Annotated in this window: 108 protein-coding genes and 1 other RNA gene (1 of these 109 running past the window's edge); 66 read left to right on the top strand and 43 right to left on the bottom strand. The window is 35.6% G+C overall.

Going from position 1 to position 115,343, the window contains the following annotated elements; genetic code table 11:
* From VBZ51_RS18125 to VBZ51_RS18090, 8 genes are all read left to right on the top strand, one after another.
* Positions 1–1,250: the 3' portion of a competence/damage-inducible protein A gene (locus VBZ51_RS18125; RefSeq protein WP_416577853.1), read on the top strand. Its footprint begins 1 nt before the window's first position; only the last 1,250 of its 1,251 coding nucleotides appear in the window; its start codon straddles the left edge of the window (only 2 of its three bases are visible, at positions 1–2); its stop codon occupies positions 1,248–1,250.
* Positions 1,251–1,319: 69 nt separating this feature from the next.
* The gene (rpmB, locus tag VBZ51_RS18120) at positions 1,320–1,559 is read left to right on the top strand and encodes a 50S ribosomal protein L28 (protein ID WP_036155860.1); all 240 of its coding nucleotides are present in this window, start codon (positions 1,320–1,322) and stop codon (positions 1,557–1,559) included.
* A gap of 21 nt (positions 1,560–1,580) precedes the next feature.
* A complete protein-coding gene (gene rpmG, locus VBZ51_RS18115) occupies positions 1,581–1,763 on the top strand; it encodes a 50S ribosomal protein L33 (protein WP_058105695.1) in 183 nt (60 codons plus the stop codon).
* Between the two features lie 36 nt (positions 1,764–1,799).
* Complete coding sequence (locus tag VBZ51_RS18110) at positions 1,800–1,952, top strand: DUF4295 domain-containing protein (RefSeq protein ID WP_071340023.1); 153 nt, start codon at positions 1,800–1,802, stop codon at positions 1,950–1,952.
* An 86-nt stretch (positions 1,953–2,038) separates the two neighbouring features.
* A complete protein-coding gene (gene ftsY / locus VBZ51_RS18105; protein ID WP_071340022.1) occupies positions 2,039–2,995 on the top strand; it encodes a signal recognition particle-docking protein FtsY in 957 nt (318 codons plus the stop codon).
* Between the two features lie 59 nt (positions 2,996–3,054).
* The gene (locus VBZ51_RS18100) at positions 3,055–3,879 is read left to right on the top strand and encodes a DUF2911 domain-containing protein (protein ID WP_416577852.1); all 825 of its coding nucleotides are present in this window, start codon (positions 3,055–3,057) and stop codon (positions 3,877–3,879) included.
* 4 nt (positions 3,880–3,883) lie between these two features.
* Positions 3,884–5,566: an amidase family protein gene (locus VBZ51_RS18095; RefSeq protein WP_416577851.1), complete on the top strand. Its 1,683-nt coding sequence runs from the start codon at positions 3,884–3,886 to the stop codon at positions 5,564–5,566.
* Positions 5,567–5,582: 16 nt separating this feature from the next.
* Positions 5,583–6,428, top strand: coding sequence for a metallophosphoesterase (locus tag VBZ51_RS18090; RefSeq protein WP_416577850.1), 846 nt, complete (start codon positions 5,583–5,585; stop codon positions 6,426–6,428).
* 12 nt (positions 6,429–6,440) lie between these two features.
* Here VBZ51_RS18090 and VBZ51_RS18085 read toward each other — a convergent pair whose 3' ends face one another.
* A complete protein-coding gene (locus tag VBZ51_RS18085; protein WP_416577849.1) occupies positions 6,441–7,043 on the bottom strand; it encodes a nitroreductase family protein in 603 nt (200 codons plus the stop codon).
* Between the two features lie 67 nt (positions 7,044–7,110).
* A complete protein-coding gene (locus tag VBZ51_RS18080) occupies positions 7,111–8,235 on the bottom strand; it encodes a serine hydrolase domain-containing protein (RefSeq protein WP_416577848.1) in 1,125 nt (374 codons plus the stop codon).
* A gap of 117 nt (positions 8,236–8,352) precedes the next feature.
* Between VBZ51_RS18080 and rimO the strand changes: the two genes are divergently transcribed.
* On the top strand, positions 8,353–9,654 hold the full coding sequence (gene rimO / locus VBZ51_RS18075; RefSeq protein WP_416577847.1) for a 30S ribosomal protein S12 methylthiotransferase RimO: 1,302 nt from the start codon (positions 8,353–8,355) through the stop codon (positions 9,652–9,654).
* Between the two features lie 36 nt (positions 9,655–9,690).
* On the opposite strand, the gene VBZ51_RS18070 is transcribed toward rimO, so the two are convergent.
* From VBZ51_RS18070 to VBZ51_RS18050, 5 genes are all read right to left on the bottom strand, one after another.
* Positions 9,691–10,302 carry a hypothetical protein gene (locus VBZ51_RS18070; RefSeq protein WP_416577846.1) on the bottom strand — a complete coding sequence of 204 codons (612 nt, stop codon included), beginning with the start codon at positions 10,300–10,302 and terminating at the stop codon, positions 9,691–9,693.
* Positions 10,303–10,452: 150 nt separating this feature from the next.
* Complete coding sequence (locus VBZ51_RS18065) at positions 10,453–11,679, bottom strand: DUF3999 family protein (protein ID WP_416577845.1); 1,227 nt, start codon at positions 11,677–11,679, stop codon at positions 10,453–10,455.
* Positions 11,666–14,032, bottom strand: coding sequence for a DUF2339 domain-containing protein (locus tag VBZ51_RS18060; protein WP_416577844.1), 2,367 nt, complete (start codon positions 14,030–14,032; stop codon positions 11,666–11,668). Before VBZ51_RS18060 ends, VBZ51_RS18065 begins: the two co-directional genes overlap by 14 nt.
* Positions 14,033–14,206: 174 nt before the next feature.
* Positions 14,207–14,401, bottom strand: coding sequence for a DUF4177 domain-containing protein (locus VBZ51_RS18055; protein ID WP_058105705.1), 195 nt, complete (start codon positions 14,399–14,401; stop codon positions 14,207–14,209).
* Between the two features lie 6 nt (positions 14,402–14,407).
* Positions 14,408–16,861 (bottom strand): M14 family metallopeptidase, encoded by a 2,454-nt coding sequence (locus VBZ51_RS18050; protein WP_416577843.1) that lies wholly within the window; start codon positions 16,859–16,861, stop codon positions 14,408–14,410.
* A 173-nt stretch (positions 16,862–17,034) separates the two neighbouring features.
* Here VBZ51_RS18050 and bshC point away from each other — a divergent pair, with 173 nt between their 5' ends.
* Positions 17,035–18,639 carry a bacillithiol biosynthesis cysteine-adding enzyme BshC gene (gene bshC / locus VBZ51_RS18045; protein ID WP_416577842.1) on the top strand — a complete coding sequence of 535 codons (1,605 nt, stop codon included), beginning with the start codon at positions 17,035–17,037 and terminating at the stop codon, positions 18,637–18,639.
* 3 nt (positions 18,640–18,642) lie between these two features.
* Positions 18,643–20,016: an ArnT family glycosyltransferase gene (locus VBZ51_RS18040; RefSeq protein ID WP_416577841.1), complete on the top strand. Its 1,374-nt coding sequence runs from the start codon at positions 18,643–18,645 to the stop codon at positions 20,014–20,016.
* Here the strand turns inward: VBZ51_RS18040 and VBZ51_RS18035 are convergent.
* Complete coding sequence (locus VBZ51_RS18035; protein ID WP_416577840.1) at positions 20,013–20,558, bottom strand: pyridoxamine 5'-phosphate oxidase family protein; 546 nt, start codon at positions 20,556–20,558, stop codon at positions 20,013–20,015. The two genes, VBZ51_RS18040 and VBZ51_RS18035, sit on opposite strands and share 4 nt — an antisense overlap.
* Before the next feature lie 392 nt (positions 20,559–20,950).
* Positions 20,951–21,676 carry an SIMPL domain-containing protein gene (locus VBZ51_RS18030; RefSeq protein ID WP_058105709.1) on the bottom strand — a complete coding sequence of 242 codons (726 nt, stop codon included), beginning with the start codon at positions 21,674–21,676 and terminating at the stop codon, positions 20,951–20,953.
* Between the two features lie 73 nt (positions 21,677–21,749).
* On the opposite strand from VBZ51_RS18030, the gene guaA reads away from it, so the two are divergent.
* The 4 genes from guaA to VBZ51_RS18010 are packed head-to-tail and all read left to right on the top strand — an operon-like array spanning position 21,750 to position 26,397.
* Positions 21,750–23,282, top strand: coding sequence for a glutamine-hydrolyzing GMP synthase (gene guaA, locus VBZ51_RS18025; protein WP_416577839.1), 1,533 nt, complete (start codon positions 21,750–21,752; stop codon positions 23,280–23,282).
* A gap of 1 nt (position 23,283) precedes the next feature.
* Positions 23,284–25,470 (top strand): LysM peptidoglycan-binding domain-containing protein, encoded by a 2,187-nt coding sequence (locus tag VBZ51_RS18020; protein ID WP_416577838.1) that lies wholly within the window; start codon positions 23,284–23,286, stop codon positions 25,468–25,470.
* Between the two features lies 1 nt (position 25,471).
* On the top strand, positions 25,472–25,876 hold the full coding sequence (locus VBZ51_RS18015; protein WP_058105712.1) for an OsmC family protein: 405 nt from the start codon (positions 25,472–25,474) through the stop codon (positions 25,874–25,876).
* Positions 25,864–26,397, top strand: a complete 534-nt coding sequence (locus tag VBZ51_RS18010) for a DUF922 domain-containing protein (RefSeq protein WP_244745198.1) — start codon at positions 25,864–25,866, stop codon at positions 26,395–26,397. Before VBZ51_RS18015 ends, VBZ51_RS18010 begins: the two co-directional genes overlap by 13 nt.
* A 67-nt stretch (positions 26,398–26,464) precedes the next feature.
* On the opposite strand, the gene VBZ51_RS18005 is transcribed toward VBZ51_RS18010, so the two are convergent.
* Positions 26,465–27,334 (bottom strand): hydroxypyruvate isomerase family protein, encoded by an 870-nt coding sequence (locus VBZ51_RS18005; RefSeq protein ID WP_286813482.1) that lies wholly within the window; start codon positions 27,332–27,334, stop codon positions 26,465–26,467.
* A 49-nt stretch (positions 27,335–27,383) separates the two neighbouring features.
* Here VBZ51_RS18005 and VBZ51_RS18000 point away from each other — a divergent pair, with 49 nt between their 5' ends.
* The 3 genes from VBZ51_RS18000 to yidC all read left to right on the top strand — a co-directional run bounded on the left by VBZ51_RS18000 (position 27,384) and on the right by yidC (position 31,238).
* Complete coding sequence (locus tag VBZ51_RS18000) at positions 27,384–27,626, top strand: DUF3820 family protein (RefSeq protein ID WP_416577837.1); 243 nt, start codon at positions 27,384–27,386, stop codon at positions 27,624–27,626.
* Between the two features lie 50 nt (positions 27,627–27,676).
* Positions 27,677–29,314: a CTP synthase gene (locus tag VBZ51_RS17995; RefSeq protein ID WP_071340009.1), complete on the top strand. Its 1,638-nt coding sequence runs from the start codon at positions 27,677–27,679 to the stop codon at positions 29,312–29,314.
* 70 nt (positions 29,315–29,384) lie between these two features.
* Complete coding sequence (gene yidC / locus VBZ51_RS17990; protein ID WP_416577836.1) at positions 29,385–31,238, top strand: membrane protein insertase YidC; 1,854 nt, start codon at positions 29,385–29,387, stop codon at positions 31,236–31,238.
* Positions 31,239–31,484: 246 nt separating this feature from the next.
* Here yidC and VBZ51_RS17985 read toward each other — a convergent pair whose 3' ends face one another.
* Positions 31,485–33,032: a fasciclin domain-containing protein gene (locus tag VBZ51_RS17985; RefSeq protein WP_416577835.1), complete on the bottom strand. Its 1,548-nt coding sequence runs from the start codon at positions 33,030–33,032 to the stop codon at positions 31,485–31,487.
* Positions 33,033–33,336: 304 nt separating this feature from the next.
* Between VBZ51_RS17985 and mnmA the strand changes: the two genes are divergently transcribed.
* The gene (mnmA, locus tag VBZ51_RS17980; protein WP_416577834.1) at positions 33,337–34,527 is read left to right on the top strand and encodes a tRNA 2-thiouridine(34) synthase MnmA; all 1,191 of its coding nucleotides are present in this window, start codon (positions 33,337–33,339) and stop codon (positions 34,525–34,527) included.
* Positions 34,528–34,679: 152 nt separating this feature from the next.
* A complete protein-coding gene (locus tag VBZ51_RS17975; protein WP_416577833.1) occupies positions 34,680–35,621 on the top strand; it encodes an NAD(P)H-dependent flavin oxidoreductase in 942 nt (313 codons plus the stop codon).
* A gap of 1 nt (position 35,622) precedes the next feature.
* Here VBZ51_RS17975 and VBZ51_RS17970 read toward each other — a convergent pair whose 3' ends face one another.
* Complete coding sequence (locus VBZ51_RS17970) at positions 35,623–39,054, bottom strand: HEAT repeat domain-containing protein (protein ID WP_416577832.1); 3,432 nt, start codon at positions 39,052–39,054, stop codon at positions 35,623–35,625.
* Positions 39,055–39,250: 196 nt separating this feature from the next.
* Between VBZ51_RS17970 and VBZ51_RS17965 the strand changes: the two genes are divergently transcribed.
* Positions 39,251–40,186: a 3-keto-disaccharide hydrolase gene (locus tag VBZ51_RS17965; RefSeq protein ID WP_416577831.1), complete on the top strand. Its 936-nt coding sequence runs from the start codon at positions 39,251–39,253 to the stop codon at positions 40,184–40,186.
* A 42-nt stretch (positions 40,187–40,228) separates the two neighbouring features.
* Here VBZ51_RS17965 and VBZ51_RS17960 read toward each other — a convergent pair whose 3' ends face one another.
* The 4 genes from VBZ51_RS17960 to VBZ51_RS17945 form a co-directional block, all read right to left on the bottom strand.
* Positions 40,229–40,456, bottom strand: a complete 228-nt coding sequence (locus VBZ51_RS17960) for a putative signal transducing protein (protein WP_099192539.1) — start codon at positions 40,454–40,456, stop codon at positions 40,229–40,231.
* 10 nt (positions 40,457–40,466) lie between these two features.
* Positions 40,467–41,579 carry a Gfo/Idh/MocA family protein gene (locus VBZ51_RS17955; protein ID WP_416577830.1) on the bottom strand — a complete coding sequence of 371 codons (1,113 nt, stop codon included), beginning with the start codon at positions 41,577–41,579 and terminating at the stop codon, positions 40,467–40,469.
* Positions 41,569–42,951 carry a sensor histidine kinase gene (locus tag VBZ51_RS17950; RefSeq protein WP_416577829.1) on the bottom strand — a complete coding sequence of 461 codons (1,383 nt, stop codon included), beginning with the start codon at positions 42,949–42,951 and terminating at the stop codon, positions 41,569–41,571. Before VBZ51_RS17950 ends, VBZ51_RS17955 begins: the two co-directional genes overlap by 11 nt.
* A gap of 228 nt (positions 42,952–43,179) precedes the next feature.
* Positions 43,180–43,890 (bottom strand): pirin family protein, encoded by a 711-nt coding sequence (locus VBZ51_RS17945; RefSeq protein WP_416577828.1) that lies wholly within the window; start codon positions 43,888–43,890, stop codon positions 43,180–43,182.
* 239 nt (positions 43,891–44,129) lie between these two features.
* Between VBZ51_RS17945 and VBZ51_RS17940 the strand changes: the two genes are divergently transcribed.
* Positions 44,130–44,543, top strand: a complete 414-nt coding sequence (locus VBZ51_RS17940; RefSeq protein ID WP_416577827.1) for a hypothetical protein — start codon at positions 44,130–44,132, stop codon at positions 44,541–44,543.
* A gap of 1 nt (position 44,544) precedes the next feature.
* Here the strand turns inward: VBZ51_RS17940 and VBZ51_RS17935 are convergent, their stop codons facing one another.
* The 6 genes from VBZ51_RS17935 to VBZ51_RS17910 are packed head-to-tail and all read right to left on the bottom strand — an operon-like array spanning position 44,545 to position 50,707.
* Positions 44,545–45,879, bottom strand: a complete 1,335-nt coding sequence (locus tag VBZ51_RS17935; RefSeq protein WP_416577826.1) for a DUF58 domain-containing protein — start codon at positions 45,877–45,879, stop codon at positions 44,545–44,547.
* A 6-nt stretch (positions 45,880–45,885) separates the two neighbouring features.
* The gene (locus tag VBZ51_RS17930; protein ID WP_071339996.1) at positions 45,886–46,884 is read right to left on the bottom strand and encodes an AAA family ATPase; all 999 of its coding nucleotides are present in this window, start codon (positions 46,882–46,884) and stop codon (positions 45,886–45,888) included.
* Complete coding sequence (locus VBZ51_RS17925; protein WP_416577825.1) at positions 46,874–48,094, bottom strand: DUF4350 domain-containing protein; 1,221 nt, start codon at positions 48,092–48,094, stop codon at positions 46,874–46,876. The genes VBZ51_RS17930 and VBZ51_RS17925 overlap by 11 nt, the downstream gene beginning before the upstream one ends.
* A 4-nt stretch (positions 48,095–48,098) precedes the next feature.
* Positions 48,099–48,818: a DUF4129 domain-containing protein gene (locus VBZ51_RS17920; RefSeq protein WP_416577824.1), complete on the bottom strand. Its 720-nt coding sequence runs from the start codon at positions 48,816–48,818 to the stop codon at positions 48,099–48,101.
* 1 nt (position 48,819) lies between these two features.
* A complete protein-coding gene (locus VBZ51_RS17915) occupies positions 48,820–49,758 on the bottom strand; it encodes a hypothetical protein (RefSeq protein WP_416577823.1) in 939 nt (312 codons plus the stop codon).
* Complete coding sequence (locus VBZ51_RS17910) at positions 49,727–50,707, bottom strand: stage II sporulation protein M (protein WP_416577822.1); 981 nt, start codon at positions 50,705–50,707, stop codon at positions 49,727–49,729. Before VBZ51_RS17910 ends, VBZ51_RS17915 begins: the two co-directional genes overlap by 32 nt.
* Before the next feature lie 33 nt (positions 50,708–50,740).
* On the opposite strand from VBZ51_RS17910, the gene VBZ51_RS17905 reads away from it, so the two are divergent.
* On the top strand, positions 50,741–51,466 hold the full coding sequence (locus tag VBZ51_RS17905) for an RDD family protein (RefSeq protein WP_416577821.1): 726 nt from the start codon (positions 50,741–50,743) through the stop codon (positions 51,464–51,466).
* A 3-nt stretch (positions 51,467–51,469) separates the two neighbouring features.
* Entirely contained in the window at positions 51,470–52,081 is a 612-nt protein-coding gene (locus VBZ51_RS17900; protein ID WP_099192548.1) for a trimeric intracellular cation channel family protein, read from the top strand.
* Positions 52,082–52,105: 24 nt separating this feature from the next.
* Here the strand turns inward: VBZ51_RS17900 and VBZ51_RS17895 are convergent, their stop codons facing one another.
* Positions 52,106–52,825 (bottom strand): peptidylprolyl isomerase, encoded by a 720-nt coding sequence (locus VBZ51_RS17895; RefSeq protein ID WP_416577820.1) that lies wholly within the window; start codon positions 52,823–52,825, stop codon positions 52,106–52,108.
* On the opposite strand from VBZ51_RS17895, the gene VBZ51_RS17890 reads away from it, so the two are divergent.
* Both VBZ51_RS17890 and VBZ51_RS17885 read left to right on the top strand, forming a co-directional pair.
* Positions 52,824–53,465 carry an NUDIX hydrolase gene (locus VBZ51_RS17890; protein ID WP_091602547.1) on the top strand — a complete coding sequence of 214 codons (642 nt, stop codon included), beginning with the start codon at positions 52,824–52,826 and terminating at the stop codon, positions 53,463–53,465. The genes VBZ51_RS17895 and VBZ51_RS17890 overlap by 2 nt on opposite strands.
* 26 nt (positions 53,466–53,491) lie before the next feature.
* Positions 53,492–54,301, top strand: coding sequence for a lysophospholipid acyltransferase family protein (locus tag VBZ51_RS17885; protein ID WP_058105738.1), 810 nt, complete (start codon positions 53,492–53,494; stop codon positions 54,299–54,301).
* On the opposite strand, the gene VBZ51_RS17880 is transcribed toward VBZ51_RS17885, so the two are convergent.
* The 3 genes from VBZ51_RS17880 to VBZ51_RS17870 form a co-directional block, all read right to left on the bottom strand.
* Positions 54,298–54,948, bottom strand: a complete 651-nt coding sequence (locus VBZ51_RS17880) for a hypothetical protein (RefSeq protein ID WP_058105739.1) — start codon at positions 54,946–54,948, stop codon at positions 54,298–54,300. The two genes, VBZ51_RS17885 and VBZ51_RS17880, sit on opposite strands and share 4 nt — an antisense overlap.
* Positions 54,949–54,952: 4 nt before the next feature.
* Positions 54,953–55,447, bottom strand: a complete 495-nt coding sequence (locus VBZ51_RS17875; RefSeq protein WP_058105740.1) for an RNA polymerase sigma factor — start codon at positions 55,445–55,447, stop codon at positions 54,953–54,955.
* Positions 55,448–55,571: 124 nt separating this feature from the next.
* Positions 55,572–56,999 (bottom strand): amidohydrolase, encoded by a 1,428-nt coding sequence (locus VBZ51_RS17870; protein ID WP_416577819.1) that lies wholly within the window; start codon positions 56,997–56,999, stop codon positions 55,572–55,574.
* A gap of 99 nt (positions 57,000–57,098) precedes the next feature.
* Here VBZ51_RS17870 and VBZ51_RS17865 point away from each other — a divergent pair, with 99 nt between their 5' ends.
* Both VBZ51_RS17865 and VBZ51_RS17860 read left to right on the top strand, forming a co-directional pair.
* On the top strand, positions 57,099–58,391 hold the full coding sequence (locus tag VBZ51_RS17865) for an NAD(P)/FAD-dependent oxidoreductase (RefSeq protein ID WP_416577818.1): 1,293 nt from the start codon (positions 57,099–57,101) through the stop codon (positions 58,389–58,391).
* A gap of 133 nt (positions 58,392–58,524) precedes the next feature.
* Positions 58,525–59,040 carry a hypothetical protein gene (locus VBZ51_RS17860; RefSeq protein WP_416577817.1) on the top strand — a complete coding sequence of 172 codons (516 nt, stop codon included), beginning with the start codon at positions 58,525–58,527 and terminating at the stop codon, positions 59,038–59,040.
* On the opposite strand, the gene xerD is transcribed toward VBZ51_RS17860, so the two are convergent.
* On the bottom strand, positions 59,037–59,939 hold the full coding sequence (gene xerD, locus VBZ51_RS17855; RefSeq protein ID WP_416577816.1) for a site-specific tyrosine recombinase XerD: 903 nt from the start codon (positions 59,937–59,939) through the stop codon (positions 59,037–59,039). The two genes, VBZ51_RS17860 and xerD, sit on opposite strands and share 4 nt — an antisense overlap.
* A gap of 192 nt (positions 59,940–60,131) precedes the next feature.
* Between xerD and VBZ51_RS17850 the strand changes: the two genes are divergently transcribed.
* From VBZ51_RS17850 to VBZ51_RS17835, 4 genes are all read left to right on the top strand, one after another.
* Positions 60,132–60,596, top strand: coding sequence for a hypothetical protein (locus VBZ51_RS17850; protein WP_071339986.1), 465 nt, complete (start codon positions 60,132–60,134; stop codon positions 60,594–60,596).
* A gap of 198 nt (positions 60,597–60,794) precedes the next feature.
* A complete protein-coding gene (locus tag VBZ51_RS17845) occupies positions 60,795–61,313 on the top strand; it encodes an outer membrane beta-barrel protein (RefSeq protein WP_416577815.1) in 519 nt (172 codons plus the stop codon).
* 78 nt (positions 61,314–61,391) lie between these two features.
* Positions 61,392–61,808: a type II 3-dehydroquinate dehydratase gene (gene aroQ, locus VBZ51_RS17840; RefSeq protein ID WP_416577814.1), complete on the top strand. Its 417-nt coding sequence runs from the start codon at positions 61,392–61,394 to the stop codon at positions 61,806–61,808.
* 65 nt (positions 61,809–61,873) lie between these two features.
* Positions 61,874–63,061, top strand: coding sequence for a PQQ-dependent sugar dehydrogenase (locus tag VBZ51_RS17835; protein WP_416577813.1), 1,188 nt, complete (start codon positions 61,874–61,876; stop codon positions 63,059–63,061).
* On the opposite strand, the gene VBZ51_RS17830 is transcribed toward VBZ51_RS17835, so the two are convergent.
* The 4 genes from VBZ51_RS17830 to VBZ51_RS17815 all read right to left on the bottom strand — a co-directional run bounded on the left by VBZ51_RS17830 (position 63,058) and on the right by VBZ51_RS17815 (position 66,176).
* Complete coding sequence (locus tag VBZ51_RS17830) at positions 63,058–63,345, bottom strand: DUF3817 domain-containing protein (protein ID WP_071339983.1); 288 nt, start codon at positions 63,343–63,345, stop codon at positions 63,058–63,060. The genes VBZ51_RS17835 and VBZ51_RS17830 overlap by 4 nt on opposite strands.
* A 23-nt stretch (positions 63,346–63,368) precedes the next feature.
* Entirely contained in the window at positions 63,369–64,760 is a 1,392-nt protein-coding gene (gene lpdA, locus VBZ51_RS17825) for a dihydrolipoyl dehydrogenase (RefSeq protein ID WP_058105750.1), read from the bottom strand.
* 201 nt (positions 64,761–64,961) lie between these two features.
* A complete protein-coding gene (gene msrB / locus VBZ51_RS17820) occupies positions 64,962–65,459 on the bottom strand; it encodes a peptide-methionine (R)-S-oxide reductase MsrB (protein ID WP_416577812.1) in 498 nt (165 codons plus the stop codon).
* 156 nt (positions 65,460–65,615) lie between these two features.
* On the bottom strand, positions 65,616–66,176 hold the full coding sequence (locus VBZ51_RS17815; protein ID WP_416577811.1) for a collagen-like protein: 561 nt from the start codon (positions 66,174–66,176) through the stop codon (positions 65,616–65,618).
* A 172-nt stretch (positions 66,177–66,348) separates the two neighbouring features.
* On the opposite strand from VBZ51_RS17815, the gene glgB reads away from it, so the two are divergent.
* The 4 genes from glgB to VBZ51_RS17795 all read left to right on the top strand — a co-directional run bounded on the left by glgB (position 66,349) and on the right by VBZ51_RS17795 (position 72,967).
* Positions 66,349–68,244, top strand: a complete 1,896-nt coding sequence (gene glgB / locus VBZ51_RS17810; protein WP_416577810.1) for a 1,4-alpha-glucan branching protein GlgB — start codon at positions 66,349–66,351, stop codon at positions 68,242–68,244.
* An 80-nt stretch (positions 68,245–68,324) separates the two neighbouring features.
* A complete protein-coding gene (locus VBZ51_RS17805; protein WP_416577809.1) occupies positions 68,325–70,727 on the top strand; it encodes a glycoside hydrolase family 31 protein in 2,403 nt (800 codons plus the stop codon).
* 38 nt (positions 70,728–70,765) lie between these two features.
* On the top strand, positions 70,766–71,575 hold the full coding sequence (locus tag VBZ51_RS17800) for a M48 family metallopeptidase (RefSeq protein WP_058105755.1): 810 nt from the start codon (positions 70,766–70,768) through the stop codon (positions 71,573–71,575).
* Positions 71,576–71,635: 60 nt separating this feature from the next.
* On the top strand, positions 71,636–72,967 hold the full coding sequence (locus tag VBZ51_RS17795; protein ID WP_416577808.1) for an MFS transporter: 1,332 nt from the start codon (positions 71,636–71,638) through the stop codon (positions 72,965–72,967).
* Positions 72,968–73,014: 47 nt separating this feature from the next.
* Here VBZ51_RS17795 and VBZ51_RS17790 read toward each other — a convergent pair whose 3' ends face one another.
* Genes VBZ51_RS17790 through VBZ51_RS17775 form a run of 4 tightly spaced genes read right to left on the bottom strand, consistent with a single transcriptional unit; the run spans position 73,015 to position 75,954 of the window.
* Positions 73,015–73,740, bottom strand: coding sequence for a head GIN domain-containing protein (locus VBZ51_RS17790; RefSeq protein ID WP_416577807.1), 726 nt, complete (start codon positions 73,738–73,740; stop codon positions 73,015–73,017).
* Positions 73,741–73,764: 24 nt separating this feature from the next.
* The gene (locus tag VBZ51_RS17785) at positions 73,765–74,856 is read right to left on the bottom strand and encodes a hypothetical protein (RefSeq protein ID WP_210708057.1); all 1,092 of its coding nucleotides are present in this window, start codon (positions 74,854–74,856) and stop codon (positions 73,765–73,767) included.
* A complete protein-coding gene (locus VBZ51_RS17780) occupies positions 74,837–75,400 on the bottom strand; it encodes a hypothetical protein (RefSeq protein WP_058105759.1) in 564 nt (187 codons plus the stop codon). Before VBZ51_RS17780 ends, VBZ51_RS17785 begins: the two co-directional genes overlap by 20 nt.
* Positions 75,400–75,954: an RNA polymerase sigma factor gene (locus VBZ51_RS17775; protein ID WP_058105760.1), complete on the bottom strand. Its 555-nt coding sequence runs from the start codon at positions 75,952–75,954 to the stop codon at positions 75,400–75,402. Before VBZ51_RS17775 ends, VBZ51_RS17780 begins: the two co-directional genes overlap by 1 nt.
* Positions 75,955–76,216: 262 nt before the next feature.
* Between VBZ51_RS17775 and lon the strand changes: the two genes are divergently transcribed.
* Together lon and cmk are read left to right on the top strand one after the other, a co-directional pair.
* Complete coding sequence (gene lon, locus VBZ51_RS17770; RefSeq protein WP_058105799.1) at positions 76,217–78,667, top strand: endopeptidase La; 2,451 nt, start codon at positions 76,217–76,219, stop codon at positions 78,665–78,667.
* 28 nt (positions 78,668–78,695) lie between these two features.
* On the top strand, positions 78,696–79,391 hold the full coding sequence (gene cmk, locus VBZ51_RS17765; RefSeq protein WP_416577806.1) for a (d)CMP kinase: 696 nt from the start codon (positions 78,696–78,698) through the stop codon (positions 79,389–79,391).
* 49 nt (positions 79,392–79,440) lie between these two features.
* On the opposite strand, the gene VBZ51_RS17760 is transcribed toward cmk, so the two are convergent.
* A complete protein-coding gene (locus VBZ51_RS17760) occupies positions 79,441–79,821 on the bottom strand; it encodes a LysM peptidoglycan-binding domain-containing protein (protein WP_058105800.1) in 381 nt (126 codons plus the stop codon).
* A 265-nt stretch (positions 79,822–80,086) separates the two neighbouring features.
* Between VBZ51_RS17760 and rpsA the strand changes: the two genes are divergently transcribed.
* Positions 80,087–81,922 (top strand): 30S ribosomal protein S1, encoded by a 1,836-nt coding sequence (rpsA, locus tag VBZ51_RS17755; RefSeq protein ID WP_058105762.1) that lies wholly within the window; start codon positions 80,087–80,089, stop codon positions 81,920–81,922.
* Between the two features lie 448 nt (positions 81,923–82,370).
* Here the strand turns inward: rpsA and VBZ51_RS17750 are convergent, their stop codons facing one another.
* Both VBZ51_RS17750 and VBZ51_RS17745 read right to left on the bottom strand, forming a co-directional pair.
* A complete protein-coding gene (locus VBZ51_RS17750; protein ID WP_416577805.1) occupies positions 82,371–83,621 on the bottom strand; it encodes an OmpP1/FadL family transporter in 1,251 nt (416 codons plus the stop codon).
* A complete protein-coding gene (locus VBZ51_RS17745; protein WP_083414181.1) occupies positions 83,611–84,951 on the bottom strand; it encodes a DUF4270 family protein in 1,341 nt (446 codons plus the stop codon). Before VBZ51_RS17745 ends, VBZ51_RS17750 begins: the two co-directional genes overlap by 11 nt.
* Before the next feature lie 241 nt (positions 84,952–85,192).
* Here VBZ51_RS17745 and VBZ51_RS17740 point away from each other — a divergent pair, with 241 nt between their 5' ends.
* From VBZ51_RS17740 to VBZ51_RS17685, 12 genes are all read left to right on the top strand, one after another.
* A complete protein-coding gene (locus VBZ51_RS17740; RefSeq protein ID WP_416577804.1) occupies positions 85,193–86,182 on the top strand; it encodes a Kelch repeat-containing protein in 990 nt (329 codons plus the stop codon).
* Positions 86,183–86,256: 74 nt separating this feature from the next.
* A complete protein-coding gene (locus VBZ51_RS17735) occupies positions 86,257–86,598 on the top strand; it encodes a DUF4907 domain-containing protein (protein ID WP_074669678.1) in 342 nt (113 codons plus the stop codon).
* Between the two features lie 6 nt (positions 86,599–86,604).
* Positions 86,605–87,639: a sensor histidine kinase gene (locus VBZ51_RS17730; protein ID WP_058105767.1), complete on the top strand. Its 1,035-nt coding sequence runs from the start codon at positions 86,605–86,607 to the stop codon at positions 87,637–87,639.
* Positions 87,636–88,364, top strand: coding sequence for a LytR/AlgR family response regulator transcription factor (locus VBZ51_RS17725; protein ID WP_058105768.1), 729 nt, complete (start codon positions 87,636–87,638; stop codon positions 88,362–88,364). Before VBZ51_RS17730 ends, VBZ51_RS17725 begins: the two co-directional genes overlap by 4 nt.
* 114 nt (positions 88,365–88,478) lie before the next feature.
* Positions 88,479–89,018, top strand: a complete 540-nt coding sequence (pyrR, locus tag VBZ51_RS17720; RefSeq protein ID WP_058105769.1) for a bifunctional pyr operon transcriptional regulator/uracil phosphoribosyltransferase PyrR — start codon at positions 88,479–88,481, stop codon at positions 89,016–89,018.
* Positions 89,019–89,022: 4 nt separating this feature from the next.
* Entirely contained in the window at positions 89,023–89,949 is a 927-nt protein-coding gene (locus VBZ51_RS17715; RefSeq protein ID WP_058105770.1) for an aspartate carbamoyltransferase catalytic subunit, read from the top strand.
* Between the two features lies 1 nt (position 89,950).
* Entirely contained in the window at positions 89,951–90,283 is a 333-nt protein-coding gene (locus VBZ51_RS17710) for a ribonuclease Z (RefSeq protein ID WP_416577803.1), read from the top strand.
* 42 nt (positions 90,284–90,325) lie between these two features.
* Positions 90,326–91,231 carry a ribonuclease Z gene (locus VBZ51_RS17705; protein WP_416577802.1) on the top strand — a complete coding sequence of 302 codons (906 nt, stop codon included), beginning with the start codon at positions 90,326–90,328 and terminating at the stop codon, positions 91,229–91,231.
* Positions 91,232–91,309: 78 nt separating this feature from the next.
* Positions 91,310–91,957, top strand: a complete 648-nt coding sequence (gene pdxH / locus VBZ51_RS17700; protein WP_416577874.1) for a pyridoxamine 5'-phosphate oxidase — start codon at positions 91,310–91,312, stop codon at positions 91,955–91,957.
* Between the two features lie 10 nt (positions 91,958–91,967).
* Entirely contained in the window at positions 91,968–92,456 is a 489-nt protein-coding gene (locus VBZ51_RS17695) for a SixA phosphatase family protein (RefSeq protein ID WP_416577801.1), read from the top strand.
* Entirely contained in the window at positions 92,453–94,519 is a 2,067-nt protein-coding gene (gene ppk1 / locus VBZ51_RS17690) for a polyphosphate kinase 1 (RefSeq protein ID WP_416577800.1), read from the top strand. Before VBZ51_RS17695 ends, ppk1 begins: the two co-directional genes overlap by 4 nt.
* 12 nt (positions 94,520–94,531) lie before the next feature.
* Positions 94,532–95,422: a Ppx/GppA phosphatase family protein gene (locus tag VBZ51_RS17685; protein WP_074669672.1), complete on the top strand. Its 891-nt coding sequence runs from the start codon at positions 94,532–94,534 to the stop codon at positions 95,420–95,422.
* Positions 95,423–95,430: 8 nt separating this feature from the next.
* On the opposite strand, the gene VBZ51_RS17680 is transcribed toward VBZ51_RS17685, so the two are convergent.
* Entirely contained in the window at positions 95,431–96,012 is a 582-nt protein-coding gene (locus VBZ51_RS17680; RefSeq protein WP_074669671.1) for a tRNA-(ms[2]io[6]A)-hydroxylase, read from the bottom strand.
* A gap of 121 nt (positions 96,013–96,133) precedes the next feature.
* Between VBZ51_RS17680 and VBZ51_RS17675 the strand changes: the two genes are divergently transcribed.
* Genes VBZ51_RS17675 through VBZ51_RS17645 form a run of 7 tightly spaced genes read left to right on the top strand, consistent with a single transcriptional unit; the run spans position 96,134 to position 102,894 of the window.
* Positions 96,134–96,985: an EboA domain-containing protein gene (locus tag VBZ51_RS17675; protein ID WP_348427784.1), complete on the top strand. Its 852-nt coding sequence runs from the start codon at positions 96,134–96,136 to the stop codon at positions 96,983–96,985.
* A gap of 1 nt (position 96,986) precedes the next feature.
* Entirely contained in the window at positions 96,987–97,895 is a 909-nt protein-coding gene (locus VBZ51_RS17670) for a TatD family hydrolase (protein WP_082643017.1), read from the top strand.
* Positions 97,896–97,898: 3 nt separating this feature from the next.
* Positions 97,899–98,798, top strand: a complete 900-nt coding sequence (eboC, locus tag VBZ51_RS17665) for a UbiA-like protein EboC (RefSeq protein ID WP_416577799.1) — start codon at positions 97,899–97,901, stop codon at positions 98,796–98,798.
* A gap of 7 nt (positions 98,799–98,805) precedes the next feature.
* Positions 98,806–99,966, top strand: a complete 1,161-nt coding sequence (locus VBZ51_RS17660; RefSeq protein WP_416577798.1) for a 3-dehydroquinate synthase — start codon at positions 98,806–98,808, stop codon at positions 99,964–99,966.
* Positions 99,967–99,971: 5 nt separating this feature from the next.
* Positions 99,972–101,165, top strand: coding sequence for a metabolite traffic protein EboE (gene eboE / locus VBZ51_RS17655; RefSeq protein WP_416577797.1), 1,194 nt, complete (start codon positions 99,972–99,974; stop codon positions 101,163–101,165).
* A 1-nt stretch (position 101,166) separates the two neighbouring features.
* Positions 101,167–102,540, top strand: coding sequence for an alkaline phosphatase family protein (locus VBZ51_RS17650; protein ID WP_416577796.1), 1,374 nt, complete (start codon positions 101,167–101,169; stop codon positions 102,538–102,540).
* A 6-nt stretch (positions 102,541–102,546) separates the two neighbouring features.
* Positions 102,547–102,894 carry a transmembrane 220 family protein gene (locus VBZ51_RS17645; protein WP_058105781.1) on the top strand — a complete coding sequence of 116 codons (348 nt, stop codon included), beginning with the start codon at positions 102,547–102,549 and terminating at the stop codon, positions 102,892–102,894.
* On the opposite strand, the gene VBZ51_RS17640 is transcribed toward VBZ51_RS17645, so the two are convergent.
* The gene (locus tag VBZ51_RS17640; RefSeq protein WP_416577795.1) at positions 102,889–104,760 is read right to left on the bottom strand and encodes a DNA polymerase III subunit gamma/tau; all 1,872 of its coding nucleotides are present in this window, start codon (positions 104,758–104,760) and stop codon (positions 102,889–102,891) included. The two genes, VBZ51_RS17645 and VBZ51_RS17640, sit on opposite strands and share 6 nt — an antisense overlap.
* Positions 104,761–104,869: 109 nt before the next feature.
* Here VBZ51_RS17640 and rnpB point away from each other — a divergent pair.
* Positions 104,870–105,178, top strand: an RNA gene (gene rnpB, locus VBZ51_RS17635) — RNase P RNA component class A.
* Here rnpB and VBZ51_RS17630 read toward each other — a convergent pair.
* From VBZ51_RS17630 to VBZ51_RS17620, 3 genes are read right to left on the bottom strand one after another with little or no spacing between them, the layout of a single operon-like run.
* Complete coding sequence (locus tag VBZ51_RS17630) at positions 105,177–105,713, bottom strand: RsmD family RNA methyltransferase (protein ID WP_058105783.1); 537 nt, start codon at positions 105,711–105,713, stop codon at positions 105,177–105,179. The genes rnpB and VBZ51_RS17630 overlap by 2 nt on opposite strands.
* Positions 105,713–106,549: a DUF3822 family protein gene (locus VBZ51_RS17625; RefSeq protein WP_416577794.1), complete on the bottom strand. Its 837-nt coding sequence runs from the start codon at positions 106,547–106,549 to the stop codon at positions 105,713–105,715. Before VBZ51_RS17625 ends, VBZ51_RS17630 begins: the two co-directional genes overlap by 1 nt.
* A complete protein-coding gene (locus VBZ51_RS17620) occupies positions 106,527–107,177 on the bottom strand; it encodes a hypothetical protein (protein ID WP_058105785.1) in 651 nt (216 codons plus the stop codon). Before VBZ51_RS17620 ends, VBZ51_RS17625 begins: the two co-directional genes overlap by 23 nt.
* A gap of 101 nt (positions 107,178–107,278) precedes the next feature.
* Between VBZ51_RS17620 and VBZ51_RS17615 the strand changes: the two genes are divergently transcribed.
* The 7 genes from VBZ51_RS17615 to VBZ51_RS17585 all read left to right on the top strand — a co-directional run.
* Positions 107,279–108,712 carry an ATP-dependent DNA helicase gene (locus VBZ51_RS17615; protein ID WP_416577793.1) on the top strand — a complete coding sequence of 478 codons (1,434 nt, stop codon included), beginning with the start codon at positions 107,279–107,281 and terminating at the stop codon, positions 108,710–108,712.
* Between the two features lie 61 nt (positions 108,713–108,773).
* Positions 108,774–109,343 (top strand): DUF4126 domain-containing protein, encoded by a 570-nt coding sequence (locus tag VBZ51_RS17610; RefSeq protein ID WP_058105787.1) that lies wholly within the window; start codon positions 108,774–108,776, stop codon positions 109,341–109,343.
* 26 nt (positions 109,344–109,369) lie between these two features.
* On the top strand, positions 109,370–110,083 hold the full coding sequence (gene kdsB / locus VBZ51_RS17605) for a 3-deoxy-manno-octulosonate cytidylyltransferase (protein ID WP_416577873.1): 714 nt from the start codon (positions 109,370–109,372) through the stop codon (positions 110,081–110,083).
* Positions 110,074–110,772: an HAD family hydrolase gene (locus VBZ51_RS17600; RefSeq protein WP_416577792.1), complete on the top strand. Its 699-nt coding sequence runs from the start codon at positions 110,074–110,076 to the stop codon at positions 110,770–110,772. Before kdsB ends, VBZ51_RS17600 begins: the two co-directional genes overlap by 10 nt.
* A 23-nt stretch (positions 110,773–110,795) precedes the next feature.
* Positions 110,796–111,905 (top strand): iron-containing alcohol dehydrogenase family protein, encoded by a 1,110-nt coding sequence (locus VBZ51_RS17595; RefSeq protein WP_321827964.1) that lies wholly within the window; start codon positions 110,796–110,798, stop codon positions 111,903–111,905.
* 70 nt (positions 111,906–111,975) lie between these two features.
* A complete protein-coding gene (locus VBZ51_RS17590; protein WP_416577791.1) occupies positions 111,976–112,506 on the top strand; it encodes a 1-acyl-sn-glycerol-3-phosphate acyltransferase in 531 nt (176 codons plus the stop codon).
* A 270-nt stretch (positions 112,507–112,776) separates the two neighbouring features.
* The coding region (locus VBZ51_RS17585) for a PQQ-dependent sugar dehydrogenase (RefSeq protein ID WP_416577790.1) at positions 112,777–115,343 on the top strand (2,567 nt) is incomplete at its 3' end.

Here is a 115,343-nt window from a genome sequence, read left to right as displayed (position 1 = left end):
TGCTTGCTGAAATTATTACCATTGGCGACGAGATTCTCATTGGCCAAGTTGTAGATACCAATTCCGCTTTCATAGGAAAAGAACTCAATAAAATTGGTATTTCGGTTTATCAGATAACATCTATACAAGATGAACGGGTTCATATGTTGAATGCTTTTAAAGAAGCATCTGAGCGCGTTGATATTGTAATTGTTACCGGCGGTCTGGGACCCACCAAAGATGACATTACCAAACACACTTTGTGTGAGTTTTTTAATGATGAACTTGTAGAGAATGCGCAGGTTCTAGCTCATGTAGAGGAGCTTTTTGCAAAATACATCAGCAATACCCCCATTTCCGATATTAATAGAATGCAAGCTTTAGTACCAAGTAAGGCAGAGGTATTGCATAATGCAAATGGCACAGCTCCAGGAATGTTGATCAGACAGGGCAATGTTACATTTATATCTATGCCAGGTGTACCGTTTGAGATGAAGCATTTGATGACCAAGTCGGTAATTCCTAAATTGACAGCATATTATAAAAGACCGTACATTATTCATAGAACAGTGGTTACCTATGGTATGGGAGAAAGTGCTATTGCTAAAAAAATAGAAGCTTGGGAAGATGCATTGCCCAAGAATATAAAATTGGCATATCTTCCAAATTTGGGCAAGGTTAGGTTAAGGCTATCCGGTAAAGGTGTAAATTATAGTGAACTGGCAACTGCTATGGATGCAGAGATAGGCAAACTTTATCCTTTAATAAAAGATATTGTCTTTGGTTTGGAAGATGATCAAAGTATAGAAGAGTTGGTAGCTAAAATGTTGACCGATAAAAGTTTGAGCTTATCTACTGCCGAAAGTTTTACAGGAGGAAAAATCGCAGAGAAAATAACTTCAATACCTGGGGCGTCCAAGTATTTTAAGGGGAGTGTGGTCAGCTATGCTACCGAAACTAAAATTAATGTGCTAAAAGTACCGGTTAAATTAGTAGAAGACTATTCTGTGGTAAGTGCAGAGGTTGCCGTTGCCATGGCAAAAGGTGCCAAAAAATTGATGAAAACTGATTTTGCAATTGCAACAACAGGCAATGCAGGACCAACAAAAGGAGACTCAAAAGCAGATGTTGGAACAGTATTTATTGCAATTGATGGTCCTACGTCACAAATTGTGCAAAAATTTCAAATGGGAAGTACAAGAGAACGGGTTGTGGAAAAGTCTGTAAATAAGGCATTTGAGCTGCTTCAAAAAGAAATTTTAAAAATGTGAACTTTATTGTTGTTGGAACGATAAAAAAGATATAAATTTGCACCCTGTTTAAAAGAAAAAGTCAGCACGATGTCAAAAGTTTGTGAAATTACGGGAAAGAAGGCGATGTTTGGAAACAATGTTTCGTTTTCAATTAATAAGACGAGAAGAAGATTTGATGTAAATCTATCTAAGAAGCGTTTTTACATTCCAGAAGAAGACCGTTGGATTACACTTAAAGTTTCTACAAGAGCTTTAAAGAGTATCAATAAGAAAGGAATATCTGCTGTTTTAAAAGAAGCAAAAGCAAAAGGATTCGTAATTAAGTAATCTGGAAAATAGAGCGTTAAGATGGCAAAGAAAGGCAATAGAATACAAGTTATATTAGAGTGCACTGAGCACAAAGAATCTGGTCAACCAGGTACTTCAAGATATATTACTACAAAGAACAAGAAAAATACTCCTGAGAGATTGGAAATTAAAAAATTCAATCCTATTCTTAAGAGAATGACCGTTCATAAAGAAATTAAATAGATTTTCATTTTAGGAAATCACAAAAAATTATAAGTCATGGCTAAGAAGACCGTAGCAAGTTTACAGACAAGTTCTAAAAGATTGACAAAGGCTATAAAAATGGTTAAGTCACCAAAATCAGGTGCTTACGTTTTTGTTGAGCAAGTAATGCCGCCAGAATTGGTAGATGCTTGGATCGCCAAGAAATAAGAATTATAACTTTTAGTAGTTATTGAGCCCCTTTCCTACGAAAGGGGCTTTTTAATTTTTATATTTGAATAACCATATGATGAACAATGAGCTTATTTAAAAAAATATTTTCTTCCCAGAAAAAAGAAACCTTGGATAAAGGTTTGGAAAAAACGAAAACCAGCTTTTTTTCTAAATTAGGTAAAGCGGTTGCCGGTAAGTCAAAAGTAGATGATGATGTATTGGATAATCTTGAAGAAGTATTGGTGTCTTCAGATGTAGGGGTAGACACAACTTTAAAGATTATTGAAAGAATTGAAGCTAGGGTAGCACGTGATAAATATGTGGGTACAGACGAGCTGAATTCAATTTTAAGAAGTGAGATTGCAGCACTTTTGTCCGAAACCAATGACGGTGACATTTCTGATATACAAATTCCCAAAGATAAAAAGCCATATGTAATTATGGTGGTAGGTGTCAACGGGGTTGGTAAAACAACCACCATTGGTAAATTAGCGCATAGATTTAAAAACCAAGGATTAAAAGTTGTTCTAGGTGCGGCAGATACGTTTAGGGCAGCAGCTATTGATCAATTGCAAGTTTGGGCAGATCGTGTAGATGTTCCTATAGTAAAACAACAAATGGGCAGTGACCCTGCATCCGTAGCTTTTGATACACTTAGTTCTGCAGTTACTCAAGATGCAGATGTAGTAATTATCGATACCGCTGGGCGTTTACATAACAAGGTAAATTTAATGAACGAGTTGACCAAGGTAAAACGCGTTATGCAAAAAGTTGTAGAAGATACACCGCATGAAGTCTTGTTGGTCCTTGATGGTTCTACAGGTCAAAATGCGTTTGAACAGGCAAAGCAGTTTACGAAGGCCACAGAAGTAACGGCATTGGCCATTACCAAATTAGATGGTACTGCAAAAGGTGGGGTGGTCATCGGAATTTCTGATCAATTTAAGATTCCTGTAAAATATATTGGAGTGGGTGAAGGTATTGAAGATTTACAGGCATTTAATAAGTACGAATTTGTAGATTCATTCTTTAAGATTTAAAATTGAGATACGGCTGGTTCATTTTTCCTCTTTTATTATGTAATCTGAGCTGGGGGCAAATGAACCACCCAAAAGCTAGTCCCTTCGCCAGGATTGAGCAAGAAGTAGGGCTCTCAAAAATTACTGTAGAGTATTCGCGGCCATCTGCCAAGGGTCGTACATTATTTGGTAATCAACCTAATGGAGCACCAGGCTTAGTGCCTTATGGGCGTATTTGGCGGGTAGGGGCAAATGAGTCAACCAAAATTACGTTTAGTAGCAACGTAATAATCGGTGATAATTCTTTGGATAAGGGTACTTATGCCCTTTATGCATTTCCAAATGAAAACAAATGGGAAATCGTATTCCATAAAAATCTATCGCATTGGGGAGATGGTAGAAAGAACTACGACCCCAATGAAGATGCACTTCGTATTGCATTATTGCCAACCGAAGTGAAAGTTTTTCAAGAAAGTTTTCTGATTTCATTCGATGATATCGATCACAACGGAACATTGATGAATTGGAATTGGGGAACAACACAAATATCTATACCCATTCATTTTGATACCAAGGCTATCATGAAAGTGCAAATAGCGGATAAACTTTCAAATGCTCCTAGTGCCCAAACGTATTATGAAATTGCTAGATATTATCAGGAGCAAAATATACATACAAATGAGGCAAAAGAGTATGTTGAAAGGGCTATTGAATTAGGTGGCGATACTTATTATTTTCATAGAGTGCGCTCATTAATATTGGCTGATCTAAAAATGTTTGATGAAGCAATCACTGCAGCAAAAATTTCTATGAAATTGGCGGAGAAGGAGGGGAAAGATGAATTTGTTCGCCTCAATCAAGATAATATTGCACATTGGAAAGCGCTTAGCATAATTAAAAAATAAGAATATGAAAAAACTCCTTTTGTTAATGGTCATCATTTTTTTGGGTGCCTGTAAAACTGAACAGGATACAAAAGAAAGGCATGAAATTGTTCTTTGGACTCCCTATGACGATTCATTAGAAGTAGCTGGTAATGCCGATCATGATAATACTCGTATGCGGTACAAATTGATTCAATCTAAAGTGCTTGATAAAAATGAAGTGTTCAGGCCGCTATATAAAGAAGTTTCTAACCTGACGGAAGAAGAATACAAACTACTGCTACCTATGATTTTGGAGCAAGATATTTTTGTAATTCGAAATCATATCAAAGAAGGGAGATTAACTTATGAGGACCTGGTTCTGTTTTATTTATACCGTATTTATAAATATGAATTGGATAATACCACAACGTTAAATACCATAATTGCTCTTAATGAAGATGTGGTTCAACAAGCTCGTGAGTTGGACGAGCAAAATGAAAAAGGAGTTGCCACCCAAATACAACATCCAATCTATGGCATGCCCATATTGTTAAAGGATAATATTAATACCGTAGGAATGAAAACAACGGCCGGTTCAATTGCTCTTATGGACAATAAAACGGAAGATTCATTTATAGTACGGCAACTTAAAAAGAATGGTGCTTTAATTTTGGGTAAGGTAAATTTAAGCGAGTGGGCTTATTTTTTATGTTCAGGTTGCCCAGTAGGGTATAGCGCATATGGTGGTCAAACTTTGAACCCCTATGGTCGTAGAATATTTGAAACTGGCGGTTCCAGTTCTGGTAGTGGAACCGCAGTTGCGGCAAACTATGCAGTAGCGGCCGTTGGTACAGAGACATCAGGGTCTATATTGTCACCTAGTAGTCAAAATTCTGTTGTGGGCTTAAAACCAACCATAGGTTTATTAAGTAGGTCAGGAATAGTTCCTATATCCAGTACTTTGGACACTCCCGGTCCTATGACCAAAAATGTAAAGGACAATGCTATTTTATTATCGGCTATGTTGGGTTATGATGAGGTGGATAGCGCATCTGTGGAAGATAACTATCCGGGCATTTTATCCGCAGGTCTCAATCCTGAACCTCTAAATGAAATTAGGTTAGGAGCCATTAAAGAGCTAATGGAATCTGATAGTATCTATAGAAAAACTATAGATAAATTAAAAAATGAAGGTGCTACAATTATAGAAATAGTACCTCCGGAAGTAAGTATGGACGGATTCTTAAGTATACTAAATATTGACATGCGAAATGATTTACCCTCTTATTTAAGGAATTATACGGATCCTAACTTAGTGAAGATAAAATCTATTGAAGATGCAGTAGCATTCAATAATAATGATTCTTTAGTAAGAATCCCTTATGGTCAAGCGCTATTTAATGGCATAGTTTCAGATACCACAACTAGCTCAGAATTAGAGGAAATAAAACTGAATTTAGAAAAAAATGGACGAACGTTTTTTAATTCAGCTATGGATAAGAATAGGTTAGATGCAATACTTTCTATTAATAATTATCATGCAGGTTATGCCGCTGTTGCAAAATATCCGGCGCTTACAGTGCCAATGGGTTATAAGCCATCTGGAGAACCAATTAGTCTAACTTTTATAGGCAAACAATTCACTGAAGCCAAATTGCTTAGAATTGGTAAAGCATATGAAGAAAAATTTCCTATCAGGATGATGCCTAAAGACTACAGAAATTAAAATTGTTCTAGGTGTCATGAAAAGAAGGGGATTTATAAAGAACACTTTTCGATGGGGAGGGGGATTAGGGTTGTTGGTCGGTTTATATAGTTGGCAAATAGAGCCTTTTTGGCTGAAATATGTTCATTTAAAAATGCCATTAAAAAACTTACCTGATGCCCTTGTAGGTAAAACACTGATGCAGATTAGTGATATACATATCGGTAATTCGTTCGATTATCAATATATCGTAGATTCGTTTCAAGATGCACAAAAATTGAATCCTGATTTTGTAGTCTATACAGGAGATTATGTAACCTATGAAAATAATGAACAGATCGATCAGTTGAATGAGGTGCTACAACATGTGGTAAAGGGTACTTTAGGTACTATAGGTATTCTAGGTAATCATGATTATGGTATCGACTTTGTCGAAGAACCTGTGGCAAAGACCATCACTGAAAGTTTAAGGGCAGTAGGCGTCACCATGTTGAGAAATGATGCTATTGAAATAGACGGACTCAATTTTTTGGGAATGGATGATTTTTGGGGAAGTAATTTCTATCCCTTGAAAGCTACCGCTAAATATAGACCTGAAATGGCGAATATCACATTATGTCACAATCCTGATGTATGCGATTTACCTGTTTGGAACAATTTTAAGGGGTGGATATTATCTGGTCATACCCACGGTGGGCAAGTAAAACCACCATTTTTACCCGCTCCATTACTTCCTGTAAAAAATAAAAATTACGATGCAGGTATTAAAAAATTGGGAAAAGGAAAAACGCTTTATATAAACAGTGCCATAGGATGTCTTCGCCAAGTACGCTTAAATGTAAGACCAGAGATTACGGTTTTTGAGCTTACAAAAGAAGTTTAGGGTATCCTGTAGCTAATCAATAGTTTGTATTACAGTCTCGGAAGGTAATCTAAATTTACCTATTAAATTGGGTTGTGTACTATCTTCCTTATGCCTATAGCCAATTGCAACCGAAAATAAAACTTTATGATCTTTGAGTTTTAGAATATCCTTGTATTTTTCTGGTTCAATACCTTCCATGGGTGTAGAGTCTATTTCCATAGCTGCACAGGCTGCCAAAAAGAAACCTAATGTTATGTATACTTGATGGGTAAGCCAATTAATGGTTTTTTCGTGCGGTTGTGGTTTTACAAATTGTTTATAGAACCTCACAGAACCTTCATTTAGATTTTCTTCAACTCTTCTTTCAAATTCTAGCAAGTTGTCCATAACGCTAAATACAACTAAATGACTAGCATCCTTAATTTTGGAAGCATTAAAATAAGATGCTTCGGCTAAATCATCTTTTATTTGTTCATTTGATACAAAAGTAAATAACCATGGTTGGCTATTAATTGAAGAAGGACTTAGTTTGAGTATATCCTTTAAATCTTGAATATCTGAATTTGATATCTTACGGGTTGCATCATATTTTTTAGTTGTGTACCTATTTTCTGCAAATTGCTTAAAGTCCATTGTATCTAAATTGATTTATTTCTAGTTTTATAACTTAGAATAGTAGTTTTTATTCTAATATACAAGGTTAATTTTCTATTACTGCATTTATCAATTCCCATAATTCGTTGTCAAAACTAGAAGGTCCTAAAAGTTCTTCATTGCTAGCTCCGCCCATACGTACTATAACCATATCTAAGCTTGGTACCATATATAACTTTTGATCGTTTAAGCCAAGTCCTGCGATAAGGTCGTCTGGAGCATTAGGTATTAAGCTACCTGTAAATTCATCTTCTGAACTTGGTAGTCTAAAGCTGCTTTTACCGTTTAACCAATAGAGATAGCCGTAAGCAAGGTTATGGTTTTGAGACGAATTGGTCATGGCATTAAAATATTCTTGGTCCGAAAGAATGGAGGTGCCATCCCAATTACCTTGGTTAAGGTTTAAAATTCCGAAGCGGGCCATACTTCTTGCAGTACTGAAAAATACGTTGTTATATCCTATTTTAAGGAACAAACCTTGCATACCAATAGGTTCTTTGATTTTTTCGGAGAAATATGCATTGAAATCTCTTTCTGTAGCGTTAGCAATTACATCATCTAACAAAGTATACGGTCCGTTATGGTAGTACCAAAATGTATTTGGGTCATTTAAAAAGTTTAAGCATTCCGGGTCAGTACAGAAAATATCTTCAACCGTATAATCTAGACCGGTTGTCATTGTCAATTGGTTCTTAATAGTAATATTCTGTTCTTGATTTAAGGGCATATTTGTCCATCCCTCACCTAAATAGGTAGATGTGGGTTCCAGTATATTTAAGAAACCTTCTTCTTGGGCAATACCTGTTAACATTGCGGTTAAATTTTTTCCAGCGGAATTCCATGCATGATTGTCGTCAGATTTAAAATCACCAAAGTATTTTTCTATGATAATTCTTCCGTCCTTTATTATAATGAAAGCATCTGTATTGTTATTTTCTAAAAAGAAGTATAAGTTACTGACTTCATCTTCATTCCATCCTAATGTTTCCATAGAAAGGGTTTCCCATTCGTTTGTTCTGGAAATAGGTGGAAAATATGTTTCGGTAGGTACTGGTGTAACAGCAGGTGGCGTTCCACTTTTTCCTGTTTCAGTTGATGGATCAGAATCACTTGAACATGAAACAAAAACAGATAGTAGGGCAATTAGGCTGAAATATTGGGAGAATTTCATTTTAAATTTAAGTTTTGGGCGTTAATAAACCGTAATCAACTAAAGATTACAAGTAAATTTGTCCATATCTAACGTTTTTAAATACCCAAATCGTATTTTTGCACCCCAATTAAAATTATGAGGACAAAATCTCTTAAGAAGAACAAAATCAACGTAGTAACGCTAGGTTGTTCAAAAAATGTTTATGATTCTGAAGTACTCATGGGCCAATTAAAGGCTAACGACAAAGAAGTTGTGCATGAAGAAGAAGGGAACATCGTAGTAATTAACACATGCGGCTTTATTGCTAATGCCAAAGAAGAGAGTGTTAATACCATTTTAGAATATGTTCAAAAGAAAGAAGAAGGTGCGGTTGATAAAGTTTTTGTAACCGGTTGCTTAAGTGAACGCTATAAGCCAGATTTGCAAAAAGAGATACCAAATGTAGATGAGTATTTTGGCACTAGTGAATTGCCAGGGTTATTAAAAGCGCTAGGAGCAGATTATAAGCATGAGTTAATAGGTGAGCGTTTGACCACTACACCAAAAAACTATGCTTATTTAAAAATAGCCGAAGGTTGTGATAGACCTTGTTCATTTTGCGCTATTCCATTAATGCGTGGTAAACATAAAAGTACACCAATTGAAGAATTGGTGACAGAAGCTGAAAAACTTGCCGGCAAAGGGGTAAAAGAACTTATTTTGATAGCTCAAGATTTAACTTACTACGGTCTTGACCTTTATAAGAAAAGAAATCTTGCCGAATTATTACAGGCATTAGTGAAAGTTGAAGGTATTGAATGGATACGTTTGCATTATGCATTTCCGGCAGGTTTTCCAATGGATGTACTTGACGTAATGAATAGGGAACCAAAAGTATGTAACTATTTGGATATCCCATTACAACATATATCGGATAGTATTTTAAAAAGTATGCGTCGTGGTACTACAGAGGTTAAAACGACCAAATTGTTAAAAGAATTTAGAGCAGCGGTACCTGAAATGACCATTAGGACCACCTTAATTGTAGGGTATCCAGGGGAAACCGAAGAAGATTTTGAAATTCTTAAAAACTGGGTAATTGCCATGCGTTTTGAGCGTTTGGGATGTTTTACATATAGCCATGAAGAAAATACACATGCCTATAGTTTGGTTGATGATGTGCCTGAAGAAGTAAAGCAAGAACGTGCAAATATCATCATGGAAATACAATCTCAAATTTCTTGGGAATTGAATCAACATAAAGTAGGTGAAACATTTAGATGCATAATTGATCGTAAAGAAGGAAATTACTTTATCGGAAGAACTGAGTTTGATTCACCGGATGTGGATAATGAAGTGTTGATCGATGCTACTAAACATTATGTGAAACAGGGTGAATTTGTAAACGTGAAAATTACAGAGGCCGCAGATTTTGATTTATACGGAGAGCCTGTTTAAAAAAAAATCCCAATTCTAGTTGGGATTTTTTTTTACCTAAAAAGTGATGTTTACAAATGGGATTATTGGGCTAGAATAAACACTTTCGTCATCATCATCATATAGCACATTAAATTTGGCACCAATAGAGATTTTATTATTAATGTTGTAGCCTGCGCCAACAAATAATGCGGATTCCCAAAAATCATCTTTGATTTCACCAGTAGGTGTTTCTTGTTTTGTATTCACTTTTAATTGGGCAAACTCTAACAAGCTCATTAACTTTTTAGATAGATTGTATTGTCCAATAACGTTAGCACCAAAGGTTGTAGTTTTTTGAACATTTTTAATGGAATTATAACTTCCTTGAACTCCCGCGCCTAAACTAAAATTATCGCTTAAATTATATATTAAGTTAGGTGACAAGCTAATATTGGTGCCTCCTAAAAAATTGAGTCCAAAGCCACATCCAAATTTTAGTCGTGGATCAACGGTGACCAAACTATCAACTGTTTGTAGTTGCTCTGTTGTTGTGCTATCTAAGGAAACAGGAGTGTTCATTGTAGCTGAACTATCTATTACCGAGATATTGGTTACTTGTGAAGATACTTGTGCGCAAATAGCAAAAAAGACCAATGACAAGGCATTGGTTAAGACAGATTTTTTCATTTTTAAATTTTGGTTAGGTGTTATATAGAGATTAAATATAAATCATTTAATATGAAACTCATTTAGCCAAAATTAGCATAAAAATAAAAATCATGTTGGTAACTATAATTTTGGTATTGTATTAACTAATTGATTAAAAGATAATTATGTTTAAAGTTCTTTCTTCATCATGCCTATAGTGAAATAACCGAGCAGAATTATTATAAGTCCTGTTATTCCCCAAAGCCACCACTTATTTTCAAAAAGAGGAGCAGTAGTTATAGATTCTTTTTTTTGTATATCTATTGTCTTTCCTAAATTTAAATTAGTAATATTTTGAGGTAAAATTATTTTTGTCTTGGCAATGTCGTAATTTGGAGATTTGTCTGTATTTTTTCCATACACCATAAAGTAATTGGCAGGCGCGGTAAAGCGTGTTGTTAAGGTGTGTATAAAACCTCTTAGTGCTACACTGGAAATGTTCAGGGGTTGATTGTCATAGTTTAATATAATGATACGTACTTTTTTTGCTAGTATACTAGGAAGTTCAAAGCTGTTATCTTCCATTGAAGAAAGTGTTTTGGTGGTCAGAGGTCTATAATTATAATGCCAGCCTTTTTCCGATTTAACACTATCTGCTAAATATTGTAATGATATGGATCTATAATAGTCAAAATTATCATCTACTGTGACAGTTAAAAAATCTAATGGTACCTTGGTGCTTAGTTCCACATCAACAATAGTATTCTTTTCTTGTTCTTTAACTTGAAATGATTGTACTTGATAATTTCGATATGCGGCTTCCTTTTTTGCCTTTTTAAGAATTTTCACCGTAGCTAAGTTTGGCTCTACATCACTCTTGATCAATAAACGATAATATCTATAGCTGGTATCGGAAAATTTTAGAGTTGTAAAGGCGTAATTGGTCTGGTCATTGTTTATGGATAAAATGCGGTAATCTTCCAAAATAGTGAACCATTGTTTTTGATGCTGACTACCCTCTAAAGTTATTTCCCAGTTGAAATTTTGGTCTTTTAAATCTAGAATAATCTCATTGATGGTTTCTTTATTTGGCAATTCATAGGTGAAGTAATATCCTTTTGTATTATGAACCCGGTTCAAAAGATTAAAAGAAATTTCGTCGTTGGCCTGGGTTGCCTTTGAAGTCTTGTGGATATAAGGGGCTTCAATAGTATCTGTTGCGGTTATGCCATAAATTCTAATATCGCTTAAGTTGGCATTCAAATCTTTAAATACGGTATTTGGTATTTCAATGTTGTGCCATAAGCTATCTATCCCTTTTAGTTCTATTTTTTTAGCATAGGAATGCATTTGCGCAAAAGAAAATGATGTTATTATAAAGGCAAAGAATGTTAAGTGATAATTATTTGACTTCATCTGAAATAATGTGTTTGTATTTATTGTAAAGAAATGAAATGATCAATAATAAAACTCCAAGGGAAACGAATACTATAGTCTTAGCAATAGTATTCAATGAAGAAATATCATAGAAAAACAATTTGATCAATGTTATTGAAAATAGTACGATAGCACCTACACGCAGGTATTTTTTCTTTTTCCAAATTCCTAGTGCAATAAGAAGTAGTGCATAAACGCCCCATAAAATGCTTAGACCTAGTTTGTAAGATTGATTAGACCCTGCTAGATCCATCCAATTTAGCAACTCGCTACTAAGAATCCAGATGATAGAAATGTGCAGTAAAATTTCAAAGGGTATTTTGTAATTGATTTTTAGATATTCCTTTTGGGCTACTTTGTAAATAGCAAAAAGTAAAAAAGCAAAAAAGGCAAATGAAATATAACGTATGTATATATTATATATTCCAATATTATAAAACTCGGCGAGTTCCTGGGTTATATAGTTTTCGCGTAATTCGCTAAGTATGTAAAGACCACTCGTTAAAAAAGTAAATGTCGTTAAAAGAGCAGCAATCAAAGATACAATACCTAGGGTTTTGTTTTTTATCTTGAAGTTGTTTATCAAACCTAATGCGGCGATAAATACCATAGTGTAAATTACAAGCCAAACAGATTCAAGATCAACAATATTGTAATTGTATTCAGGGTAGTTGCCAATGGAATTCTCGATATTAATTTTAGAGGCTTGAAAAGTATTGTTCCAATAGTGTTCAATTTCAAAATATATAGCTAAATATAGCGTACCAAGAAACAAGGCAGGTATACAGATTTTCATACAATTCTGTACAAAAGATGGTTTTGTTGATGGAGTTTTTAATTGAAGCCAGGTCATGAATCCGTAAGCGGAAATACAAATTAAAGAGGTTAAAAAGGTAGTGTTTAATATGGGGCTCCATACATCAGAAGTATTTCTCCAATGATATCCCTGTTCCCAATCCATCATTAAACTAACCATGGCCAGAGCCACCATGATAAAAGAAAGATACTCATAGAAAGTTACCTTTTTTGTTCGTCCTATCCAGAATAAAAGGGCAGCTTCAAACGCCCAAATCAAGGTTACCCAGTTGCCATCTAATTGAACAGGAACAGCAATGGTGATAAACGAAAGAACAAAGCCAGAAGTCATGAAAAATAACTTTCTGTCTGCAAGTTTTCTTTTAAAAATTATTACCGTGATAATAAAATGAATCAACGCATTAAAAATCGTAAATAGACCCAGATAAGATTCACCACCCTCATAATTATTAAGCCATGCAATACCAAAACCGTAAAATATAAAAGAGTTGAGTAAGATTAATACAATGTCGCCAACCTTAAACACTTCGGTTTTAACTAGTTTAAAAGCTAAAAATGTAATGTAAAATATAGTAAAGAAAGTAGCTAAAAAGGTAAAGCCTAAAATAAAATTATTATGGTAATCATCACTTTCAAAAAAGAACCAATAGCTATATATAAGCCAAGTAAAAGTAAAGGAAACGTAGTAGAGTGCTTTCCAATATTTTTTAAATGAAATTGCCAATAAGCCCACATTAATTAAGGAGATGTAGCTAAATAAAGCAGTTATGTTGCCAGAATCATTACTTAGTAAGAACGGCACTGCGTAGGCCCCTACAAGACCAATATGTGCAATTACCTGTTTGTTGTAATTTAATGCTGCTACAACACCAAAAACGGTACATAGGAGCATTATACCAAAGGCTACTAGTTGTGGAAAGAGCGCATAAAGATCATATGCGGAAAATGTTATAAAGTACAGTATTGCGAGCGCACCACTGACCAAAACGGCACTATAGCTCTCGTATTTTGCTTTTAATTTAATACCAAATCCAATTAAGCCTAAACCTACTAAATAGCCAAGTATAATTCTTGTTAGCGGACTAATTAAATTATTTTCTATAGAGTATTTTGCGCCTATGACAACACCAATTACCGTAATCAATATTCCAATTTTATTGATCAGGTTTTCACCAATAAATTTTTCGAGATTTGATTTTTTCTTGGGTAGAGTTGATTTCTTTTTAGGTGGATCTACCGGTTTATTAGAGTTAGGGTTAATTGTCTGTTTAAATTGAACGGGGTTTTCGGTAATTTCCGGTTCTATCAATTTGGAAGTTTCAACAATAGGCTTGGATATAGGTTCTTCTTGAAACTTTTTATTAGAATCTTCAGTAAACTTTAATGCTTGGGTATTTTTTAATATTTGAATGTCCCTTCGTATTTCATTTACTTCAATATTAAAATCTTGCTGCTTTTTTAAAAGAATTTCTAATTTTTGCAGCAAGATATTTATTTGGTCTTGGTCGTTAGCCATAAGCATTGGTTTACGCCCCAATAAATTAGGGTCTTCTAATTTAAACGTAAAAGAAGCAGATTTGTTGGAAGATTTGCCAAATTCCTTTACCTAATAAAATATCCCTTAAACGAGATAAACTGTTTAAGGGATATTGGTAATTACCAATTGATCAAGAACATTGGTTAATCAAAATTATTTTTCAAAATACAGATAGATATACATAGCTGCACCAAAATTAGATGCATCTGTAGAAACCAAACGCCAACCATCTTTTGCGTAGCTATCTAATTTTTCTTGAATTTCTTTGTTGGAATTATCTACAATATGGTATTTGTCAAACGTAAGTTTCGAATAATAAATAAGTGTTTCAACTTTGTATTGTTTCATAATATTTTATTTAACCATGAATAGGGCGTTTGCAAAAAACAGCTTACCATTTTCCCAGAAGCCTCTAAAAAGGGGATTGTCTACCATATAAATAACTTGACCACGCCCCATTTCTTCTGTACCGAAGATTAAAGTTTCCGCAATTTTTTTCTTTGCTTCGCTACCGGCAAAACCGGACACAGGTTCGTTATTGCCTTCGCTCAAATACACTGCGCTGCCATTTTCTAGGTAATTGTAAGAACGGGCACCTAATTTAAGGGTAAAATAAGTGTCATCGTAACCATAAGCTAACGGATTTGTGTTATCTACCGTGGCCTTGAAAATTGCTCCGGTAATAGCAGATTTTATTTGTTCTCTTTCAGAAATTTCAAATGATCCTATTGTAGTGGATGAGTCTTTTTCAATCTCTTTTACAGATAATTTAAAATCTTTGTCAGATGAGGTAATTCCATCAATTGCACCGCCCATGGCAATTAATTTTCCACCACGTTTTACCCAGTCCTTTATTTTTTCCTTGTTATATGAGTTTAGAAAACTATTATACCCACGTCCGTCAGGTAAAATTAAAATATCATAATTGCTTAGGTCAATACGGTCAAAATAATCATGTCCCAATACAGAAATAGGGTAATTAAGTTGTTGTTCAAAAAAGTTCCAAATTTCACCAAAACGCAAAGTAGACGTTGGCTCACCAGAAAGAACGGCGATATTTAATTTCTGAATTACATCTACATAACCAGAGCCGAAATCTTTTCCGCTCTCAACAAAACCTGTATTTGTAGAAATGACATTCTTTGAATTGTTTTCTGAAGCTGAAATAAGGATATCTTTGAAATTCTTAAGGTGCTTATTGTCACTTTTAGTAATTATCAATGTGCCTCGTTCATGCGAAATACCATCTAATGTAAATGGCTTATGGGCAAAACGTACTCGAACTTTGTTACGCAATAATTCTGCTAGAAACTGAGCATCTTTCATGCTGTTCCAATCAGCTAAGTAAGCATAACTGTCCGGTTTTAAAACACCGTATTCAGTACCACTATGAAGAGGTGTAGATTTAGCTACACTGGTTTCTGAAGCTATCGCGTCTAAACCATAGGCATAGGGTAAAGACCATGCGGTGATATCATAGGTAACCGAGTCGCTTAACTTTGCGGTGGGCTCGAACAGTACTTTTACCAAGGTGCTTTTTGGTTGGTTTGTAGAAATGACCAAACTTTTATTAGTACTTTTTATTGAGCCAGATTTACCGGTGGCATAGTTGTACCCTTTAAAGGTACTATTGGTACCTGCTTGAAATTCAATTTCATGTTTACTCAATAAATCTGCTAAAGCCTCTATTTTATCGGGGTTACCGTTCATCACATAAGTGTTGTATTTAAAATTTTTGTCACGGTAAAATTTCTTGAACTCATCATTCAATTTAGTAACATTTTTTGAGGCCACTTCAACGGTAGATAAGCCGGTGGTATGATGATGTGCAATTCTATCTTTTAAGGTAAGCGTATCTCCAATACCCGTGATAATGCCAAGTCCGGCACGTCCACTTCCACCTTGTTCGTAAGTCATACCAATTCCACCATTATATGTCGGGTAAGTATCGCCATAGCTTGGGTATAAAAGATCAAAGACTTCTTTAGTAAAATAGAACCATCCATTAGCATCAAAATATTTTGCATGATTCTTTCCAATGGTTTCTTGAAATTCTCTTTGAAAATCTGTAATAACTTCATGAAAAGGTTCAGCTGCAGGAGCAAAGTAATAGGGGTTGTCAACACCTTGCTCATGAAAATCTACATGAACATGGGGTAGCCATTGGTTAAATTGTTTTAGGCGCTGCTGACTCTCAACTTGTGTCAACCATGCCCAGTCTCTATTAAGGTCAAACATATAATGGTTACTTCTACCACTCCACCAGTTTTCATGATGCTCCTTGCTTTGAGGGTCAACTTGATTTGGCGAGTTTTTAAATTGATTGTACCAGTTTACGTAACGATCTCGTCCATCTGGATTAATACATGGATCAATTAATACAACTATATTTTCCAAATATGCTTTCTTGCTTGTGAAAAGGTCGTAAATGGTTTGCATAGATGCTTCTGTACTAACACTTTCATTGCCATGTACATTGTAGCTCAACCAAACAATAGCTTTGTCCGGAGAACCTTCTCCATGAATACCTTTCATATGCTCTTCCCTAATTTGATCTAGGTTTTGCATATTTTCTTCAGAAGAAATGGTTGCCAATAACAAAGGTCTTCGTTCATTGGTTTTTCCATATTCAATAAGTTTCATGCGTTTAGGTTCAGCCTTTGCCAAATATTGATAGTAATCTACTACCTCATGGTGTCTTGTAAATTGAGTGCCAAGTTCGTAGCCTAAAAACTCTGAGGGCGATTTTAATTGAGCTAGCCCTAAAAACGGAATAAATAGTAATGCAATGCGTAAAGTTAGTTTCATATAGGTTTGTTTGTGTTCTGAGTCAGCCAAATCTATTAAAATAAATGCTAATTGTACCTTATCTAATCTGTAATTCACCGAGTAAACAGGTATTTAACAGTACCGGTAATTAACTTATATTTAGGAAATGTAAAACGAAAGGGTTTTATATTTACCAAGATTTTAATTTTTATATGGATATTGACTGTTTGCCCTTAGTAAAAACGGGCTATTTTTCGAAATTAATTTGCGATTATGTTGCCGCAGATACTAAGCTTAAACCATTGTATAATCGTTTTCCGAATATAGATGGGTTCAAAGGGCAAATAGAAGAAAAGGGTAAACAATTTACCCAATCGCAGAGAAGTGTATTGTTTGGTTCATTGATAGAACAGTATAAAGGAATCAACGTTTCTAAGCATACTAATGCTAATATTGAGCTTTTAAAGGAGAAAAATACATTTACGGTAGTTACGGGCCACCAGTTGAATTTATTTACAGGTCCGCTTTACTTTCTTTATAAGATTATTTCTACCATAAACCTTACCAAAGAATTAAAAAAAGAATTTCCGGATCAAAACTTTGTACCGATCTATTGGATGGCCACTGAGGATCATGATTTCGATGAAATCAATTATTTTAATTTCAAAGGACTAAAATTTCAGTGGAACAAAGAGGCTTCTGGAGCTGTAGGTCATTTGCCTACGGAAGGATTGGAAGAGGTTTTTGCCCTTTATTCTAAAACTATTGGTGATAGTAAAAATGCCCAAGTGTTAAAAGAATTATTTGAAAATGCCTATTTAAAGCATGATACCCTGACCGATGCAACACGCTTTTTAGCGAACGAAATTTTTAAAGACTACGGTTTGGTAATTGTTGATGGTGATGATGTTGAGTTGAAGAAATTGCTTGTACCATACATGAAAAAAGATATTTTTGAGCAAACAGCTTTTAAGAAAGTATCTGAAACTATAGGGGAAATTACCCAAATATCTTCTGATTACCCTGTACAAGTAAACCCACGTGAAATCAATTATTTCTATTTAAAAGATGGTATTAGGGAAAGGCTAGTGGAAAGTAAGGGGAAATATGCCGTTAATGATACTGCCATAACTTTTACGAAAGAGGAGTTGGTGAGTGAAATGGAAAATTTTCCAGAAAGATTTTCTCCCAATGTTATTGCCAGGCCTTTATACCAAGAGGTTATTTTACCCAACCTTTGTTATATAGGCGGCGGCGGAGAAATTGCATATTGGTTAGAATTGAAAGCTTCATTTGACGCCACGCAAGTAACGTTTCCTATTTTATTGGTCAGAAATTCAGCTTTGATCATTACCGAGAAACAAGCCGATAAATTAGAGCGAATGAATATTACCAAGTCAGATGTATTCTTGAGCCAGAATAGCTTGATCAATAAAAAGATTCGTGAAATTTCTAATATTGATATTGATTTTGCTCCACAGAAAAAATTGTTGGAAGAGCAATTTAAAGAAATGTATGCGCTTGCAGAAAAAACAGATAAGTCGTTTTTAGGCGCGGTAAAGGCTCAAGAGGTAAAACAGAAAAAAGGCTTGGATGCCTTGGAAAAAAGGTTGCTCCAAGCGCAAAAAAGAAAATTGAAAGACCATGTAGTTCGCATGACCGAACTGCAGAATGAAATTTTTCCGAATCAATCTTTACAAGAAAGACAATTAAATTTTTCGGAGTTTTATTTAGCATATGGTGAAGCATTGTTACCAATGCTATTTAAGGCGTTAGAACCTTTGAATTTAAATTTTACGGTCATCACCCAAAAGTAAATAATGGGTAAAGGCAAAACGCTACATAAGATAAACGTACTTGCTATATTATCCTTTTTTGCCATTACGGCAATTACTTTTTTCAAAAGTGCGTTAGAATTAGAAGACGCGGAGCAGGCTTATTATTCTCAGTGGTTACGTTGGGGTTATGATGATCAACCACCCCTTTATACGTGGTTACAGTATGGTTTTAATACTGTTTTTGGTGTGGGCAAATTGGCATTCTCTTTACTTAGGGCTGTATTGTTTGCAGGAACATTGCTATTACTTTATAGATTTTCAGGATTACGTATTAAGGAGGCGGATACATCTAAATTGGCTGTTCTGGCATTGGTTTTAATACCCGTATATATAGATTTTACTTTTCGTAGACTCTCGCATACAAGTTTACTTTGTTTATGTGTAGTTGCCTCTTATTATAGTATACAGCTATTGTTAGCGCGTAAATCTATTTTAAATTATCTTTTGCTTGGATTGGTTTTAGGTGTAGGTATAATGTCTAAATACAATTATATATTCTTTCTGGTGACTTTTGCCGTGGTTGTTTTGTGGGATAAAGAATTGAGAGCTATCGTTTTCAACCCAAAAATACTATTGTCGGTTCTAGTTTCCGTTCTATTGGTTGGTCCTCATGTGTATTGGTTATTGGGTCCAGATGAATATCAATCTTTTTTAACCTCTAGTATAGAAGAAAAAATAGGAAAAGAACAAGCTAAATCGGGTTTTTCAATGCTACCCTTTATGATCTATTTAAAAGGCTTGTTTGTTTTGATGTTTCCTGTTATCGCTATAATCAGTATAGGCTACTTCTCTAAAAATTTAAGTTTTAATAAGCTTGGAATCAATTGGTTTTTTAAAATGTTAATTACGCAATTACTGGTATTGGGTTTGTTTTTTCTCATTTTTCAAAGTCAGAAAGTTGAGACCAGATGGTTGCTACCACTTTTTATTCCTTTTGTAGTTCTACTGCTGGAAATTGTTGATTTAAAGAATAGTAAGAAATTAGTTACTGTTGGGTACTGGGTTTTTATATTGGTTATAGGTATACAAACCATAAGAACACCAATAGAAAAGGTGATGAAAATACCTTCATCTGTACATTTTGGTTTTGAGCCGGTTGCCAGTAAGTTGAGCAAGAATTATAATACTTATCATTGGGTGCTACCTAATGTTACTTATGCCGGTAATGTGCGCTTACTACATCCAGAACGAACCATACTTTCTGCAGATGATTATTCGTTAACCGCATTGGAATTGCAGCATGAGGGGGAAGTTGAAATAACGATCGGCCCATCTGTAGAAAAACAGACCACACCTGTAGATAGTCTCATTGGTTTTGGGCAAGAAAAAGAAAATCTATATTTCTATATCAATTAAGGAACTAAGAATTCTCCGTTCCAAATGTCATCGGTCTTTGTAAAAAGAGCCCTAATATGGTTAGGTCTTTTAAGTTTTAGATATTCAATTTTAGTTGGAAAAATATCGATTATGGTGAAATGGTTTTTGTCTTCTACATATTCCACATGGTCAGGATTCTTAATTGCTGTGCCCGGGCTAGTTTCTGTGATGTAATCTTTTCTGCTATTGGGCTGAATATTTTGCCAAGTTGATTTTAATCTCTCGGTATTTGTTACTATTTCAGCAATACCTTCTACTTTTAACTGCATCATTTTATCAGGATGGTACAAAAGCAAGCTAACTTGATTATTTACATGAATATGATTTATTTTTTGGGTTCGGCTATCGGTATAAATAGTTAAACGTAAATTTTCGGTCACCTCACGAAGTACTACGGTACGCAGTCTTGCAATAGATTCTTTGCCGGTAGTTGCCATTGTAATGAACCTAAATGGGTGCCCTCTTTCAATTACACTTTTCTTGATCTCAATACTTAACTCTTCAAAAAATGAACCTGTCATTGTGGTAATTTATTTAATAGTAAAAATAATTGAAAAATAGGGTAGGGTAATGGTTTAGTTAGTTGTTATAAAGATAATAGCTATGAAAAAGAAATTGAAAAGGTTCAATTTTTAGCTTTTGGTTTAATTTGGTTTTTGATTTATTTAAAAGCTCGGGGTGGTTTCCGAGCTTTTTTTTGGATTCTTTGTAAGGTATTAAAAATACGTGCGACCAATGTGCAGAATACTGATTGCTATGAAAAAGAAATTTTAAAGTATTCGGTTTGATAATTGGTTGATTAAAAAGCCCGGGTGATTACCGGGCTTTTATATGTTATATATTTAAATGATTGATAAGAGAAGTAAATTGCTCTTAACCAGATCGGTAAAAAGGATCGATCAAAGCAAGACTATCATTTAACTTTATATTCTAAACGCATAGTTATTGATGCGGTCTTATTTTTAGAAGAGGTGTTATAGGCACCGCCCCAACTATAGTCTTCTCCAGAGTTTTGACCGGTAATTTGAAAAACGCCCATATTGGCAGAAACCAGGTCACCTAAATTACTACCTGCATTTTCGGCAATTTTCTCTGCACGTATTCTGGCATCCTCTGTTGCTTTGGAAATCATCTCAATTTTAAGGTCTGCCAATTTTGTATAATAGTACCTTGGGGGCAATGAGTTAAACTGAACACCTTTATTTAAAAGTTCGGTAATTTCTCTAGAAACACCTTCTATTAAAGCTACATCTTCAGATTCTATTTTTAAAGTTTGTACAAGTTGGTATCCTTTAAAAATATTGCCAACGTAATTTCCATTTTCATATTGGTTGTCTCGCATTTCTGTAGTTTGAACACTATTAAAAATAATGCTTTTAGTATCAATGCCCTTAGATGTTAAATATTCTCGAACAATTTCCTTGTCTTGGTTTAATTGGTCGAAAGCTGTTTTTAAAACAGTGCTATTGGTAGAAAATTGACCTTCCCATACAATGAGGTCAGAGGTGAAATTTTCATTGCCCAAGCCTGTAACCGATATCATTTGGGGCGGGTTTGCCCTTTGTATATAAGCGTTGCCTAAAAAATATGCAGCAATGACAATTGCCGCTCCAAAAATAATTGCACTAATGTGTTTCATGAAAAATATTTAAATCGAGTCTAAATATATTAAAAGATACTTTTCAAGAACGGTCAATTTGCTATTTTTGCCCATGCAAAATAAAGTCCTAATACTAGATTTTGGTTCTCAGTACACCCAATTGATTGGAAGACGCGTACGTGAACTAAACATTTTCTCCGAGATTAAACCTTATAATAAATTACCAAAAGACCTTTCTGAGTATAAAGCGGTAATACTTTCTGGATCGCCCTTATCGGTTAGGGGTGAAGATGCCGTTCACCCAGATCTGTCTGAAATTAGAGGTAAAAAACCATTGTTGGGCGTTTGTTATGGCGCGCAGTATTTGGCACACTTTAATGGTGGTAGTGTAGAAAAATCGAATACACGGGAATATGGTCGTGCAAACCTTAGCTTTGTTAAGGAGAACGAACCATTTTTTGATAAAGTAGATGCAGGTAGCCAAGTGTGGATGAGCCACGCCGATACCATTAAGCATTTACCTGAAAATACAACTCTTTTGGCAAGTACGCATGATGTTGAAAATGCCGCTTTCAAATTTGAAGGCGAAGAAACATATGCTATTCAGTTTCACCCAGAAGTGTATCATTCAACAGATGGAAAACAGGTGCTGGAAAACTTTTTAGTGCATATTGCCGGGATGGAACAGACTTGGACGCCAGATGCCTTTGTTGATAAAACAGTAGCTGAATTAAAGGCGAAAATAGGCGATGAAAAAGTAATCTTAGGACTATCCGGTGGTGTAGATTCTTCTGTTGCAGCTGTTTTATTACATAAGGCAATAGGTAAAAACCTGCACTGTATATTTGTAAATAACGGACTTTTAAGAAAGAACGAGTTTACCGATGTACTTAAGCAGTATGAGGGAATGGGCTTAAATGTAAAAGGTGTAGATGCTTCGGCACGCTTTTTGGGTGATTTAACAGGAGAAAGCGATCCAGAAACTAAGAGAAAAACAATAGGTAGGGTTTTTATTGAGGTTTTTGATGATGAATCTCATTTGGTAGAAAACGCAAAGTGGTTGGCGCAAGGTACTATTTATCCAGATGTTATAGAATCGGTTTCGGCAACTGGCGGACCTTCACAAACAATAAAGAGTCATCACAATGTAGGTGGTTTGCCAGATTTTATGAAATTAAAAGTGGTAGAACCTTTAAAGATGTTATTTAAGGATGAGGTAAGAAGAGTAGGTGCTAGCTTGGGCATAGATAAAGCTTTGTTAGGTAGGCATCCTTTTCCAGGTCCTGGTCTGGCAATTCGTATTCTTGGAGATATCACTCCAGAAAAAGTGGCTATTTTGCAAGAGGTGGATGCTATCTTTATTGACGGATTAAAAAAATGGGGACTATACGATAAGGTATGGCAAGCCGGTGCTATGTTATTGCCCGTTAACAGCGTAGGTGTAATGGGAGATGAACGTACCTATGAAAAATGCGTGGCACTTAGGGCCGTGGAAAGTACAGATGGTATGACCGCCGATTGGGTGAACTTACCTTATGAATTTCTACAAAAAACATCAAATGATATCATTAATAAAGTCCCTGGCGTTAATCGTGTCGTATATGATATAAGTTCTAAACCGCCAGCGACAATTGAATGGGAATAGTATGAAATATATATTTAATCAAATTTACATTATTTGGGCATTTTGCGTATTGGTCTCTTGCACTGCAATGGCTCAGAAATTTAATACACATGAGGTTAAAAGAGGAGAGACCTTAGAAAGTATTTCTAAATTATATGGGGTTTCTACTGAAAGTATTTTGCAGTACAATAAAGAGATAAAAACCGGTCAGGATTTAAGACCTAATACTATATTGGTAGTACCAAGTGCAAAAGTTGCGAATAAGCCGGCAAACACTCCTAATAAAAATAGTACAGAGATTGCACAAGATGCAGAAAATTTTAGAGAGCCAATAGGTTATACAGAGCACCGTGTTAAGAAAAGGGAAACCATTTTTGGCATTACCCAAATGTATAATATTACCGAGGATGAATTAAAAAAATATAATCCGGTTTTATATGCCTCGCCCCTTCAGAAAAAGATGGATCTGCGTATTCCTAAATATGCCGCTCCAAAAGTTGAAGATGTGGGTATTAACGATGAAGATTTTGAAAAATACATTGTTGCCGCAAAGGAAACCAGATGGAGTATAGCGCATAAATATGGCATTACCATAGATAGCATGTTGGTTTTAAATCCTGGGCTATCAAAGTCGGACAATTATTTATCTGAAGGTTATGAATTGGTTATGCCTAAAATAGCCGGTAGTACGGTAAAGAATCAGGTAACCCAATTATACACCTCTTATACGGTACCTGCAAAGATGAATTTTTATCGTTTAGAGAAAGAATTTGGAGTAAAATCAGATGAAATAGTACGCCTTAATCCAGAAATTACAGAACGTGGTGGGTTAAAAGAGGGTATGGTTATTCGTATACCTGAACAAAAGGTAGAAACTGGTGATATTAACACGGACAACTATATTTTTTATGAGGTTAAACCAAAGCAAAACGAGTTTAGGCTGACTAGAAAATTTGACATGACCTGGGCAGAGCTAACCCAATTGAACCCTGATTTAAAAGATGGCTTAAAGGCAGGCATGGTACTTAAATTGCCAAAAGATAAAGTAGGTGATTTTGAAGTGAAGAATGCTCTGGTATTGGATAAAGTGAATTTATTGGATAGCATTAATATTGCCGTAAAGCCAAAAGTACTGTTCATGTTGCCATTTAGATTGGACAAGGTGAATTTGGCGGATAAGGAAAGCGCTGAAAAAACAATTGATTCTAGAAGAGATATGACCGTTAGTTTAGGTCTGTATTCCGGTGCATTGGTAGCCATAGATTCGTTAAAGTCTTTAGGAGTATCAATAGATGTGAAAACGGTTGATAATCAATTGGATTTAGGTAAGACAAAACAACTATTGCAAGCAGAACAATTAGGTGGTTATAGTGCGGTTTTTGGTCCTTTGGACAATCCTTCATTAAAAGAGACCGCAGTTCAAGCTTCTAGATATAACGTTCCGGTATTGGCGCCGGTAACGGCAAAAAGCGATTTAAGTTTGGAAAATGTGTTCTACTCTTATACGGATGAAGAGGTATTGTGGAAACATATGTTAGACTATGTGGAAAAAAATCATACAGATGAAACACTTTTGATTATAGCAGATGAAGATAATAAAAAGGAAAAAGACGCTATTATAGAAAGATTTCCATCTGCAAAAGTGGTAGTCGTAAAAGAAGAGGAGAAAAATATTGGTATTAACAGAGATAAACTACAGACCCTGCTATCTGATCAAGTACCTAATTGGGTTTTTGTAGAATCTGATAATTATAAGTTGATTTCAAGTATAGTCTCCATATTAAATTCATTTAATAATACTGCCTTTGATCCTTTGGTGGGTAAAGATAAAGTTAGTGTTCGTATGTTTACAACAGACATGAACTCTGCGTTTGAAAATGATGTGATTTCCAATACACATTTATCAAATTTAAAGTTCACTTACCCTTCGGTGAATAAAGAGGTTGCCAATAGTTCTTTTGTAGATAGGTATAGAAAACGCTTTGGTGATGATCCCAATAAATATGCGGTAAGAGGTTTTGATCTTACCTATGATTTGTTGTTGAAATTAGCTTATAAAAACAACTTGTTGGAAGCTTCTAGATTCATAGGTGAAACAGAATACAATGGTAATAAGTTCAATTACCAAAGAAAAGGTGTTGCGGGCTATTATAATCAATCGTCATATATAATGATGATGGATGATTTAAGAATTAAAACATTAGAATAAAATGACATCAAAAGTAACGTATAACGGTGGTCTTAGAACTGAATGTGTTCATTTAAAGTCCAACAATTCTTTTGTGACCGATGCTCCCGTTGATAACAATGGTTTAGGAGAGGCATTTTCACCAACTGATACCGTAGCTACGGGCTTGGCAAGCTGTATGTTGACCATGATGGGTATTAAGGCAAACGGGTTAGAGGTAGACTTGAAAGGGACTACGGCATCCGTAACTAAGCACATGGCGGCCTCACCTAGAAGAATTTCTAAAATAGAGGTTGAAGTTCATTTGCCGGAACAAGTTTCTGAAAAGGATAGAAAGATATTGGTGCATACAGCAAATACATGCCCGGTACATTACAGTTTACACCCGGATATTGAAAAAGTAATCACCTATTATTGGGATTTGTAAAAAGAACATATCATATTTTTTGGCTTTTGATCGTTTTGTGCATTGCTTCTGTTCAAGGTCAAGAGGAAGTTGAATGGTCACCGGAGTTTAGGTTTACTTGGAAAGATTTTAAAGGCAAGGTTCCGTCCGGTAGTGGTGCAGCAGCTACTACGGCCAGTGGAATTAGTTATGATTTTTCTACATTTTATGAAAACGGGGAAATGCAGGTGGACTTTAATGTATACGCATATTTTTACCCCACAAAATCTTGGTATAAACCAGAAATATGTAATGATGTAACATTATTGCATGAGCAGTTGCATTTTGATATTACGGAGCTATACGCACGTAAATTAAGGGTAAAGTTGGCAAATGCCACTTTCACCGATAATGTTAAGGAAGAGGTTCGTAAATTGTATAGGTCAACCATTAGGCAGTTGAACGATTTTCAGAATAAGTATGACGCAGAGACCAATTACTCCAGAAATTTGCCTGTTCAAGAAAGATGGGTGAAAGAAATAGGGGAGGCACTTGACCATTAGAGATCAGTATAAATTAAAAAGCACCTTTATATTCAAGGTGCTTTTTATTTTTTGGATATGAGTGGTTTTATATGTCGCAAATAGTGACACCTTGCTTTAAGGCATCTAATTTATTTTCCCAACTAGGTACAAACTCTTGTGCAACATGACCCTTATAACCTGTTTTCAAAATAGCTTTCATGACTGCAGGATAGAAAATTTCTTGGGTTTCATCTATTTCATGTCTGCCAGGGTTACCTCCTGTATGGTAATGACCATAATATTGATGGTAGTTTTCAATATTTCTTATAATATCGCCCTCCATTATTTGCATATGGTAAATATCATATAGAAGTTTAAAATGTTCAGATCCAATAGCCTCACAAAGAGAAACGCCCCATTCGGAATTGTCGCACATATAATCTTTGTGGTTTACTTTACTGTTCAATAATTCCATTTGAAGAACAACACCATGTTTTTCTGCCAAAGGCATTAACCTCTTTAATCCAGTTGCACAATTGCGCAAACCTACAAGGTCGTCCATTCCGTTTCTGTTACCGCTAAAACAAATTAAGTTGGTGTAGCCAGCTTCAGCAACAAGGGGAATTACGCGTTCGTAATCGGCAATAAGTTCATCGTGTAAAGAAAGGTCGTTAAAACCTTTTTCAATACCCATACCTGCTCCCCAGCACATAGATGCATGAATATTGTATTTTTTTAGAAGAGGAAATTCTTCTGGCCCAACTAGATCGATCGATCTAATGTCAAGTTCCACTAAGCTTTTAAGAAAATCTTCAAAAGGAATACTGCCGTAACACCAATAACAAACACTATGGTTTATATTGTATTTTAATTTAGCCTTAATGTCAGGTTTGGTGTTGTTTGCCATTGCGGCAGATGTAGTTAAGAAACCAACAGAGGCGGCCGCTGAGGTTCCAATAAAATTTCTTCTTTTCATGTTGTTTTGAGATGTTGATTTTTTAAAGATAATTTTTTTACATTTAATAATGGAAATAATTCCCGATAAGGAAAAATTAATAGAGCTGGCACATTATAGGATGCCATTTGGTAAATATAAGGGCAGGTACTTGGTAGATTTACCAGAACCCTATTTGGTGTGGTTTCAACAAAATGGGTTTCCTGATGGTAAATTGGGAGATTTGTTGCGATCTATGCTAGAAATCAAAACAAACAGCTTAGAATCGGTAATTCGAAAAATACAAAAACATTTTCCTAAGGAAACCCGTTAAGTTCTATCCTCAATTTGTAACTTTGTCTCCCGTAACATAGAATTCGATACATGGCACAAACCAAATACATCTTCGTTACGGGAGGCGTTACTTCTTCGTTAGGAAAGGGCATTATTGCTGCATCTTTGGCGAAATTACTGCAATCTCGCGGATACAAGACTACAATTCAAAAACTAGATCCTTACATTAATGTAGATCCAGGAACCTTAAACCCTTATGAGCATGGCGAGTGTTATGTAACTGATGATGGTGCGGAGACCGACTTGGATTTGGGTCACTACGAGCGTTTCTTAAACGTACGTACCTCACAGGCAAACAATGTTACTACAGGTAGAATTTACCAAAGCGTAATTGAAAAAGAACGTAGAGGAGAATTTTTAGGTAAGACCGTACAGGTAGTTCCGCATATAACCAATGAGATAAAAGAACGTGTGCAGTTGCTAGGCAATAGTGGCGATTACGATATTGTAATTACAGAAATTGGTGGTACTGTAGGTGATATAGAATCGTTACCATACATAGAAGCGGTTAGACAGTTACTTTGGGAGTTGGGTGATGATAATGCCATAGTAATACATTTAACCTTGGTACCTTTTTTATCTGCAGCTGGCGAGTTAAAGACAAAGCCAACACAGCACTCTGTTAAGACTTTAATGGAAAGCGGTATTAAAGCCGATATTTTGGTATGTAGAACAGAACATGAGATTTCTAATGAAATAAAGGATAAGTTAGCACTTTTCTGCAATGTCAAGCGCGAAGCGGTAATACAAAGTATTGATGCATCTACAATTTATGATGTGCCTTTGTTAATGCAAGAAGAAGGTTTAGATACCGTAACATTGCAGAAGTTGGCATTGCCAAATACCGTAGAGCCGGATCTTACCCGTTGGAATGAATTTTTGGTAAGGCATAAAAACCCTAAGAACGAGGTTACTATTGGTTTGGTTGGTAAGTATGTTGAGTTACAAGATTCTTATAAATCAATTTTAGAGGCATTTATACACGCTGGAGCATCAAATGAGGTTAAGGTGAATGTAAAATCGGTTCATTCTGAATATATAACCGAAGATAATTACAAAAACAAGCTAAAAGGATTAGATGCTATTTTAGTAGCACCTGGTTTTGGTGAGCGAGGTATAGAAGGTAAGGTAAAGGCTGTTGAATTTGCTCGCGTAATGCAAATACCGTTTTTAGGTATTTGTTTAGGTATGCAAATGGCGGTCATAGAATATGCACGCAATGTTTTAAAACTTGCCGATGCAAATTCAACCGAGATGGATGAGAACACTCCTGATCCGGTTATTAGTATTATGGAAGAGCAAAAAACTGTAACCGATAAAGGAGGTACAATGCGTTTAGGTGCTTGGGATTGTGATTTAAAAGACGGGAGCTTAGTGAAGAAAATGTATGAAGGTGCTTCTCAAATATCTGAACGTCACCGTCATAGATATGAATTTAATAATGCATATTTAGAGCAATTGGAAAATGCCGGACTTTTAGCAACTGGTTTTAACAAGGAGACCAATTTGGTTGAAATTGTGGAGTTAAAAGATCATCCATGGTTTATAGGTGTGCAATATCACCCAGAATACAAAAGTACGGTTGCCAATCCGCATCCATTATTTGTAGGTTTGGTAAAGGCAGCTTTAGACCATAAAAAGGCACAAAGTAATGCCACATTGGCATAAACTTCATATTTGGGCATATATTTGCAATCTTAAAAAATTCAAAATAGACCCAATTAATTAGAAACACCACATGGAAGAAAAGAAATTTGATGTACAATCCATCATAGGCTTTGTGCTTATTTTTGGAATACTCATCTTCATGTTTTACCAAAACAGACCTACTCCTGAAGAGTTGGCGGCAGAAAAGGCAAAACAAGAGCAAGTAGAAGCTGCGAAGGCATCGGAAAATTTAGAAACAGAGACTGTAAGTAACAATGAACTACAGTTAGATTTACAAGATTCTACAGCAGTTGCCAATTACCAAGGTAAATTAGGTGCATTTGGGTTTACAAAACCATCTAATGATATTACCACCTTGGAGAATGATGTTCTTTTGTTGAAAATCAGTAATAAAGGTGGGCAGATCGTAGAGGCGAAAATGAAACAGTACGTTACTTATGATTCTGTACCGGTTTATTTGGTAAAAGATGGTAACGCTTCTTTCGCATTAGATTTCTCTACATCTGACAACAGGGTGTTGAATACGGCAGATTTGTATTTTGAGCCATCAATGTCAAATGATAATGGCAATCAAGTTTTGTCGTTGAAAGCAAAGACTTCAAACAATCAATATTTGGAGTATAGGTATGTCATGAAACCAAATGATTATTTGGTTGATTTTATGATTAAATCCAAAGGATTGGATAACGTCATTAGTACAAGTAAACCTGTAACGTTAGATTGGAAGTTAAAAGGTATTCGTCACTCAAAAAGTATTCAATATGAAAATAGGTATACGCGTTTAACCTATAATCATGAAGATGGTAAAATTAGCAAGTTATCTGAAGGAAGTGATGATGAGGAAACCGAAGAGGATATAAAATGGATTTCTTACCGTCAACACTTTTTCTCAAGTATATTAGCAGCAGATGTACCATTTAAAAATGGAGATTTGACTTCGGTTAACTTGGTAGAGGAAGAAAGTAGAACCTTTGGTTTTACAAAAGAATATGCATCTGCGTTACCTGTGGACTTGGAAGGCGGAGAAATTTCTAAAGATTTACATTGGTATTTTGGTCCAACAGATGTAGATACCCTTTCAAAGTATGAAGATTTGGGTCTAGATGATTCCATTCCTTTTGGGTGGGGTATTTTCGGTATGATCAATCGTTATGTGTTTACACCATTCTACGGTCTTTTAAGCACGTATTTTCCTTATGGTATAGCAATTGTGATCATGACGATATTGGTACGTTTGGCAATGTCGCCTGTAACATATAAATCCTACTTGTCACAAGCAAAAATGAAGGTGTTGAAACCTGAAATTACTGAGCTTGGCGAGAAATACAAGGATAATGCCATGAAAAAGCAACAAGAAACCATGAAGCTTTATGGTAAGGCAGGGGTAAGCCCCATGAGCGGTTGTATACCAGCGGTTATTCAAATGCCGATATTCTATGCACTTTTCATGTTTTTCCCAACATCGTTCGCATTACGTCAAAAATCATTTTTATGGGCAGATGACCTTTCTTCTTTTGATACTATTTATCAATTCCCAGAAGGATTCTCCATTCCATTTTACGGTGATCACGTGAGTCTGTTTCCTATTTTGGCATCTATAGCTATTTTCTTTTATATGATGATGACTACAGGACAGAATATGCCAACTCAACCAGGTATGCCTAACATGAAATTTATCATGTACTTAATGCCATTTATGATGTTGTTTTTCTTTAACAACTATGCAAGTGGATTGAGTTTGTACTACTTCGTTTCTAACTTGATTACTATTGGTATTATGCTGGTCATTAAGAATTTTATACTTGATAATGACAAAATTCATGCCCAGATACAGGAGAATAAGAAGAAACCTAAAAAGGAAAACAAATTCCAAAAGAAAATGCGCGAGATGATGGAACAAGCAGAAGCGCAAAAGAAGAACTAATTTTAATGTTCTATATAAAATGAAAAGCCCTTTCAAATTTGAAAGGGCTTTTGCCATTAAATAGAGTTGGTTTGGTAAGATTTGGGATGGTAAAGATGTAATTAAATTTAAGTTCAATAAAAAGTTAGTTGTAAAGGGTGGCTTATTGTATGTTAAAATAGTCTGTACTGATGTTAGTCATTTTATGGCATAAAAAAACCTTCCTATATAGGAAGGTTTTTAAATTTGGTGAATAGCGCTAGCTTATTACAATGCATCTATCGCTGCTTGTGGTAAAAGGACCTTGTTAATAACGTGTACAACACCGTTGCTAGCTTCAACATCGGCAATAATAACTGATGCATTATCCTCGCTTGCATCCTCTACATGAACGGTACCATCTTTAATGTTAATACCTACATTTTCACCTTGTACGGTTGCAATAGTTTGGCCGTCACTTAAATCCGTAGAAAAAGCAGCTGTTCCAGAAACTACGTGAAAAGTTAAAATAGTAGTCAATAATTCTTTTTCGGCTTCGGTATCAAAATCAGCAATACTATTATAATTTTCACCTAAAGCATCCAATAAGGCTACAAAGGCATCATTAGTTGGTGCAAAAACGGTAAATGGACCGTCACCACTTAAGGTTTCTACCAAACCAGCATCTGCTTGCACCAGAGCATCAACCAATAAGCTTAGGTCGTCTGTAGCTACTGCAGTATCAACAATGGTTTTCAATTGTAAGCTCATAACAAAGTCTATTGCCGCTTGTGGTAATAATACTTTATCAATAGTATGTGCAACACCGTTAGATGCCATAATATCTACTGCGGTAATATTTGCGTTGGTATCGGAAGCATCACCGATCACGAATGTATCCCCAGAAGAAATTATTTCAACGCTGTTGTTTTCAAACGCCGTTGCAACCTGTCCTGCAGCTAAATCTGTAGATTTTACTTCAGCGGCAATAACGTGAAATAATAAAATATTTTTTAATAAGTCAATTTCTTCATCTGTGTCAAAATCATCAATGCTATTATAATCGTCGCCTAAAACCTCTAACAATGCTACAAAGGCATCATCTGTAGGTGCAAATACGGTAAATGGTCCATCAGAACTCAAAGTAGCGGCTAAATCAGCCTTAATTACCGCTGCCTCTAAAAGGGATAAAGGTTCGGTAGCTATAACAATATCTACCAATGTTCCATTTTCTTCAGGCATTTCCTCTCCGTTCAATGCATCTATAATTGCTTGTGGTAATAATACTTTATCAATAACGTGAACCACTCCGTTACTGGCCTCTACATCTGCAATAACTACTTTAGCATCAATTTCAGTGGCGTCATCGATGAAAACATCACCATCAATATTAATGGTTAAATCTTCACCTTGTACTGTAGTCACCATCATACCGTTAGATAAATCAGAAGAACTAGCTGCAACACCTGCAACTACATGGTACGTTAATATTGAAGTTAAGATCGCTCTCTCTTCGTCCGTATCAAAATCTGCCAAAGTATCAAAATCATCTAATTGGTTCAATAGTTCGGTAAAGGCATCATTAGTTGGTGCAAAAACGGTAAATGGACCGTCGCCGCTTAATGTGCCTACTAAATCAGTGCCCTCTGAGTTGTCAGCAGTTGTAAGGGCAGAAACTAATGAGGTAAGCGCATCTTCCGCCTGAGCTGTCTCTACAATGTTCATTTCGTTTGGTGTCATAGGTGTTACACCGTCATCATCATCACTACATGACCATGTAACTATGGAAATGGTGAGTACTAGTAAAAAATTTCGTAATCGTAACATTTTTTTCATAACTGTGTTTTTAAGGATTGTTCAATTGAATATGTAAGATGTTTAACATTAATGGCTATAAAATACATATATGGTAGTAAAACATCTACAATGCTAAAAATACGATAGTTACATTTTGTTTAAACAATTTTTAAAAAAGTTTAACAAAATATTTTTAACTCAATAAAATTAGCTGTTAGTACGTAGTTGATCTGAGCTCTTCTTTTTATTAAGATTGTAGGCAGTGAATAAAGAGTATGTGTATTTTTAAATAAATAGACTTTGAATTGAAATTTTGTAATTTTGTTGCGACCAAGATGAAGAGATGAAAAAAGTAGTAATAGGACTTTCTGGAGGAGTAGATTCAAGCGTGGCGGCATACCTTTTAAAAGAGCAAGGTTATGACGTTATTGGCCTGTTTATGAAGAATTGGCATGATGATTCGGTGACGATATCAGAAGAATGTCCGTGGTTAGAAGATAGTAACGATGCCTTGATCGTTGCAGAGAAGTTGGGTATTCCATTTCAAACGGTTGATTTAAGTGCTGAATATAAAGAACGTATAGTTGACTACATGTTCAGGGAATATGAAATGGGGAGAACCCCAAACCCTGATGTGTTATGTAATAGGGAGATCAAATTTGATGTCTTTATGAAAATAGCGATGCAGCTTGGGGCAGATTATGTAGCTACGGGTCATTACTGTAGAAAAGGCACTATCAAAAATACAGACGGTACGGAAACCTATCAGTTATTGGCAGGGAAAGATGGTAATAAAGATCAGTCTTACTTTTTATGTCAATTATCGCAAGAGCAATTATCTAAAACCTTATTTCCAATAGGGGAGTTGACCAAGCCACAGGTGAGGGAAATTGCCGGAAAAATGAATTTGATCACCGCTGATAAAAAAGATTCTCAGGGTTTATGTTTTATTGGTAAAGTAAGATTGCCTGAATTTTTACAGCAACAATTAAAACCTAAGACCGGTAAAATTGTTGAGGTTCCTGCCGGGTTAGATGCTTATGCACAAATAGCGCCAAGTTTTGATGATAAAGAATCAGAGTTAGCCTACTATGCGGAGAAACCGGTATATCATTTAAATGATGGTAAAGTAGTAGGTGAGCACCAAGGGGCACATTATTTTACCAAAGGGCAACGTAAAGGCTTGCATGTTGGTGGAACAAAAGAGCCTTTATTCGTAATCGATACTGATGTTAATGAGAATATCATTTATACAGGTCAAGGTAAGGCACACCCAGGTTTGTATAGAAGAACTTTGTTTGTAAAGGATGAAGAAATACATTGGGTTCGTGAAGATTTGGCTTTGAAAATGGATGAGAAGTTAGAGGTGAAAGCACGTATAAGATACCGACAAGAACTACAGGAAGCTACCATATATAAAGTAGAAGGTGGTATGTACGTAGATTTTAAGGAAATGCAATCTGCCATTACCGAAGGTCAGTTCGTAGCCTGGTATTTAGAAGATGACCTTATAGGATCTGGGGTTATTTCTTAAATTTATATGGGGTTATAGGAGGATTAATAATAATCAAAACTGTAACATATTATTCCATAGTAGGTATTAGGGAGAATAAATGCTTGCGTTGAAAATTATAGTAACTATTCAATATAATTCTTTGGGGTTTTCCAGGGAAATTTACCTAGCTCATGCAAAATAGAATTTCTGAACTTTTCAAAATAGAATTTCCAATAATTCAAGGAGGTATGATTTGGACCAGCGGATGGCGATTAGCCAGTGCGGTGTCCAATGCTGGTGGTTTGGGAGTTATTGGTGCCGGTAGTATGTATCCAGGTGTTTTACGCGAGCATATTCAAAAATGTAAAAAAGCGACTTCAAAACCTTTTGGAGTGAATATACCGATGTTATATCCTGATATTGATAAATTGATGGATATTATTGTTGAGGAAAACGTCAAGATAGTATTTACATCCGCGGGAAACCCAAAAACGTGGACACGCTTTTTAAAAGAAAAAGGCATCACGGTTGTACATGTGGTCAGTAGTTTAAAGTTTGCTTTAAAGGCACAGGATGCGGGAGTAGATGCCATTGTAGCAGAAGGTTTTGAGGCAGGTGGACATAATGGTCGTGATGAAACAACAACTATGGTTTTAATTCCGGCGGTTAAAGAGAAAATTCATATTCCCCTAATAGCCGCTGGTGGTATAGCAACTGGGAAAGGAATGTTAGCGGCAATGGTCTTAGGTGCAGATGCTGTGCAGGTTGGTAGTAGGTTTGTGGCAAGTGAAGAAGCATCTAACCATATGAACTTTAAAGAAGTTGTGGTTAAAGCCAAAGAAGGCGATACCCATTTGACGTTAAAGGAGCTTGCCCCTGTTAGACTAGTAAAGAACAAGTTCTATAATGATGTACAAAAAGCCTATGCTACAGGAGCAAATATTGAAGAACTAAAAACCCTTTTAGGAAGGGGGCGTGCCAAAAAAGGTATGTTCTTAGGCGATTTAGAAGATGGTGAGCTAGAGATTGGTCAGGTATCGGCTTTAATACATGACATAAAACCAGCTGATGAAATTGTTAAAGCGCTGATGAAAGAGTATAATGAGAGGAAAGCAGAACTTTCCTCTCTATAGATTAAACTTCTTTATCTTCCCCTTCGATCACCCGCTTTTTGTTTCTCAAAGATCCAAGGTATTCAATAAGATCACGAAGTTCTCTTCTTGAAATCATTCTACCCATTGCAGGCATTGCAGACATGGAATTCTCTCTACTGGCAATTCTCATTAAAGGGACTCTTAAAGGCTCCGCTTCAGAAGTTCTTAGTAGTAATTCTTTGTCATTTTCCTCAATAAGAACACCCTTTACTTTTTGTCCGTCTTTCAACGTAATGGTTACGGTGCCATAGCCCGGTGCCAAACGTATACTAGGTTCTATAAGCGCTTCTAGCAATTGTTGTCTGTTCAGGATATTGCCAATATTGTCCAATTTTGGTCCAACCTCTCCACCAGAGCCATTTACTGAGTGGCAACGTACACATTGTGCCGTGGGATTATTGTTGAATACCGATCTACCGGCCCACCAATTTCCACCATATAGCGTTTCTTGAAAAGAATCGGCAGAATATCCAGCCTCCTTAAGTTTGTCTAATTGAGCTATTAATTTTGGGTTTTCGGTTGCGTTTACAGATTCCATTAAATCTAATAATATACCCTGTTTAAGTTGGTCTTTACTGGCTTTATTAATTAGGCTAGATAGTAATGCATTACTATTCTCTACAGGTAGGTCACCTAAAACATTTAACATTCTCTGTTGTTCAGATATAGAGCCTCTTTTAAAAATAGGGTCTACAATGCTAGGAAGTTTTTCTTTAGGTATATTTAATTGCGCCAAAAGACCTACGGCTGCTGTTCTTACTTCTTCATTGCTGTCTTTCATACCAATGGACATGGCAGTTTCCATTTGTTCGAATTTTAATTGCCCTAAAGTGTTCAATACTGTAGCACGTACCTCTGCAGATTTGTTCGATTTAAAGATAGCGTATAACTCATTGTTATAATCGGTAATACCCACTGCACTCAATGTCTTTGAAATACCGATTAAAATTTCAGGTTGGCGTTCATTTAAAAATGAAGGGATATCTTTTCTAATCTTCTCTTCTAGTTGACCGTTTTGCCTAATTATTTCTCCTCTATATCTACCATCTACACGGTCTAAGAGAGAAGGATTGTTCCAAGTTCCCAAGGCGGCAAGAGCCTCGCCACGTAAATCACTAGAAACACTTTTTCGCTTTGCAAAATTGATAAGGAAATCTAGTTGTTCATCACCACCAACGCGTAAAGCTGCATTGATCGCTCTTCTTAATAATGGTTCTGAGGTGAATTTCTCATTATTAAGGGTAGCCGCCAATGCCGGCAATGCAGCCTCTATAGAAAGATCGTCGTTTATGGCACGAGCGGCTTCTGTTACTATATATTCATCTTCGTCAGATAAGAATATTGAAATTTTAGGGTCTTGTAATTTTCTCAAGACAAGAACTGCTGCAATACGCAAACTTCTGTTCTCGTTATTGGCAAGCGCTACAATTGGTTCTGCTTTCCCTATTCTTGCAAGAGCCAAAACGGCAGCATGTCTTAGGTAAAGATCTTGATCATTATTTGCTTCGATCATTGCCAAAATTGGTTCAATGGCGTTTTCATGTTTCAACCTCCCTAATGCTTGGGCAGCATAGAACTTAACCCGATCGTTCTGGTGGGTGGTCAATGCTATTAAACTATCGGCAGCTTTCCCGTACCTTACATCACCAAGAACTTTTGCACTTTGCGCAACAATTTCAGCATCTTCGTCACTTAATAGATTTAATAAAGGTTCGGCATCATCAACATCTTTTGACGCTATTTGTCCAATACCCCATATGGCGTGAATACGTGCAAATTGGTTTTCTTCTTCAGTTAAAGCCTTTTCTAAAGCTCTGTATCCCCAAAAAGTTCTTTTTGCAAGTTCAAATTGTGCTTTTTGCCGAATTCTCATATCATCATATGAGAGTAGTTTTATAAGATTATCAGTTTTGTCATCTTCATAATTATGGGTCATTAACCGTTGTGTTTCTAACCTTTCTTGTTCAAGATCATTGGTTTGGTCCGTAACGTCTAATTTCCATACTCTTCCGTAATTTTTGGTTCCCCAACCATTAACCCAATCGGCAAGGTATAATGCGCCATCTGGACCAAAATCAATACCTGTAGGCAATACTCCGGATAAGATAGATTCTTCACTCTTCAGTTCAAAAGAGGCACCTTTCGGTTTTAGATCAAAAGACCAAATATGTGATCTGCTGGGGTCACCTACAAATTCTACTAAGAAAAATTTGTCCATCCACTTTTTGCCCAAAGCGGTGCCAGGGTTATATCTCATTCCGGTAGGTCCGTTATGAAAATTCTGAATAGGAGGTATGATATACGCGGCTTGATCATCCCAACGTGGGGTAAAGAGTTTTTCTTCCATCCAAACGTTATAACCATTGTTCTTTGGGTCCGTATATTTTCCATACTGCCAATTGGCTCTCCACCCAGCATCTGAACCTTCTACGATATGAACCAGGCGTTCACTTTCTCCCTTATGGTCACCGTCGTTGTCGGAAGAAATAATATTTCCGTAGGCATCAAAAACAAACTCATGTGTATTGCGCAGACCGTGAGCAAAAACCTCAAAATTGCTACCATCTGGGTTACTTCTTACAATTACCCCTTCATTTGGGTACTTATGGTTTTCGCCCTCAACGGTAGTTATATTTGCACCAATATCACCAATGCCCCAATATATTTTACCATCTGGACCTTCTATGGCACCAGACATACCGTGACCGCTAAATCCTATATGTACGGCAAAGCCTTCTGCAATACTCGTTTTTTCGTCTAAAATTTTATCGTCATTAGTATCTGTTAAACGATACATACCTGGACCAATACCAACAAAAACATCGTTATCACGTACTAAGAGTGCGCCTGCCACATCATTGATTTCATCGCTAAAATCGTTCATGATCTGGGTAGAAATATCTGCAATACCATCATTATCGGTATCTTGTAACATCCAAATTTCATCTTGTTCAACGGCAAGATCTTGCCAGTCATGAATGCTATCATTATTAAGGTCAGGTAACCATTCATTTTCTTTACTAAGTTCAGGAGCAAAAGTTTTATGAAGAAAAGCTCTTCTATCTTCTACAGATTCTAGGGAGATGGATTCTGTCATCCAATCTCTATGTCCGCGAATATCAAATTCTGAGTTTTTGGCTCTGTTAGTACGTGTAATGTATACATTGCCTTCATTGTCAATATCAAGTGCAATGGGGTCTGGAGCTAAGGAATCTGAAGCCCAAAGACTTAGTTCTAGTCCGTCTGCAACTTCAGCAGTAATGGTTTCTCGAGCTAATTTAGCCATTTCAATAAGCTCGGTACTATCTTGTTGAATGGTTAACGGAATTTCAACAGGCTTTTTATTGATGCATGAAATAGAAAAAAATAATAGGAAGATTACCCCCAAAAGGAATTTTTTAAAGAATGTCATTGTTGTTTGGTTGAATTGAAACTTAAATGTAGCGAATAATGGAGATAATCAAGAAAGAAATTAAATAGTTGTTAAGTTATTAACCATATATGATATAGATTTATCAATTTGAAATATAAACGACATTTAAATTAATGTGGTGAAACTGTAACTAAAAGTTCTGCTATATTTGATTACTTATTAAACTAACAATGATATGAATACTATTAAAACAGCTGTATTTGTTTTTCTGATGGCAATCGGTTTAACATGTGCACAAGCGCAAGAAGGTCATCCTTTAGAGGGAAAATGGAATTTGACAATTGATCAAGAAGGAGAGAAGCTACCATCGTGGTTAGAAATTAGGCACTCGGGTACCAATACATTGATCGGAAGATTTACATATGCTTTTGGTAGTGCAAGACCTGTAGCCGAAATAGAAAAGCACGGAGAATTATTTTCTTTTGAAATACCTCCACAATGGGAACCAGGAGCTGCCAATATGGAATTTGAAGGAAAAATAGTAGGAGAAGGGCTAGAAGGAACCATGATATATGCAGATGGTAAAACATATAATTGGACAGCAACAAAATCGCCAAAATTACCATACTATGAAAATGCAAAAGAAGGGAAGACCATAAAACTTTTTAATGGAAAGAACTTAAATGGTTGGATGATGAAACCGGGCAATCAATGGGCGGTGTTAGATGGTATATTGACCAGTGCAAAACCTGGAGTCAATTTAGTCTCGGAAGAAAAATTCAAGGATTTTAAATTGCATGCAGAATTTAGATATCCTGAAAATAGTAATAGCGGACTTTATTTAAGAGGGCGTTATGAAGTGCAAATTGCTGATAACATTGGGTTGGAACCATCTTCAATTTATTTTGGTGGAATCTACGGATTGTTGACCCCAAACGAAAATGCCGCTAAGAAAGCGGGCGAGTGGCAAACCTACGATATTACATTGATAGGTAGAAGAGTAACCATAGTTGCCAACGGAAAAACTATTATCTCTAATCAGAATATAGACGCTATGACAGGTGGAGCTTTAGATAATAATGAATCAGAGGCCGGACCTATAATGATTCAAGGCGATCACGGGCCTGTAGAATTTAGAAAACTAGAAATTACGCCATTGAGCAAAGGTTAACTTAAGGTATAAGGATAAAAGCCTCTATTTTAGAGGCTTTTTTTATGCTTTTTTATTGAGCGTAGTTATTAAAGCAAGCGATTTCTCTTCCTCATCTTTGTGAACAAACACCTCAATAAGTTCGGGCAAAGGACTGCCAAAACCCGCTAACCTAGCAGATTCGGTTTCGTCTTTGATTACGGCCTTGATATTGTTGTCTTCTAAAGTTAGTTTTATACGTTGCGCTTCTATTTTATTACCGCCAAATACTTTTATATAGTCTGTGTCCATTTGTTTTTTTTTAATTTAAAAGAATTGTTTTTCCGCTTTTAGCACTCTTGATGGCAGATTCAAGAATTTCCATAGTTATCATATTGTTTTCTAAAGAGTATACATTGTACGGTTCTAATTGAAGTGTGCCATTAATAACTGCAGCAAAAACGGCGAAAGGGTCATTGTAAGGCTCTTCTCGCTCTCCCAAAAGAAATGTTTCTTCGGTATAATCGCTATAGCCCTTAGAAAGTCTTATTCTTAATTGGGTAGGATTGTCAGAGTAGATAGCACCTTTAGTGCCATAAAGTTCCATATCTTTTCTGCCAATTGGCCAGTTCCAAGAAGGTTCTAAAATGGCCATTTCATTCTCATAAGTTAATATAATAGTTGCATCGTCATCAACATTCGGGTTGTTTTCTTTTTGTAGTTGCTGAGTTACGGCAGTAATGCTTTTTGGTCTTTTACCCTTAGTAATCCATGTCATTAAATTGGCGCCATAGCAACCAAAATCTGTTATAGCACCGCCACCGTTTAAATTGGGGTCCGTTAACCATTCTAAAAATTCACTTGAGACGCCAATGTTTTTAGGTCCCTTATGCCCATCTCTAATAATTACTTTTCTTAATTCACCAATTTCTCCTTGTTGGTATAGGTCAATAGCTTTGACATTGGTTTTGTACCATGAAGTTTCATAATTGGTCAATACCCGAATATTATATGTGTCTGCGAGTCTTTTAATTTCCTTCGCATCATCATAGGTAGTTGCCAATGGTTTTTCTACCATAACATGAATTCCTTTTGGGGCACATGCTTTCACTACTTTTAAATGATCTTTAATGTTGCCAAAAGCTGCAACTGCATCAGGGTTGACCATGTTGATCATTTCATCCATGGTACTGAAAACGATATCCATAGAGAAACCAAATTCTTTTGAAAGTTTTATGGCCAGTTCTTGATTGGGTTCTACAATTCCAACCATGTTCATATCCGGTTGCTGGCCTCTGCCAAGAATCCATCCAACGTGACCATGGGTTAGTCCTGCTACTCCTAATTTTAACGGAGGTTCTTGAGCACTGACCAAGGTCGTTATAATCAAGGTTAAAACTAGAAGTGTATTTTTAAAATTAAAGTTAGTTGACATTATCAATTAATTCATGTGTTGGCTTTTGTTCCAATAAATTTGTACTTATAGTAAAGTAAAATGTACTGCCTTTGTTTTCTTCGGAAGTCACCCATATTTTACCTAAATGATGATCTACAATTTTCTTACTCCCATAAAGCCCAATACCTGAGCCTTCAAATTTAGATTGGTTGTGTAATTTGTGAAAGGCATTAAATATTTTTTCTGACTGTTCACTTGGAATTCCTATACCGTTATCTGCAACGCTGAACAAATAATCATTCTCTCTTTTCTCAGATGTAATGGTGATTATTGGATGCTGAGCAGATGATTTAAATTTTAAAGCGTTGTGAATTAAATTCTGAAATAACATTCTAATGTCGCTTGGTCTGGCAATAAGGGTTGGTAATTCATTAAATTTAATTGTAGCCTTGGTTTCTTTAATTTTTTCAGAAAGGTCATCAAGAACAGATTGCAATATTACAGTAACGTTTACAGATTCCATACCGCTTGAGTTTCCAATCTCAGCATATTTTAAGAGACCTTCTACTAAGTTTGTAAGTCTGGTAGAACTGCCTTGCAAATGTTTAAGATAACTACTGAAATTAGCATAACTAGAAATGGCGTGTTGTTTTTCCAATTCGCTGGCAATAACATTTATGTTGTTCAATGGTCCTTTAAGGTCATGGGTAACTATAAAGGTAAATTCTTCTATATGGGTATTTTTAAGTTTTAATTCATTGTTCAATACCTCTAGTTTTTTATTCTGGTTCTTTAAGTTGTCTTGTGCCTTTTTTAAGTTGAGTTCACTTTCTTTTAAAGCTTCAATATGATTTTCCAAATCTGTAGTATAAGCCCTAGTTTTATTTTGATCGTACATTCTAAAGGTTAGTGATAGCCAACCTAAACTCGCTAAAAATGCAAACACTTCATCAAAAGGAACGTCTATGGTGCCAAGTATTGGACCATACATAGTAACATAAATAGTAGGCAGTATAAACGCAAGTACATCAAAAAAAATGATGATGTTTCTTAACCTAGGATTTTTACGATACCCGATAAACGCTAGAAAACCCATGGTAGCAAAGGCGACTCCTTGTCCAAAATAGCCACCAATTAGGAGTATAAGCGACATAAAAACCAATGGAGGCAAAAGTGTCATGTATAACCTAGTTGCTTGTCGGTAATCTAATCGATTTAAGATAAAACCAATGCCAAATACCACGGCAACAATAAGAGCGAGAATTTGTTCTATATACGAATGAAAAATTAAGGTGTACATAAAAACCAAAAAAGTAAAAATAGCGGATATGATGGTAATTAAACCAAATTCGTCGGTAATGTCCCTGCTTTTAGTTTTATGAGTTTTTGATGTCGTATTTAACTGTGACAATTGATTTAAATTTTAATGTAGTCAATTTGAGTTCTAAACAAATAAACAAGAGCGTTAATGTTTGACCGGTATCAAATTAAAAGTAATTGTTATACATATATTCGTTAATAATGAAATAGAAACATAACTCAAACAGGGGAAGTTGTAAACAATATAATTTCTACTTAAATATAATCAAGTAATAATTAATAAGCACCATATTTTTTGCTTTAAAATGGCTTTTTAAATTTATTGCATTGGTATTTCCATTAGCAATATTTCAGTTTCGCTATTTGCAGTTATATTCAGGGAATTTGTATCCCAAATACCTAAACCGTCTCGGGAGTTCATCTTTTGGTTTTCAATTTCGACTTCACCTTTGATAACAAAAATATATACTCCGTTTCCATCCAAATGAATTGTGTAATTGTCTGTAGCCCCGGTGTCATATTTTCCCAAATAGAACCATGCTTTTTGTTGGATCCAAACTCCTTGATCGTCTTCGTTAGGAGATAATATTTGATATAAACTGTTTTTAGTTGCAATTTCTAAGGTTGAAATTTGATCATATCTTGGAGTTATATTTCGTTGATTAGGAATAACCCATATTTGCAAAAACTTGACCTCATCAACTGAACTTTGGTTATACTCACTGTGGGTAACTCCATTACCGGCACTCATTACTTGAATATCTCCTGCTTTGATAATTGTACTATTGCCCATATCATCCATATGTTGAAGGTTACCTTCTAATGGTATAGAAATAATTTCCATGTTTTTATGGGGGTGTGCCCCAAAACCACGCCCCGCTGCAACCGTATCGTCATTTAAAACTCTTAAGGTTCCAAAATTCATTCGTTCTGGGTTATAATAATTGCCGAAACTAAAACTATGATAAGAGTTTAGCCAACCGTGATCGGCATGACCTCTAGTGTCCGATTTGTGAAAAATTGTTTTCATTTTTTATATTTTTTATCATGATTTTAGTCGAGAATTATGGCATAACTTTACCTTAGAATATATAATAAAATGCAGTGCTGAGTCTATGGTGTTAGATTTTGATTCATACTGTGGAATTATTGATTCTATTAATTTACAGCATAATTTAATTTGCTTAAGTACGTTATAAAATAAAAATTCCTTTTTCCCCTAATATGAAATTTAATATACTATTTTTTGCTTTTATTTTTGGTGTTTATGTGAATGCTCAAGATCCAAGCGATGCAGCTAAACATATAGGAGCAGGTGTGGTCATAGGTGCAGCAGGAGGATATGCAGCACATAAAATATCAGACGGACAACGTGGTTGGAAATGGGCAGGAGCAGTAGGTAGTAGTTTAGCCGCTGGTCTTGCGAAAGAAGCAATTTATGATCAGTCTAAAGGGTATGAATGGGAAACTAAAGATGTTTTGTATACTACTTTAGGCGGTGTCCTTGCAGGGATGGCGATTGATATATTGACTGATAATAGTAGAAGAAGAAGTGGTGGGGGTAAAAGCTGTGGCTGTCTCGTAGCTCATTTTGATAGTAATAAAGTTCAACTCCCAAAGTTCGTTGAAACTGGCACTGGTGATATATTCTCAGAGGTACAGGCAGCCTATTTACTGAATTGATTTATAATAACCCTTTTGCTTTTATCTCTAAATATTTATTGATGGTGTTTATGGTAAGGTCTTCGGGCTTTGTCAGTATGGTCTGTATGCCATACTTTTTTAGTTCATTGACCACTAGTTGTTTTTCATAAATAAATTTCTCTGCAATTACCTGTTCAAAAACTTCTAGTGTATTGTTGGGTTTACATTTTGCATACGATACAAGTTCTGAGTTTTCAAAGAAAATAACGACCAGTAAATGTTGTTTGGCAATGGCTTGCAAGTAAGGAAGTTGGCGATGCAGGGCATCAAGGGTTTCAAAATTGGTATACAGTAATAATAGACTCCTTTGTGGTAAATTTCTTTTGACATCAATATATAACCTACTGAAATCACTTTCAACAAAGTTGGTCTTGAGGTTGTAAAGTGTTTCTAATATTAAGTTCATTTGTGAACTTCTGCGTTCTGCAACAACTCTGTTTTCTATTTTATTGCTAAAAGAGAAAATACCTGCTTTGTCATTTTTTTTGAGGGCAATGCTGCTGATGACCAAGGTAGCGTTTATGGCGTAATCCAGTAAGCTGAGTGAATTAAAAGGCATTTTCATGACCCTGCCTTTATCAATTACAGAATAAATCGGCTGTGACTTTTCATCTTGAAATTGGTTGACCATTAGTTGCCCTCTTTTGGCAGTGGCTTTCCAATTTATATTTCTTATATCATCACCTTGTATGTAATCTTTGATCTGTTCAAACTCCATCGTATGACCGATTCGTCTAATTTTTTTAATGCCAAATTCAAGTAATCTGTTGCTGAATGCCATAAGGTCATACTTGCGAAGTTGTAAAAAAGAAGGGTAAACAGGTACTTCTTTATCTTGGTCAAACGTATATTTTTTAGCTAAAAGGCCAATGGGTGAAATGGCGAATATATTTAAATTTCCAAAACTATAAAGACCCATTTCTACGGGTCTTACAGTATAGGAGTATAGTTTCTGCTCTCCCGGTTTTAATAGGCTGTTAAAATTAAAATCTCGCTTTTGAAATTGAAACGGAAGTTCATCTATAATGGTTATTTGAGCAGAAAACAAATACTTGTTGGTGACTTCTATCTTAATCGTATTTTCATCACCATTAGAAAGTTTGTCGGTAACAATTCTATGCGCTGTAATTTGCCCTTTTGACAGAAAAAGTAAAATGGCATCGGTAATAAGTAAAGCTAAAAAAAGGTAAAATAGAAGCTTTGGAATATATGCAATGTTTTCAAAAATATAAGATAGTAGAAAACATAGGATAACTCCTGATAGCACCAAGAAGAACCTTTTTTGAATAAATATATTTTTGAAAATCTTTTTCACTGAAGTTTATCTTGGGATTTCTATGGTTTGAATTAAATCCTTGATCATTTTCTCAGCTGTATAACCCTCCATTTCACGTTCTGGAGTCAGAATAATTCTATGGCATAGTATAGGGCTTACTACTTTCTTTATATCATCTGGTGTAATAAAATCTCTTCCGTTAATGGCGGCAACGGCTTTAGAAGCGTCTAAAATGGCAATAGATGCCCTTGGAGATGCGCCTAAATAAAGGTTGGCGTTTGTTCTGGTATTATTAACGATTGCTGCAATATATTTTAGAAGATTATCTTCCACGACAATATCTTTGATGACCTTTTGGTAAGCGGCAATTTGTTCAGCCGAAAGAATAGCATCTATAAGCGATTCTACATTATTGTTTTTTTGATGGTGTTTATTTTCTAAAATCTGTACTTCTTCTTCTAAAGTTGGGTAGTGCACATTGATTTTAAAAAGAAAACGGTCTAATTGGGCTTCGGGTAATCTGTAGGTGCCTTCTTGCTCTACAGGGTTTTGGGTAGCAAAAACCAAAAACGGAGGTTGCATGTCAAATTCATTACCATCTATGGTTATTTGTCTTTCTGCCATAGCTTCAAAAAGTGCAGCCTGTGTTTTTGCCGGAGCTCTGTTTATTTCGTCGATCAATATAATATTTGAAAAAATAGGACCCTTTTTAAATTCGAATTCAGATGTTTTAACATTGAAAATAGATGTTCCAAGAATATCGCTAGGCATTAAATCTGGCGTAAACTGTATTCTGCTAAAATCTACGTTCATAGTTTTTGCAAGTAGTTTTGCGGTTACAGTTTTGGCAACACCTGGAACCCCTTCTATAAGTGAATGACCGTTGGCTAAAATTGAAACGATCAAAAGTTCGATCATTTCTTGTTGACCGATAATAACCTTTCCTAATTCGGCTTTTACTTTAGTTACAGAATCTTGAAGTTTGGTAAGATCTATTCGAGAATTAAATTCTACCTGCTGTTCGTCTTGTGTGTTATCTTCCATAAGATTGTTTAAATGTATTTATTTTCTTGGCAAGTACTATAGCGTCTTGTTCAGAATGTATAGGTTTGTTTTTAAGACTAAGAATGAACTCGATGAGGTCTTTGGTTTCTTCTATCGATTTTCCTGTCTTAGCACTTAATTGGGCTATTAGTTTTTCATCAAGAACCGTAGTGTTTACATAGAACCTATTTCTAATATGAGTTAAAAAATAGGTGATTTTTTTATGGTTCAAGTTGGTGTAGTCTTTCTTTTGATGGTATAATGACCCCACTGTTTTAGCAAATTCTACAGAAGAATTTTCTAATGGTTTTATAATTGGTATTATTCGTTGCTCTCTTTTTGCCTTGAAAATAACAAATAGCAATAAACCAGTAATTGTTAGGTAGTAACTCCATTTTAAAGCAGATTGATTTAAAACGAACCTCATTGGAGAGGTAATTACTTTACGCCCAGATTTCTTGTAATCGTCCCATATTAGGGTATTGTCATTCAAATAAGCGAAACTTTGACTACTGTAACCAATTTTATCACTTAACATATAATAGTTGGTATAAGCAATAGGCAAGGTGTTGATAATAAAATTTCCTTTGCCAAATGAAGTTTTTATGAAGTTGGGACTTATTTTTATTTCATTGGGGGTGTTATTTAACAATGTGGAACTTTTCACGTGAATATGACCTAAAATTTCTGTTTTGGCGGTATCAATACTGGTTAAATATGCAGGGTTGACACCTCTTTCAAAATAGAAAGCCTCTTCATTAAAATGTGTATTGGTAAATGATGCTTTAGTGGAATCTTCTTTTATATCATAACGTTGTTCAATGGTGATATTCAATGTGTCTGCCAATTTACCGGTAAGGTTGCTCGTAGCTATGAATACCTGATTGCCTTCGTCTACAAATTTTAGTAGTTGGTTTGTTTCCTGTTCGTCCAAATAAATAAAATCATTGATCAAAATGTAATTGGCGGCAGTTGAGGTATCTCGATCTACTAGTACATCATAAATGTTTTCTTCTACAGTTTCAATATCGTTATGTGGAAAAATAGATGCTAACTCATTATAAAGCACGTAGCAACCGAACGGAATTTTAGATGCCAATGTGTAAGACGGGCTCCAATTGATCGGTCTTGGGCGTACTATTTCTGTTACAATGATACCAATAAGCACCGCAACCAAAAGACCAAGTATTATTTTAGAACGTTTTCCCAAGTTACTATTGAATTAGTTTGTTGATTGCTTCAAAATCTAAGACAGATACGGTGTATCTATCGTTATCTATATCTTGTTCTCCGTACCATATATAATCGTATAGATAGGCTATTCTTTTAAAACCTCGTTTTAACTGTGGTTGTTGGATCTCGTTAACGTAATCTGTATTGGTTTTATCAAAATGCCAATCTATAATATCTTTTTTAGACAGTTTTTGCAGTGATAATAGAAACTGGTAACGTACCGCTAATCTGTAGTCCTTGTTTGCAAGGGCCTCATTCAATAAGTTGCCGATATCAACACCTTCAATGTGTTCTTCGGTAAGGTTAATATCGTTGATCGTTTTAGCCTTTTTTTGAAAGATTGCGCTGAAATTTTCATTGATCAGGAATTTTACGAGCAGGTAAATGGCGAGAATTCCTAATAAGATATAAATGAGATATTCTAAAAGTTGTAATACTTCTGGAGATAGGGTAATGCCAAACACATCGAATAGCCCTTGCCCAACCCAATTTAAAAATCGGGCAAATAAATTTTGAGATTCGCCGGTTTTAAAGGTATAATTGAATTCATCACCTAAATATTTCTTTGTCAGGTCATCTTCAAAATTTCTCAATGTTAAAACTGATGAAGTATCGGTTTTAACAATACTATCTGTTTTATCTTGAGCAAATGAGAAAAAGGTCATCAACAAAAAGAAAATATAAATGAATGGTAGTCTCAAATTAATCGTTTTGTCCTATTTGTTCAATTCTTGCCCTTGTATTTTCATTATAAGTCTTTTCATGTAATGCATAATATAATATGCCATTGATAAACTGGGAAAGACATTGTCCGTATACCGCAATAATCAGGAAAATGGATAACCCTAAAGTGTAAACAATTGTTGAAACAATGGAATTTGTATAATCTACATCGTTCTCTACAACATGAAAAGTATACACCCCTATTATAATACCGGGTATGGTCAAAGCGATCATTAATAGTAAACCTAATAATAAACCTAAAATAAAGTTCACTCCTATAGATTTCCAAAAACTACTGGTTACAAGTTTCCAACCTTCGCCCAAGGCATCGGTAACGCTTTTTTTATTTTGAAGCATATCAAAAAAAGAAACACCGATCCAGGCTGTTAAAAAGAACTGAACAATATACTGGGCAAAAAAGCCTAGTAGGGGTATAATGGCTAAAATTATGGCCACTATAAAATAGACAAGGTAAATAGGTATAAGCAATAGGACAAAAAGCAAAATATTTCCAAATTGGCTTTTGGCATATTGCCAAACTTCTTTTTTGTCTACGTTAGAATCTTTGGTTTCCTCATATTTTATCATATAACTGGTAGAAAGCGAATAATTTAGAAAAGCTACTCCCAGAAAAATAATAAAGAATAAAAATCCTCCTATACCTAAATAAACATAATACTCTTCTTCAGCAGCTAAATTATCGGAAAACGGACTTTGCCCAGATTCGTGTGCTATCATTCCTATAAAACCAGAAACCAATAGGTAACTGGTAATTAAAAGTCCTATTAAGAATACACCATTGTAGCTTAAGAAAACATTGGTAAAGCTTTTTATGTTCTGTTTAAAAAAATCAAAATAAGCGGAGATAATACCGCCGAATTCACGATTAACCTTTAGCGGTATGTAATTGTCTTTCATGTTTGGTATTTAGTAAAATAGGATATGCTATGTAATAAAAAATGATTAGGAATAATGATGCTCCAATAATTATGAATGCCAACCAATTGGGCATATTGGTATACCTTGTTATAAATCCTTCAATAAATCCGGCAATTATAAAAAACGGTATGGTGCTGACTACAACTTTAAGCCCATCTTTGGCACCCTTCATAAAAGAGACGCGCCTAGCGTACGTTTTCGGAAAAAGTATGCTGTTGCCCATTATTAGACCTGCACAGCCGGCAATAATAATAACCGATATTTCTATGGTACCGTGAAGCCAAATTTGTTTATTGGCCTCAAAGAAAACTCCTTTGGTATAAAAAAAAGTAATGAATGCCCCGAGCATTACACCATTTGAAAATAATATATATGCGGTGCCTATACTTGTGATTACCCCAAAGGCAAATGCTAAAAAGGCAACTCTAATATTGTTAATGGTAATTCCCAAAAAAGAACCAATTTCACTACCGCCTTTATAGATTGCTGCTGGATCACCGTTAGCTATGTTGTTAAGTGTTTCATTAACATAGGCATCACCTAAAATCAACCTTACAAAGGTAGCATCGTTAATAGCGGATAAAGAGCCAATGGCAGATGCGATAATAAAAATTAAAAAGGCTATGCCCAAGGTGTTATGGTACTGTCTAAAAAAAAGAGGGAATTCTGTAATCCAAAAACTGAGAATTCGATTTTTACTTTCCTTTTTGTTCTTATAGATTTTCTGGTGGGCAAGAGAAGCAAGTTCGTTTAAATACAATAAAGTCTTACTTTCTGCGTAATACGTTTGCGCGTATGCCAAATCATTGGTCAGTTGAATATAGCCATTGGCAAGTTCATCTGGGTCGGTAGAAGCACCTAGGTTAATAGCTTTTTCAAAAGCTATCCATTTTTCCTTATTTTGCTTTATAAAAGCAGCTTCGCGCATAAACTATATTTACCTTGTTAAATTTAAGATTAAATGAATAACCTTCAAATCAATACAACGCAAAATGTTAACCTTAATTATACTATTGTTAGTATTGGTGAAAGAATTGTAGCATTTTTTATAGATGCATTTATACTTTACCTCTATTTTATCTTGGTGAATTTAATTGGCGATGCTATAGGTTATATATATTCAGATGGATGGACGCAGAGAGGTTTAGTTGCTTTAATTTCTTTACCGGCAATGTTTTATACACTTTTAATGCATATTACCTTTAATGGTAGAACCGTTGGTAAAATGATTATGAAAATGAGAGTGGTAAAGGTAGATGGTTCACCCGTTCATTGGAGTAATTATTTAATTAGATGGATGTTACGTTTGGTTGATATTTGGATTTTTCTTGGGTCTATAGGTTTGCTCACTATTTTATTCTCCGATAAAAAACAGCGTTTAGGTGATGCCGCGGCAGGTACGGTGGTCATTAGTACAAAGAATAGGACAAAGGTTTCCCATACCATTTTAGAAGAGGTGGAAGATGCTTATGTGCCTCAAATCATGAATGTTACTATGTTGGCCGATAAGGATGTTAGACTTATTAAAGAAACATTTGGGATAGCTAAAAAAAGTAATGATTTTAAGACGTTAAAAGCGCTTAGAGAGAAAGTTGAAAGTATCTTGCAGACCAATTCGGAATTGTACGATATTGCGTACTTGGATACCGTTCTAAAAGACTATAATTACTTTACGCAAAAGATCTAGCCCATGTTTTATTTCATTATCGATATTTTAGGAACCATTGCTTTTGCAATATCTGGGGTGTTGGTTGCTATGGATAAAAGGTTAGATGTATTTGGGGTTTTGATCATTGCATTTGTTACAGCTGTTGGGGGAGGCACCTTACGAGATCTACTTATAGGTATTAAACCCGTTGGCTGGCTTAATGCCCCAATTCATTTATTGATTATTGTAGTAACCGTATTGCTGGCAATCATTTTTGTGAAGCAATTAAAATACGTAAGAAAATCACTTTTTTTGTTTGACACCATTGGCATTGGTTTGTATACCATGGTAGGTATAGAAAAAGGTTTGGCGGCAGATCTTTTACCGGTAATGTGTATTGCTTTAGGAACCATTACCGCCTGTTTTGGTGGCGTTATAAGAGATATATTGTGTAATGAGATTCCTGTAATATTTAGAAAGGAAATTTATGCCACCGTTTGTATATTAGGTGGGTTGGTGTATTTCGTATTGATACAGTTTCCTATAAAAGATACCATTGCTTATTCTTTGGCTATCCTTACTATAATAATTATGCGGGTATTAGCAGTTCGCTTCAAAATTTCCCTGCCCAATATTTATAGAAATCAAGCTTAATTCTGATTGGTTGGCTATAGTTGCTTATTCTATTACTTCAGCTTTTTGAATATAAACATTTCTCATAGGCCAATCTCCTTTTTCTACAGGTACGTTATTTATTTTATCAACCACATGCATGCCATCAATGACCCTTCCGAAAGGAGTATAGTTATCATCTAAGTGATATGAGCCAGGGTCTGTAACAACAATGAAAAATTCAAATGGTGATGCTAGTTTATGTGGATTGTCCATTTCACTACTTGGCATGGAAATAGTGCCCCTGTGATGCTTATGTCCTTTTCTGGTGTCTGGCGGCAAAAGATAACGACCAATTTTAGATCGTTTTTCTGCTGTCTTTTTGTCATCAGAGTTTCCACCTTGAATAATAAAATTCTTTACCACTCTATGAAACTGGGTATCGTTAAAATATCCTTTTTTGGTGAGGTATATAAAATTGGCCCGGTGGTAGGGTACGTTATCAAATAATTCTACGGTAAAACTGCCAAATTTTGTGGTAATTCTGACCTTGTTTTCTTTTAGGGTTTTTTCATAGTTGAAAAAGTAATCAATGGCATTCTCTTCGGTAAGTTCAAAAGCATCTTTTTCTTGTTCTTTTTCAGCTTCATTTTCAGTAATTTTAGTAGAGTCTATCGTTGTCTTGGCTACGGTAGTAGTACTATCAACTTTCTTAGGGGTATCTTTGCAACTGGCCATTGCAAAAAATACTAAGAGTAGTAAAGAATAGAATTTTGGTAAACGCATGAATTTTAATTTTTTTGAACAACAGATATCAAAAATAAAGGATCTACCGCTACCGGGAGAAGCTTCGCAATACAAAATGGCTCCAGAAAGCCGATTAGAAGAATTACAACGTATTAATATTTCTCAGAAAAACCCTAGAAGGGCAGGGGTAATGGCATTGTTTTACCCTACAAATAATATGGGAACAAACTTGCTTTTGATTTTACGTAAAACTTATAAAGGGGTACATTCTAACCAAGTTGCTTTTCCTGGGGGCAAAGAAGAAAAATCTGATGATGGTCTATTGACCACTGCGCTTAGGGAAACGTATGAAGAAGTAGGGGTGGCACCAAAAGACATTACGGTGATCAAAGAAATTTCAGAAATCTTTATACCTCCCAGTAATTTTATGGTTCAGCCTTATATTGGGCTATATCGAAATCCAAAACCATTTGTAAAACAAGATGCGGAGGTTGAGTTAATTTTAGAAGTTCCTGTATCGGATTTTTTAGATGATACATTGGTAGTTTCAAAAAAAATGACCACATCTTACGCTGTGGATATTGAAGTACCAGCCTTTAAATTAAACGGTTATATTGTATGGGGGGCAACGGCAATGATGATGAATGAGATTAAAGAGTTACTAAAGCAGGTGTTGTAAGGCATATTTAATTATTTTAGCATTCTATGGGATTATTTGATAAAAACCCTTTTGGGCATAATTTATTCATTAAAAAATGGCTAATACGCATTTTGGCCGTGCTATCGCATCAGCGGTATAAGCGCTTTAATACGTTGGAAATTGAAGGGTCTGATATTATTAGAAATTTACCGGATAAAAATGTGTTGTTCGTAAGTAACCATCAAACATACTTTGCAGATGTTGTGGCTATGTTTCATGTTTTTAATGCCAGTTTAAGCGGTCGTGAAGATTCCATTAAGAACTTGGGATATATATGGCAACCAAAATTGAATATGTATTATGTGGCCGCTGCAGAAACCATGAGGAAAAGTCTTTTGACCAAGATAATGGCCTATGCGGGATCGGTAAGTGTAGAGCGTACTTGGCGTTCAGAAGGCAAAGATGTTAAGCGCCAAGTGAAAATGAGCGATATTTCTAGTATAGGCAAGGCATTGAACGATGGTTGGGTAATTACTTTTCCACAAGGTACAACTACCCCTTGGAAGCCTTTAAGAAAAGGTACGGCACACATTATCAAAAAATATAAACCAGTGGTTGTGCCAGTGGTTATTGATGGTTTTAGACGTTCTTTTGATAAAAAAGGACTTCGTGTTAAAAAGAAAGGAATACTTCAATCTATGGTTATTAAAGAGCCATTGGATATTGATTACGAAAATGAATCTACCGAATCTATAATAGAAAAATTGGAGTACGCTATTGAGCAGCACCCATCATTTTTAAAAGTGATATCAAAAGCCGATCTTTTGGCTATTGAGGAAGAGAACAAACAGCGTAAATGGAATCCCCCTTCTTAAATAGTAAGGTTTCTAAGTTCACTGTAGTTCTGCTTTAGTTTTCTAAGTAGCAGTCCGTATAATAAGAAATAAATGCCACCCATGACCAAGGTTAGAATTACTCCAAAAATACCTATGGACATCATTATGGTAATTTTTAATTTTTCGGGTGATATGTTTGCAAGGCTATCTTTTAATTCTGGGAAGGCATTGACCATATTATCATTTAGGTAAACACCTATAATCATTATGATTATGGTCATCATTATCATGGATAATGAAAAAATAACGTAATGCTTAACGGTTTTTCTAGTCTTTATGATTTTCTTCATTAGACTTTTGGAGTTGTCCAAAACCGAAATTTCCTTAAATCTTTTATAGAACTGAAAAATAAAATAAAAGGCTATGATATAAGTAAAGCCAGAGAGTACTACAAGGTATTTTGAGACACCTATGTTTTCATATAGCTCCATTCCATCACGCATAGATGGTAAAAGATATAAAAGGTGCGGTACGGTAAATTCCAATATACTGATGATAAGGATCCACCTAACAATTGAGGAAGATTTCTTCCATATCATTTTATGAATCTCGTCATAGCTTAATTTTGGAACATCGAATTCCTTTTTTTGCCAATCTTTCTTTAATAATTCCAGTTCGTCCGTCATACGCCTATGGATTCAAAATGGTTCTTAATTTTGTTTTGATACGGTTCATTTTAACCCGTGCATTTACTTCGGAAATACCTAATGTTTCAGATATTTCAGTATAGTTTTTATCTTCAAGATATAAAAACACCAACGCTTTATCAACGTCATTTAATTGTTTGACCGCCTTGTACATTAATTTTAATTGTAGTTCTTCGGTCTCGTCATATTCGTCGGCTTTGATCTTAAAAATTACAGACTCATAATCAGCTGTGTCAATTCTTCTTTTTTGTTTTCGATATAGTGTAATGGCAGTATTTAGTGCCACACGATACATCCAAGTACTGAATTTGGCATCGCCCCTAAATTTGGGATAAGCCTTCCATAATTGAATGGTAATTTCTTGAAACAGATCATTGTGAGAGTCGCGGTCGTTTGTATACAGCGTACACACTTTATGGACAATGTTTTGGTTGTCCTGTAGCTCGGTCACAAATTTGTGTTCAAGTTCTTTATTCACTCTTGGTTGGCTGTTCTTACGTTGTTAGTCTATAAAAGGTTTTGTTTGTTACAATATATTTAGAAATACATAAAAAAAGTGCCAATTAATACCTTGGCACTTTTAAAATCTATAACATAAGACTCTATTTTCTATAATCTAAGGCAGGTGCTCTATCACCTAAAAGAGGAATGTATTTAAAATCTACCCCTCTTTTTTCTAAAAATTCAGCTTTAGCGGTCTCTACCAATTTTTTATCCTTAAAAAGGTCTATTGCAGTTTTGGTCAGGGTCTTTGCGGCTACCATCATTCCTTTTCTACCAATGGAAGTTCCGCCTGCAGCAACCGCTTGCCAACTGTGAGCCGGTGTGCCAGGAACCCAGGTAGCGGTGCCAAAACCAACTGTAGGTACGGTAAAGCTAACATCGCCCACATCTGTAGAGCCGTAAGCCCTAGCTTCGGTTTTGTAAGGTTGAACATTTTTAGCAGTAGCAAGATCCGCTTTTTCCTGTCCTAAGGTTACAGCTATTTTATCGGCAAATTCTTTTTCTTCTGCTGTGTATTCTATGCCGCCAACTTCTGAAAGATTATCGTGCATTACTTTTTGTAATGTTAGGTTGGGCAGTAATTCGTGTGTACCACCGATCATCTCATAGTCCATTGTAGTTCCTGTACCCAATGCGGCACCTTCGGCAGCTTTTACCATTCTGTCGAATATATCGATCACAACATCACGTCGATTATGACGTGCATAGTAATAAACTTCTGCAAAATCTGGCACTACGTTGGGTGCTTTACCTCCAGCTGTAATAACATAATGTATTCTGGCCTCTTGCGGAATGTGTTCCCTCATCATATTGATCATCAGGTTCATGGCTTCAACACCATCAAGGGCAGAACGTCCTTTTTCTGGAGAACCGGCGGCATGGGCAGAAATACCATGAAATCTGAATTTTGCCGATTTATTAGCTAAAGCAGCACCTGCGCTAGCTGCATTTTGTGACCCGGGGTGCCAATGTAGCGCTATGTCTACATCATTGAAGAGACCTTCACGAACCATATAAACTTTACCCGATCCACCTTCTTCAGCAGGAGTTCCATAGAAACGTATGGTACCTTTTGCCTTATTGGCCTCTAACCATTCCTTTGTTGAAATTGCCGCTGCCGTAGATGCCGTGCCGAACAAGTGATGACCACAGGCATGACCAGCGGCGGCACCAGCAGATTCTTTTTCAGCGGTAGCTTTTTGGGATAGTCCCGGTAATGCATCATACTCGCCCATAATGGCAATTACGGGACTGCCACTGCCATATTCCGCAATAAAAGCGGTAGGTATACCCGCTACTCCGGTTTTAATGGAGAAACCGGCATTCTTTAATGTTTTTTGTAATAGACCCGAGCTCTGTTCCTCTTGGTATCCCATTTCTGCGAATTCCCAAATATTTTGAGCTATATTTCCGTATTCATCACTTTTTTGCTCTAATTTTTTGATTATATCTTTTTCGCTCTTCTGAGCATTCATGGAAAAAACTGAAGTACCTAGTACTGCCAGTAAAATAAGGGTTTTGCGCATTTTGGTGTTTGTTTGAGTTAGAGCTTAAAGATACTAAAAACACATTATTATTTTAAAGTAGAAGTCCATTTGTTTAATTTTGTCAGTAAGTAAACTACTATGAACATACCACTCTCAAGCTATCCTAGAATTGTAATTATAGGTGGTGGTTTTGGCGGAGTATCTCTAGCCAAAAAATTAAGTAAACAAGAAGTACAAGTTGTCCTTATAGATAAGAACAATTATCATACATTTCAACCACTATTATATCAAGTGTCTACAGGAGGTCTTGAGCCAGATTCCATTGCCTACCCCTTGCGCAAGGTATTGATCGGATATGACAATTTTTATTTCCGTTTGGCAGAAGTAGAATATATTGATGCGACCGGTAAAAAAGTGAATACCAACATTGGGGATATTAGTTATGATTATTTGGTGGTAGCCACAGGTTCTGAAACCAATTTCTTTGGAAATAAGGAAATTGAGGAGCATGCTATGTCGATGAAATCAATTCCGCAATCATTGAACTTACGTAGTTTAATATTGGAAAATTTTGAGCAAGCGCTTCTTACCGATGTCTATCACGAACGCGATGCATTAATGAACTTTGTAATTGTTGGTGGCGGACCAACTGGTGTTGAGTTAGCAGGAGCTTTGGCTGAAATTAAAAAAGGAATATTGCCAAAAGATTACCCTGATCTAGATACCCGAAGAGCACAAATTAATATTGTTCAAGGTGGAGATTGTTTACTGCCGGGTTTTAGTGCGCAAGCATCTAAAAAAGCAGAAGATTTTTTAGAAAAATTAGGGGTTCAAGTATGGAAAGGGGTTAGGGTTACCGGTTATAACGGTAAAACCGTTACCACAAAAACAGATTTGAAATTTGATTCTGCCGCCGTCATTTGGGCAGCTGGTGTTAAAGGAGCCGGAATTAAGGGGTTGGATGGTGAAGATGTTGTGGCTGGTGGCAACAGGTTAAATGTTAACGAATTTAATCAGGTGATAGGACATCCGGAAATATTCGCTATTGGCGATATTGCTTGTATGGCTACAGAAGATAACCCCCGTGGACATCCAATGGTAGCTCAACCGGCAATTCAACAAGGCAGGTTGTTGGGTGAGAATCTGGTGAGGTTAATAGAACATAAGCCAATGAAACCTTTTGTGTATAATGACAAAGGTAGTATGGCTACTATAGGGAGAAATAAAGCAGTATGCGATATTAAGAAATTTAGGTTTCAAGGGGTATTTGCATGGTTCGTTTGGATGTTCGTTCATTTATTCTTTTTAATAGGGTTTAGAAATAGAATGGTCGTATTTATAAACTGGGTATATAATTATATAAGGTTCGATCGAGAGGCTAGATTAATTATTAGGCCGTATAAAAGAGATTACAGTCAGTTTAAAGACTAAAGAAGAGGTGTTATTTCTTGCTACCGCTGTAAGTTAAGTGTTTGGTAGTTAAAGTTTTGATAAGTATTTCGTTAGGTGTACTATTTAAAATATCTTTTGTAGGAATTTATTTTCAACATTTGATATCCAACCTATGAAAGTTCTCGTGCGAAGTTTTCTGTTCATGTTTGTAATTGTTGTCAATGGTCAAACAATAGAAGAACCTCCAGAGAAAAATCAACCTTCTTCATTGACGGGAATAGCGGTTACGGGGCATGCATATCCTGTTTCTGCAATAGGTGATGTTCACAAATCTTTTATGGTTCAATATGGGGTTACAAAATCTTTGCAATTAGAACTTCAAGGGTTTTACGATACTTATATTTTGTCGGAAAGATTCCGATCTAGTTTAATGGTAAAGTATTATCTGAATAAAAAATTGTACTTGCTCTCTGGTCTAGATGCGGAAATTGCAACTGAAAATTCAGAAGTTGGACAAGCACCTTATCGACTTGGCTTTGTAGCGGGAATGGGATATGATGTTACGGAGAATTTCATGCTTGAAATAAAAAGTAGTATTCAATTGAACGAAACTGGTATAGGTGCTTTTGGTGAAACTCAAATTGAAATGCCATCTGTTTATACCATTGGCAGTAAATGGAAATTTTAATAACTTTTTCTAGGGTGGTAGGTATTCATGACCTCCGCCAAATGAGATCGGTCTACGTGCATATAAATTTCTGTAGTGGTAATACTCTCATGTCCTAGCATTTGTTGAATTGCACGTAAATCTGCACCATTTTCAAGTAAATGAGTGGCAAATGAATGTCTAAAGGTGTGAGGGCTAATACTCTTGTTTAATCCAATAGTGGTCGCCAAGTTCTTAACAATAGTAAAAATCATGGCTCTGGTAAGTTGTTTTCCTCGTCGGTTCAAGAACAAAATATCTTGAAATCCTTCCTGAATTTTTAAATGTACCCTAATTTCATGTCTGTAAATATCAATATATTTTTTATTCACGTGACTTATAGGTACAAATCGCTGTTTATCACCTTTGCCGGTAACTTTAATAAAATCTTCATCAAAAAAAAGGTCGGAAATTTTTAAGCTAATTAGTTCGGAAACTCTTAAACCACAGCCATATAAAGTTTCTAGCATAGCTCTATTTCTTTCACCTTCTGGTGTACTTAGGTCAATGGCGTTGATCAAATCATCTATTTCAGTTTCTGAAAGCGTATCAGGTAACTTTCGTCCTATTTTTGGAGATTCTATTAAGTCTAAAGGGTTGTCTTTTCTATAATCTTCAAAAATTAAGTATCCAAAAAAGCTTTTTAAGCCAGATATGATACGTGCTTGTGATCTGGGGTTTACTACTTTGGCCGCCTCATATATAAATTGCTGAACGGTTTGTTTGTCAATAAGAATAGGGGTGGTATTAATGTCGTTCGCTTCTAGGAAGGTCATAAGCTTTTCAATATCTCTAGAGTAACTTAGAATAGAGTTTTTAGATAGTCCGCGTTCCAGTTTAAGGTAGGTGGTAAAATCTTTAAGCGCATGTTTCCAATTCATGGTTTAAAGATAAAGAATACATTAATTCTGTGGTAAATAATGTATAGATGGAAGAAATACTGGTTTATTGGGATATGTAATTCCTTGTTAAATTTTTACTTTTACACCTATTAAATAAAATGGACTTTTAGTCAATAGTCCTATTAATCAATCAATTTTTAATTAAGTCAAGTACATTAAAAAAACAACAAAATGAAAAAACTATTATTTTTAGTAGCAGCGGTTATTTTAGGAACAAATGTTTCTAACGCACAATCTGATTACACATTTGCAGCCGGTTTAGGTCTGGATTTATTTTCTGGGGTAACATTAGTTGGTCCAAGTGCAAAATATTTCTTTGCAGAAGAGCATGCAGGTCAAGCGGAGTTGATGTTTGAAAGCGGATTAACAACTTTAACAGCTCTTTACGAATACCATGGTGATATTTCAGGAGCTGATGGTTTACAATGGTTTGCTGGTGCAGGTCCTTCAATCTTATTTTTTGGAGAAGGCATAGGGACAGAGATAGCACTTAGACCAATAGTTGGTTTAGATTATAAAATTGATGGAGTGCCATTAGCTTTTTCGTTTGACTGGAGACCCTTTATAGGTCTTGGTGATCTTCTTGGAAATGAAGTTGGTGCTTTTGGTATCGGTGTTAGATACGTAATTGAATAGAAATTTCAGCATTTTAATATTAAAAGGGGAAGCTAAGCTTCCCCTTTTTTTGTACTCCAATAGGTGATTTTGTGTTAAAATAGAATTATAAAACCTATTTAAAAGCAGTGTGTACAACTACTTTAAGGGTGTTCACAACAAAGATTCATGTAAGCTAAGTCTTACCTTTATTTTTGATGAAAACAAACCAAACCAACCATGAAAAAGTTTTTTATAATACTTATTGTTTCATTTTTTTCGACCGGTATTTATGCTCAAGAAGGGTTTAAGCTAGGAATACAGGCAGGTTTGCCATTTAATGATTACAATGAAGCGGTAAGTGTAGTACTTGGTGCAGATTTCTCGTACATGTACCCGTTAGGTGAAGTTGTTGATGTTGGTCCGGCTATAGGTTATATACACGGTTTTGCTGAAACTTTTCAAACTACAATTATAAGGGAAGAGCAAAAAGCTGTTCAATTTATGCCATTATCCGCAGGTGTTCGTTTTTGGACCTCCAATTATTTCTCTTTTGGCGGTAATGTTGGTTATGCCGTGGGTATCAATGATGGTAACGAAGGTGGACTTTATTATAGACCTACTTTGGCTTACTTAATGAGTTCAAGTGTAGAGGTCAATGTTTCTTACACAGGTATAGATATAGATGAGACCTCTTGGACTACTTTGACACTGGGTATTGTTTTCAACTTTGAGCCTAAGTATAGAACTCGACGTTAGTTTCGCTGTTCTTTAGTTAACTATTATACTTCTTTGATTTCTTATTAATTGTTAAGTAACATTCGTTATTTTTGATACATGAAGATTATCATAATTAACGGTCCTAACCTAAATCTATTGGGTAAAAGGGAGCCAGAAGTTTACGGTGCACAGACTTTTGAAGATTATTTTTCAAAATTGCAGTTTAAGTTTAAAGATGTTGAGTTGGAGTATTTTCAATCTAACATAGAAGGAGAACTTATTTCTAAAATACAAGAAACTGGTTTTAGTTATGATGGTATAGTCCTCAATGCTGCGGCATATACCCATACTTCTGTTGGTATAGGAGATGCGGTAAAGGCTGTAGAAACTCCTGTCATAGAAGTTCATATTTCCAATACCCATAAGCGCGAAGAATTTAGGCATATTTCCTACATATCGCCTGCTGCCAAAGGGGTTATTTTGGGCTTTGGATTAAAAAGTTATGATCTAGCCATTGAGAGTTTTTTATTTTAACTCAATAAAATAATTAACATCTAGAGAGCGGTGTACATTCGTAAATAATAGCAAACTATGCTGTTATGAAAAGAATTGTATTTCTGTTATTTGGTTTTGCCATATTACTTATTGTTTCATGTAGTGATAAAGACGAGTTGGCACTTAGTCCAAATCCAAACGCGCCTATTGATTCAGTTGGGGTACTGACGACCATAAATGCTTTTTCAAATTTATCTTTTTCCAATCCTTTGGATCTACAATCTCCAGATGATGAAAGTAATAGAATTTTTGTAGCTGGGAAAGATGGGAAAATAAAATCCTTTTCAAGTGAATCTGAGGTAGGTGAAGTAAGTACATTTTTGGATATTTCTGATCGCATAGCCACCGAGAGCGAACTAGGGTTGCTAGGCTTTACTTTTCATCCGGAGTTTAGTACAAACGGTTTTTTATATGTTATTTATACGCCCAGTGAAGAATTGGCGGTGATATCTCGCTTTAAGGTTTCTGATAACGATTTGGATATTGTGGATATGTCTAGCGAAACTATTTTATTGGAAATTCCTCAACCAGATACTAATCACAATGGCGGTCAGTTGGCATTTGGACCTGATGGGTATTTATATATTGCATCTGGTGATGGTGGTGGCTCAGGTGATCCCAATGGTAATGCACAGAATTTAGAAAACTTATTGGGTAAGATATTGCGTATAGATGTAAATACTACAGATGCTGGGTTAAATTACGCTATACCAGCAGATAATCCTTTTGTAGAAGTAGAAAATGCGAGGGGTGAGATATATGCATACGGATTAAGAAATCCGTGGAGATTTAGTTTTGATGTAGCTACCAATACCATTTGGGCTGGTGATGTTGGTCAAGGAGAGAAAGAAGAAATTAACCTTATTGAAAAAGGAGGTAATTACGGTTGGAATATTCTTGAGGGAACTTCTTGTTTTCTTGAAGATGATTGTGATACCGCAAACACTATGGCGCCAATTTATGAATATGGTCATGAAGAAAATGATAGGTCCGTTACCGGTGGTTATGTGTATAGAGGAAGCAGTTTACCTTCGTTACAAGGTTTGTATGTGTACGGTGATTTTGTATCCGGCAGAATTTGGGCTTTAGATGTAAACGGTAATAACAAATTGATCGTAGATACGGATTTGGCTATATCGTCATTTGGTACGGATGCAAACGACGAATTGTATATATGTGCCTTTGATGGTAGTATTTATCAGTTGACTACTGAAATGGAAGAACAGCCTTAAGCGTTGTCTTCTGGCTTTAAATATTTTTCTTCAACATAGAATGTTGCGAAGGGTAGAAGTGAAGCTATACCAAAAATGAAAACTTTCTTAAAAGACCATTTATGGGTAAAGCCCACTATTAATGTAAGTGCTATGAAAGCGATAAAAAGCACTCCGTGGGCGTAGCCAACATATTTGTTTGGTTCTGGTATTTCTGCCCAGTATTTTAATGGCATGGTCACCCCGAACAACGCCAAATAGGAGATTCCTTCTAAAATTGCCGTTGCTCGAAATAACTTTAACATGCTAAATTATATTAAGTAGTAAATTATAAATGAATAACCTCGTCATAAGCTGCTGCCACTGCTTCCATAACAGCTTCGCTCATTGTTGGGTGTGGGTGAATTGCTTTAAGAACCTCATGTCCTGTAGTTTCTAGCTTACGGCCAAGAACGGCTTCAGCGATCATATCGGTAACACCTGCACCGATCATATGACAACCTAACCACTCACCATATTTAGCATCAAAGATTACTTTTACAAATCCGTCAGAAGCACCCGAAGCTTTCGCTTTACCACTTGCCGAGAAAGGGAATTTACCAACTTTAATATCTATTCCTTTTTCTCTGGCCTGCTTTTCGGTTAAACCTACAGAGGCTATTTCTGGAGAGCAATAAGTACAACCAGGTATATTACCGTAATCTAATGGCTCAACATGCATTTCTGCTAATTTTTCAACACATAAGATACCTTCTGCCGATGCTACGTGAGCAAGTGCTGGTCCAGGAGTTACATCACCAATGGCATAGTAACCAGGTATGTTGGTTTGGTAATAATCGTTCACCAAAATCTTATCACGGTCGGTAGCAATACCAACATCTTCTAACCCTATGTTCTCAATATTGGTCTTAATACCTACGGCAGAAAGAACAATATCGGCTTCAAGAACTTTTTCTCCTTTAGCTGTCTTAACGGTAGCTTTTACCCCGTCACCAGAAGTGTCAACAGAAGTAACTTCTGCAGAAGTCATAATCTTTACACCTGATTTTTTGAAACTTCTTTCCAATTGCTTGGATACGTCTTCATCTTCTACCGGTACAATGTTAGGTAGGTATTCTACAACCGTAACTTCGGTCCCCATAGAATTGTAAAAGTATGCGAACTCTATACCGATTGCACCACTACCAACAACGATCATTTTTTTAGGTTGCTTATCTAAGGTCATTGCCTCTCTGTACCCAATGATCTTCTTACCATCTTGCGGTAAGCTTGGTAGCTCTCGGCTTCTTGCGCCTGTAGCTATAATAATATTACTGGCACTATATTCCGTAGTGGAACCATCTTCAGCCTTAACTGAAACTTTTTTACCAGCTTTTAAAGTACCGTAACCTTTAATAACCTCAATTTTATTCTTCTTCATTAAGAATTGAACCCCTTTGCTCATTCCTTCTGCAACACCACGGCTTCTTTTCACGACAGCATCAAAATCCTTATCGGCACCTTTCACTTTTAAACCATAATCTTCGGCATGTTGCAGGTATTCAAATACTTGTGCAGACTTCAATAAGGCTTTGGTAGGTATACAACCCCAATTTAAGCAAACGCCTCCTAGACTCTCTTTTTCTATAATGGCAGTCTTAAAACCTAATTGTGCAGCCCTAATTGCGGTAACATATCCACCAGGACCACTACCTAAAACGATAATATCGAAAGTGCTCATATTTTGATTTTTTGTAGTTTTAATTGAGGTGCAAAAATACAAAACCTTTATCAAATTATTTGTAGGTTTTTAAAATATGACCTTTAATCTAAAATTGTGATATTTTATTAGGAGTCATCCTAAATGTGGTATATAGGTTTTAAAGTAAAAAAGAGGTCTTTAAGACCTCTTTTTTACTTCTAAATTGTTAGGCTATATGAACTATTCTGCAGGAACAAAATTTAAAGCCACACCGTTAATGCAATGGCGTAAGCCTGTTGGGGCTGGTCCATCCTCAAAAACATGTCCTAAATGCCCCCCGCAAGTGGCACAGTGCTCTTCGGTTCTTTTGTAACCAATTTTATAATCTACATCATAAGCTACATTACCTTCTATTTCCTCATAAAAACTGGGCCATCCGGTACCTGAATCAAATTTGGTATAACTTTTAAATAAAGGAGTGGCACAGGCGGCACAAACATATGTACCTTTTTCTTTGTTTTTAAGAAGTTCACTGGTAAACGGATTTTCAGTAGCAGCTTCGCGTAGAACGTAATATTCGGCATCGGTCAATTCTTTTCTCCATTCACTGTTGGTTTTTTGAATAGGAAATTCTTTTTTATCCTTATCAATGCTGCTAGATGTCATCTCTTTCTTTTGTGCATTACCCTTACAGCTTACAAAGAGTATTAAAAGTGCAATAGCAAAATGTAGTTTCATATTATATTTTTTTAATTATGTCGATGAATTTATATAATCCTTTCAATGTATAGTAATTACGATACATTTTTGGTTAAGGTTTTAATAAAATAAATAAAAGCCTTTGAAGATTATTCAAAGGCTTTTACTCATATAGGTTAATTCCTGGGATATTTATTATAATGTTACTTTCTGGACTTCATCTTCCGAAATACCTAAATGTGACATTACAGAGTTGATGTTAGAAGTATCTAACTTTCCAGTGGTAGATTCCGCTGGTAATATGGCGATTCTAAATACTTGGTCATCAGTATCACCTGGTTGTAAAGTTGATAGGTCAAAATCTGATTCTAAGAAAATACTAACATCAAAAAAAGTATAATCGTAATTATATTGTAACAAGCCTTGATTTAATATTCTAGTTTGTGGCATTAACCTCCAAATATCAACAGATTCACCGTTACTATCTTCAGTTACATCCCATAGCATGTAAACTAAAACTACATCGGTTTCAAAAACTTCTATAGTTTGTGGAAACTCATAAAAGATAGAATAGTCATTGTCCAAGGTAAAAGTGCCTTGTATGTCTACCACTTTGCCTAAGATATTAATTCCGTCCGCACCATCGGCACCATCAGCACCATCAAATCCATCAAACCCTTGTGGTCCTTGTGGTCCTTCACACGAAATAAAAAATAGTGTTACAAGTGCTCCTAGAAATACATTTATTTTTTTCATAATGTTATAATTTTTGGTTTGAGTTTTTATTTTGAATTGTTATTTCAAAAAGCGTTCCATTTTTGGTATTTAAATATATAAATCGGATATTAACTGCTATATTTTCAACAAAAATGAAATGTAGTTGAGCGTCTTTAAAAGATGATTAGCTTTACAAAAATAAACACTCCATATGCCTAACGTACATGTTTACTCATTATTTACAGATTATGATATCAATCTTTTTAAAGGGGGAAAGCATTATCGACTATATGATAAACTAGGATCTCATATCGTAGAAGTTGATGGTGTGGCCGGTACATACTTTGCTGTATGGGCACCTTCGGCGAAAGCGGTTTCTGTTGTCGGTAACTTTAATTTGTGGAATACAGAGGAGCATCAATTAAATGTGAGATGGGACAGCAGTGGTATTTGGGAAGGTTTTGTTCCCAATATTGGAAAGGGTGAGATCTATAAATATAAAATACAGTCTAACAATAATGATATTTGGACAGAGAAAGCTGATCCTTTTGCCAGGTATTGTGAGCATCCGCCTAACACGGCATCTATAATTTGGACTGCTGAGCACAATTGGAAAGATGATGCTTGGATGGGCTATAGAAAAGATAAGAACGGTTTGGATAAACCTTATTCGGTTTACGAAGTTCATTTGGGATCTTGGAAGAAAAATGCCGAAAACAAATTTTTGACCTATAAGGAATTTGCAAAGGACCTTGTGGAATATGTAAAGGAAATGAGGTATACACATGTGGAGTTTATGCCTATAATGGAATATCCTTACGATCCTTCTTGGGGGTATCAACTAACAGGGTATTTTGCCCCCACATCAAGATTTGGGTCGCCAGAGGAGTTTAAATTACTGATAGATACTTTTCATCAAAACGATATAGGGGTCATATTAGATTGGGTGCCGTCTCATTTTCCGGAAGATGCGCATGGTTTAGGCTTTTTTGACGGCTCGCACTTGTATGAGCACCCAGATAGAAGAAAAGGATATCATACAGATTGGAAGAGTTTGATCTTTAATTATGGTAGAAATGAAGTGAGGGCTTTTCTGATTAGCAATGCTTTATTTTGGTTAGATCAGTTTCATGTAGACGGCTTGCGTGTAGATGCCGTAGCCTCCATGTTATATTTAGACTATTCTAGAGAGGAGGGTGAATGGGAGCCAAATATGTATGGTAACAACGAGAATTTAGAGGCTATGTCCTTTATACGTGAACTAAATGAAGCGGTATATACCAACTTTGAAGGTGTACAGACCATAGCGGAAGAATCTACTGCATTTTCAGGCGTATCAAAACCGGTGGCACATGGTGGTTTGGGCTTTGGTATGAAATGGATGATGGGATGGATGCATGATACCTTACAGTTCTTTAAGAAAGAACCCATCTATAGAAAACACCACCAAAATGATCTTACGTTTAGTATGACCTATGCGTTTACCGAAAATTTCATGCTTCCTTTTTCTCATGATGAGGTAGTTTATGGTAAGCAGTCTTTGGTTTATAGAATGCCGGGAGATGAGTGGCAAAAATTCGCAAATTTAAGATTGCTATTTGGGTATATGTTTACCCACCCGGGTACAAATTTAATGTTCATGGGGGGTGAATTCGGTCAAACGGCAGAATGGAATTTTCAACAAAGTTTAGATTGGCATTTGTTACAGTACAGTGTGCATAAGGGAGTACAGGATTTTGTAAAGGATCTAAACCATTTATATAGAAATTCTCCGGGGTTATATGAAAAACAATTTAGTCCAGAAGGTTTTCAATGGATAGATTATGGTGATCATGAAAACTCGGTATTAACATACGTTCGCAAAGGACATGATGAGAAGAACGATTTGGTGATTGCGTGTAACTTTACTCCTGTACCAAGAGAAAATTACAGAATAGGAAACCCGAAAAAAGGAAAACTAAAGGAAATTTTAAATAGTGACGATGCCAAATATGGTGGCGGTGGCAACCTAAATGATAAGATAACATCATCAACCAAACCTTCGCACGGTCATAAGAAGTCTATCGTAATAACGATACCGCCTTTAGGGATAGTAATATTGAAATAATCATAATAAGTTGTCGTTTAAATACATCCAATTGTAAGAGTTTCTGATTTACCGACTGTTATGCTAATAATTAAGAATTCATGATCACAAACACAGAGCTTGAATATAAAGGTAATTTATATCCAAACCACATCGTTGAATTTGCACAGGACACTGATAAAATCTATTTCACCACAGATAACGGAGTAGTATTACAAATAACTATCCTTAGGGGTAGTATTATACGGTTTAGGTACGCCACAAATTACAACTTTGAACCTGATTTCTCTTATGCCATAGACCCCGAGGCTACTATGGGCTATAGTAAATTAGAGGTGGTAGAAAATGATACGGAATATATAATCTCTACGGCACGTTTAAATATTCTGGTAGACAAGAAAACGTTACGAACCCAAATTTCTGATTTAAACGGTACTATTATCAATGAAGATGAGTTAGGCTTTCATTGGGAAGAAAATTATGAATATGGTGGAAATACCGTAAAGTTGAGTAAGATTACCCAATCTGGTGAAAGTTTTTATGGAATGGGCGATAAAGCCATGCATAGCAATTTAAAGGGTAAAAGAGTGGAGAATTGGGTAACTGATCAATTTGCCTACGCAAAAGAGCAAGATCCGCTGTATAAGGCCATTCCTTTTTATATAGGTTTAAATAAAGGTATAGCCTACGGTATCTATTTTGACAATAGTTTTAGAACAGGCTTTGATTTCTCTCAAGAACGAAGAAATATTACCAGTTTTTGGGCAGAAGGTGGAGAAATGAACTATTATTTCATATTTGGTCCAGATATGCCAAAAGTGGTCAGTTCATACTCTAGCCTTACCGGTACTCCAGAGTTACCACCCATGTGGGCATTAGGTTTTCATCAATCTAAATGGAGCTACTATCCAGAAAGCAATGTAAAGGAAATTGCCAGTGAATTTAGAAAGTTACAAATACCATGTGATGCTATTTATCTAGATATAGATTACATGGATGGTTTTAGGTGTTTTACTTGGGATAAAAACCATTTCCCTGACCCAAAGCGTATGATTCAAGAATTGGAGGAAGACGGATTTAAGACCGTGGTGATGATAGATCCAGGTATAAAAGTAGATCGCGATTATTGGATTTATAATGAAGCTCTTGAAAATGGTTATTTCTGTAAAAGAGGAGATGGTCCGTTAATGCATGGAAAAGTGTGGCCGGGAGAATGTAATTTTCCTGATTTTACAAACCCAGCAGTGCGTGAATGGTGGGCAGAATTGTACAAGGAATTTATGTCGGATTTAGGTGTTCATGCAGTGTGGAACGATATGAATGAACCTGCTGTGATGGAAGTTCCATCAAAAACGGCCCCATTAGACACTAGGCATGATTATGATGGTAACCCGTGTACCCATAGAAAAGCACATAATGTTTATGGTATGCAAATGGTTAGGGCTACCTATGAAGGTGTTAAAAAATATGTTTATCCAAAAAGACCGTTTGTAATAACAAGAGCGGCATTTTCAGGGACCCAAAGATATTCTTCTACGTGGACAGGAGATAATGTGGCTACATGGGAGCATTTGTGGATCGCTAATGTACAAGTGCAGCGTATGTGTTTAAGCGGGTATTCATTTGTTGGCTCTGATATTGGTGGTTTTGCAGAACAACCAGATGGCGAATTATTTGCTAGATGGGTGCAATTGGGAATTTTTCACCCATTTTGTAGGGTGCATTCCAGTGGGGATCATGGTGATCAAGAACCTTGGTCCTTTGGATCTGAAATAACGGATATCGTAAGAAAATTTGTAGAACTGCGCTATCAGCTATTACCGTATTTGTATACGATGTTTTACAAGTATACCAAGGAAAATGTACCTATGGTGCAGTCTTTGGTCTTTTTTGATCAAGAGGATAATCAAACTCACTTTAGGACAGATGAGTTTATTTTCGGTGATAAGATATTGGTATGTCCAATACAAGAACCTAATGCTCAAGGACGCCGTATGTATGTGCCAAGGGGCGAGTGGTACGATTTTTGGACAAATGAGTTTGTAAAGGGAGGTAAGGAAAAATGGGTTGCGGCAGCATTGGATATGATTCCGATCTTTGTAAAGGCAGGATCTATTATTCCAAAATACCCGATACAGCAATATGTTGGAGAGAAGAAAATAGAAGAGCTTGTTTTAGATGTGTATTATAAAGAAGGCACTGAAACCTCTGAAGTTTACGAAGATGCCAATAATGGTTATGATTATAAAAAAGGAAGATATTCTCTAAGTAATTATAAGCTCACGGGTAAAGACAACTCCTTGATTATTCAATTGTTCAAGGATGGTACTTTTGATACGGAGTATGAGAAAATGAAGTTGAATTTTCACGGACTTCCATTTGAGATCAGTAGTGTTAAGATAGATAATGAAGAAATACCGCTAAAGAGTATAAGCATTAATGATAACAATGATTTGCTTATAGACAAAAACTTTACCTTATTGCATTTATCAGGAAAAGAATAACTTTGTAGTTTTCTACCATTAACTAAAATGAACAAAAAATGAAAAAACTAGTATTAATAATATTCGTCTTTATAGGCGTTTCGGCTTGTAAGGTTAATCCCTTTACTGGTCAAAAAACATTGAATTTTTACCCAAATAGTCAAGTATTTCCATCTGCATTTGCACAGTATGACCAATTTCTAACGGAAAATAAGGTGGTTACAGGTACTGCAGATGCGCAAATGATTACTAGGGTTGGTCAGCGAATTTCTTCGGCTGCTGAACGTTGGTTAACGGCTAATGGGCATCCAGGTTATTTAAAGGACTATGCTTGGGAATATAATTTGGTAAATGACGAAACTGTAAACGCTTGGTGCATGCCAGGTGGTAAAATTGTTTTCTATACGGGTATATTGCCCATAACACAAACAGAGACCGGTGTAGCTGTAGTTATGGGGCACGAAGTTGCCCATGCCTTGGCAGATCATGGTGCACAGCGTATGAGTGCAGGTACATTACAACAGTTAGGTGCCGTAGCAGGTAATGTTGCAATTAAAAATCAGCAAACTTTAGGTATTTTCAATCAGGCATATGGTGTAGGTACCCAGTATTTAGGTATGCTGCCTTTTAGCAGAAGTCACGAGACGGAGGCAGATAGAATTGGCTTGCAGATTATGGCAATAGCAGGTTATGACCCTTATGAAGCTGCGGAATTATGGAAAAGAATGAAAGCGAACAGTGGTGGAGAAGCACCGCCAGAATTTATGAGCACGCACCCATCTAACGATACCAGAATAAATAATCTTACAGCTTGGGCGCCAGATGCCGCTGCAGAAGCCGCAAAATTTGGGGTAACAAATTTTAAGTAAAACTTTAAGGATTATTGTATATTGAAGCCGTTCAGAAATGATCGGCTTTTATTTTTATATATGGGGAAGACACTAGTTTTAAAAGGAAGTAAGAAATTATTGAACGCTTGGGCCTTTTATGACTGGGCAAATTCCGTTTACAGTTTAGTAATATCGTCGGCAGTTTTTCCAATATTTTATGGCGCACTTTTTAGAATTGCCGGTATTGAAAAGGTGACCATTTTTGGTGGGGAAATAGCAAGAGCACCATTAATAAGTTACACAACATCTTTGGCCTTCGTTTTTATAGCCATCATAACACCATTAATTTCTGGCGTTGCGGATTATTTGGGAAACAAGAAGGTTTTCATGAAATTCTTCTGCTACTTAGGAGGGTTGTCATGTATTGGTTTATACTGGTTTTCATTGGAAAATATATACTTTGGGTTAGTATGCTACTTTTTTGGTCTTGTAGGGTTTTGGGTGAGTTTTGCCATTAACAACTCCTACCTGCCGGATGTTGCTTTTCCAAAACAGCAAGATGCAATTAGCGCTAAAGGATTTACACTAGGGTATATAGGAAGTGTGGTGCTTTTGGTTTTTAATTTGGCTATGGTCATGAAACCGGATTTTTTTGGAATAACCACAGATGAATCTGGTGCGGCCGAAATTAAGGCCATGAAATATTCTTTTGTAACCGTTGGTATATGGTGGATACTTTTTGCACAGTACAGCTTCTACTATTTGCCAAAAGGCTACAAAAAAGAAGGGGAGCGCACCAACATTGTTTTAAATGGTTTTAAAGAGTTAAAGCAAGTGTGGCATCAGTTAGGGGATCAGGTGAGGTTAAAAAGGTATCTAGGTGCATTTTTTGTCTATAGCATGGCAGTGCAAACTGTGATGTTGATAGCAACTTATTTTGGGGAAGAAGAAATTGCTTGGGGTACGGATTCTGAAAGAACTACGGGGCTTATCATTAGTATATTGGTTATTCAATTGGTGGCAATTTTAGGGGCTACGGTTACCGCAAGTGCGTCAGAAAAATTTGGTAACATAAAAACATTGATCGTGGTAAATGCCCTTTGGGTAGCCATCTGTATTTATGCCTATTTTGTAATAACGCCTACGGACTTTTATATAGCCGCTGGTTGTGTTGGGTTGGTTATGGGTGGTATACAGGCGCTTTCTAGGTCTACCTATTCTAAGTTTTTGCCAAATACTACAGATACCACATCTTTTTTCAGTTTTTATGATGTTGCGGAAAAGATTGGAATTATAATAGGAACATTTTTATATGGGGCAATAGCTCAGAGAACGGGTAGTATGAGAAGTTCTATCATCTTTTTGGGCGTATTCTTTCTGATCGGCATGATATTGCTTGTGAGAGTACGCGAAACAAAAAAGCCCCTTTAAAAAGAGGCTCAGTTGAATTGATTGTTCGCTATTTTGATCTTATGCTTTTATCCTTTTGAAATGTCGCCAGAACCAGAAGTTTTTGTGTTTACTTTTTCAGGATTTCCTCTATAGGAAATATCCCCAGAACCAGATACCCTTGCTTTTAAAGACTTATTTGCGGTAACCTGTATATCTGCTGAACCGGATATTGTTGCGTCAACATTATCAGCTTCTAGGTCATATGCTTCAATATCTCCACTACCTGAGATTGTAGCTTCAAAATTGGTGGTGTCACCGCTTAAAGTAATATCTCCTGAACCCGACATTGAGGCAGATATATTTTGAACATCAAGGTCTAAAGTAATATCACCTGATCCTGACATTGCTGTTTTGAAATCATCAGTTTTGATTTTTGTTTTGCCAACAATATCACCTGATCCTGACATAGAAACAGAACTTATAGATTCAACGGGTACGGTAATATGAATTCCAGATTTCCAATTGCTTGTTTTTAAATTAACACCCTTTTCTGTCTTGATCACCAGTTTGCCGTCTTTGACTTCGGTAATTATGTACTCCAATAGATTTTCTTCACCTGTTAAGGTTATTTCACCCTCGTTGCCAGATACCAAATCAACATCGAACCAGCCCGATACGGCTACACCGTCATAACCCCCTGTATTTCTCTCAATGGTAACATTGTTACCGTTTCCTTTAATAGTCTTTCCCCATTGCGCTGAACAAGATAGTGAGATTAACCCTGCACATACTAATACACTTAATTTTCTCATGATATTCATTTTTAATTGATTGATTTATTTTTTGCTAAAACTTATGCCGCCATAGTCGCTTGTAAGTATAATTTTGTTGCCACTGCCTTTAGAACCATAAAATCCTTCATAGTGTTTGTCAGATGATTTTTCTATGCTAATGTTAATAGTGAAGTCATCTTTGCCACTTACACCGGCATAACTGGTAGAAATATCGAAATCAAAATGATAGGCACTGTTGTATCCAATTTTAACTCCGGTATAATCCGTTCTAATTTCTACATCGCCAGCGTCTGCAGCAAGTTCATCTATTCTAATGGAGCCATAGTCAGCTGTTATAGATACATCTCCATGAACGACGCCTAGTTTTACTGTGATATAATCACCATTGCCATCTATGCTTTGTAGTTCTTCAATGTCCATATTGCCATAGTCACTGGTATAATCTAAATTGCCCATTTTGCCTATACTTGCATTGGTGTAATCAGCATTGATATGAAGGTCGCCGGCTTTCTCAATAGTAAAGCCCGAGTAATCTGCTCTAATTTCACCACTGTTGATAAAACCAATAGTGGATTTTGAAGTATAGTCAAAATTTAAACGATTGTTACGGCCTCTAAGCTCACCAAGTTCAAGTCTGCCATAGTCACAGTTTATTTTGGCGTGCCCGTCTATTCTGTCCAAAATTATATTGCCATAATCATTACTGAGGTCAACATTGTTTTTAACGGGCACCTTAATGGTGTAATTGATCTGCATATTAACGTTGTTGTTATTTCCCCAGCTCCATCCCCAGCCATTGTTATTTTTGTTGAAAATGGTTTTGGCGTAAACTCTTTCGTTATTGGCTTCAAAATCAACTGAAATTTCATCTAATTTTTTTTGGACCTTGTCTTCATTGTTGCCATTGGTCTTAATGTGAACTTCAATTACTACTCTATTTTCATTCCAAGAAGTTATATTTAAGTTGCCATAAGAATTGTCTATTTTTAGCAACGCGTTGGTACTTACGTTAAACTCTTTTTTAATGGTCTTTTCTTTGGTATGCTTACCATCAAAAGAAGTGTCATTAGCGAAGGCTACTGTTGAGAAAGCCAAAAATAATAGCCAAGTATATTTATATAGTAAAGTTTTCATCATGTGATTTTTTAATTGATTTAATATTTTCAATTTGAATCATAACCTCGTTTAAAAGATCGATTCTGGTTTGGAAATTGGTAATCATGGCACTTAAAATTAACTTGCTGTTACCTCCATTTAAAAGGTCTTGCTCCATTTTGGTATAGTTCAGCTGAAGCTTTTTTAGTTGGACCATGGTGTCATTAATAATTTTTTCTGTTTCGGGTGATTTTTCTGAATTCAGTTCTTTTACCTGCTCTTCGATTAAATTCGCAAAATAAAATTGTGTTTTTGATGCTTCTGGCGAAATCTCGGCAACTTTTTCTTCAATACTTGATGCTGTGTTGAATTGGGATAATCCAACCGTTAATAAAATGGCAAATGATGCTGCGACCGATAGAAAAAGTAACCAACTGTTCTTTTTCTTGGGTGTAAGTGTAGCCACGCCTTTAGACTCGTTCAGTTTTTCTAAGAATCGCTGTTCGTGCCCGCTGGCGGGTTCGGCATAATCCAATTTGTCATGTAGCTTTATAAAAAGCTCGTCAATAGTATCTTTCTTCATTAGACTGCGAGTGTTAGTTTTTTCCTTAAACTTTCTTTTGCTCTAGAAACAGTAGTTCTGCAATTGGCATAACTAATGTTCATGATTTCACTAATTTCATCATAATCAAATCCTTCAATTAGATGTAAGGTCAAAGAAATTCTGTAGTTGTCTTTTAAATCTTTCATGGTTTCCATCACTTTTTGAGCCTTTAGTTCTGTAAACACATGGTCAGATGCAATTCCGTCATTATCTTCGACCCTGTACAATACCTCATCTAAAGCAACTTCGTTCTTTTTTTGTTGCTTTCTATATTGATGTATACTGTTATTAATAACAATACGCTTTAACCAGGATCCAAAAGTTACTTCCCCTTTAAAAGTATGCAGTTTCGTAAATGCGCTTAAAAACGATTCTTGCATAATGTCTTCTGCTTGGGCAGAGTCTTTTACGATTCTGAGTGATGTATTGTACATAGCCTTGTAATACCTGTTGTACACTTCTAGCTGTGCACTTTGTTTACCGGCTAAGCACAATTGCACTAGCTCATCAATATGTTCTCTTTGTTGGCTCAAAAAGTGATTGGTTTATTGAAAGATGAACCAAAATACAGTTTGTTACAGTTTGATGGAAATAAATTTTAATTATTCCATAAGCAATAGTTGGGTATTTATTGAAATGATTTATTTCAGTTGGCACAAGAATTGAATTAGATAATAGCAAATGAAAGTGCAAAAAGCCGTATTTAACTGATTTTCATTGTTTTTACGGCAATTATGTATAATTTATAAAAACTAAATTCTGTTAATTTAATGACAGAATGACCGATATATGAGTATGGGAGATTCTAAATTTTCAAATTTTGACAATATGTCCTTACAAGGAATAGACCAAGATTCTGAGCTAATTCCATTATTGACTCCAGAAGATGAGGAGCAAATGAATAGTGAAACCTTGCCAGAGACCTTGCCTATATTGCCTTTAAGGAATACAGTACTTTTTCCTGGTGTAGTAATTCCTATTACGGCGGGTAGAGATAAAAGTATTCACTTAATTAAGGATGCCAACAACGGCTCAAAAGTAATAGGTGTAGTTTCCCAAAAAGATGAGGAAACGGAAAATCCTGATGTAAAGGATATAAATACCTTGGGTACGGTAGCCAAAATTTTACGTGTGCTACAAATGCCAGATGGTAATACCACCGTTATCATTCAAGGTAAAAAGCGTTTTGAGATTGCCGAAGTCTTAACTAAGAAGCCTTATATAACAGCTACAGTTAGAGAAACCGCAGAAGTAAGACCGGAAAAGAACGATAAGCAGTTTTTGGCAATTATAGAGTCTATTAAAGAATTGGCTTTAAAAATTATAAGGGATAATCCTAATATTCCTAGCGAAGCATCTTTTGCTATTAAAAACATTCAAAGTGATTCTTTCTTAATAAACTTTGTTTCGTCCAATCTTAATTTGGATGTAAAGGCGAAACAAGAGTTGTTGGAAATAGGTAGTCTGCAAGAGAGAGCGTTGGCAACATTGAAATATATGAATGTTGAAATGCAAAAGCTTGAACTTAAGAATGATATTCAATCAAAAGTTAGAAATGATCTAGATCAGCAACAGCGGGAGTATTTCTTGCACCAGCAGATGAAGACCATTCAAGAAGAATTGGGCGGTGTTTCTTATGATGAGGAGCTAGAGGAGATGAAGGAGAAGTCCAAGAAAAAGAAATGGGGCAAGAAAGAAAGAGAGCATTTTGAAAAGGAATTGTCGAAAATGAAGCGGATGAATCCGCAGGTGGCAGAATATTCTATTCAAAGAAATTATTTGGATCTGCTATTGGATTTGCCTTGGAAAGAATATTCTAAGGATAAGTTCGATTTAAAAAGAGCAGAAAGAATTCTTGATCGTGACCATTATGGTTTAGAGGATGTAAAGAAAAGAATTGTGGAATATTTAGCGGTTTTGAAGCTGCGTAATGATATGAAATCACCTATTCTTTGTCTTTATGGACCTCCAGGAGTAGGTAAAACTTCATTAGGTAAATCTATTGCAGAGGCGTTAGGTAGAGAGTATGTAAGAATGTCATTAGGTGGTTTAAGAGATGAGGCTGAAATTAGAGGTCACCGAAAAACATATATTGGTGCAATGCCGGGTAGAATTATTCAGAGCCTAAAAAAGGCGGGTAAATCTAACCCTGTTTTTATCTTAGATGAAATAGATAAGCTGTCCAATAGTCATCAAGGTGATCCTTCATCTGCTATGTTAGAGGTTTTAGATCCTGAACAGAACAGTGATTTTCATGACAATTTCTTAGAATTGGGTTATGACCTATCTAAAGTGATGTTCGTTGCTACTGCAAATAATTTGGGCAGTATACAGCCGGCACTTAGAGATCGTATGGAAATTATCCATGTAAGTGGTTACACTATTGAGGAAAAGGTTGAAATAGCTAAAAAACATTTGTTGCCAAAACAATTGACGGAACATGGTTTAGATGCTAGTCATTTAAAAATTGGCAAACCACAATTAGAAAAAATTGTAGAAGGGTATACAAGGGAATCTGGAGTACGTTCTTTAGAAAAGCAAATCGCCAAAATGGTACGTTATGCTGCGAAATCTATTGCCACTGAAGAAGACTATGAAGTAAAGGTGAGTAATGAAGTTATCATAGAAGTTTTGGGTGCGCCTAAAATGGAGCGTGATAAATATGAAAATAATGAAGTGGCAGGTGTTGTTACCGGATTGGCTTGGACCAGTGTTGGTGGCGATATTTTATTTATAGAATCTATACTTTCAAAAGGTAAGGGAACCATGAGTATTACGGGTAACCTTGGTAAAGTGATGAAGGAATCTGCGACCATTGCTATGGAATATATAAAATCTAATGCCGATCGTTTTGGTATAGATGCCGCGGTATTTGAGAAATATAATGTTCATATTCATGTACCAGAAGGGGCAACACCTAAAGATGGTCCAAGTGCAGGTATTACTATGTTGACCTCTTTAGTGTCATTGTTTACGCAAAAACGTATTAAAAAGAGCCTTGCAATGACCGGTGAGATCACATTGAGAGGCAAAGTGCTTCCGGTAGGTGGTATAAAGGAAAAGATTCTTGCCGCCAAAAGGGCAAAAATTAAGGAGATTATTCTTTGTGCAGATAACGAGCGTGATATTAAGGAAATCAAAGAGTCATATTTAAAAGGGTTAACGTTTCACTATGTAAAGGAAATGTCAGAAGTTATTGACATTGCCATTACAGGGGTTAAAGTAAAAAACGCAAAGGAGCTATAACTTAGCTTTTCTTTATACTTTTGATAGGATGAAAAAAATCACCATTGCAATAGACGGATTTTCCTCAACGGGTAAAAGTACTTTAGCAAAACAATTAGCTAAAAAGCTGCAATATATTTATGTAGATACGGGTGCCATGTACCGTGCGGTTACCTTGTTTGCTATGAGGGCAGGTTTGGTAAATGCCGGCAATGTTGATAAAGATACGTTGGAGCAAAAATTAGGTGATGTTGAATTGAAGTTTGTATTCAATTCTGAATTGGGTTTTGCGGAAATGTATTTGAACGGAGAAAATGTAGAAAAGGAAATAAGGACTATGCCGGTTTCCAAGAACGTTAGCCAAGTAGCCGTTTTAGAGGCAGTTCGTAAAAAATTAGTAGCCTTGCAACAAGCAATGGGTGTTGATAAAGGTATTGTTATGGATGGTAGGGATATTGGTACAGTGGTATTTCCAGATGCGGAACTTAAAATATTTATGACCGCTTCACCTGAAAAGAGAGCAGTAAGAAGGTATAAAGAGTTATTGGATAGGGGAGAGAATGTCGTCTATGAAGATATTTTGGAAAATGTTCAAAAACGAGATTATATTGACAGTAATAGAGAGATATCTCCTTTAAGAAAAGCTGATGATGCAATTGAGTTCGATAATAGTGACTTAGGACTGGAAGATCAGTTTCAAAGAATTTACGAACATTCGCTTCGGGTTATAGAAAAACAAGTATAAAAAAAGAGGTTAGTTTTGCTAACCTCTTTTTTATTATGTGGTATATGTATTATTTGTTTGGAATAACCAATACTTGATCAGGATGAATTACATCCGGATTTTTTAAGATGTTGGTATTCGCTTCAAAAATAGCTTTATATTTCATTGGGTCACCGTAATATTCTTTAGCTATTTTACTTAAAGACTCACCGCTTTTTACCACGTGTCTGTGATAAACAGAATCATCTTCTACTGTAATGTTCGCTTTAATATCAGAAGGGCTTTCACCGCCCAATGCTTTAATTTTATCCCAGATCAAATCCTTTTCATAAGGAGTTTTTGCTTGTCCTTTTATTTTTAGAACATCTCCTTCAACAGTTACGTTACCGTCTTTGATACCTAATTGTTCACCTAGGTCCAAAACCCCTTGATATTTCGCTTTAACGCTCATATTTTTACTTTTTTTAATGGTTATTATAATGCTTCTAAGATAAGCATATTTAAGATATTCCATTCCAAAATCATGCCATATTCTTTAATTGAATGGTATATAATAAGTTGTGTTGTCTAATTTAAATAAAATGCTTATTTTTGCACACCTTTTTTGCAAGGCATTCAAGAGAAAAAGGGATTAGATAAACAAAAAGATATAACTACTTTCATAGTCGTTGCTTAAATCTTGATAAGATTATGGAATACAAATTATTGATCAGCAAATGGCTGAAGAAAAAACAAACGCAGAGGTAGAAGCTACTACCGAAGCAACACAACAAGCTGTAGAGACTCCACAGCAAGATCCACAAGAATTTTTAGAGAACTTTAACTGGGAAAAATACGAGCAAGGAATTGAGCGTGTAGATGACTCAAAGTTGAAGGAATTTGAAGATTTAGTAGCTGAAAATTTCGTTGATACTGCCGATGAGGAAGTAGTAGAAGGGAAAGTAGTTTATATTACTGATAGAGAGGCTATCATTGATATCAACGCAAAATCTGAAGGTGTAATTTCGTTAAACGAATTTCGTTACAACCCAGGTTTAAAAGTAGGTGACAAAGTAGAGGTATTGATCGATATTCGTGAGGATAAAAGTGGTCAGTTGGTTTTATCTCACAGAAAAGCGAGAACTATTATGGCTTGGGACCGTGTAAATGCGGCTCATGACAAAGAAGAAATCGTTAGTGGTTTTGTGAAGTGCAGAACTAAAGGTGGTATGATCGTTGACGTATTTGGTATAGAAGCTTTCTTACCAGGTTCTCAAATTGACGTTAAGCCAATTCGTGACTACGACCAGTATGTAAACAAAACAATGGAATTCAAGGTTGTAAAGATCAATCACGAATTTAAAAACGTTGTTGTTTCTCATAAAGCACTTATTGAGGCTGATATTGAAGAGCAGAAGAAAGAAATCATTAGCCAATTAGAAAAAGGACAAGTATTGGAAGGTGTTGTTAAAAACATTACTTCTTACGGTGTGTTCATTGATCTAGGTGGTGTTGATGGTTTAGTTCACATTACTGACCTTTCATGGAGCAGAATCAACCACCCGAACGAGGTTGTTGAATTGGACCAGAAATTAAATGTTGTAATTCTTGATTTTGATGAAAACAAATCTAGAATTCAATTAGGTCTTAAGCAATTGGAGAAGCATCCTTGGGAAGCTTTATCTGATGAAATTAAGATTGGTGATAAAGTAAAAGGTAAAGTAGTTGTTATAGCTGATTACGGCGCGTTCATTGAGGTTGTTGAAGGTGTTGAAGGTCTTATCCACGTATCTGAAATGTCTTGGTCTACGCACTTGCGTTCTGCACAGGATTTCGTAAATGTAGGTGATGAGGTAGAAGCGGTTGTATTGACATTGGATCGTGAAGATCGTAAAATGTCTCTTGGTATCAAGCAATTGACTCCAGATCCTTGGACTGATATTACTACGAAATACCCTGTAGGTTCTAAACATAAAGGTATTGTAAGAAACTTTACAAACTTTGGTGTTTTTGTTGAGCTAGAAGAAGGTATAGACGGTTTAATTTACATCTCTGATCTTTCTTGGACTAAGAAAATCAAGCATCCATCTGAGTTTACTAACGTAGGTGATACTTTAGAAGTTGAAGTATTGGAATTGGATGTTGAAGGTCGTAAGTTGAGCTTAGGTCACAAGCAGACTACTGAAAACCCATGGGATAAATATGAAACTGAATTCGCATTGGGTACAGTTCATACAGCAACCATTTCTGATGTAGTTGATAAAGGTGCAACAATTGAATTTAACGATGATATTACTGCATTTATTCCTCAACGTCATTTAGAAAAAGAAGATGGTAAAAAACTAGGTAAAGGTGATGAAGCTGAATTCAAGATTATTGAGTTCAACAAAGACTTCAAACGTGTTGTAGCTAGTCATACTGCAATCTTCCGTGAAGAAGAGCAACGTAATGTTAAGGCGGCTGTCAAAAGACAAGCAGCTAGTGCAGATGAGGCTAAGCCAACTTTAGGTGATGCTAACGATGCGTTACAAGCGTTGAAAGACAAAATGGAAGCTGATTCTAAGAAGAAGTAATTTCATTAGCATACATCCTTAAATAGGATAGTTTATAAAAGCCCGGATGCATAATCCGGGCTTTTTGTATTTATGATTGTTTGTTGTTTCCTAAAGGTAAGTCGCAATGGAACTACACGTCATTCTAATTGATTTCGTTTTGCCTCTGTAATAGATGATAATCAAAAGGCTATCAGCAAAGCAAATAGGTTTTACTATTTTAAGTTTAGGATTTTAATTTCTGAAATAAGTAAACAACATAGATATGTTGAAGAAATGAATATATTTTAATGTCTTGTTAATAGGGTAAATAGTAAAAGCCCAGATTTTCATCTAGGCTTTATTAGTTTTCATTCAGTCGGTTCCTATTAGGGTTCTAACGTAAATGAAATACTAGTGGAGATTGTTATGTAATTATACTTTTAATGTAATTGTGTTTGCACAGAACAAGGTCAGGTTGGTAAAAAAATTAATACACCTTTTTCTTCACGAACCAGATATCTTCAAGGCTTAAGTTCAAGGTAAGTAAGTGATAGTTCTCCTTTACCAAAACGTTTTGTAATAGACCTTTGGATCCATAGCTATATGAAAGGTTGATCATAGAATGGGTTCCTCTACTTGTTGGTATACCAATACCTGCTGTAAAATTGTAGCCCTCAACTTTTTCATCACTAATGGCTAAATATCCATTGTCATAATTATAACCTACTCTATATGCTATTCTTTGACCATATTTATAGCTGGTTGGGTCTTGAATATATTCTAGTCCAAAAGCATAGATGTCTTGGTCTTCATAACTACCTATATTTTCAGATTGATCGGTTTTGGTCCAAAAATTCTTTTTGTAATCTGCGCTAAATGTCAGCTCTTCAATAGGTTTGATGCTCATACCAAATCCCAACTCAAGGGGTAATTTAAAGTCTGATACAGTATCTGAACTCTCGTCCTCTACAGTAATTTCAATACCGGATAACGACTTGTTGATAGACCTTTTTAAATTGCCGTTTAAACTTGTAGGTAATTGTACAGTACTACCTATGGTAATTTTTTCGTTAACATCATATTGCAGTCCAAAGCCAAGTCTTGCACCACTATAATTTGTTTTTTCTATAGATTCAAAAGCAGTTGCATTGTAAGTAAAAGATTCCGTCTCTTCAATGTTACCGAATAGGAATGAAGCACTTAGACCTAACCTAAGCTTAGGAATTAAGGCATAACCAATATTAAGTTTAATATCATTTAGCCCCCCCAAACCGGTTACGTTACTTTCAAATGAATTTGTAGACCCTTCAATGTTGCTACTTACACCAAGTAGGGAATATCCAACATCACTATAAGGTACCATGGTTATGCCTGCACCAAAATTTTCTGCAATTCTAAAACCAAAGGCGATATTGGAAAAATTGACATTTGATTTTTCTTCTGTATCTGACGTATTGCTGTAATTATTAAATTCTCCGGTAACCCCAATATCATACAGGAAAGAGTTTTGGGGTATTAAGGCGTAATTGGCAGGGTTTAAGTTGTTCAACTCGTAAGTTGATTTAATACCTATACCGCTATAGCCAAAACTATTGAACTTTCCAATACTGGTTTGGTTGATAACACCTAGTCCGTATAAGGAATAAGGAGAACTGGTTAATGCTTCTGATTGTGCTGAAATTTGCTGTATGCCAAGAAAAGCTCCTATGGTGACCACTATAATTTGGTTAATCTTCATCGTAAATACCGTATGTTAATTCTAAAATTGTTTCGTTTTCCCCATTACCGTTTCCGCTCATAATAAATCGATCTACAGTAGAATTATAATCAACAGGAAGTAAGATTAAAGCATCATCAATATCCCTGTCCTTTAGGTAAAGCTCTTCTAAATAATAAGACAGGGATATTTCATAATAGATGTCGTTAAATTCTTGATTGTCCCTGTTTAAAATAGCATAGGAAGTAGAGGACAGGGTTTCGGTCAAATCATTGTTTTGGTCAACGACATATACCGCAAGGGTGTCTCTTAGTTTTAGGTTATCGTTATAAGATTGGGCAACTGGTTTTATTTTAAGGGTGCCGTCCAATATGGTGCCACTGCCAGGTATGTCGTAAAGACTCGTAATACTTGGAAATTGTACTCTCATGGCTATTCCTACACCAGATTGAATGTAACTCTCGTTGTTAGAATCGGAACTTTCTAAGTTGACCTTACTATCTGTTAAGCCCTGTAGCGGTGTAATAGGGTCTTCTGCGGTTATGCTATTAAAGAAAGGAATTGGTGTGGTTGTTGCGTTTATTTGAATATCAAAATATTCCTGTTCAGATTCATATTCGGTTTCTGTACTATAATATAAGCGCATGTAAGTATTCTCGGAAGATTTTGAAAAACCGATGATTGAGCCATTGTCGGTTTCGTCAGGTAAAAGCGCTATGCCTTTAAAGTAATCCCTATATTCATCAGAATTTACAATGTCTTTCTCCTGTAGTTTGGAGAATATATCCGTGCCAAAATCGTCTATCATTTTTATAGTTATAGAGTCTCCTGCCAAAGGTCTTGGGTTGTATTCGTAAAAACCCAGGTCATCTTCATCATAGCTGATTTTACTCGTATTGTAGAAATAATCATCACTTTCTGGATTCAGGTTTTCTATAATTTTTTTAATGTGAATGGTGTTTTTCTGTAGCGTGTCATTGTAGTAGTAATTGTCATATCCCAAGACCATTACCAAACTATCAAATACCGCCTCAGAATCTATGGTATAGGTCTCTGGTAAAAACTGCATGTAGCTAGATGCCCTAACGGTACCAAAAACAGCATCTGAATATTTTCCTGTAAGAATTCTTGTAGATTCAGAAGTAGCTAAACTATCGAACTTCATGGTAGAGGTACTCACCGTTAATGTATCGATCAATATGAGGCGAATGTTACTATCGGTAAATGTTTCACCGGCTACAAAATCGGTATCATTATATATTTCATCACTGCAAGAGATAACGACTATTGTAAATAAACCACCAATCATTATGATGTGGAGTGCACGTAGTTTGTTTAAGAACACCTTCATTTAAAATTTAGTTTTCATCAAAGCTAAATACCCAATGCGGTTGTAAAAACCTGAATAGACGAATCCGTAATGTTAAGGGATGAAATCTATTATTTAAACTATTAATGAAATGTTTGTGTTCGTAGATGAAAACCTAGGATTGGTATGTTAAAAATCAATCTTAATCTATTGTGTTTTTTAGAACCCTGGGGTCTCTAGTAGATTTGATTTCTCAAAGAAAGAACCTTAAAACAAAAAAGTAATGAATAAAAGAAAATCGTATGTATACAAAATTACCGGGTTGGCGCTTTTGGCCATGGTAGTTACAAGTTGTTCAAGTGATGATGAGGACGATTTAGGTAACTGGGTAGATAAATCTGTATTTGATGGTAGCCCAAGAAGTAGTGTATCTGGTTTTACAATAGATAATATTGGGTATATGGGTGTTGGTTATGATGGAGACGATTATTTGGCTTCTTTTTGGGCATACGATATTGAAGGTGACTACTGGTCTCAAAAAGCTGATTTTCCTGGAGCTGCTAGAAATGCGGCCGTAGGTTTTGAGATTGACGGTACTGGTTATATAGGTTCTGGGTATGATGGTGTAGATGAATTGACGGATTTTTATAGTTATGATACTGCCTCTAATACATGGACGGAAATTGCCTCTTTACCAACAGCAAGAAGAAGTGCTGTAGGTTTTGGAATTAACGGCTATGGTTATGTGGGTACAGGATATGATGGTGAAAATGATAGAAAGGATTTCTACAAGTATAACCCTGCAACCGATACTTGGACTGAATTAGTAGGTTTTGGAGGAAATAAAAGAAGATCTGCCACCACTTTTACTATAGATGGTTTGGTGTATTTAGGTACTGGAGTGTCCAACGGGGTATACTTAGATGATTTTTGGGTATTTGATCCTGCTACTGAAAGTTGGACTTCAAAGTTAGACCTTGATGAAGAAGATGATTATGCTATTGCAAGAAGTAATGCTGTTGGATTTACGTTAAACGGATACGGTTATATAGCAACCGGAGAATTAGGTGGTGCTACCAATACAGTTTGGGAGTACGATCCAGCTTCAGATGAATGGGAACAAAAAACATCTTTTGAAGGAGCTACAAGGCAAGATGCTATTGCTTTTTCAAATGGAAGTCGAGTATTTATAGGAATGGGTAGAACTGGAACATTATACCTAGATGATTTAGATGAATTTTTTCCATTGGATGAGTACGATGACGAAGATTAATTTTTCATAGTGAGTGCAATTGTTAATTTTTTGGGTCAATCTGTGAAGGTTGGCCCATTTTTAAACATTTATTTATGAGTTCTACTGTAAAATACTCGCTTGCTATTGTGCTATTTTTGGTACTTGGCTTTGGCATTGTTATGTATATTCAATCTGAGCCCAGCCAAAACCAAATATTTGAAAGTCAAATATTAAGTCTGGATGATGGATTTGGTTATAAGATTTTGAGAGGAGAAAAGATAGTGATCGTACAAGAGTTCGTTCCTGGTCTTCCAGGTAAGCAACAATTTGTTTCTAAAGAAGAAGCTCAGAAAACGGCAAACTTGGTACTATCTAAATTAGAAGAGGGGAAATCGCCAATTTTATTACCGACAGATCTGGCGAAATTGAATATTTCAACCCAAGTAGGTCATTGATAGTATATGAGATCGATAATTAATAATAGAATTCAGATAGTTGTCCATATCAGCATTTGGATTCTGTTTTATGGACTCACATTTTATCCTGTACTAAATGATGCAAGACCTATTCCTTCAGATGTGTTTCCAAAGCTCATTGTAATTATAGTACTATTTTATTTCAATTATTTTTACTTAGTACCAGAGTATTTACTGAAAAAGACAGTGCTCTTTTATTTATTTCTTTCACTGGGACTTTTGATTTTTTCGGTGTATTTGCTCAATCATTTTTTTCCGCCAAGAATACCCGATAATTTCTTTATACAACAAGAAAGACCAAGAGGTCTTGGTTTTATGCCGTTTTATAGAACGTTTGTAAATCTTGGAATACCTTATGTGATCAGTGCTATTTTAAGAATGTATGTGGAGTGGAAACGTAATGAGAATTTACGTTTATCGGTTGAAAAGGAAAATATTAAGTCTGAGCTACAATTTTTAAAGGCGCAATTAAATCCACATTTTTTGTTCAATTCGCTTAATACCATTTATGCCTTATCTGTGAAAAAATCTCCAGACACCTCTGAGGCAATAGTTGATTTATCGGAACTTATGAGATATATGATCTATGAGGCAGATAAAGACTTAGTGCCTTTAAATAAAGAACTAGATTATATAAAAAGTTATATACAGTTACAGCGATTAAGACTATCTGATAGTGAAAATGTATCCTTAAAGATTACGGGTGAAGATAGAGGGCGTGCGGTACCGCCTTTGCTATTTATCTCGTTTATTGAAAATGCCTTTAAATACGGTACGGATTACAAGGGTAAAACCTATGTCAAAATTTCATTGATAATTACAGATGCCTCTATCTATTTAAACGTTAAGAATAAAATTGGAATTTTTAGAGAACCCACCAAGAACTCGGGTATCGGACTTGAGAATATTAGAAATCAGTTAGAATTGATATATCCAGGTCTGCACAACTTAGAGGTAAGTAATGACGGCCAAGATTATGAAGTTTCTTTGACCATTTACCAAAAACAATCAAGCTTATGAAATGTATAATTATAGATGATGAGCCTTTGGCGATTGAAATACTAACTGGCTATTGTGAAAAGCTAGACTTTATAGAGTTGGTGAACTCATATACCAATCCGCTCGATGCTATTACTGAAATCAAGGAAAAGAAAATAGATTTGATCTTTTGTGATATAGAAATGCCCCAAATAAACGGTATAGATTTTATGGGCACTTTAGATAACAGACCGTTGTTCATATTTACCACAGCTTATTCACATTATGCGGTAGATGGGTTTGAGTTGAATGCAGTAGATTATTTGGTGAAACCTATACCTTATCATCGTTTTATAAAATCAGTATCAAGAGTACAAGATTTAATTTCAAAAAAACAAAAGCCAATTATGGAAGCAAACGTTTTCTCATCTACCGGTGATAGTACAGTAGAAAAAAAGTTCATTTTTGTGAAGGCGGAATATGAAAGTATAAAAATAGATTTGGACCAAATTGAATATGTACAAGGTTTAAAAGATTATTTGAAAATTCACATTGCCAACACCAATAAAACCATTTTAACGTTAATGAGCTTTAAGGAGATTATGAGTAAGTTACCTGCAAATCAATTTCTTAGGGTGCATAAATCCTATGTGGTCAATGTAAATTACATTAAAACGGTACAGCGTAACAGAATAGTTATTAATGACATGCGCATACCTATTGGTGAAAGCCATAAAGAAGCCTTCTTTTCTATCTTGGGCTTATAGATTTCACGTTCATTGATCTAAATTTATTTTTTTTGATTTTACTTCCTTATTTTGGCTGTCAAAGTTTAGATAGAATTATCTATTTTTGTTAAGCTAAAAGCACGGGTGCCCATTATGAGTCAAAAAGTTTTACTCTCTTCCAAAGAAATACATATCATCCTGCATAGATTGGCTTGCCAATTGCTTGAAAATCATTTAAATTTTGAAAATACAGTTTTAATTGGAATTCAACCAAGGGGGAAATTTCTTGCTGAACGCTTGAATAAAATTTTAAAGGAGGAGTATAAAGTAAAGAAAATAGACTTAGGGTTTTTGGATATTACTTTTTATCGTGATGATTTTAGAAGAGGGGAAAAGACCCTAGAGGCCACAAAAACAAAGATAGATTTCTTGGTAGAGGACAAAAACGTTGTTTTAATTGATGATGTGCTGTACACAGGCAGAAGTATAAATGCGGCTTTAACTGCTTTGCAATCTTTTGGCAGACCAAAAGATGTAGAGTTGTTATGTTTAATAGATCGCAGATTCAGCAGACATTTGCCAATACAACCCAATTACAGGGGGCGCCAGGTAGATGCCATAAATGATGAGAAGGTAAAGGTGATGTGGGAAGAAAATGACGGGGAAGATATAATATACTTAGTAAATAGATAAGAAAATGAGCGAACTGAGTGTTAAACACTTACTGGGAATTAAATACCTAAAGGAAACCGATATTCAGCTTATTTTTGAAACTGCCGATCATTTTAAAGAGGTGATCAACCGGTCTATTAAAAAAGTGCCTTCGCTTAGAGATATTACCATTGCCAATATATTTTTTGAGAACAGTACTAGGACTAAACTGTCTTTTGAATTGGCGGAAAAGCGTTTATCTGCAGACGTGCTTAATTTTTCCGCAAGTCAGTCTTCGGTTAAAAAAGGTGAAACCTTAATAGATACGGTAAATAACATTCTATCTATGAAAGTAGATATGGTGGTGATGAGGCATCCTAACCCTGGTGCGGGCATATTTTTATCCAAACACGTAAATGCATCAATTGTAAATGCTGGTGATGGTGCACATGAGCATCCAACACAAGCATTGTTGGATTCTTACTCCATACGTGAAAAATTAGGAGACGTAGCAGGCAAAAATGTAGTGATAGTTGGTGATATTCTTCATTCAAGGGTAGCCCTTTCAAATATTTTTGCGTTAAAATTACAAGGAGCAAATGTTAAGGTGTGTGGTCCTAAAACATTGCTTCCTAAGTACATAGAATCTTTAGGGGTCGGTGTAGAAACCAATTTAAGAAAAGCTTTAGAGTGGTGCGATGTAGCTAATATGCTGCGTATACAAAACGAAAGATTGGATATAAGTTATTTCCCGACCACACGAGAGTATACCCAACAATTTGGGGTGAATAAAAAATTGCTTGATAGCTTGGATAAGGAAATTGTAATAATGCACCCAGGTCCTATAAACAGAGGTGTGGAAATTACAAGTGATGTGGCAGATTCCAAGCAATCTATAATCTTAAATCAGGTTGAAAACGGAGTTGCTATTCGTATGGCGGTAATTTATTTATTGGCATCTAAAATAAAATAATATGATTTTTACTAAAGAAGAATCGTTGATTATTGTATCTCAAGAAGAAATTTCAATTGAGCGTTTTTTAGAGAATTTGCTGAAAGAATATGCAAAATTAAAAAACGATAATTTAGTGTTAGACTTGTTAAGCTTCTCAAAGTTGACACCTTATAATGTTATCTCATTTTTAGAAGTAGCAAGAATGCATAAAAAGAACGGACAGTCGTTCGTTTTGGTATCGGATAAAGTGTCTTACGATGATGTTCCTGAAGAAATTAATCTTGTGCCAACCCTACAAGAAGCTAGAGATGTTGTTGAAATGGAAGAAATAGAACGTGATTTGGGTATATAACAATACGCAAAGCACAGATAAGAATACTTAAGTACTTATTTTATGCGCCTTACTATATTGGGTTGTTATGCGGCAACACCAAGAACGCTTACTAATCCTACGTCACAAGTTTTAGAAATTAACAATCAAGTTGTATTAATTGATTGTGGTGAGGGAACCCAGGTAGAGCTTAGAAGGCATAAAATAAAGTTCTCAAGAATAAACCATATTTTCATTTCTCACCTACATGGAGATCACTTTTTTGGACTCCCAGGTTTTATTTCTACCATGAGATTATTGGGTAGGGAGAAAGCACTTCATGTATACGGCCCCAAAGGAATTAAAGAGGCTATTACATTGCTTTTGAAATTGGGAGATTCTTGGACAAACTACCCATTGTTATTTCATGAACTTACCAGTAAGGAACAGGAGCTTATCTTTGAGGATGATAAGATAAGTGTAACTACCATACCATTAGATCATAGGGTATATACAAATGGCTACTTGTTCAGGGAAAAATTAGGCAAGAGAAAGCTGAATGTTACTGCGGCAGAAAAGTATGGGATTGACAAAGCTTACTATAACAATATAAAAAACGGAAAGAATATAACTTTGGATAATGGTACTATTGTATCCAATAGTGAATTAACCTTTGATCCGCCTGAGCCAAAATCTTATGCATTTTGTAGTGACACCGTTTATGATGAAAGTTTGGCTGAAAAGATTAAAAATGTAGATGTTTTATATCATGAATCTACATTTTTGGAAACAGAGACCGATCTTGCCGTGAAAACCAAGCATGCTACCGCTAAACAAGCCGCTATGGTAGCAAAAAAAGCTAATGTAAAAACCTTAGTGTTAGGTCATTACTCTACTCGCTATAAATCAATAGCATTGTTTAAAGAAGAAGCTTCAACTATTTTTCCTAATGTAGTTCTTGCTGATGATGGTAAGACATTCGATTTTTAAACCTTTTAATACGTTTTTATAACGTTTATTTTCCTTTCTTTTTAGAACTTTGTTTATCTTGTTTTTAACACGAAAATGATGCAGAAAGATTTAGGTGATTATAGAAAATCCTATGAGAAAAGTGCGTTGGTAGAAGATAGTATATCTGATAATCCAATACAGCTATTTCAAACATGGTTTTATGAGGTTGAAAATTCCGATGGGGTAGATGAACCCAATGCTATGACGGTTTCTACGGTAGGTTTAGATGGTTTTCCCAAAAGTAGGGTAGTACTTCTTAAGAAATATACTCATGAGGGTTTTATCTTTTATACGAACTACAATAGCGAAAAGGGAAAAGCTATTAATGAAAACCCAAATCTCTGTCTATCCTTTTTTTGGGCAAACTTAGAACGCCAAGTAATCATAAAAGGTGTTGCCGAAAAATTGCCCGAAAATCTTTCTGATGGTTATTTTGAGTCAAGACCTGAAGGAAGTAAATTAGGGGCATTGGTATCAAATCAAAGTACTGTAATTGATTCCAGAGCCGTATTGGAAGATAAATTGGCTAAGTTGGAAAAAGAATATAACGGTAAAGAAATAGAAAGGCCTAAGCATTGGGGTGGCTATTTGGTAAGACCTTTATCTATAGAGTTTTGGCAAGGCAGACCTAATAGACTGCATGATCGAATTAGGTACACCCTTACCAGTGAATTTGATTGGAAAATGGAACGATTGGCTCCTTAAATATGTTAACATGAAGAATCTATTTTTAATGCGCCACGGTAAGTCTTCTTGGGAGCTAAATGTTAGTGATCAAGATAGGGCACTATTGCAAAGAGGGGTTAATGATGCCCATTTGGTTGCTATGGAAATTGCCAGACAAGATATTAAAATAGATAAAGTATATACTAGCCCCGCAAACAGGGCATTTCATACTTGTATGATTTGTCTTAGAATTATTGGTCATCCTTTAAATAATTGTGGTATAGATTCAAGTTTGTACGACTTCTCAGGTGATCAGGTTTTTAAGTTTATAAAACAATTAGAGGATACTTTTGAAAATGTTCTCATTTTTGGGCATAATCATGCCTTTACCTATTTAGCAAATTCGTTGGGAGATAAACATATAGATAATGTGCCCACCAGCGGTTTTGTTCAATTACAGTTTAAAGAAAATTCATGGGCCGCTATTACTCAGGGTTCAACAATACAAACCATATTTCCGAAGCAATTAAAAGCATGATAAAAAACAACAATCAGTACGTAAATAGAGAAATAAGTTGGTTATGGTTCAACGAGCGTGTACTACAGGAAAGTGCAGATAAGAATGTGCCATTAATTGAAAGATTACGGTTTTTAGGTATTTTCTCAAATAATTTAGATGAGTTTTTCAAGGTGCGTTATGCAACGGTTAAGCGTATTGTAGAAGCTGGTAAAACCGGTAAAAGTGTACTTGGGGGAGAAAAGGCAAAAGATCTTCTAGAGGAGATTACGAATATCGTTATTGAACAGCAAACAAAAAGTTTATCAATTCTTAGAAGAATTGAACATGAGTTGGAAGGGGAGAATATATTCATTATCAAGGAAACGGAATTAAACGATAATCAAAAGGATTTCGTGAAGGCCTATTTCTTAAAGGAAGTGAGCCCGCAATTAATGACTATCATTTTAAATGATTTAACACGTTTTCCTACCCTGAAAGACACTGCAGCGTATTTAGCTGTAAAAATGGTCATTAAGAGTGATGATAGTAGAAAAGAGAAAAGATATGCCTTAATTGAAATACCCAAGGGAATTGATCGCTTTATTGTATTGCCAGATGAAGGAGATAAAAGTTATATCATAATACTAGATGATCTAATTAGGTACTGTCTTGGCAATATATTTACCATGTTCGAGTATGAATCTATTTCTGCTCATATGATCAAGATAACAAGAGATGCCGAACTTGATATTGACAACGACCTTAGTAAAAGTTTTATTGAAAAAATTTCATCTAGTGTAGAGCATAGAAAAATAAGTGATCCCGTTCGCTTTGTATACGATAAAAGTATTGGCAGGGACACCTTGACTTTTCTAAAGGAAAAGATGAACATAGAAGATACGGATAGTGTAATACCAGGTGGTAGATACCATAACCGAAGAGATTATATGGGTTTTCCAAGCTTGGGAAGAAAAGATCTTTTATATGACAAGATAGTTCCGTTACCGGTAAAGGGGCTTAGTGTAGAAGGTAGTATTTTAGAGAGTATAGCCAAAAAAGATTATTTGCAGTACACACCCTACCATACGTTTACCTATGTATTAAAATTTTTACGTGAAGCTGCACTTGATCCAAAAGTACGTTCCATAAAGATTACGGTTTATAGACTGGCAAGTAACTCACAAATTGCTGCAAGTTTGATCAACGCGGTTAAAAATGGTAAACAAGTAACCGTTCAAATTGAGCTTCAGGCACGTTTTGATGAGCAGGCAAATATTGAATACGCAGAGCAGTTACAGTCTGAAGGGGTTAAATTAATATTTGGTGTTCCAGGGCTAAAGGTTCATAGTAAAATATGTTTAATTGAGCGCGAAGAAAATGGAGCTTTAAAGCGATACGGTTTTGTGAGTACAGGTAATTTTAATGAATCTACCGCAAGAATTTATACTGATTTTACTCTATTTACGGCAGATGATTCTATACTAAAAGAGTTGAATAAAGTCTTTGACTTTTTTGAGACTACCTACAAGATCAACAAGTATAAACATCTTATAGTATCTCCGCATTATACCAAAAATGCGTTTATGAAATTAATTGATAATGAAATAGCAAATGCCAAGCAGGGCAAAGTGGCTTTTATCAAAATAAAAATGAACAGTTTTACCTCTTACAAAATGGTAGATAAACTGTATGAGGCGAGTAGAACGGGGGTAAAGATCCAGTTGATCATAAGAGGTATATGTTGCTTAATACCAGGGGTTGAGGGTATGAGTGAAAACATAGAAGCTATAAGTGTTATAGATAAGTTTTTAGAGCATACTCGTTTCTTTGCTTTTGCAAATGGTGGCGATACTAAAATGTATATATCATCTGCAGATTGGATGACTAGAAACCTTGATTATAGAGTTGAGGTTGGTTGCCCAATTTATGATGAGGATATAAAAAAGGAATTGATGGATACGTTTGATATCTGTTGGAAAGACAATATGAAAGCTCGTGTGTTTAATGAAAAACAAGACAATGCATACCGTAAATCTTCCATACCTAAAATAAGATCTCAGTTTGCTACGTACGACTATTATGCTAAAAAACAGGAATCTTAAAAAAAGTATTTTTTGAAAGTAAGAAAATTTGCGGCAATTGATATAGGCTCCAATGCTATTAGATTGCTAACACACAATGTTATTGAGGATAAGGGTAAAAAGACTCAATTTAGAAAAAGTGCATTGGTAAGGGTACCTGTAAGGCTAGGTGAAGATTCTTTTACCGTTGGTGAAGTTTCTGAACAAAATGAAGCCCGTTTAATAAAGACCATGAAAGCTTTTAAGCTTTTAATGGAAGTGTCGGGTGTTGAAAGGTACCGTGCATGTGCTACATCTGCAATGAGGGAAGCCAATAACGGTAACGAGATAATTGAGAAGATCGTAAAGGAATCTGGGGTCAAAATAGATTTAATAGACGGTAAACAAGAAGCTGCTATTATAGCTTCTACAGACTTAAAAAACTTGATTAAAGATGATCAATGCTATTTGTATATAGACGTTGGTGGTGGTAGTACGGAGTTTACCTTGTTTTCTAATGGTAAAATTCAAGTGAGCAAGTCGTTTAAGCTGGGTACGGTAAGACTTTTAAATAATATGGTTAAACCGGAAACTTGGAATAAACTAGAGGAGTGGATCAAAACAATTTTAAAGGATAAACCAAAATTATCGATTATAGGGTCCGGAGGCAACATTAATAAGTTGCATAAACTATCAGGTAGAAAAGAAGGTGAGCCACTTTCTTACATTTGGTTGAACGCGCAATATCATTTTTTAGACAGTCTAAGTTATGATGATAGGGTGTCTGAACTAGGATTAAATCCAGATAGGGCAGATGTTATAATTCCTGCAACCAAAATTTTTCTCTCGGCCGCAAAATGGAGCGGGGCAAAGAAAATTCATGTTCCCAAAATTGGACTTTCAGATGGTATTATAAAAGATTTGTATTATTCAGAAGCTAAATAAGCCGCGTTCTATCCGTGAATGCTTTCTTTTTTGCCTAGGTCTTTCATGATCTGGGCTTCATATTCTAAAAGACTGTTCCATTTTTTGTTCACCTCTTCAAGGTCCCCATATTTACGAGCAAACTTTAGGAACATGGTGTAATGCCCCGCTTCACTGATCATTAACTTGTGATAAAATTCGGCTAGTTTTTTGTCTTCCAGTTCTTCGGATAATAATCTAAAACGTTCACAACTACGCGCCTCAATTAAAGCTGCATATAATAATCTATGCACTAATTGGGTGGTTCTACTACCGCCCTTTGGAAAGTATTTAATAAGTTCTATAACATATTCATCTTTACGATCCCTGCCCAGCGCATTTCCTCGCTTTAAAATAAGGTCGTGTACCATTTTAAAATGACCCATTTCCTCTCTTGATAAGGCTATCATTTCCTCAACAAGTTCAGTATATTCAGGGAAAGATACAATGAGTGATATTGCTGTACTTGCGGCTTTTTGCTCACAATACGCATGATCTGTCAATATTTCATCAATATTCTTCTCAACAATGTTTACCCATCTTGGATCGGTTGGTAGTTTTAAGCCTAACATAGTTCTCTTTTTTTCAAAATTAGAAAGAATTTAAAGACCTAACGAATTTTAATCAAAAACCTAGACCGCTTCCTGATGAATAATAATTATTTTTGATGTAGAGACCATCCAAACAACAAAAATGCATAATCCAATAGATATTCAAAATATACTGAACACATACGGGGCACCAGATAGTGTCGCATGGCTAAAAGGTAAAATTGAAAGTTTAAAAGAAAATAAATCTTCTAAAGATTTATTTATGACCTATAGTCTGTTAAATGTAAAATTTGATGCTGCAAACGTAATATCATTTGATGCATTGGATACAACGAGTTCGCGCTATTTAAGTGGGCACAAGGCAACTATGCTACAGGTGTCACGTATTTATTTTTTAGCAGAGGTATTAAGTCAAGATATTGAATTTTATACACCAAAGGTTGCCAATATTATACAAGTGGCAGATACCGGTGAATTAGAAACCTTTTTAAAGTATTTGGTTTTACTACCCAACCCAGAGGCATATAAACAGACAGCTGTAGAAGCGTTAAGAACTAATATTGCAACGATTTTTGATGCTATTTCATTGAACAATCCGTATCCGGCAGAATATTTTAATGATCAACAATGGAATCAAATGTTTTTGAAGGCGGCTTTTATGGAAAGAGACCTTTCGCAAATAGCATCCATTGATGAAAGAGCTAATGAGGATTTAGCTAGAATAATATCCGATTATGCACATGAAAGATGGGCTGCAGGTAGAAAAATAGATCCATTGTTCTGGAGACCTGTTTCAAAATTTTTAAATGAGCAGCTTTTGGGTGATATGAAGACATTACTTAACAGTGATGATGTTGTAGAAAATTTAGCCGGAGCTCTTTGCTGTTATTATTCGGAAAACGAAAAAGCCCTTGCGCTATTGAACGGTAAGCCAGAGCTAAAACATAAAATTGCCGATGGGCATACAACTTGGAACACGATAAAACAACAATAGAATGGAAGATAAAATGATGATCATTGACCCGCATGTACACATGACGTCAAGAACAACAGATGATTATGAAGCAATGGCAGCAGCGGGAGTTGTAGCAATAATAGAACCATCCTTTTGGTTGGGTCAACCAAGAACCCAAGTAGGTTCTTTTCAAGATTACTTTAGTAGTTTGGTAGGTTGGGAGCCTTTTAGGGCCAGTCAATTTGGTATAAAACATTATTGCACTATCGGTTTAAATTCAAAAGAAGCAAATAATGAGGCTTTGGCAGAACAGGTAATAGAATTGTTACCGTTGTACTTGCATAAAGAAAATGTGGTCGCTATTGGTGAAATTGGATATGACGATCAAACACCTGCAGAGGATAAGTTTTTTAGAATGCAGCTAGATATGGCTAAAGAACTTAATATGACCGTACAGGTACATACGCCGCACCGAGATAAAAAAGCAGGAACCATAAAGAGTATGGAGGTATGTTTGGAGCATGGTTTAGATCCTGCCAATGTAATAATTGATCATAACAATGAAGAAACGGTAAAAGAGGTTCTTGACCGTGGTTTCATTGCTGCTTTTACCATTTATCCTAAAACAAAAATGGGCAACGAGCGTATGGTAGAAGTTGTTAAGAAATATGGTAGTAATAATATTATAGTGGATAGTTCGGCAGATTGGGGTGTAAGTGACCCTTTAGCAGTGCCAAAAACAGCATCTTTAATGCTAAAAAGAGGTGTGTCTATGGAAGATGTTAGAAAAACCTGCTATCAAAATGCATTAGATGCTTTTAGTAAAAATGGTAAAATGAAAGAAGCGCATTGGTTGCAGCCAGATAGTATTAATCAATCGCAACTTTTTAATGATAATAGTGTTCTTAGGGGGCAAAAACCTCGTATTGACGAAGATCAAATCATTTAACAAATGAAAGAAAAGTTAATGGGTTTTGCTCGTTTGGCAAGACCTGCGAATTTGCCAACTGCCGCAGCGGATATATTGGCAGGTATTGCCATTATATTATATCTTAAGGATATAGTAGTGCTTAATTTTATGAGTGGGCAGAGCGGCAATGTACTTTCTTTGGTTTTCTCATCAATTGCCTTATATGCAGGTGGAGTGGTTTTTAACGATGTTTTCGATGCAGATCTAGATGCGGTCGAAAGACCGGAGAGGGCAATTCCAAGTGGACTTGTACCCAAAAAAGAAGCTATTTATTTTGGTACAATTCTCATGCTGATCGGTATAACATTGGCATTTAAGACTACCGTATTATCAGGTTTAATATCTGTTGCTTTAACCGTGGCTATTTTAACATATGATGGCTACTTTAAACAATTTGGGTTTGCTGGTCCCTTAAATATGGGAATTTGCCGTGGATTAAATCTTTTAATGGGTATGTCTATTCTTGGAAACCTAACACATTGGTACATTTCATTGGTTCCTGTTGTCTATATTTTTGCCATCACATTGATCAGTAGAGGAGAGGTGCACGGAGATAATAAAAAACATATTGTTTGGGCAGGTATCTTATACGCAATAGTTATTCTATCCATTACGTTAATTGTAATGCAACAGAAAGACAATCTCTTGGTGCTATTACCGTTTATATTAATGTTTGGGTTTTTAATTTATTCGCCTTTAATCAAAGCATATAAAGTAAATTCACCCAAAAACATTAAGAAAGCTGTAATGGGAGGTGTATTGTCACTAATTGTGATGAACGCTTGCTGGGTGGCCGGTTTTTCTAATTGGTATTTGGCATTGGCCGTTTTATTATTATTACCATTATCCATGCTTTTGTCAAAATTATTTGCAGTAACATAAAATACGTATGCAATTACAACCTATAAAACAGTCTTTTCAAGTACAGTATGATTATCAATTATATTTTACTTCTGGACTATTTGCTTTAGAAAATCAAATGTTCGTAAACTTAATTGCGGACTATAAAGATTTTGAACCTGTAAAACTATTGTTTGTTTTAGATGACGGAGTTAAACATCATCATCCCACTTTAATACCTCAAATTGAAGATTATTGTAAAGCACACCGGCAAACTATAAAATATACCGACACTTTAGTGTTGCCAGGGGGAGAACAAGTAAAGAATAGTGATAAGGCTATTGAATCAGTGTTAAAAGGGGTAAACGATAATAAAATTTGTCGTCATTCTTTTGTGGTAGTCATTGGTGGTGGTGCTGTAATTGATATGGTCGGTTATGCGGCAGCTATAGCACATAGAGGCGTTAAATTGATAAGAATACCTACAACGGTATTATCACAGAACGATTCTGCAGTAGGGGTAAAGAACAGTGTAAATGCATTTAAGAAAAAAAATTTTCTAGGAACATTTGCACCGCCGTTCGCCATTATTAACGACAGTGATTTTCTTAAAACCCTAGAACAGCGCGATTGGATTTCCGGAATTTCCGAAGCCATTAAAGTGGCATTGATCAAGGATAAAACCTTTTTTAAATATATTGCCGATAATGCAGTTGCATTAAAAAATAGGGAAATGGAGCCTATGCAGTATGTTATTTACAAATGTGCCGAAATGCACATGCATCATATTGCACAAGGTGGAGACCCATTTGAATCCGGATCGTCTAGACCTCTGGATTTTGGACATTGGGCTGCACATAAAATGGAATTCATGACCAATTATGAGTTGCGACATGGTGAAGCTGTAGCCAAAGGCATCGCATTAGATGTTACCTATGCGCAGTTAGTTGGATTGATTTCTGAAGAAGATTTGCAGCACATTTTGGATGTAATGATCGCTATTGGTTTTGATTTATCACTCCCGGTGCAGAGCAATGATAAAATTGAGCAGTTATTAAACGGTATAGAAGAGTTTAGAGAGCATTTAGGGGGGCAATTGACAATAACCCTTATTTCTGATTTGGGCGTAAAGTACGACGTACATACTATTGATATGGAGTTAATGTCCAAGGCCATTACTAAACTTAATCATCAATTCGCATTAAATTAAATGCAATGCAACTGAAAAAAAACCTTCACCTAACATATTGTACAAATATTCACCCTGGGCAAGATTGGAAAAATACTTTTGAAAGTATTAAGCGTCATGTGCTTGGTATAAAAAATGAAGTTTCAAAGAATCAAGCTTTTGGTTTAGGACTGCGCCTATCAAATAAAGCCAGCGAAGAGCTTGACATGGGCAGTAATTTGACCGACTTTAAAAAGTGGTTAAATGATAATGATTTGTACGTGTTTACCATGAATGGTTTTCCTTATGGAAATTTTCATGACGAGCGTGTAAAGGATTTGGTACATGCACCAGACTGGACTACAGATGACCGCTTAAATTATACCAAAAGATTGTTTCGTCAACTTTCAGAATTAATTCCCGCGGGATTGAATGGCGGAATTTCAACATCTCCAATCACATATAAATACTGGCATAAGACCCTTTTGGAAACAAAAAATGCATTTGAAGCCGGTGCTAAGAATATGCTTGAAGTTGCCAAGCAATTGTTCAAAATTGAACAAGATACAGGAAACTATTTGCATTTGGATATTGAACCTGAACCAGATGGTTTGCTAGAAAATAGCGATGAGGTTTTGTTGTTTTATGCGGATTACTTGGTTCCTATAGGTAGAGCTTATTTTAAGCAGGAATTAGGTTTAAATGCAGATGAGGCAGAAGCTTTAATTAAGAAATATATTACGGTTTGTTATGATGTTTGCCATTTTTCATTGGCTTATGAAGAACCTACCGATACGTTTGCCAAGTTCAAGGCAAATAGTATAAAAGTTGGTAAAATTCAAGTAAGTGCAGCGTTAAAAATTATTTTTAACGGTAGCAATGATGAACGAATTTGGGAAGAGCTTTCACAATTTAATGAGCCTACCTATTTACATCAGGTAACCGAAAAATTAGACGGAGAGGTTAAGACTTATAGTGATTTACCTTTGGTATTGGAAGGGGATAGAAATCATGAAGAACTAAGGGCCCATTATCACGTGCCTATATTCTTGGAAAAATATGGTGAACTGTTTTCTACACAAGATCATATTCTAAAAACAATAGCATATATTAAAGAAGACCCAATTTCAGAGCATTTAGAGGTAGAGACTTATACATGGGATGTACTCCCAACAGATTTAAAACAGGATTTATCAGTGTCAATAATACGAGAACTAGAGTGGCTTAAATCACACATGTAATATGAAGAAAACGGTTGTCATTAATGTAGTTGGGTTAACAAAACGATTGATAGGTGAACATACACCGTTTATAAAATCATTTTTAGAGAGAGGGCAGGCATCATACATAGAGCCTGTGCTACCTGCCGTTACATGTGCTGTTCAATCTACCTATGTAACCGGTAAATGGCCATCTGAACATGGTATAGTTGGTAATGGTTGGTATTTTAAAGATGAGTGTGAAATAAAGTTTTGGAGACAGTCTAACAAACTGGTAGAACAACCAAAAATATGGGACGATCTCAAAGAAAAATATCCCAATTTTACTTGTGCCAACCATTTTTGGTGGTACAATATGTATAGCAACGTGGATTTTAGTCTTACACCAAGACCTAATTATTTGGCAGATGGCAGAAAAATTCCAGATGTATATTCATATCCTGCTGAATTAAGGGATGAAATGCAAAGTACATTAGGTACATTTCCGCTTTTTGAATTCTGGGGACCAAAAACTACCATCAACTCATCTAAATGGATCGCAGATGCAGCTTTGTTGACGGATAAGAAACATAATCCTGATCTTACATTGATTTATTTACCCCATTTAGATTACAACTTACAACGTTATGGTCTTGATTTTAAAATAATTTCTAAAGATTTAAATGAAATAGATGCTGTAGTAAAACAGTTGGTACAACATTATGAGTCTTTAGACACTAGGGTGATACTTCTTTCCGAGTATGGAATTACAAATGTAAACAAGCCAATTCATCTCAATAGAATATTAAGAAAAGAAGGATATATAGCTATACGTGAGGAGCGTGGACTGGAGCTTTTAGATGCTGGTCAAAGTGATGCTTTTGCTGTTGCAGACCATCAAATTGCCCATGTGTATTGTAAAAATGACAAGGATATTGATAAGGTAGCTACATTGATAAAAGCAGTTGAAGGTGTAGAGAAAGTGTTATATGATGAAGATTTAAAGGACTACCATATTGATCACGACCGCTGTGGTGATATTGTAGTAGTAGCGGATAAAGACTCATGGTTTACTTATTATTTTTGGTTGGATGATGCCAAGGCACCTGACTATGCCAGAATGGTTGATATTCATAAAAAACCGGGGTATGACCCTGTTGAAATGATGACCGATCCAAAAGATAAGTTGGTTATGGCAAAAGTTGTTGGAAAGCTCATAAAGAAAAAAATGGGCTTTAGAACGGTAATGGATATTATACCAATAGATGCCACTTTAATAAAGGGTTCTCATGGTCGTATAACAGAAGACGTTGAAGACTATCCAATTTTTATAAGTAATCATAGCTCTGGGAAGAACGATCAAACTATTAGTGCAATACAGGTACGTGATTTTATTGAAGATCACCTATTAAACTGAATTTAGATGAATGTATTATTTAAAACATTAGGATTTGTATTTGCAATTTTATTTGCAATAGGTGCAGTGTTGCAGTACAATGATCCAGATTCTTTACATTGGATTATCGTGTATGGTATAGCGGCCTTAGTGTCGTTATTATTTGCATTGAAAAAAGTTAAGTTTGTTGTGCCGCTGGTATTGGGTGTATTTGCTTTTATAGGTTTTGTTTATTTGTATCCGTCAGATTTTCAAGGTTTTGATTTAAATGATGGAGATATTAAAACAGTTGAATTGGGAAGGGAAGCTTTTGGGTTATTGATAATTTCGGTGGTTCTTTTAGTATTCGCTTTTAGAATAAAGAGAACGCTATAGATCTAAATCGAACTCTTGTCTCAATAAATCGATCACAGGGTTTTTCTCTCTTAGTTTTTCGTATTTTTCTTCAGGAGTAAATGCAAATTTCTTTGCTGTTGTTTCATTCACCGTAATATCTAGGTGTACGAAGTGATTGTTTAATTTGGCACGTAAATATTCCATTAGCTCAAACTGTTCGCGCTCAATCTCCTTTTTCATTGTACTGTTAGGAAGCTCAATATGAATTTTAAAATCTTCCTTAAGTTTTGGGACATCGGTGTGTAAGTTTGATGCTAAAATTTTCTGCCCTTTTTTATCTATAATTTCTATAAAATCAGCCCAATGCTTGCGTAAATCTTCTTCGGTAAAATTTTCTCTTGGTAGATTTTTTTCATCGATAACGACTTCAATTCTGTTGAGTTCGTGCTGTTTTTTGGCGTTTAGACTTTTAATTGAAAGACCTGATACCCTTTTGGAGGGACGATTGATTTTAATCTTTTTATCATCCTTTATATCGTTGGTTTCCGGAGTATTAAGTGGCTCTGGTTTCTTTTCTTCTAATTTAACTTGTGGGTTTGAAACTACATTAGTTTCTTCTGTACTAGTGTGATCAATAGTTGCCGCTGTTTTTGTTTCAGAAGAAATACTATCTTTTGCCGGTTCTGCTTTGGTACTTACCGTTTCGGTATTATTATTCTCAACAGATTTCTCTATAGTCTGGTTTGAAGAACTAGCAACTTTTGGAATCTGTTTGTAAAATGCTGAAGGAGCAATAAAATCAATGGTCTTATTTTGAAGTGCTACTGATTCAGGATTTTTTTTTTCTCCATCAAAATCGATAGAGGCAAGTTTCATAAGTGTCAATTCAACTAGAAGGCGTTGATTTTTACTTGTTTTGTACTTTAAATCACAATCATTTGCAATATTCAGCCCTTGTAATAAAAAGAAAGGAGATGTCCTTTTACTTTGCTCTCTATATAATTGTTGGGCTTCTTCGCCTACCTCTAATAAAGTAATGGTGTCTGGGTGTTGACATACCATCAAATCTCTAAAATGAGATGCTAAACCGGATATAAAATGGTGTCCGTCAAAACCTAAAGACAATGTTTTATTAAAAAGCAAAAGTAGATTTGGAATCTTATGTTCCAATATTAGATCAGTGGCTTCAAAATAAGTATCGTAATCTAAAACGTTCAAGTTTTCTGTAACTGCTTTACGTGTTAAATTAGATCCAGAAAAGCTAACCACTCTATCAAAAATGGACAAGGCATCTCTCATGGCACCATCAGCTTTTTGGGCTATAATATGTAGTGCATCATCTTCCGCATTTATTCCTTGATTTTCTGCTATATATTTTAAGTATTCAGCGGCATCTTTAACCGTAATTCTTTTGAAATCGAATATTTGACATCTAGAAAGAATAGTAGGTATAATTTTATGCTTTTCTGTGGTTGCTAGTATAAAAATAGCATGCTTTGGCGGTTCTTCTAATGTTTTAAGAAAAGCATTAAAAGCAGATTGAGATAGCATATGCACCTCATCAATAATATAAACTTTGTATTTACCTACTTGTGGTGGTATGCGTACTTGGTCAATTAAATTTCTAATATCGTCCACTGAGTTGTTAGAAGCGGCATCCAACTCAAAAATATTGAACGCAAAATCTTCATTCTCCTGTTCTGTGCCATCAGAATTTATTTGCTTTGCCAAAATACGTGCGCAAGTTGTTTTACCTACACCTCTAGGACCACAGAATAAAAGCGCTTGAGCTAAATGATTTTGGTCAATGGCATTTTGTAAAGTATTGGTTATAGATTGTTGACCTACAACATCTTTAAATGTTTGAGGTCTATACTTACGTGCCGATACGATAAAAGGTTCCAAAATGTTACTCTCGTTTATTCTATTACAAATATAAATATAGCTTGGAATACTTACGAGAATTAAGGTTACAGATCATCTTTAGTTATCAACAATTGCAGTACATTTGCGCAAAGCAGACCGCCTTATCGCTGCCAAGCAATTGGGAGAGGAAAGTCCGGACACCATAGTGCAGTATAGCGGGTAACGCCCGTCCGTTGAAAGGCGAGGACAAGTGCAACAGAAAGCAAGTACAGTTAGGCTGTAGTGAAACCAGGTAAACTCTATACGGTGAAACGTCATGTAAATCGGTGTTTAAGGGCTGCACGCCCAAGCCGAAGGGTAGGCGGTTAGAGTACTGGGGTAACCCTTTACCTAGATAAATGATAAGGAGTTCTAATGATTTTAGGATACAGAATCCGGCTTATGGTCTGCTTTTTTTATTTTTCAAAAAAACTAAAAACACTACCACCATATTTTCGTGAGTTTTTGTAGAAAGGTAATTCTGCTAAGCTGGTGCGGTTAGAGTGTTCAATAATTAAAACACCGTCTTCTAATAAAAGGTCGTTTTCAAAGACCAACTGAGGTAATTTTTCAAAATCGGTAAATTCCATATCGTAAAATGGATCGGCAAAGATGATATCGAATTTTTCGGTATTTCGCTGTAAAAAACTAAAGACATCACTTTTTAAAGTTCTAATGTTCATATCTAATAGGGAAACCGTCTTGTCTATAAAATCTATACAACCACCATGGGCATCAACGGCAAGTACATCATCTACGCCTCTAGATGAAAACTCATAACTGATGTTTCCGGTACCGGTAAAAAGATCTAAAACCTTCAAATCAGGAAAGTAGTAAGAATTGTTCAAAATATTGAACAAGCTTTCTTTGGCCATGTCTTTGGTAGGTCTTACAGGTAATTTTTTAGGGGCTATTAAGTTACGACCTTTGTGCTTTCCTGAAATTATTCGCATTATATAGTATTAATGAGCGTGAAGTCTAAAGAACTTGAAGATGGTTCTCCAAGTTTTATTAATTGTTGGGTTGAGGGAGCGAAAATGCTAATATGTTGTATATAATTGTAACATAATTTAAAAGTTGTATCATCTTCTTCAATATCTCCAAAAAGTTTTACAATTGCTGTTTTAGGGTCTAACTCCAGCTGTTCTAAAACAAATAACAGGTAATAGGCAAAATCTTCTTTGGTGTCGTATTTAAAGCTGTTGTAAAGCATTAATTTACGTTGGTTCAAAACCGTAATGTCCAGCTGGTCTTTGCTAACATGTACAAAGCATGTAGTTTCTTGGTTTTGTGTTTGGTTGTTCATTAAAGATTGTAGCAGTACCGTGCCATTATGCATATAGTGGAATTCACCGAAAAGATCATAAATATAATTGTTGATATTTACGTAAGGCACATATACAATTACTAGATCATGATTTTCAACTTCGTCATAAGCCAAAATATCGTTTGCCAAAATTTTGGTGTTGAACTTTAAGTACTCGTATAAATTATCGGCATTGAACAATGATTTAGGAACTAAACAAAAGAGGGTGTTTCTATGAACTGTAACCACCTCGTCAAACTGCATATTTTCTATATCATGTTTCAGAAATAATTTATGCAGTTCATCCTTTGCTTCCATAGGGTTTTTTTCAAATGCGAAATCAACCCTATCAGATAGCAATAATTTTTGTGAAACAGTATCTGCCACACAAAAAGAAAGTCCATTCAAGCTAACCTGAATGGACAATTTCTTAAAATTTTTATCCGCTATATTTAAGCTATTATTTCTTTTCTTTTTTGTCATAAATAGCAGGCCAGTTACCAGTTGTGCTAACATCTTCAAGAGAACCTACTTTAATAGACGGTCCATTAACCTCTTCTACACTTAATGCGGCTTTTTCACGAGCCAATAAATCTTTGGGCTGATCGTATAGTACTACTTCTTTGTCAACTTTAGCTTCAAAAACAGGTGCTTTATAGCCACTCTTTTCTACAAAGGCGGATTTCATTGTAAATTTTTCTCCGTTTGCAGCTGTAGGTACTTCCATTAAGCTTTTATATCTGGTATCTGCTTTAAAAAGAGAATCTTTTACAGAAACAAAACCTAATGTATCAATAATTTTCACCTCTCTTAACATGTCAATACCGTAAGCTTTATCGAACTCCATAAATGAAGAATCTCTTTGCTGTGTAATTACATATTTACCGGTATCGATAAAACGAATAAGACTATTGAAATCATTTGCATACTTGCCATTAACAGTTTTGTAAGCCTCTTGAGAATTTCTAATATCCTTTAGTTTAGCAATAACTTGTGCAAAACGCTCTTCTTTTACCTCTTTAAATTTGATTGGTCCGGTAATGGAGTTGTAAATAAAGTATCCTAAAGCGATACATCCAATCCAAAGTACAATTTGTATTACGGTCTTCATTTCGTATGTGTTATTTTTATTTAGTGGTCTTCACAAATCTACAATTTTTTTTTAATGGTAAAAGTTTTTAGCCTAAAAATCATCTTTATCTTTGGGGGCTCATGAAACCAATAACACCCGCTTCTTTCTATACTATACTAGAAAATAAATTTCCTCATTCACCAACTGCCACACAATCAGTGGCTTTGCAAAAATTGGCAGAATTCGCCCTGTCAACAGTTAAAGATGAAGTTTTTTTATTAAAAGGCTATGCCGGTACCGGAAAAACTACTTTAATTGGCACTTTGGTCAATAGTTTGTGGAAAGTTCAAAAGAAAGCTGTGTTGATGGCTCCTACTGGTAGGGCTGCAAAAGTGATGTCCAACTATTCGAATACGCAGGCATTTACCATTCACAGAAAAATATATTTTCCAAAAAAGCAAAGTGGCGGTGGAGTGCAATTTGTGTTGGCACCCAATAAACATAGAGATACTTTGTTTATAGTCGATGAGGCTTCAATGATTCCCGATACCGCTGCAGATTCAAAGTTATTTGAAAACGGGTCCCTTTTAGATGACTTAATGATGTTCGTTTATTCAGGACATAAGTGCAAGTTGTTGCTAATAGGTGATACGGCACAATTACCACCAGTTCATTTGGTGTTGAGTCCGGCATTAGATGGTAATAAACTTTCCTTAAATTATAATAAGGAAGTCGTTAGATTAGAACTAAGCGAAGTGGTAAGACAAGCGGGAGATTCTGGTATATTGGCGAACGCTACGTTATTGCGAGAGCAACTGCAAAGCGATTTTTTTGAAGATTTTAAATTTGATGTAGACCCCTTTACAGATATTGTAAGATTAATAGATGGCAATGAAATACAGGAAGCCATAGATAGTTCGTATGCGGAGAACGGAAAAGAAGAGACGGCATTTATAGTTAGGTCAAATAAGCGAGCAAACTTGTACAATCAGAATATACGCGAACGTATTCTTTATCTAGAGAATGATATTGCCGTTGGTGATTTTATGATGGTGGTAAAAAATAATTACTATTGGTTAAAGCCAAGCTCTGAAGCTGGATTTATAGCTAATGGAGATATTATTGAAATACTGGAAATATTCGATATCAAAGAAATTTATACTTTCAAATTTGCCGAAGTAAAGGTGAAAATGGTAGATTACCCCAACATGGCGCCATTTGAAACGGTATTGTTGTTAGATACTATAACAGCAGAATCTCCTTCGCTATCTTATGAAGACGGCAATAGGCTTTATCAAGAAGTAATGAAGGATTTTGCCCATGAAACTTCAAAGTATAAGAAATTTTTAGGGGTAAAGAATAATAAATACTTTAACGGTTTACAGGTTAAATTCTCATACGCTATAACATGCCATAAATCTCAAGGTGGGCAATGGAATACTGTATTTGTAGAACAACCTTATTTGCCAAATGGTATTGATAAGGAATATTTAAGATGGTTATATACAGCGGTAACCAGAGCAAAGAATAAATTGTACCTTATAGGTTTTAAAGGTGATTTTTTTCTTGATTAAGAAAAGATTATTTTAGTATTTATGGACACGGAAAAGGAGTCTTTTCCATAGTGAGATCAACATGACAACCGATACGATTTTAAGCATTTTTTTAGGGGTAGGATTAGCAGCATCTGTTGGGTTCAGGGTGTTTTTACCATTGTTTGCATTAAGTTTGGCATCTTATTTTGGAGTATGGGAACTAAATGATAATTGGCAATGGATAGGTAGTCTAGTTGCCGTATTGACATTGGGCGTGGCAACCTTACTTGAAATTTTTGCCTACTTTATTCCTTGGTTCGATAATTTACTGGATAGTATAGCCGTGCCATTGGCAGCAATAGCAGGTACTGCCGTAATGGTATCTACAGTGGCTGATCTAGATCCCGTAATAACGTGGTCATTGGCAATTATTGCAGGCGGTGGTACCGCAACAGCAATTAAGGGTGCTGGTGCCACGGGCAGATTGGCATCCACGGCTACCACCGGAGGTCTGGCCAACCCGGTAATTACTACCGTTGAAACAGGTACTGCCGCAGTAGTGTCCGTTGCCTCGATATTTGCACCTATATTAGCAGCCGTTTTGGTCATTATCATATTAGTGATCATTTTTAGGATTTACAGAAAATTACGACCAAAGGCTAATACTTAAAATATATTTAGTTGAAAAAAATAGCAATGATTCCTGCCCGATATGCGGCATCGAGATTTCCTGCAAAATTAATGCAGGATTTGGCTGGCAAACCGGTCATTTTAAGAACTTACCAAGCTGCAGTACATACAAAGCTTTTTGATGAAGTTTATGTGGTTACCGATAGCCAGGTTATTTATGATACCATTGTAAGGGAAGGTGGTTTGGCTATCATGAGTGTTAAAGAACATGATTGTGGCAGCGATCGTATTGCCGAGGCAGTAATGCAAATGGACGTGGATATTATTGTAAATGTACAAGGCGATGAACCATTTACAGATCGTGAAAGTCTTGAGGGTGTAATGCAGGTGTTTGAAGATGACGTGCATAAAGAAATTGACTTAGCATCGTTAATGGTTAAAATCACAGATGAGGAGGAAATTAATAACCCAAATACGGTAAAGGTAATCGTAGATAATAGGGATTTTGCACTGTATTTTTCAAGATCGCCAATACCTTATCCAAGAGCAAAAAACAAGGATACTATCTATTATAAGCACAAAGGTATTTACGCTTTTAGAAAGAGTGCTTTGATGGATTTTCAACGACTGCCAATGCTGCAATTAGAGGCTACCGAAAAAATTGAGGCTATACGTTATTTGGAATATGGTAAAAAAATAAAAATGGTAGAAACCAATGTTCAGGGCATAGAAATAGATACACCTGAAGACTTAAAGAAAGCGCAGAAGGCATGGAAATAAATTTTGATGGAATTAATGTAATTGGTTTTGATGCAGATGATACCCTATGGGTAAACGAAACTTATTTTAGGGATACTGAAGATAAATTTACCAATCTTTTAGAGAAGTATGAAACTAAGAATAAAATAGATCAAGAGCTTTTTAGAACTGAGATTAAAAATTTGGACCTTTACGGTTATGGCATAAAAGGATTTGTACTTTCTATGATCGAATGTGCGTTGGAGCTTTCAAATAATCAAGTTGCTCCTAAAACGGTAAGTGCACTTTTAGATTTAGGTAAAGAAATGATAACACAACCCGTTGAATTATTAGAAGGGGTGGAAGAAGTACTTCAAAGTTTAAAGGACAAATATCGTTTAATTGTACTGACCAAAGGTGATCTCTTGGATCAAGAGCGTAAATTGGAGCGGTCAGGTTTATCAGAATATTTTCACCATGTAGAAGTGTTAAGTGATAAGAAAGAGAAAAACTACAGTGATTTATTAGAGCACTTACAAATAGAACCGGACGAGTTCTTAATGATCGGAAACTCTTTAAAGTCAGACGTATTACCACTTGTGAATATTGGAGCAAGAGCGGTTCATATACCTTTTCATACCACATGGCAGCATGAAGAAGTAACGGAGGTTGTAGATAATAATGGTTATATGACAATGTCTACTTTGACCGATGTACTGAAATACGTTTAATGAAAATGCAGGTGAACAAACAGATGGCAAAGAGCAATATACCGACCAAAGCATCACAAGAATTCCGTAATTTTCCTATGGTACCTAGAGTGGTCTATGGTGTGGGTAGTTTTGATACTCTTGGAGATATTTTGATGCCAAAGAGAAAACATTCTGAAGCACCAATGATATATTTGGTTGATGATGTTTTTGAAAATACAGAATTGATCAATAGAATACCTAGTATATTTTGTGATCAAATTATTCTTATTTCAGCCAATGAAGAACCAAAAACAGAGCAAGTAGATGCATTGGTTTCTATGATTAAGGAAAAGTTTACAGAGCTTCCTTCTGGTATTATAGGTATTGGGGGCGGTACACTTTTGGATTTGGCAAAGGCTGTAGCGATCATGCTCACTAATAAAGGGAGTGCATCAGATTATCAAGGGTGGGATTTGGTGAATAAGCAATCAATATATCATGTAGGTATTCCCACTATTAGCGGTACGGGAGCTGAAGTTTCAAGAACTACGGTTTTAATGGGCCCCGAAAAGAAGTTGGGAATCAATTCAGATTACACCACTTTTGATCAAGTAATTCTAGATCCGGATTTAACCGTTGGTGTGCCTAAGGAGCAATGGTTTTATACGGGGATGGATTGCTTTATTCATTGTATAGAATCACTTAATGGTACTTTTTTAAATGCATTTAGTAAAAGCTATGGCGAAAAGTCTTTAGAACTTTGCAAAGAAGTATTTTTAAAAGATATCGAAGCATCCGATAGTAGAGAAAAATTAATGATGGCATCGTGGCATGGTGGTATGAGTATAGCTTATTCCCAAGTAGGTGTTGCACATGCCATGAGTTATGGTCTAGGTTATGTTTTAGGAGTAAAGCACGGAATAGGAAATTGCTTGGTTTTTCAATATTTAGAAGAGTTTTATCCTGAAGGAGTACAGTTGTTCAATGCAATGTTGGAAAAGCATAATATAGTATTGCCAAAAGGAATTTGCTCTAAATTGACTGACTCGGAAATGAATATAATGGTTACCGTTGCTTTAGGTATGGCGCCACTTTGGGAAAATGCCCTAGGAGCGCAGTGGAAAACTATTATCACCCCAGAAAAGCTTAAGGCTATTTATCAAAAGATATAGTCTCATTTAAATTACCTCTTACATTATAATATGAGGCTTTGCCAAATAGGCAGGTCAATACCCAAATAGTATGCAGCAAATAGCAAAGTTTATTTATTTTAAATTATTGGGGTGGAAGCTAAACGGAGTTTTTCCATCACATTTAGATAAGTTTGTCGCCATCGTAGTGCCACACACCAGTTGGTGGGATTTTTTATTGGGGTTGTTGATACGAGCGGTTTGGCAAGAAGAGATAAACTATGTAGGAAAGAAGAGTCTGTTTAAAGCTCCTTTCGGTTGGTTTTTTAGGTGGACAGGTGGTGCGCCAATTGATCGCACAAAAAATAGTGATACCGTAAAGGCTACAGCATATATATTTAGTGAACGGCAAAAATTTAGATTGGCACTATCTCCGGAAGGCACCCGAAAAAAAGTTGAAAAATGGAAGACTGGCTTTTATTATATAGCCAAAACCGCAAATGTGCCTATCGTTTTAGTTGCTTTTGATTATGGTAAGAAAGAGATAAAACTTTCAGACCCGATGACACCCACAGAGGATAAAGAAGCTGATTTTAAACAGTATCACGCTTTTTTTGATGGGGTGGAGGGGAAGCATGTGTAAATGTTATCAAAAACTTTAGTATGCTAATGTAGGCAATGCTCTGTTTACTAATTAGAATAATACTTTACTTATAATTACTAAAAATGTTGTCGTTTATCGATTTTTTTAGTCTTTCATCTGGTATTAAGATGTTAATTTTTCGTTAATCTAATACTGTTGTAATTTTAATTGAGTCAATTGATTAATTGACTTTCCCCTACATTTTAATGTCTCATATGATGTTTGTTGACAATAAGTTTTGTTGATGGATATCTCTTTAAATATATCTAAATGAAAATAAAAAGGGGGGTAAGTGGTTGGTTAAAAATAGCTGCTGGTTTTGCAGTGATTTCAGTGTCCTTGAGTTTTGGTTCTATGTTTTTTGGACCAGGGTTTACAGAAGTAAAGGCAATAGACTCTTTTCTAAATGGTAATTTTCCTGATGTTAATCTTAATGGAGAACCTTATGAGATAGCCTACCCTAACATTAGATTTGATTGGCCCTTAACTTATACCACTGTTCCTGGTCAAACCCGGATTGTGGTAGGTCAATTAGACGGTAAGATTTTTTGGATGGATGATAATCAAGATGTTTCAAATAAGAATCTTTTGATTGATTTTTCAGATGAAGTTGGTGATGCTGTTACTCCGGATCTTGAAGTTTGGGATGGGGGTCTTTTAGGGTTGGAAATTCACCCCAACTTTGGTACCGTTGGGAATAATTTCATTTATATATATTACACAACGGAATCAGAAACAGGAGATAGTACTTTAAGCAGTGGAGGTAATGGAACGTATGGTTGTGATCTCGCTAATTTTCATGGAAACTATATTCATTTAGATAGATTTGAAGTAAATCCTATGAATATGAGTTTTATTGCAAATTCTAAAAAACGTATGATGCGTCGCCGTATGTTAAATTCAACACACAGAGGCGGGGCAATGGAATTTGGAAATGATGGGTTTCTTTATATAGCCACTGGAGAGCAAGGTAGGGCTGTAAATGCTCAAAATATGATTGATAATCTTGACGGAGGTGTACTGCGTATTGATGTTGATATGGATGCATCTAAAAGCCACCCTCCAATACGAACTATGCCTGAAGATGCAGGTAAAACAGATGAATTGACGGGTCGTTTATATTGGATTCCTAATGACAATCCCTTCGTTGGTACTTCAGGTGATAATTTCGAGGAATATTATACGGTAGGTAACCGAAGCCCTCATAGAATGAGTAAAGATTCTCAGACAGGAGAGTTGTTTATTGGTGAAGTAGGGCAAAGTACACATGATGAAATTAATATAGTGTCTAGAGGGAAAAATTATGGATGGCCTGTTTGGGAAGGTGAAGTTCCTGGACCTTTTAATCAGTGTAATATAGAAATGTTAAATGATATGGCGCATGAGCTTCCCTTAACGGCATTTTCTAGAGCAGATGCTGGTTCTATTATAGGGGGTAATGTTTATAGAGGAGAGATATACACCTCATTTATTGGTAAATTTATTGCCGCAGATTGGGTTACTAGAAAAATTTTTTCAGTTGACATTAGTAGTGGAAGCTATGAAGTAATTGGAACTTTGCCTAAAAGACCAATATCTTTTGGAGAAGGTACAGATAGAAATATCTATTATTTAGTACAGGGTAACAATGTCTCATTATATCGATTTGTAGCGCCAGGAACAGAAGATACTATGCCTCGAAAGCTTTCAGAAACAGGAGCTTTTGTAGATTTAGAGAATCTTACGGTAACCGATGGTTTTGTACCATACGATTTAATAGATTCTTTTTGGTCTGATGGCGCATATAAAAAACGTTGGATAGCAATACCGAACAATGGTAATCACAATTCTGCGGAAGAACAGATTCAATTTTCAGAAGATGGTGCATGGATCTTTCCTGTTGGGTCTGTTTTAATTAAGCATTTTGATTATCCTGTAGATGATAACAATCCAGCAATTACGAAAAAAGTAGAAACCCGTTTTTCTGTAAAAAATAGTAATGGTGATTGGACATATTTGTCATACAAATGGAACCAAGAACAAACAGAAGCCTATCTTGTTAATATGAGTGCTGGTGATCAAGAACCAATTACAATTACTGAAGTAGGGGGTGGAACTCGAACAGAAATATGGAATTACCCTTCTTTGAATGATTGTCTGAACTGCCATAATGAAGCTTCTAAAGGAACTTTAGGAGTAAGGACACGTTATTTAAACAGTAATTATGATTACTCATCTCATACTCCCAATGGCGTAATCGGCAATCAACTAGTAACATTAAGTTATTTAGGTATATTGGACCGTTTTATCGACGATGGTGATACTTCAGATTTTCTTACACATATATCAATTGATGACCAAGATGCTGGTTTAGAAGAAAAAGCACGTTCTTATCTCGATTTAAATTGTGCTTATTGTCATCAACCTGCAAATAACCTTCGTCCAGTTTTTGATTTACGATTAAGTAACACCCTTGCACAAACACGTTTAATTACTGCTGGCGTTAATGAACCTATAGAAGGGTTAGGTTCAGATCAAAAAATTATTTTTCCAGGAGATGCCTCAAAATCTCAAATTTATCAAAGGGCAAACAATTTAGTTCCAGGAATAATGATGCCTCCTATAGCTAAGGGTAAGGTTGATGAAAAAGGAGTAGCGTTATTAAAAGAATGGATTGATCAACTAAATGTTGAACCGAATACAGATGGTTATAACGAACCAGATCCCGAGGTCAACCTAGCACTGTTGGATGATGCCGTCCTTGGAGGAAGTGTCGACGGAGGTCGGGGAACCATGGAGGCGATTTTGTACGACCCCGTGACGGAGAATTATTATACGCCTACTCGATTCAACGAGTA

Origin of the sequence: Maribacter sp. HS (assembly GCF_048059195.1) — a bacterium.
GTDB classification, from domain to species: domain Bacteria; phylum Bacteroidota; class Bacteroidia; order Flavobacteriales; family Flavobacteriaceae; genus Maribacter; species Maribacter dokdonensis.
This window is presented reverse-complemented; position numbering and strand designations above follow the sequence as displayed.

Bases quoted from the DNA above. Each gene is read 5' to 3' on its own strand.
- rpmB (WP_036155860.1), top strand. From the start codon at position 1,320: ATGTCAAAAGTTTGTGAAATTACGGGAAAGAAGGCGATGTTTGGAAAC.
- rpmG (WP_058105695.1), top strand. From the start codon at position 1,581: ATGGCAAAGAAAGGCAATAGAATACAAGTTATATTAGAGTGCACTGAG.
- VBZ51_RS18110 (WP_071340023.1), top strand. From the start codon at position 1,800: ATGGCTAAGAAGACCGTAGCAAGTTTACAGACAAGTTCTAAAAGATTG.
- ftsY (WP_071340022.1), top strand. From the start codon at position 2,039: ATGAGCTTATTTAAAAAAATATTTTCTTCCCAGAAAAAAGAAACCTTG.
- VBZ51_RS18100 (WP_416577852.1), top strand. From the start codon at position 3,055: ATGAACCACCCAAAAGCTAGTCCCTTCGCCAGGATTGAGCAAGAAGTA.
- VBZ51_RS18095 (WP_416577851.1), top strand. From the start codon at position 3,884: ATGAAAAAACTCCTTTTGTTAATGGTCATCATTTTTTTGGGTGCCTGT.
- VBZ51_RS18090 (WP_416577850.1), top strand. From the start codon at position 5,583: ATGAAAAGAAGGGGATTTATAAAGAACACTTTTCGATGGGGAGGGGGA.
- VBZ51_RS18085 (WP_416577849.1), bottom strand. From the start codon at position 7,043: ATGGACTTTAAGCAATTTGCAGAAAATAGGTACACAACTAAAAAATAT.
- VBZ51_RS18080 (WP_416577848.1), bottom strand. From the start codon at position 8,235: ATGAAATTCTCCCAATATTTCAGCCTAATTGCCCTACTATCTGTTTTT.
- rimO (WP_416577847.1), top strand. From the start codon at position 8,353: ATGAGGACAAAATCTCTTAAGAAGAACAAAATCAACGTAGTAACGCTA.
- VBZ51_RS18070 (WP_416577846.1), bottom strand. From the start codon at position 10,302: ATGAAAAAATCTGTCTTAACCAATGCCTTGTCATTGGTCTTTTTTGCT.
- VBZ51_RS18065 (WP_416577845.1), bottom strand. From the start codon at position 11,679: ATGAAGTCAAATAATTATCACTTAACATTCTTTGCCTTTATAATAACA.
- VBZ51_RS18060 (WP_416577844.1), bottom strand. From the start codon at position 14,032: ATGGCTAACGACCAAGACCAAATAAATATCTTGCTGCAAAAATTAGAA.
- VBZ51_RS18055 (WP_058105705.1), bottom strand. From the start codon at position 14,401: ATGAAACAATACAAAGTTGAAACACTTATTTATTATTCGAAACTTACG.
- VBZ51_RS18050 (WP_416577843.1), bottom strand. From the start codon at position 16,861: ATGAAACTAACTTTACGCATTGCATTACTATTTATTCCGTTTTTAGGG.
- bshC (WP_416577842.1), top strand. From the start codon at position 17,035: ATGGATATTGACTGTTTGCCCTTAGTAAAAACGGGCTATTTTTCGAAA.
- VBZ51_RS18040 (WP_416577841.1), top strand. From the start codon at position 18,643: ATGGGTAAAGGCAAAACGCTACATAAGATAAACGTACTTGCTATATTA.
- VBZ51_RS18035 (WP_416577840.1), bottom strand. From the start codon at position 20,558: ATGACAGGTTCATTTTTTGAAGAGTTAAGTATTGAGATCAAGAAAAGT.
- VBZ51_RS18030 (WP_058105709.1), bottom strand. From the start codon at position 21,676: ATGAAACACATTAGTGCAATTATTTTTGGAGCGGCAATTGTCATTGCT.
- guaA (WP_416577839.1), top strand. From the start codon at position 21,750: ATGCAAAATAAAGTCCTAATACTAGATTTTGGTTCTCAGTACACCCAA.
- VBZ51_RS18020 (WP_416577838.1), top strand. From the start codon at position 23,284: ATGAAATATATATTTAATCAAATTTACATTATTTGGGCATTTTGCGTA.
- VBZ51_RS18015 (WP_058105712.1), top strand. From the start codon at position 25,472: ATGACATCAAAAGTAACGTATAACGGTGGTCTTAGAACTGAATGTGTT.
- VBZ51_RS18005 (WP_286813482.1), bottom strand. From the start codon at position 27,334: ATGAAAAGAAGAAATTTTATTGGAACCTCAGCGGCCGCCTCTGTTGGT.
- VBZ51_RS18000 (WP_416577837.1), top strand. From the start codon at position 27,384: ATGGAAATAATTCCCGATAAGGAAAAATTAATAGAGCTGGCACATTAT.
- VBZ51_RS17995 (WP_071340009.1), top strand. From the start codon at position 27,677: ATGGCACAAACCAAATACATCTTCGTTACGGGAGGCGTTACTTCTTCG.
- yidC (WP_416577836.1), top strand. From the start codon at position 29,385: ATGGAAGAAAAGAAATTTGATGTACAATCCATCATAGGCTTTGTGCTT.
- VBZ51_RS17985 (WP_416577835.1), bottom strand. From the start codon at position 33,032: ATGAAAAAAATGTTACGATTACGAAATTTTTTACTAGTACTCACCATT.
- mnmA (WP_416577834.1), top strand. From the start codon at position 33,337: ATGAAAAAAGTAGTAATAGGACTTTCTGGAGGAGTAGATTCAAGCGTG.
- VBZ51_RS17975 (WP_416577833.1), top strand. From the start codon at position 34,680: ATGCAAAATAGAATTTCTGAACTTTTCAAAATAGAATTTCCAATAATT.
- VBZ51_RS17970 (WP_416577832.1), bottom strand. From the start codon at position 39,054: ATGACATTCTTTAAAAAATTCCTTTTGGGGGTAATCTTCCTATTATTT.
- VBZ51_RS17965 (WP_416577831.1), top strand. From the start codon at position 39,251: ATGAATACTATTAAAACAGCTGTATTTGTTTTTCTGATGGCAATCGGT.
- VBZ51_RS17960 (WP_099192539.1), bottom strand. From the start codon at position 40,456: ATGGACACAGACTATATAAAAGTATTTGGCGGTAATAAAATAGAAGCG.
- VBZ51_RS17955 (WP_416577830.1), bottom strand. From the start codon at position 41,579: ATGTCAACTAACTTTAATTTTAAAAATACACTTCTAGTTTTAACCTTG.
- VBZ51_RS17945 (WP_416577828.1), bottom strand. From the start codon at position 43,890: ATGAAAACAATTTTTCACAAATCGGACACTAGAGGTCATGCCGATCAC.
- VBZ51_RS17930 (WP_071339996.1), bottom strand. From the start codon at position 46,884: ATGGAAGATAACACACAAGACGAACAGCAGGTAGAATTTAATTCTCGA.
- VBZ51_RS17915 (WP_416577823.1), bottom strand. From the start codon at position 49,758: ATGAAAGACAATTACATACCGCTAAAGGTTAATCGTGAATTCGGCGGT.
- VBZ51_RS17910 (WP_416577822.1), bottom strand. From the start codon at position 50,707: ATGCGCGAAGCTGCTTTTATAAAGCAAAATAAGGAAAAATGGATAGCT.
- VBZ51_RS17905 (WP_416577821.1), top strand. From the start codon at position 50,741: ATGAATAACCTTCAAATCAATACAACGCAAAATGTTAACCTTAATTAT.
- VBZ51_RS17900 (WP_099192548.1), top strand. From the start codon at position 51,470: ATGTTTTATTTCATTATCGATATTTTAGGAACCATTGCTTTTGCAATA.
- VBZ51_RS17890 (WP_091602547.1), top strand. From the start codon at position 52,824: ATGAATTTTAATTTTTTTGAACAACAGATATCAAAAATAAAGGATCTA.
- VBZ51_RS17895 (WP_416577820.1), bottom strand. From the start codon at position 52,825: ATGCGTTTACCAAAATTCTATTCTTTACTACTCTTAGTATTTTTTGCA.
- VBZ51_RS17885 (WP_058105738.1), top strand. From the start codon at position 53,492: ATGGGATTATTTGATAAAAACCCTTTTGGGCATAATTTATTCATTAAA.
- VBZ51_RS17880 (WP_058105739.1), bottom strand. From the start codon at position 54,948: ATGACGGACGAACTGGAATTATTAAAGAAAGATTGGCAAAAAAAGGAA.
- VBZ51_RS17870 (WP_416577819.1), bottom strand. From the start codon at position 56,999: ATGCGCAAAACCCTTATTTTACTGGCAGTACTAGGTACTTCAGTTTTT.
- VBZ51_RS17865 (WP_416577818.1), top strand. From the start codon at position 57,099: ATGAACATACCACTCTCAAGCTATCCTAGAATTGTAATTATAGGTGGT.
- VBZ51_RS17860 (WP_416577817.1), top strand. From the start codon at position 58,525: ATGAAAGTTCTCGTGCGAAGTTTTCTGTTCATGTTTGTAATTGTTGTC.
- xerD (WP_416577816.1), bottom strand. From the start codon at position 59,939: ATGAATTGGAAACATGCGCTTAAAGATTTTACCACCTACCTTAAACTG.
- VBZ51_RS17850 (WP_071339986.1), top strand. From the start codon at position 60,132: ATGAAAAAACTATTATTTTTAGTAGCAGCGGTTATTTTAGGAACAAAT.
- VBZ51_RS17845 (WP_416577815.1), top strand. From the start codon at position 60,795: ATGAAAAAGTTTTTTATAATACTTATTGTTTCATTTTTTTCGACCGGT.
- aroQ (WP_416577814.1), top strand. From the start codon at position 61,392: ATGAAGATTATCATAATTAACGGTCCTAACCTAAATCTATTGGGTAAA.
- VBZ51_RS17835 (WP_416577813.1), top strand. From the start codon at position 61,874: ATGAAAAGAATTGTATTTCTGTTATTTGGTTTTGCCATATTACTTATT.
- VBZ51_RS17830 (WP_071339983.1), bottom strand. From the start codon at position 63,345: ATGTTAAAGTTATTTCGAGCAACGGCAATTTTAGAAGGAATCTCCTAT.
- lpdA (WP_058105750.1), bottom strand. From the start codon at position 64,760: ATGAGCACTTTCGATATTATCGTTTTAGGTAGTGGTCCTGGTGGATAT.
- msrB (WP_416577812.1), bottom strand. From the start codon at position 65,459: ATGAAACTACATTTTGCTATTGCACTTTTAATACTCTTTGTAAGCTGT.
- VBZ51_RS17815 (WP_416577811.1), bottom strand. From the start codon at position 66,176: ATGAAAAAAATAAATGTATTTCTAGGAGCACTTGTAACACTATTTTTT.
- glgB (WP_416577810.1), top strand. From the start codon at position 66,349: ATGCCTAACGTACATGTTTACTCATTATTTACAGATTATGATATCAAT.
- VBZ51_RS17805 (WP_416577809.1), top strand. From the start codon at position 68,325: ATGATCACAAACACAGAGCTTGAATATAAAGGTAATTTATATCCAAAC.
- VBZ51_RS17800 (WP_058105755.1), top strand. From the start codon at position 70,766: ATGAAAAAACTAGTATTAATAATATTCGTCTTTATAGGCGTTTCGGCT.
- VBZ51_RS17795 (WP_416577808.1), top strand. From the start codon at position 71,636: ATGGGGAAGACACTAGTTTTAAAAGGAAGTAAGAAATTATTGAACGCT.
- VBZ51_RS17790 (WP_416577807.1), bottom strand. From the start codon at position 73,740: ATGAGAAAATTAAGTGTATTAGTATGTGCAGGGTTAATCTCACTATCT.
- VBZ51_RS17785 (WP_210708057.1), bottom strand. From the start codon at position 74,856: ATGAAAACTTTACTATATAAATATACTTGGCTATTATTTTTGGCTTTC.
- VBZ51_RS17780 (WP_058105759.1), bottom strand. From the start codon at position 75,400: ATGAAGAAAGATACTATTGACGAGCTTTTTATAAAGCTACATGACAAA.
- lon (WP_058105799.1), top strand. From the start codon at position 76,217: ATGGGAGATTCTAAATTTTCAAATTTTGACAATATGTCCTTACAAGGA.
- cmk (WP_416577806.1), top strand. From the start codon at position 78,696: ATGAAAAAAATCACCATTGCAATAGACGGATTTTCCTCAACGGGTAAA.
- VBZ51_RS17760 (WP_058105800.1), bottom strand. From the start codon at position 79,821: ATGAGCGTTAAAGCGAAATATCAAGGGGTTTTGGACCTAGGTGAACAA.
- rpsA (WP_058105762.1), top strand. From the start codon at position 80,087: ATGGCTGAAGAAAAAACAAACGCAGAGGTAGAAGCTACTACCGAAGCA.
- VBZ51_RS17750 (WP_416577805.1), bottom strand. From the start codon at position 83,621: ATGAAGATTAACCAAATTATAGTGGTCACCATAGGAGCTTTTCTTGGC.
- VBZ51_RS17745 (WP_083414181.1), bottom strand. From the start codon at position 84,951: ATGAAGGTGTTCTTAAACAAACTACGTGCACTCCACATCATAATGATT.
- VBZ51_RS17740 (WP_416577804.1), top strand. From the start codon at position 85,193: ATGAATAAAAGAAAATCGTATGTATACAAAATTACCGGGTTGGCGCTT.
- VBZ51_RS17735 (WP_074669678.1), top strand. From the start codon at position 86,257: ATGAGTTCTACTGTAAAATACTCGCTTGCTATTGTGCTATTTTTGGTA.
- VBZ51_RS17730 (WP_058105767.1), top strand. From the start codon at position 86,605: ATGAGATCGATAATTAATAATAGAATTCAGATAGTTGTCCATATCAGC.
- VBZ51_RS17725 (WP_058105768.1), top strand. From the start codon at position 87,636: ATGAAATGTATAATTATAGATGATGAGCCTTTGGCGATTGAAATACTA.
- pyrR (WP_058105769.1), top strand. From the start codon at position 88,479: ATGAGTCAAAAAGTTTTACTCTCTTCCAAAGAAATACATATCATCCTG.
- VBZ51_RS17715 (WP_058105770.1), top strand. From the start codon at position 89,023: ATGAGCGAACTGAGTGTTAAACACTTACTGGGAATTAAATACCTAAAG.
- VBZ51_RS17710 (WP_416577803.1), top strand. From the start codon at position 89,951: ATGATTTTTACTAAAGAAGAATCGTTGATTATTGTATCTCAAGAAGAA.
- VBZ51_RS17705 (WP_416577802.1), top strand. From the start codon at position 90,326: ATGCGCCTTACTATATTGGGTTGTTATGCGGCAACACCAAGAACGCTT.
- pdxH (WP_416577874.1), top strand. From the start codon at position 91,310: ATGCAGAAAGATTTAGGTGATTATAGAAAATCCTATGAGAAAAGTGCG.
- VBZ51_RS17695 (WP_416577801.1), top strand. From the start codon at position 91,968: ATGAAGAATCTATTTTTAATGCGCCACGGTAAGTCTTCTTGGGAGCTA.
- ppk1 (WP_416577800.1), top strand. From the start codon at position 92,453: ATGATAAAAAACAACAATCAGTACGTAAATAGAGAAATAAGTTGGTTA.
- VBZ51_RS17680 (WP_074669671.1), bottom strand. From the start codon at position 96,012: ATGTTAGGCTTAAAACTACCAACCGATCCAAGATGGGTAAACATTGTT.
- VBZ51_RS17675 (WP_348427784.1), top strand. From the start codon at position 96,134: ATGCATAATCCAATAGATATTCAAAATATACTGAACACATACGGGGCA.
- VBZ51_RS17670 (WP_082643017.1), top strand. From the start codon at position 96,987: ATGGAAGATAAAATGATGATCATTGACCCGCATGTACACATGACGTCA.
- eboC (WP_416577799.1), top strand. From the start codon at position 97,899: ATGAAAGAAAAGTTAATGGGTTTTGCTCGTTTGGCAAGACCTGCGAAT.
- VBZ51_RS17660 (WP_416577798.1), top strand. From the start codon at position 98,806: ATGCAATTACAACCTATAAAACAGTCTTTTCAAGTACAGTATGATTAT.
- eboE (WP_416577797.1), top strand. From the start codon at position 99,972: ATGCAACTGAAAAAAAACCTTCACCTAACATATTGTACAAATATTCAC.
- VBZ51_RS17650 (WP_416577796.1), top strand. From the start codon at position 101,167: ATGAAGAAAACGGTTGTCATTAATGTAGTTGGGTTAACAAAACGATTG.
- VBZ51_RS17645 (WP_058105781.1), top strand. From the start codon at position 102,547: ATGAATGTATTATTTAAAACATTAGGATTTGTATTTGCAATTTTATTT.
- VBZ51_RS17630 (WP_058105783.1), bottom strand. From the start codon at position 105,713: ATGCGAATAATTTCAGGAAAGCACAAAGGTCGTAACTTAATAGCCCCT.
- VBZ51_RS17625 (WP_416577794.1), bottom strand. From the start codon at position 106,549: ATGACAAAAAAGAAAAGAAATAATAGCTTAAATATAGCGGATAAAAAT.
- VBZ51_RS17620 (WP_058105785.1), bottom strand. From the start codon at position 107,177: ATGAAGACCGTAATACAAATTGTACTTTGGATTGGATGTATCGCTTTA.
- VBZ51_RS17615 (WP_416577793.1), top strand. From the start codon at position 107,279: ATGAAACCAATAACACCCGCTTCTTTCTATACTATACTAGAAAATAAA.
- VBZ51_RS17610 (WP_058105787.1), top strand. From the start codon at position 108,774: ATGACAACCGATACGATTTTAAGCATTTTTTTAGGGGTAGGATTAGCA.
- kdsB (WP_416577873.1), top strand. From the start codon at position 109,370: ATGATTCCTGCCCGATATGCGGCATCGAGATTTCCTGCAAAATTAATG.
- VBZ51_RS17600 (WP_416577792.1), top strand. From the start codon at position 110,074: ATGGAAATAAATTTTGATGGAATTAATGTAATTGGTTTTGATGCAGAT.
- VBZ51_RS17595 (WP_321827964.1), top strand. From the start codon at position 110,796: ATGGCAAAGAGCAATATACCGACCAAAGCATCACAAGAATTCCGTAAT.
- VBZ51_RS17590 (WP_416577791.1), top strand. From the start codon at position 111,976: ATGCAGCAAATAGCAAAGTTTATTTATTTTAAATTATTGGGGTGGAAG.